Annotated in this window: 110 protein-coding genes; 45 read left to right on the top strand and 65 right to left on the bottom strand. The window is 54.4% G+C overall.

What is annotated here, in order from left to right; all coding sequences use genetic code 11:
• Positions 1 to 161: 161 nt before the first annotated feature.
• Positions 162 to 1,241 carry a porin gene (locus tag CUN67_RS08060; RefSeq protein WP_302882404.1) on the top strand — a complete coding sequence of 360 codons (1,080 nt, stop codon included), beginning with the start codon at positions 162 to 164 and terminating at the stop codon, positions 1,239 to 1,241.
• A gap of 75 nt (positions 1,242 to 1,316) precedes the next feature.
• Here the strand turns inward: CUN67_RS08060 and CUN67_RS08055 are convergent, their stop codons facing one another.
• The 7 genes from CUN67_RS08055 to CUN67_RS08025 form a co-directional block, all read right to left on the bottom strand.
• Complete coding sequence (locus tag CUN67_RS08055; RefSeq protein WP_208714747.1) at positions 1,317 to 2,753, bottom strand: YchO/YchP family invasin; 1,437 nt, start codon at positions 2,751 to 2,753, stop codon at positions 1,317 to 1,319.
• Between the two features lie 233 nt (positions 2,754 to 2,986).
• On the bottom strand, positions 2,987 to 3,784 hold the full coding sequence (locus tag CUN67_RS08050; RefSeq protein ID WP_208714746.1) for an SDR family oxidoreductase: 798 nt from the start codon (positions 3,782 to 3,784) through the stop codon (positions 2,987 to 2,989).
• An 11-nt stretch (positions 3,785 to 3,795) separates the two neighbouring features.
• On the bottom strand, positions 3,796 to 4,863 hold the full coding sequence (locus tag CUN67_RS08045) for an ABC transporter permease (RefSeq protein WP_208714745.1): 1,068 nt from the start codon (positions 4,861 to 4,863) through the stop codon (positions 3,796 to 3,798).
• Positions 4,864 to 4,875: 12 nt separating this feature from the next.
• Positions 4,876 to 6,408 carry a sugar ABC transporter ATP-binding protein gene (locus CUN67_RS08040; protein ID WP_208714744.1) on the bottom strand — a complete coding sequence of 511 codons (1,533 nt, stop codon included), beginning with the start codon at positions 6,406 to 6,408 and terminating at the stop codon, positions 4,876 to 4,878.
• A 10-nt stretch (positions 6,409 to 6,418) separates the two neighbouring features.
• Positions 6,419 to 7,030 (bottom strand): DUF2291 family protein, encoded by a 612-nt coding sequence (locus tag CUN67_RS08035; protein WP_208714743.1) that lies wholly within the window; start codon positions 7,028 to 7,030, stop codon positions 6,419 to 6,421.
• 44 nt (positions 7,031 to 7,074) lie between these two features.
• Positions 7,075 to 8,010 carry a D-ribose ABC transporter substrate-binding protein gene (locus CUN67_RS08030; RefSeq protein ID WP_208714742.1) on the bottom strand — a complete coding sequence of 312 codons (936 nt, stop codon included), beginning with the start codon at positions 8,008 to 8,010 and terminating at the stop codon, positions 7,075 to 7,077.
• A gap of 66 nt (positions 8,011 to 8,076) precedes the next feature.
• Entirely contained in the window at positions 8,077 to 8,874 is a 798-nt protein-coding gene (locus CUN67_RS08025) for a GolD/DthD family dehydrogenase (RefSeq protein WP_208714741.1), read from the bottom strand.
• A gap of 374 nt (positions 8,875 to 9,248) precedes the next feature.
• Between CUN67_RS08025 and CUN67_RS08020 the strand changes: the two genes are divergently transcribed.
• Positions 9,249 to 10,070, top strand: a complete 822-nt coding sequence (locus CUN67_RS08020) for a DeoR/GlpR family DNA-binding transcription regulator (protein ID WP_208714740.1) — start codon at positions 9,249 to 9,251, stop codon at positions 10,068 to 10,070.
• A gap of 64 nt (positions 10,071 to 10,134) precedes the next feature.
• On the opposite strand, the gene cheZ is transcribed toward CUN67_RS08020, so the two are convergent.
• From cheZ to otsB, 15 genes are all read right to left on the bottom strand, one after another.
• Positions 10,135 to 10,776, bottom strand: a complete 642-nt coding sequence (gene cheZ, locus CUN67_RS08015) for a protein phosphatase CheZ (RefSeq protein ID WP_084874007.1) — start codon at positions 10,774 to 10,776, stop codon at positions 10,135 to 10,137.
• 9 nt (positions 10,777 to 10,785) lie between these two features.
• A complete protein-coding gene (gene cheY / locus CUN67_RS08010) occupies positions 10,786 to 11,175 on the bottom strand; it encodes a chemotaxis response regulator CheY (RefSeq protein WP_013508787.1) in 390 nt (129 codons plus the stop codon).
• Positions 11,176 to 11,214: 39 nt separating this feature from the next.
• Positions 11,215 to 12,264 carry a protein-glutamate methylesterase/protein-glutamine glutaminase gene (locus tag CUN67_RS08005; protein WP_208714739.1) on the bottom strand — a complete coding sequence of 350 codons (1,050 nt, stop codon included), beginning with the start codon at positions 12,262 to 12,264 and terminating at the stop codon, positions 11,215 to 11,217.
• Entirely contained in the window at positions 12,261 to 13,136 is an 876-nt protein-coding gene (gene cheR / locus CUN67_RS08000) for a protein-glutamate O-methyltransferase CheR (protein ID WP_084874005.1), read from the bottom strand. The genes CUN67_RS08005 and cheR overlap by 4 nt, the downstream gene beginning before the upstream one ends.
• 106 nt (positions 13,137 to 13,242) lie before the next feature.
• Complete coding sequence (locus tag CUN67_RS07995) at positions 13,243 to 14,919, bottom strand: methyl-accepting chemotaxis protein (protein WP_208714738.1); 1,677 nt, start codon at positions 14,917 to 14,919, stop codon at positions 13,243 to 13,245.
• Between the two features lie 169 nt (positions 14,920 to 15,088).
• Complete coding sequence (locus CUN67_RS07990) at positions 15,089 to 16,759, bottom strand: methyl-accepting chemotaxis protein (protein WP_208714737.1); 1,671 nt, start codon at positions 16,757 to 16,759, stop codon at positions 15,089 to 15,091.
• 268 nt (positions 16,760 to 17,027) lie between these two features.
• Positions 17,028 to 18,695: a methyl-accepting chemotaxis protein gene (locus CUN67_RS07985; RefSeq protein ID WP_208714736.1), complete on the bottom strand. Its 1,668-nt coding sequence runs from the start codon at positions 18,693 to 18,695 to the stop codon at positions 17,028 to 17,030.
• Between the two features lie 162 nt (positions 18,696 to 18,857).
• Positions 18,858 to 19,355 carry a chemotaxis protein CheW gene (cheW, locus tag CUN67_RS07980; protein ID WP_084874001.1) on the bottom strand — a complete coding sequence of 166 codons (498 nt, stop codon included), beginning with the start codon at positions 19,353 to 19,355 and terminating at the stop codon, positions 18,858 to 18,860.
• A 23-nt stretch (positions 19,356 to 19,378) separates the two neighbouring features.
• Entirely contained in the window at positions 19,379 to 21,355 is a 1,977-nt protein-coding gene (gene cheA / locus CUN67_RS07975; RefSeq protein WP_208717110.1) for a chemotaxis protein CheA, read from the bottom strand.
• 10 nt (positions 21,356 to 21,365) lie between these two features.
• Positions 21,366 to 22,394, bottom strand: a complete 1,029-nt coding sequence (gene motB / locus CUN67_RS07970) for a flagellar motor protein MotB (RefSeq protein WP_208714735.1) — start codon at positions 22,392 to 22,394, stop codon at positions 21,366 to 21,368.
• Positions 22,391 to 23,278, bottom strand: coding sequence for a flagellar motor stator protein MotA (motA, locus tag CUN67_RS07965; RefSeq protein ID WP_208714734.1), 888 nt, complete (start codon positions 23,276 to 23,278; stop codon positions 22,391 to 22,393). The genes motB and motA overlap by 4 nt, the downstream gene beginning before the upstream one ends.
• Before the next feature lie 132 nt (positions 23,279 to 23,410).
• Complete coding sequence (gene flhC, locus CUN67_RS07960) at positions 23,411 to 23,989, bottom strand: flagellar transcriptional regulator FlhC (RefSeq protein ID WP_084873997.1); 579 nt, start codon at positions 23,987 to 23,989, stop codon at positions 23,411 to 23,413.
• Positions 23,989 to 24,339, bottom strand: coding sequence for a flagellar transcriptional regulator FlhD (flhD, locus tag CUN67_RS07955; RefSeq protein WP_084873996.1), 351 nt, complete (start codon positions 24,337 to 24,339; stop codon positions 23,989 to 23,991). The genes flhC and flhD overlap by 1 nt, the downstream gene beginning before the upstream one ends.
• Positions 24,340 to 25,413: 1,074 nt before the next feature.
• On the bottom strand, positions 25,414 to 26,850 hold the full coding sequence (otsA, locus tag CUN67_RS07950; protein ID WP_208714733.1) for an alpha,alpha-trehalose-phosphate synthase: 1,437 nt from the start codon (positions 26,848 to 26,850) through the stop codon (positions 25,414 to 25,416).
• Positions 26,847 to 27,635 (bottom strand): trehalose-phosphatase, encoded by a 789-nt coding sequence (gene otsB, locus CUN67_RS07945; protein ID WP_208714732.1) that lies wholly within the window; start codon positions 27,633 to 27,635, stop codon positions 26,847 to 26,849. Before otsB ends, otsA begins: the two co-directional genes overlap by 4 nt.
• Positions 27,636 to 27,991: 356 nt before the next feature.
• Here otsB and umuD point away from each other — a divergent pair, with 356 nt between their 5' ends.
• Positions 27,992 to 28,411: a translesion error-prone DNA polymerase V autoproteolytic subunit gene (gene umuD / locus CUN67_RS07940; protein ID WP_208717109.1), complete on the top strand. Its 420-nt coding sequence runs from the start codon at positions 27,992 to 27,994 to the stop codon at positions 28,409 to 28,411.
• A gap of 39 nt (positions 28,412 to 28,450) precedes the next feature.
• Here the strand turns inward: umuD and CUN67_RS07935 are convergent, their stop codons facing one another.
• The 4 genes from CUN67_RS07935 to CUN67_RS07920 all read right to left on the bottom strand — a co-directional run bounded on the left by CUN67_RS07935 (position 28,451) and on the right by CUN67_RS07920 (position 33,840).
• Complete coding sequence (locus tag CUN67_RS07935; protein ID WP_208714731.1) at positions 28,451 to 30,880, bottom strand: pyrroloquinoline quinone-dependent dehydrogenase; 2,430 nt, start codon at positions 30,878 to 30,880, stop codon at positions 28,451 to 28,453.
• A gap of 436 nt (positions 30,881 to 31,316) precedes the next feature.
• A complete protein-coding gene (locus CUN67_RS07930) occupies positions 31,317 to 32,096 on the bottom strand; it encodes an ABC transporter ATP-binding protein (RefSeq protein WP_208714730.1) in 780 nt (259 codons plus the stop codon).
• Complete coding sequence (locus CUN67_RS07925; RefSeq protein WP_208714729.1) at positions 32,093 to 32,857, bottom strand: ABC transporter permease; 765 nt, start codon at positions 32,855 to 32,857, stop codon at positions 32,093 to 32,095. The genes CUN67_RS07930 and CUN67_RS07925 overlap by 4 nt, the downstream gene beginning before the upstream one ends.
• Positions 32,858 to 32,868: 11 nt before the next feature.
• The gene (locus CUN67_RS07920) at positions 32,869 to 33,840 is read right to left on the bottom strand and encodes an ABC transporter substrate-binding protein (protein WP_208717108.1); all 972 of its coding nucleotides are present in this window, start codon (positions 33,838 to 33,840) and stop codon (positions 32,869 to 32,871) included.
• A gap of 311 nt (positions 33,841 to 34,151) precedes the next feature.
• On the opposite strand from CUN67_RS07920, the gene umuC reads away from it, so the two are divergent.
• Complete coding sequence (gene umuC / locus CUN67_RS07915) at positions 34,152 to 35,414, top strand: translesion error-prone DNA polymerase V subunit UmuC (RefSeq protein WP_208714728.1); 1,263 nt, start codon at positions 34,152 to 34,154, stop codon at positions 35,412 to 35,414.
• A 19-nt stretch (positions 35,415 to 35,433) separates the two neighbouring features.
• Here the strand turns inward: umuC and CUN67_RS07910 are convergent, their stop codons facing one another.
• Both CUN67_RS07910 and CUN67_RS07905 read right to left on the bottom strand, forming a co-directional pair.
• Complete coding sequence (locus tag CUN67_RS07910) at positions 35,434 to 36,513, bottom strand: Fic family protein (protein ID WP_208714727.1); 1,080 nt, start codon at positions 36,511 to 36,513, stop codon at positions 35,434 to 35,436.
• A gap of 212 nt (positions 36,514 to 36,725) precedes the next feature.
• Complete coding sequence (locus CUN67_RS07905; protein ID WP_208714726.1) at positions 36,726 to 37,241, bottom strand: AAA family ATPase; 516 nt, start codon at positions 37,239 to 37,241, stop codon at positions 36,726 to 36,728.
• Between the two features lie 113 nt (positions 37,242 to 37,354).
• Between CUN67_RS07905 and CUN67_RS07900 the strand changes: the two genes are divergently transcribed.
• The 4 genes from CUN67_RS07900 to dcuR all read left to right on the top strand — a co-directional run bounded on the left by CUN67_RS07900 (position 37,355) and on the right by dcuR (position 40,952).
• Positions 37,355 to 37,921 carry a flavin reductase family protein gene (locus CUN67_RS07900; RefSeq protein WP_208714725.1) on the top strand — a complete coding sequence of 189 codons (567 nt, stop codon included), beginning with the start codon at positions 37,355 to 37,357 and terminating at the stop codon, positions 37,919 to 37,921.
• A gap of 64 nt (positions 37,922 to 37,985) precedes the next feature.
• Positions 37,986 to 38,528, top strand: a complete 543-nt coding sequence (gene msrA, locus CUN67_RS07895) for a peptide-methionine (S)-S-oxide reductase MsrA (RefSeq protein WP_208714724.1) — start codon at positions 37,986 to 37,988, stop codon at positions 38,526 to 38,528.
• Between the two features lie 70 nt (positions 38,529 to 38,598).
• Positions 38,599 to 40,236, top strand: a complete 1,638-nt coding sequence (locus tag CUN67_RS07890) for a sensor histidine kinase (RefSeq protein ID WP_439332273.1) — start codon at positions 38,599 to 38,601, stop codon at positions 40,234 to 40,236.
• On the top strand, positions 40,233 to 40,952 hold the full coding sequence (gene dcuR / locus CUN67_RS07885; protein ID WP_084873982.1) for a two-component system response regulator DcuR: 720 nt from the start codon (positions 40,233 to 40,235) through the stop codon (positions 40,950 to 40,952). Before CUN67_RS07890 ends, dcuR begins: the two co-directional genes overlap by 4 nt.
• Here the strand turns inward: dcuR and CUN67_RS07880 are convergent.
• Positions 40,946 to 41,911, bottom strand: coding sequence for an FAD:protein FMN transferase (locus tag CUN67_RS07880; protein WP_208714723.1), 966 nt, complete (start codon positions 41,909 to 41,911; stop codon positions 40,946 to 40,948). The two genes, dcuR and CUN67_RS07880, sit on opposite strands and share 7 nt — an antisense overlap.
• A 97-nt stretch (positions 41,912 to 42,008) precedes the next feature.
• On the bottom strand, positions 42,009 to 44,786 hold the full coding sequence (locus CUN67_RS07875; RefSeq protein ID WP_208714722.1) for a flavocytochrome c: 2,778 nt from the start codon (positions 44,784 to 44,786) through the stop codon (positions 42,009 to 42,011).
• 588 nt (positions 44,787 to 45,374) lie between these two features.
• Between CUN67_RS07875 and CUN67_RS07870 the strand changes: the two genes are divergently transcribed.
• The 4 genes from CUN67_RS07870 (at position 45,375) to CUN67_RS07855 (ending at position 50,000) form a co-directional block, all read left to right on the top strand.
• A complete protein-coding gene (locus CUN67_RS07870) occupies positions 45,375 to 46,886 on the top strand; it encodes an anion permease (protein WP_208714721.1) in 1,512 nt (503 codons plus the stop codon).
• 162 nt (positions 46,887 to 47,048) lie between these two features.
• Positions 47,049 to 48,692, top strand: coding sequence for a class I fumarate hydratase FumA (gene fumA, locus CUN67_RS07865; RefSeq protein WP_208714720.1), 1,644 nt, complete (start codon positions 47,049 to 47,051; stop codon positions 48,690 to 48,692).
• 388 nt (positions 48,693 to 49,080) lie between these two features.
• Positions 49,081 to 49,557, top strand: a complete 477-nt coding sequence (locus CUN67_RS07860; protein WP_084873978.1) for a hypothetical protein — start codon at positions 49,081 to 49,083, stop codon at positions 49,555 to 49,557.
• Positions 49,558 to 49,574: 17 nt separating this feature from the next.
• Positions 49,575 to 50,000 (top strand): DUF3830 family protein, encoded by a 426-nt coding sequence (locus tag CUN67_RS07855; protein WP_013508755.1) that lies wholly within the window; start codon positions 49,575 to 49,577, stop codon positions 49,998 to 50,000.
• On the opposite strand, the gene CUN67_RS07850 is transcribed toward CUN67_RS07855, so the two are convergent.
• Positions 49,997 to 50,998 carry an alpha/beta fold hydrolase gene (locus CUN67_RS07850; protein ID WP_208714719.1) on the bottom strand — a complete coding sequence of 334 codons (1,002 nt, stop codon included), beginning with the start codon at positions 50,996 to 50,998 and terminating at the stop codon, positions 49,997 to 49,999. The two genes, CUN67_RS07855 and CUN67_RS07850, sit on opposite strands and share 4 nt — an antisense overlap.
• A gap of 62 nt (positions 50,999 to 51,060) precedes the next feature.
• On the opposite strand from CUN67_RS07850, the gene CUN67_RS07845 reads away from it, so the two are divergent.
• Positions 51,061 to 51,684 (top strand): TetR/AcrR family transcriptional regulator, encoded by a 624-nt coding sequence (locus CUN67_RS07845; protein ID WP_084873976.1) that lies wholly within the window; start codon positions 51,061 to 51,063, stop codon positions 51,682 to 51,684.
• A gap of 92 nt (positions 51,685 to 51,776) precedes the next feature.
• Here CUN67_RS07845 and glnT read toward each other — a convergent pair whose 3' ends face one another.
• The 9 genes from glnT to CUN67_RS07800 all read right to left on the bottom strand — a co-directional run bounded on the left by glnT (position 51,777) and on the right by CUN67_RS07800 (position 61,394).
• A complete protein-coding gene (gene glnT, locus CUN67_RS07840) occupies positions 51,777 to 53,144 on the bottom strand; it encodes a type III glutamate--ammonia ligase (protein ID WP_208714718.1) in 1,368 nt (455 codons plus the stop codon).
• Positions 53,145 to 53,156: 12 nt separating this feature from the next.
• Positions 53,157 to 54,143, bottom strand: a complete 987-nt coding sequence (locus tag CUN67_RS07835) for an aldo/keto reductase (RefSeq protein WP_208714717.1) — start codon at positions 54,141 to 54,143, stop codon at positions 53,157 to 53,159.
• An 11-nt stretch (positions 54,144 to 54,154) separates the two neighbouring features.
• A complete protein-coding gene (locus tag CUN67_RS07830; RefSeq protein WP_208714716.1) occupies positions 54,155 to 55,318 on the bottom strand; it encodes an aromatic ring-hydroxylating oxygenase subunit alpha in 1,164 nt (387 codons plus the stop codon).
• 1 nt (position 55,319) lies between these two features.
• The gene (locus CUN67_RS07825) at positions 55,320 to 56,387 is read right to left on the bottom strand and encodes an LLM class flavin-dependent oxidoreductase (protein WP_208714715.1); all 1,068 of its coding nucleotides are present in this window, start codon (positions 56,385 to 56,387) and stop codon (positions 55,320 to 55,322) included.
• A 2-nt stretch (positions 56,388 to 56,389) separates the two neighbouring features.
• On the bottom strand, positions 56,390 to 57,271 hold the full coding sequence (locus CUN67_RS07820) for an amino acid ABC transporter permease (RefSeq protein WP_254711385.1): 882 nt from the start codon (positions 57,269 to 57,271) through the stop codon (positions 56,390 to 56,392).
• A gap of 67 nt (positions 57,272 to 57,338) precedes the next feature.
• Complete coding sequence (locus CUN67_RS07815) at positions 57,339 to 58,121, bottom strand: amino acid ABC transporter ATP-binding protein (protein WP_302882403.1); 783 nt, start codon at positions 58,119 to 58,121, stop codon at positions 57,339 to 57,341.
• Entirely contained in the window at positions 58,118 to 58,885 is a 768-nt protein-coding gene (locus tag CUN67_RS07810; protein WP_208714714.1) for an SDR family NAD(P)-dependent oxidoreductase, read from the bottom strand. Before CUN67_RS07810 ends, CUN67_RS07815 begins: the two co-directional genes overlap by 4 nt.
• Positions 58,873 to 60,510 (bottom strand): FAD-dependent oxidoreductase, encoded by a 1,638-nt coding sequence (locus CUN67_RS07805; protein ID WP_208714713.1) that lies wholly within the window; start codon positions 60,508 to 60,510, stop codon positions 58,873 to 58,875. The genes CUN67_RS07810 and CUN67_RS07805 overlap by 13 nt, the downstream gene beginning before the upstream one ends.
• Positions 60,507 to 61,394 carry an ABC transporter substrate-binding protein gene (locus CUN67_RS07800; RefSeq protein ID WP_208714712.1) on the bottom strand — a complete coding sequence of 296 codons (888 nt, stop codon included), beginning with the start codon at positions 61,392 to 61,394 and terminating at the stop codon, positions 60,507 to 60,509. Before CUN67_RS07800 ends, CUN67_RS07805 begins: the two co-directional genes overlap by 4 nt.
• 128 nt (positions 61,395 to 61,522) lie before the next feature.
• Here CUN67_RS07800 and CUN67_RS07795 point away from each other — a divergent pair, with 128 nt between their 5' ends.
• Complete coding sequence (locus CUN67_RS07795; protein ID WP_208714711.1) at positions 61,523 to 61,714, top strand: hypothetical protein; 192 nt, start codon at positions 61,523 to 61,525, stop codon at positions 61,712 to 61,714.
• Between the two features lie 4 nt (positions 61,715 to 61,718).
• Here the strand turns inward: CUN67_RS07795 and CUN67_RS07790 are convergent, their stop codons facing one another.
• Together CUN67_RS07790 and exaC are read right to left on the bottom strand one after the other, a co-directional pair.
• Positions 61,719 to 63,056 (bottom strand): aryl-sulfate sulfotransferase, encoded by a 1,338-nt coding sequence (locus CUN67_RS07790; protein ID WP_208714710.1) that lies wholly within the window; start codon positions 63,054 to 63,056, stop codon positions 61,719 to 61,721.
• A gap of 124 nt (positions 63,057 to 63,180) precedes the next feature.
• The gene (gene exaC, locus CUN67_RS07785; protein ID WP_208714709.1) at positions 63,181 to 64,701 is read right to left on the bottom strand and encodes an acetaldehyde dehydrogenase ExaC; all 1,521 of its coding nucleotides are present in this window, start codon (positions 64,699 to 64,701) and stop codon (positions 63,181 to 63,183) included.
• Between the two features lie 248 nt (positions 64,702 to 64,949).
• On the opposite strand from exaC, the gene CUN67_RS07780 reads away from it, so the two are divergent.
• Positions 64,950 to 65,513 carry a class I SAM-dependent methyltransferase gene (locus CUN67_RS07780; RefSeq protein ID WP_208714708.1) on the top strand — a complete coding sequence of 188 codons (564 nt, stop codon included), beginning with the start codon at positions 64,950 to 64,952 and terminating at the stop codon, positions 65,511 to 65,513.
• Here the strand turns inward: CUN67_RS07780 and CUN67_RS07775 are convergent.
• Positions 65,501 to 66,226, bottom strand: a complete 726-nt coding sequence (locus CUN67_RS07775) for a glutamine amidotransferase (protein WP_208714707.1) — start codon at positions 66,224 to 66,226, stop codon at positions 65,501 to 65,503. The genes CUN67_RS07780 and CUN67_RS07775 overlap by 13 nt on opposite strands.
• 183 nt (positions 66,227 to 66,409) lie before the next feature.
• On the opposite strand from CUN67_RS07775, the gene CUN67_RS07770 reads away from it, so the two are divergent.
• Together CUN67_RS07770 and CUN67_RS07765 are read left to right on the top strand one after the other, a co-directional pair.
• The gene (locus CUN67_RS07770) at positions 66,410 to 67,294 is read left to right on the top strand and encodes a DMT family transporter (protein WP_208717104.1); all 885 of its coding nucleotides are present in this window, start codon (positions 66,410 to 66,412) and stop codon (positions 67,292 to 67,294) included.
• 36 nt (positions 67,295 to 67,330) lie between these two features.
• Positions 67,331 to 68,695, top strand: a complete 1,365-nt coding sequence (locus tag CUN67_RS07765; RefSeq protein WP_208714706.1) for a CoA transferase — start codon at positions 67,331 to 67,333, stop codon at positions 68,693 to 68,695.
• 1 nt (position 68,696) lies between these two features.
• Here CUN67_RS07765 and CUN67_RS07760 read toward each other — a convergent pair whose 3' ends face one another.
• From CUN67_RS07760 to ghrA, 3 genes are read right to left on the bottom strand one after another with little or no spacing between them, the layout of a single operon-like run.
• Positions 68,697 to 69,257 (bottom strand): TorD/DmsD family molecular chaperone, encoded by a 561-nt coding sequence (locus tag CUN67_RS07760; RefSeq protein ID WP_208714705.1) that lies wholly within the window; start codon positions 69,255 to 69,257, stop codon positions 68,697 to 68,699.
• Positions 69,258 to 69,284: 27 nt separating this feature from the next.
• Entirely contained in the window at positions 69,285 to 70,022 is a 738-nt protein-coding gene (locus CUN67_RS07755; RefSeq protein ID WP_208714704.1) for a phosphatase, read from the bottom strand.
• 47 nt (positions 70,023 to 70,069) lie between these two features.
• A complete protein-coding gene (gene ghrA / locus CUN67_RS07750; RefSeq protein WP_208714703.1) occupies positions 70,070 to 71,008 on the bottom strand; it encodes a glyoxylate/hydroxypyruvate reductase GhrA in 939 nt (312 codons plus the stop codon).
• A 207-nt stretch (positions 71,009 to 71,215) separates the two neighbouring features.
• Between ghrA and treA the strand changes: the two genes are divergently transcribed.
• Both treA and CUN67_RS07740 read left to right on the top strand, forming a co-directional pair.
• Positions 71,216 to 72,895, top strand: coding sequence for an alpha,alpha-trehalase TreA (gene treA / locus CUN67_RS07745; RefSeq protein ID WP_208714702.1), 1,680 nt, complete (start codon positions 71,216 to 71,218; stop codon positions 72,893 to 72,895).
• 244 nt (positions 72,896 to 73,139) lie between these two features.
• Positions 73,140 to 75,239 (top strand): TonB-dependent siderophore receptor, encoded by a 2,100-nt coding sequence (locus CUN67_RS07740; protein WP_208714701.1) that lies wholly within the window; start codon positions 73,140 to 73,142, stop codon positions 75,237 to 75,239.
• A 94-nt stretch (positions 75,240 to 75,333) separates the two neighbouring features.
• Here CUN67_RS07740 and CUN67_RS07735 read toward each other — a convergent pair whose 3' ends face one another.
• Positions 75,334 to 75,582: a GlsB/YeaQ/YmgE family stress response membrane protein gene (locus CUN67_RS07735; protein ID WP_208714700.1), complete on the bottom strand. Its 249-nt coding sequence runs from the start codon at positions 75,580 to 75,582 to the stop codon at positions 75,334 to 75,336.
• A gap of 183 nt (positions 75,583 to 75,765) precedes the next feature.
• Here CUN67_RS07735 and CUN67_RS07730 point away from each other — a divergent pair, with 183 nt between their 5' ends.
• Positions 75,766 to 76,500 carry a flagellar brake protein gene (locus CUN67_RS07730; protein WP_208717103.1) on the top strand — a complete coding sequence of 245 codons (735 nt, stop codon included), beginning with the start codon at positions 75,766 to 75,768 and terminating at the stop codon, positions 76,498 to 76,500.
• 51 nt (positions 76,501 to 76,551) lie between these two features.
• Here CUN67_RS07730 and CUN67_RS07725 read toward each other — a convergent pair whose 3' ends face one another.
• The 7 genes from CUN67_RS07725 to CUN67_RS07695 form a co-directional block, all read right to left on the bottom strand.
• Positions 76,552 to 78,039 (bottom strand): FGGY family carbohydrate kinase, encoded by a 1,488-nt coding sequence (locus tag CUN67_RS07725; protein WP_208714699.1) that lies wholly within the window; start codon positions 78,037 to 78,039, stop codon positions 76,552 to 76,554.
• A gap of 2 nt (positions 78,040 to 78,041) precedes the next feature.
• Entirely contained in the window at positions 78,042 to 78,986 is a 945-nt protein-coding gene (locus CUN67_RS07720; RefSeq protein WP_208714698.1) for a transketolase family protein, read from the bottom strand.
• Complete coding sequence (locus tag CUN67_RS07715; protein WP_208714697.1) at positions 78,979 to 79,809, bottom strand: transketolase; 831 nt, start codon at positions 79,807 to 79,809, stop codon at positions 78,979 to 78,981. Before CUN67_RS07715 ends, CUN67_RS07720 begins: the two co-directional genes overlap by 8 nt.
• A 91-nt stretch (positions 79,810 to 79,900) precedes the next feature.
• Positions 79,901 to 81,010 carry an ABC transporter permease gene (locus tag CUN67_RS07710; RefSeq protein WP_208714696.1) on the bottom strand — a complete coding sequence of 370 codons (1,110 nt, stop codon included), beginning with the start codon at positions 81,008 to 81,010 and terminating at the stop codon, positions 79,901 to 79,903.
• 2 nt (positions 81,011 to 81,012) lie between these two features.
• Positions 81,013 to 82,527, bottom strand: coding sequence for a sugar ABC transporter ATP-binding protein (locus tag CUN67_RS07705; protein ID WP_208717102.1), 1,515 nt, complete (start codon positions 82,525 to 82,527; stop codon positions 81,013 to 81,015).
• A complete protein-coding gene (locus CUN67_RS07700; protein ID WP_208714695.1) occupies positions 82,527 to 83,138 on the bottom strand; it encodes a DUF2291 family protein in 612 nt (203 codons plus the stop codon). The genes CUN67_RS07705 and CUN67_RS07700 overlap by 1 nt, the downstream gene beginning before the upstream one ends.
• A 12-nt stretch (positions 83,139 to 83,150) precedes the next feature.
• Complete coding sequence (locus CUN67_RS07695; RefSeq protein ID WP_208714694.1) at positions 83,151 to 84,092, bottom strand: D-ribose ABC transporter substrate-binding protein; 942 nt, start codon at positions 84,090 to 84,092, stop codon at positions 83,151 to 83,153.
• A gap of 184 nt (positions 84,093 to 84,276) precedes the next feature.
• Here CUN67_RS07695 and CUN67_RS07690 point away from each other — a divergent pair, with 184 nt between their 5' ends.
• Positions 84,277 to 85,227 carry a sugar-binding transcriptional regulator gene (locus CUN67_RS07690; RefSeq protein WP_208714693.1) on the top strand — a complete coding sequence of 317 codons (951 nt, stop codon included), beginning with the start codon at positions 84,277 to 84,279 and terminating at the stop codon, positions 85,225 to 85,227.
• Positions 85,228 to 85,322: 95 nt separating this feature from the next.
• On the opposite strand, the gene emtA is transcribed toward CUN67_RS07690, so the two are convergent.
• Complete coding sequence (gene emtA, locus CUN67_RS07685) at positions 85,323 to 85,964, bottom strand: membrane-bound lytic murein transglycosylase EmtA (protein WP_208717101.1); 642 nt, start codon at positions 85,962 to 85,964, stop codon at positions 85,323 to 85,325.
• Positions 85,965 to 86,116: 152 nt separating this feature from the next.
• On the opposite strand from emtA, the gene ldcA reads away from it, so the two are divergent.
• On the top strand, positions 86,117 to 87,040 hold the full coding sequence (gene ldcA, locus CUN67_RS07680) for a muramoyltetrapeptide carboxypeptidase (RefSeq protein ID WP_208714692.1): 924 nt from the start codon (positions 86,117 to 86,119) through the stop codon (positions 87,038 to 87,040).
• Between the two features lie 24 nt (positions 87,041 to 87,064).
• Positions 87,065 to 87,727: an MBL fold metallo-hydrolase gene (locus CUN67_RS07675; protein WP_208714691.1), complete on the top strand. Its 663-nt coding sequence runs from the start codon at positions 87,065 to 87,067 to the stop codon at positions 87,725 to 87,727.
• Here the strand turns inward: CUN67_RS07675 and CUN67_RS07670 are convergent, their stop codons facing one another.
• The 3 genes from CUN67_RS07670 to CUN67_RS07660 form a co-directional block, all read right to left on the bottom strand.
• Positions 87,728 to 88,141: a GNAT family N-acetyltransferase gene (locus CUN67_RS07670; RefSeq protein WP_208714690.1), complete on the bottom strand. Its 414-nt coding sequence runs from the start codon at positions 88,139 to 88,141 to the stop codon at positions 87,728 to 87,730.
• 21 nt (positions 88,142 to 88,162) lie between these two features.
• On the bottom strand, positions 88,163 to 88,546 hold the full coding sequence (locus tag CUN67_RS07665) for a hypothetical protein (protein WP_208714689.1): 384 nt from the start codon (positions 88,544 to 88,546) through the stop codon (positions 88,163 to 88,165).
• 123 nt (positions 88,547 to 88,669) lie between these two features.
• A complete protein-coding gene (locus CUN67_RS07660; RefSeq protein WP_013508714.1) occupies positions 88,670 to 88,894 on the bottom strand; it encodes a YgdI/YgdR family lipoprotein in 225 nt (74 codons plus the stop codon).
• A gap of 162 nt (positions 88,895 to 89,056) precedes the next feature.
• On the opposite strand from CUN67_RS07660, the gene CUN67_RS07655 reads away from it, so the two are divergent.
• Entirely contained in the window at positions 89,057 to 89,413 is a 357-nt protein-coding gene (locus CUN67_RS07655; protein WP_208714688.1) for a DUF4186 domain-containing protein, read from the top strand.
• Between the two features lie 41 nt (positions 89,414 to 89,454).
• On the opposite strand, the gene CUN67_RS07650 is transcribed toward CUN67_RS07655, so the two are convergent.
• On the bottom strand, positions 89,455 to 89,637 hold the full coding sequence (locus CUN67_RS07650; protein WP_208714687.1) for a hypothetical protein: 183 nt from the start codon (positions 89,635 to 89,637) through the stop codon (positions 89,455 to 89,457).
• A gap of 211 nt (positions 89,638 to 89,848) precedes the next feature.
• Between CUN67_RS07650 and CUN67_RS07645 the strand changes: the two genes are divergently transcribed.
• The 3 genes from CUN67_RS07645 (at position 89,849) to CUN67_RS07635 (ending at position 91,834) form a co-directional block, all read left to right on the top strand.
• Positions 89,849 to 90,178 carry a hypothetical protein gene (locus CUN67_RS07645; RefSeq protein WP_208714686.1) on the top strand — a complete coding sequence of 110 codons (330 nt, stop codon included), beginning with the start codon at positions 89,849 to 89,851 and terminating at the stop codon, positions 90,176 to 90,178.
• A gap of 61 nt (positions 90,179 to 90,239) precedes the next feature.
• Positions 90,240 to 90,791: a hypothetical protein gene (locus tag CUN67_RS07640; RefSeq protein WP_208714685.1), complete on the top strand. Its 552-nt coding sequence runs from the start codon at positions 90,240 to 90,242 to the stop codon at positions 90,789 to 90,791.
• Positions 90,792 to 90,826: 35 nt separating this feature from the next.
• Complete coding sequence (locus tag CUN67_RS07635; RefSeq protein WP_208714684.1) at positions 90,827 to 91,834, top strand: Ppx/GppA phosphatase family protein; 1,008 nt, start codon at positions 90,827 to 90,829, stop codon at positions 91,832 to 91,834.
• A 38-nt stretch (positions 91,835 to 91,872) separates the two neighbouring features.
• Here CUN67_RS07635 and CUN67_RS07630 read toward each other — a convergent pair whose 3' ends face one another.
• A complete protein-coding gene (locus tag CUN67_RS07630; protein WP_208714683.1) occupies positions 91,873 to 92,079 on the bottom strand; it encodes a DUF2767 family protein in 207 nt (68 codons plus the stop codon).
• 152 nt (positions 92,080 to 92,231) lie between these two features.
• Here CUN67_RS07630 and CUN67_RS07625 point away from each other — a divergent pair, with 152 nt between their 5' ends.
• Together CUN67_RS07625 and CUN67_RS07620 are read left to right on the top strand one after the other, a co-directional pair.
• A complete protein-coding gene (locus tag CUN67_RS07625) occupies positions 92,232 to 92,480 on the top strand; it encodes a DUF883 family protein (RefSeq protein WP_084873934.1) in 249 nt (82 codons plus the stop codon).
• A 188-nt stretch (positions 92,481 to 92,668) separates the two neighbouring features.
• Complete coding sequence (locus CUN67_RS07620; RefSeq protein WP_208714682.1) at positions 92,669 to 95,668, top strand: glycoside hydrolase family 18 protein; 3,000 nt, start codon at positions 92,669 to 92,671, stop codon at positions 95,666 to 95,668.
• 84 nt (positions 95,669 to 95,752) lie between these two features.
• On the opposite strand, the gene CUN67_RS07615 is transcribed toward CUN67_RS07620, so the two are convergent.
• Together CUN67_RS07615 and CUN67_RS07610 are read right to left on the bottom strand one after the other, a co-directional pair.
• Positions 95,753 to 95,953, bottom strand: coding sequence for a hypothetical protein (locus CUN67_RS07615; protein WP_208714681.1), 201 nt, complete (start codon positions 95,951 to 95,953; stop codon positions 95,753 to 95,755).
• A gap of 113 nt (positions 95,954 to 96,066) precedes the next feature.
• Positions 96,067 to 96,264, bottom strand: coding sequence for a DUF6404 family protein (locus tag CUN67_RS07610; protein ID WP_084873931.1), 198 nt, complete (start codon positions 96,262 to 96,264; stop codon positions 96,067 to 96,069).
• A 241-nt stretch (positions 96,265 to 96,505) separates the two neighbouring features.
• Between CUN67_RS07610 and CUN67_RS07605 the strand changes: the two genes are divergently transcribed.
• The 3 genes from CUN67_RS07605 (at position 96,506) to CUN67_RS07595 (ending at position 99,216) form a co-directional block, all read left to right on the top strand.
• Positions 96,506 to 96,916, top strand: a complete 411-nt coding sequence (locus CUN67_RS07605) for an Exc2 family lipoprotein (protein ID WP_208714680.1) — start codon at positions 96,506 to 96,508, stop codon at positions 96,914 to 96,916.
• A gap of 762 nt (positions 96,917 to 97,678) precedes the next feature.
• Positions 97,679 to 98,311, top strand: coding sequence for an acyl-homoserine-lactone synthase (locus CUN67_RS07600; RefSeq protein WP_208714679.1), 633 nt, complete (start codon positions 97,679 to 97,681; stop codon positions 98,309 to 98,311).
• Between the two features lie 314 nt (positions 98,312 to 98,625).
• A complete protein-coding gene (locus CUN67_RS07595; RefSeq protein ID WP_208714678.1) occupies positions 98,626 to 99,216 on the top strand; it encodes an acyl-homoserine-lactone synthase in 591 nt (196 codons plus the stop codon).
• A gap of 35 nt (positions 99,217 to 99,251) precedes the next feature.
• Here the strand turns inward: CUN67_RS07595 and CUN67_RS07590 are convergent, their stop codons facing one another.
• A complete protein-coding gene (locus CUN67_RS07590; RefSeq protein WP_208714677.1) occupies positions 99,252 to 99,968 on the bottom strand; it encodes a helix-turn-helix transcriptional regulator in 717 nt (238 codons plus the stop codon).
• Between the two features lie 366 nt (positions 99,969 to 100,334).
• The gene (gene icd / locus CUN67_RS07585; protein ID WP_208714676.1) at positions 100,335 to 101,585 is read right to left on the bottom strand and encodes an NADP-dependent isocitrate dehydrogenase; all 1,251 of its coding nucleotides are present in this window, start codon (positions 101,583 to 101,585) and stop codon (positions 100,335 to 100,337) included.
• A 131-nt stretch (positions 101,586 to 101,716) separates the two neighbouring features.
• Between icd and rluE the strand changes: the two genes are divergently transcribed.
• The 8 genes from rluE to CUN67_RS07545 all read left to right on the top strand — a co-directional run bounded on the left by rluE (position 101,717) and on the right by CUN67_RS07545 (position 109,523).
• A complete protein-coding gene (gene rluE / locus CUN67_RS07580) occupies positions 101,717 to 102,367 on the top strand; it encodes a 23S rRNA pseudouridine(2457) synthase RluE (RefSeq protein WP_208714675.1) in 651 nt (216 codons plus the stop codon).
• Positions 102,368 to 102,383: 16 nt separating this feature from the next.
• Positions 102,384 to 102,860 carry an NUDIX domain-containing protein gene (locus CUN67_RS07575; protein ID WP_208714674.1) on the top strand — a complete coding sequence of 159 codons (477 nt, stop codon included), beginning with the start codon at positions 102,384 to 102,386 and terminating at the stop codon, positions 102,858 to 102,860.
• 38 nt (positions 102,861 to 102,898) lie between these two features.
• Complete coding sequence (gene mnmA, locus CUN67_RS07570; RefSeq protein ID WP_208714673.1) at positions 102,899 to 104,011, top strand: tRNA 2-thiouridine(34) synthase MnmA; 1,113 nt, start codon at positions 102,899 to 102,901, stop codon at positions 104,009 to 104,011.
• Positions 104,012 to 104,045: 34 nt separating this feature from the next.
• Entirely contained in the window at positions 104,046 to 104,687 is a 642-nt protein-coding gene (gene hflD / locus CUN67_RS07565; protein WP_208714672.1) for a high frequency lysogenization protein HflD, read from the top strand.
• A gap of 48 nt (positions 104,688 to 104,735) precedes the next feature.
• A complete protein-coding gene (purB, locus tag CUN67_RS07560) occupies positions 104,736 to 106,106 on the top strand; it encodes an adenylosuccinate lyase (RefSeq protein ID WP_208714671.1) in 1,371 nt (456 codons plus the stop codon).
• 105 nt (positions 106,107 to 106,211) lie between these two features.
• On the top strand, positions 106,212 to 106,880 hold the full coding sequence (phoP, locus tag CUN67_RS07555; RefSeq protein ID WP_208714670.1) for a two-component system response regulator PhoP: 669 nt from the start codon (positions 106,212 to 106,214) through the stop codon (positions 106,878 to 106,880).
• Between the two features lie 3 nt (positions 106,881 to 106,883).
• Positions 106,884 to 108,344, top strand: a complete 1,461-nt coding sequence (phoQ, locus tag CUN67_RS07550) for a two-component system sensor histidine kinase PhoQ (protein WP_208714669.1) — start codon at positions 106,884 to 106,886, stop codon at positions 108,342 to 108,344.
• A gap of 57 nt (positions 108,345 to 108,401) precedes the next feature.
• On the top strand, positions 108,402 to 109,523 hold the full coding sequence (locus tag CUN67_RS07545; RefSeq protein WP_208714668.1) for a ribosomal protein uL16 3-hydroxylase: 1,122 nt from the start codon (positions 108,402 to 108,404) through the stop codon (positions 109,521 to 109,523).
• A gap of 80 nt (positions 109,524 to 109,603) precedes the next feature.
• Here CUN67_RS07545 and pepT read toward each other — a convergent pair whose 3' ends face one another.
• Positions 109,604 to 110,830, bottom strand: coding sequence for a peptidase T (gene pepT / locus CUN67_RS07540; RefSeq protein WP_208714667.1), 1,227 nt, complete (start codon positions 110,828 to 110,830; stop codon positions 109,604 to 109,606).
• A gap of 305 nt (positions 110,831 to 111,135) precedes the next feature.
• Between pepT and potA the strand changes: the two genes are divergently transcribed.
• From potA to CUN67_RS07515, 5 genes are all read left to right on the top strand, one after another.
• A complete protein-coding gene (gene potA, locus CUN67_RS07535) occupies positions 111,136 to 112,251 on the top strand; it encodes a spermidine/putrescine ABC transporter ATP-binding protein PotA (RefSeq protein ID WP_208714666.1) in 1,116 nt (371 codons plus the stop codon).
• Positions 112,244 to 113,095, top strand: coding sequence for a spermidine/putrescine ABC transporter permease PotB (potB, locus tag CUN67_RS07530; RefSeq protein ID WP_208717100.1), 852 nt, complete (start codon positions 112,244 to 112,246; stop codon positions 113,093 to 113,095). Before potA ends, potB begins: the two co-directional genes overlap by 8 nt.
• Positions 113,092 to 113,865 (top strand): spermidine/putrescine ABC transporter permease PotC, encoded by a 774-nt coding sequence (gene potC, locus CUN67_RS07525; RefSeq protein ID WP_208714665.1) that lies wholly within the window; start codon positions 113,092 to 113,094, stop codon positions 113,863 to 113,865. Before potB ends, potC begins: the two co-directional genes overlap by 4 nt.
• Before the next feature lie 10 nt (positions 113,866 to 113,875).
• Positions 113,876 to 114,919: a spermidine/putrescine ABC transporter substrate-binding protein PotD gene (gene potD, locus CUN67_RS07520; RefSeq protein WP_208714664.1), complete on the top strand. Its 1,044-nt coding sequence runs from the start codon at positions 113,876 to 113,878 to the stop codon at positions 114,917 to 114,919.
• 147 nt (positions 114,920 to 115,066) lie between these two features.
• Positions 115,067 to 115,343: helix-turn-helix domain-containing protein (locus tag CUN67_RS07515; RefSeq protein ID WP_208717099.1), on the top strand; the 277-nt coding region annotated here is incomplete at its 3' end.

Below are 115,343 nucleotides of genomic sequence, written 5' to 3'. Positions count from 1 at the left end.
CCATTTCCATATATTGGAATACAGGATGAGCATTCGCACAAAAAGCCAACACGAAATAAATTGTTACATTTATTGCACTTTCGATCTTGAACCTTTTGTGTCATTTTCATTTCGCCCCATAGCAGGGCAACAATTAAAAAATAACATAGGGTAAAATTTAAATGATGAAGCGTTCTTTACTGGCAGCAGTAATGCCGTTACTGCTGGGACTTTCTACTGCTCACGCCGCAGAAATCTATAACAAAGATGGCAACAAACTTGACCTGGTCGGGAAAATCAACGTTTCACACCTGTTCTCTGACGATGACAACAATAACGGTGAAACCTCCTCTTACACCCGTCTGGGTTTCAAAGGCGAAACCAAAATTACTGACCAGCTGACCGGCTATGGTTTCTGGCAGTATCAATACAGCCTGAGCAACTCTGAAGGCGGCACCGATTCACAAACCGGCAACCGTACCCGTCTGGGTTACGCGGGCCTGAAATATGGTGAGTTTGGCTCGCTGGACTACGGTCGTAACTACGGTCTGGTTTATGACGTGCTGGGTTACACCGATATGCTGCCATTCTTCGGCGGTGACTCTGGTTACACCGACGCCTTCCTGTCTGGCCGCTCTACTGGCGTGCTGACCTGGCGTAACAAAGATTTCTTCGGTCTGGTTAAAGGCCTGAACATTGCCGCTCAGTATGAAGGCAAAAACGACCGTACCGATTATTCGACCATCGCGGTTCGTCGTTCGAATGGTGACGGTTTCGCCCTGTCGACTTCTTACGATTTCGACTTCGGTCTGAGCCTGGTCGGTGCCTACGCCAGCCTGGATCGTACTGAGACGCAGAATGCCGCTACCCGTGGTCACGGTGATAAAGCGCAGCACTGGGCAACCGCGATCAAATACGACGCTAACCAGATCTATCTGGCGACCATGTATGGTCAGACCATGAATGCCACGCCGATTTCTGGTGGTTTCGCCAACAAAGCGGTGAACTTCGAAGCGGTTGCACAGTATCAGTTCCTGAACGGTTTCCGTCCGTCTGTGGGCTACGTGTCTTCGAAAGGTAAAGACATTGAGAGCATCGGCGATGCAGACATCATCAAGTACACCTCAATTGGTGCAACTTACTACTTCAACAAAAACATGTCTGCTTATGCGGAATACCGCATCAACCTGTTGAAGGACAACAACCCGCTGGGTCTGGCTACCGACGACATCACTGCGGTGGGTCTGGTGTACCAGTTCTAATCAGGTTTACCCTCATTGTCGTCCGGCCCGTGTCAACCGGACGCCCCAAAGGGCAGCGCAAGCTGCCCTTTTCTTTTACGGTTCCAGCACGTCAAAACGGGTGTCTTCGGTCGGATTCAGCGTGAACGGCTGTTGCAGCTGTAACGTAATCCAGTTAGACGTCACCCGATTATGTTTACTGTCCTCCAGCGTTACCGCGAGACGAAAGTTGTTGCTCGCCCCGGACGTGTTGTCCCATGCGGGCATAATGATGCTCCAGCCCTGCGGATCATGAGGATTGGCGGGAGGGGTCAGGCTCAGTGCCTGGGTATCGCCCTGCCAGCTGACCGCGATAATCGGATTGACCGAGCGGATTTGCAGCTTCAACGACAAATTCTCACCGCCACTCAGCTGCCACGGCGGTGTGGCAAGAAATACCGATAACGTTTTGCGCTGACGGTACGCCATGACCGGCGTGTAATTACGCGTGACCGTGTCGTAGCGGCTACCCCGGAGCGAACGGGCAGCAGCCACATTACCCGCATCCAGCTGCTGGCTTAAGGCCACGCCAAAACGATAATTCAGCCGCAGGCCAAACTGGTCCTGGCTCTCCCCTTCATTACTGGTTTTGTGGCTGGCGGAAACAGTAACCAGCGGGACGGGCGTATAGGAAAGACCGAAGGTCAGCGCTGAGGGGTTGTGATAGCGGGTGCCAGAGTTAAACAGATCCACATCCTGTCCCAGATACTGCTCCCAGCTGACCGAGACGCCGAGCTGACGATAAAACGGCAGGTAACCCTGAGTGGTGAAATCATAACCATGCGCCATGCGCTGCTGCTGATTAGGATCGCCGTTGTGCCAGCCCGAGAGCGGATAATAGTAATTAGCCGAAAAACGCAGATAATCGGCCCAGGCTTCTGTGCCCAGCGAACCGCGCTGCAAGCTACTCTCGAACATATGATCGACAAAAGCGTTGTAACCGAGCAGCCAGTTACCCGCCGTCCAGCGCTGACCCAGCCCGGCGTTAGCCACCAGACCATCATCCGTCTGGTGAAATCCCAGCTGGCTGAAGGTGAGATAACGCTGGCGATCGGCCCAGGGCGTCAGCAATTCGGCACCGCTGCCGGTAAAATTGCCGTCCATATCGACGTTAAAATCAATCTGCGCCGTGCCGTAAGGTGAGAGTATTGACTGCCCTTCGCTCGCTACCCGCTCTGCCACCTCATCGCGAAAATGATTAAATGCCCAGACGCCCGCCTGATGACCAAAAGTGGTATCGCTGTTGCTTTCGCTGGCTTCACCGATACTTTTCGCCATATCCGCCAGCTTTTTCGCCAGGTTATCACTGTCAGCCTGGTAGCCGAGGGCGGGTAAATCATCGGCCATCTTCACGAAATGCGCCGGGTCACCAAATGGGGTAGCGGAAATGTTGTTGTCGGTCACCAGCGCCTGAGCCGCAGGCACAGTGATGAGCAGTGCCGCAGCACCGAGGGTAAAACGCAGAGATTGAGGTAGCAAAACAGCTGGTCGCATAACGAAATCAGGTTCGATTCAGATAAAAATTAGAGGTCTCTCACAAAACAGCGTAAAGGTAACCTTAACATATTTCTGAATTTGCGCAGTGCGACTCTGTCTGATTAGCCAATCGAATCCTGGGCAGTATTTACCAGGTCGGCATAAATGCCGACCCTACAGACGTAGGGTGCGAATTCATTCGCACCAGGGGAATTGACGTTGAGGATGATAGTCACGACCCCACACGTTGTTTACGAAAATATCAATCCACCGTCCACATTGATGGTTTGCCCGGTGATATAACGCGCATCATCCGATGCCAGAAACGCCACCAGCCCGGCAACGTCCTGCGGCTGTCCGGCGCGTTTCAGTGGGATATTTTCCACCCACTCCGCCATCAGTTCACCTTTGCCATAGTGTTTCTTGTCGTTGCTGAGGATCTCGCCCCAGACGCGGTCGTTATAGTCCCACATTTCGCTCTCAATAATGCCGGGGCAAAACGCATTCACGGTTATGTGCCAGGGGGCCAGTTCCAGCGCCAGACTTTGCGTAATGCCGATGACCCCCATCTTGCTGGCAGCGTAGTGCGGCGTGTAGATAAATCCCTGCCGCCCCTGCCCGGAGGAGGTATTGATCAGACTGCCGCTCCCCTGCTTCACCATATATTTTGCCGCCTCACGGCAGCACAACCAGACGCCGGTGGTATTCACCGCCAGAATCTTTTCAAAATCACTTTTCGGCATGCTGTCAAAGCGATCAATGGTGATCACCCCCGCGTTCTGGATTGAGACATCAATGCTGCCAAAGCGCCCGGCGGCCTGCTGATATAGTTGCTGCACTTCCGTTTCATTGGTGATATCCGCCTGAAGCGCGAGGATCTCGCTGCCATACTGCTGCGTTAATTTCTCAGCCGTGGCAAATACCCGCTCGGCATTTGACACCATCACCAACCGCGCGCCGTCACGGGCAAAACGTTCGGCGATACCTGCCCCAATGCCGCGGCAGGCTCCGGTAATCACCACTGTTTTTCCACTAAAATCGCGTGTCATATTGCCTCCTGTTATCCGTGAGTGACTTCAGACAGGGCGGCTGATTGCTGCTTTTTTTCATGTCTGCGCAGCAGCACCACCTTGCTTTGTAATTTTTGCTGGAACTGATCGATAACCACGGCGGTAACAATCACCAGGCCTTTGATCACCATCTGCCAGAAATCGCTGACGCCCATCATCACCATGCCATCGGCAAGGAAGACGATAACGAATGCGCCGATAATCGAGCCGGACACCCGACCGCGTCCGCCCGCCAGCGCCGTGCCGCCCAGCACCGTGGCCCCGATGGCGTCCATCTCGAACATGTTGCCGGTCATCGGATGCGCGGTTTGTAACTGTGATGCCACCACCAGCCCCACCAGCGCCGCACACAGGCCAGAGAAGGCATAGACAAACACCTTCACCTTGATGATTGGCACACCGGCCAGCCGGGCAGCCGATTCATTGCCGCCGGTGGCGTAGATATAACGACCGAGTGGCGTTTTGCGCGTCAGATAGAGGCCGAGTAGCAGGAAACCCACCATCAGCCAGATCGGGATATAGATGCCCAGTACGGTACCCGAACCCAGCAAAGCAAAACCGGTATTGCCCAATTCCGGCATCCCCACCAGGTTGGCGTAGGTGCTGCCATCGTTAAACAGCAGTGCCGAGCCGCGTGCCACATACATCATGCCGAGGGTGCAGATAAAGGGAGCCACGCCGAGTCGCGTCACCACCGCGCCATTGACCAGGCCGAGGGCGATGCCAAACAGCGCCACCAGCAGGATCACTTCCGGGACGTTGAAGAACATCACGTTACCGCCCCACAGCGGCAGACCATTGGTGAGCAATGCCCCCGCCACCATGCCGCAAATCCCGGCTACCGCCCCCACCGACAAATCAATGCCCCCGGTCAGGATCACCAGCGTCATGCCGATGGCCAGTAAGCCGGTAATTGCCACATGTTGTGTCATGATCAACAGGTTGGAGGTGGTGAGAAAGTTCGGCACCATCACGCTGAAGAAGCCGACGACGATCAGCAAGGCAATAAAGGTTCGCGCCTTCAGTAAATACATATACAGCAGATATTTTTGATTCATTGTTTGCCTCACTTAATCATGCGGTGTCGAAGCGCTAATCAGGGCTTCTCTGGTCGCTTCGCTTCGGGGCAGATCGGCGGTGATACGGCCATCGGCCATCACCAGAATACGGTCAGCCAGTGCCATCACTTCATCCAGCTCGGAGGAAGAGAACATCACCGCCAGCCCACGTTGCGCCAGGTTGCCAATCAGGTGGTAGACATCGGTTTTCGCCCCAACGTCAATGCCGCGCGTGGGTTCATCCAGTAGCACCACCTGCGGACCGGTCATCAGCGCTTTGCCCAGCACCACTTTTTGCTGGTTCCCGCCGCTGAGTGAGGTGATGGGAAGTTCGGCATCGCTGACTTTAATCGCCAGCTGACTGATCATCTCATCCACCCGGCGCTGCTCCTGCTGCGGATTGAGCAGCCGCAGCGCACGACGAAATCCACGCAGACTGAGTTCAGTGAGGGTCATGTTGGCGGTGATCGACATCAGCTGTACCACGCCCTCGGTCTGACGATCTTCCGGCACCAGGGTGATGCCTTTTTTCAATCGCTGCTGGAAGTTTTGTTTGTCGAGGATGGCACCGTTCAGACAGACGCTGCCCGACTGGCAATGCATCATGCCAATCAGCCCCTTGAACAACTCGGTACGCCCGGCGCCCAGCAGGCCATAGATGCCGATAACCTCACCTTTGCGTAATGAAAACGACACATCATTCAGTTTGTAGCCGCCGTTCTGATGTAACGCCGTCAGCCCGGTGACATTGAGCACCGTCTCGCCCTGTGGCGCAGGCTGGTAATCAAAATGCTTTTTCTTGTCACCGACCATCTGTTCAATGATCCACGGAATGGAGGCATCACGGACTTCGCGTTCGCTGATAAAACGTCCGTCACGGAAGATGGTGATATGGTCACCAATCTCCATCAGCTCCTCCAGCCGGTGCGAGATATAGATGATGGTGACGCCACGCCGCTTCAGTTGCTCAATCACGTTAAACAGCACTTTGACCTCGGACTGGCTCAGGGCGCTGGTGGGTTCATCCATAATCAGCACCTGCGTGTCTTTCGACAGCGCCCGGGCGATCTCCACCAGTTGCTGATGGCCGATGCCTAACTCTCCCAGGGGAGCATAGGGATCCACATCCAGCTCCAGTCGCTCCAGCAGGGATTTCGCCAATGCATACTGATATTTTTCATTGATCACGCCACGCTGGAAAAACTCGTTGGCGATGAAGATGTTGTCCATCACATTCATATTGGGGAACAGGTTCAGCTCCTGAAAGATGATGCTGATACCATGTTGTTCCGCCTGATGGGTTGAACTGAGCGTCACCGGCACGCCATCGAGCAGAATCTCGCCGGACGAGGGGGTTTCCACGCCCGCCAGCATTTTCATCATTGTGGATTTGCCCGCGCCATTTTCGCCAATCAGCACGTTAACCTTGTTGCGGTAGACACGATAGTTGACCTGGTCCAGCGCGGTGACACCGGGATAGATGCGCGAGACGTTGCGGGTTTCGATAATCACATCCGGCTGTCCGGTGGGCTGAGGAGTCTGCATCGCCATCTCCTTATTGCCGGGTGATTTGCGCCGGGGTGATATCCGGTGCCTGTTGCGGAATATCCCAGCTGCTGAACACGCCAGCCAGCGCCACTTTATCGCCGGTTTTCGCTTTAAAGGTCTGCATCATGTTGGACGCCTGTTGATTGATGGCCCGGCCATAGTCACCAAACAGCACCTGATCGTTGAAGTCCTGATAGCTGGACCCTTTGTAAGCATCACGCAGGGCAGTACCGCGAATAATCGGCCCCATCTGCACCGTCACCGTTTCGCCGGACGCATCTTTCACCGTCATTTTTCCACTGCGTGACGTGGTGTTAACGCCAGTGACTTCGCCCTGCACCCTCACACTGAACACACAGGGATTTTCTTCCTGGCTGCGATAACCATAGGTTTTACAGGCGGTGTCAAAATCCTTCGCGGATTGCAGTTCTTTCATCAGTTGCGCCAGTGGCTTCGCATCATGCGCCACCTGCGGCACCAGCTTCTGTTGCCATGTGCCAGCAATATTGGTCATGTGCGGATTGGGGGGATTCTTCAGGTCGGCCAGCTCCTGCTGCGACACAATGCGGCAACCGCTGAGGATCACAACAGGAAGCAGCAGCCAGAGTCGTCTGTACATCACATTCTCCCTGGCGCCCGACGAGCGGGCGCACCTGCGTGAAATTAAGATTTGTAGTTAAAGTCCTGAACGTTTTTCGCATTGTCCGGGGTGATCAGGATGCCGCGGAACATCACCCGCTGTTTCTCGGGTTTGGTGCCTTTCTGGATATAGTTATCCAGATCGGTCACGCCTTGTGCGGCAATCGCCTGTGCCTGGAGCATCACCGTGGCTTTCAGTGAACCGGCCTCGACCGCATCACGTTCGTCGTTACTGCCATCAATCCCCACCACGGTGACATCATTACGTCCGGCCGCTTTCAGCGCGGCGATCGCCCCCAGCGCCACCGGACCGTTGCCGCAGATCACCCCTTTCACATCCGGGTGGGCTTGCAGGATGCTGTCCATAATGCGTTTGCCATCGATCAGTGTGCCTTTGGCATCCTGACGCGCCACGCTCTGCATATCGGGGTATTGATCGAGCACCTGGTGGAAGGATTTGGAACGGGTAACGCAGTTGTTGTCAGCGAGGTTACAGGTCAGCTCCGCGTATTTGCCCTTCTCACCCATTTTCTCGACAAACACGTTGGCCACGTCTGAACCGGCCTGGAAATTGTTGTGGGTGATCTGTTCCAGCGCCACATCGTCAACCGGGATTTCGCGGTTAATCAGCACCACCGGAATACCGGCATCTTTCGCCTTTTTGATCGCTGCGACGCTGGCGGTGGAATCGGCGTTATCCAGCACGATCCCCTGTACCTTTTTGCCGATGGCCGCATCGATCAGTTCACTCTGTTTTTTTACATCTTCCCCGTGCGACAGCACGCTGGTTTTATAGCCGAGTTCCTGCGCCTTCAGGTTGGCCCCTTTCGCTTCAGAGGCGTAATACGGGTTATCCAGGGAATTCACCAGAATCATGATGGTGCCTTTGTCTGCCGCGAGGCTGACATGCGATACCAGACAGCTGGCAATGGCGGTAAACAGCAGGGTACGGGTTTTCATGGTGATGTCTCTCATTGTAATTATTACGTTTGCAGGGTTGTCGCCTTCTCTGGTGCAGGCGCGGAACTACCAAATGGTGAAGCCACCGTCGATCATCAGATCGGCGCCGGTGATCATGTCGCTGCCGTTACTGGCGAAAAACAGCACCGCAGCGGCGATTTCGTCGGTGTAGGCGAAGCGGCCCAGCGGAATCAGGGTTTTCATTTTTTCTCCCTTCTCTCCGCGCCACGCTTTCTCACCCATGGGGGTCAGCACCACCGTCGGCGACAGGGTGTTGACGTTAATACGATGCGGCGCAAACTCTTTCGCCATCACTTTGGTCATGCCCAACAGCCCGGCCTTGGCCGAGGTGTAGGCCACATGGTTATCAATCGCGATAGATGCGGCCTGCGAGGCAATATTGATGATCTTGCCGCCGTGACCGGCGCGGATCATGCGTTTGCCTGCCGCCTGAGAGCAGAGAAAAGGCCCGGTGAGATTGACGGCGATTTGCTTCTGCCATTCGGCAAACTCGGTTTCCAGCACCGGTTGCAACATCACGTAACCTGCGCAGTTCACCAGGATATCGAGATGGCCGTAATGCTGTTCAACGCGCGAGAAGGCCGCTTCCACCGACTGCGGATCGGTCACATCACAGCAGACCAGCAGCACACGTTCAGCATCAAACTGGTCACTGACGCTGGCGACTTTGTCGCTTTCGAAGGGAGGGTAAAGCAGCGCCAGGCGGGCACCTTTTTCCAACAGCATCTGGTTACTGGCCATCGCGATCCCACCGAGGCCACCGGTAACGACCGCCACTTTGCCGGTCAGATCCAGGTCTGTATTCACGCCGTAGCGCAGATTTACATCATATTCCCCACTCATCCTTACTCTCCCTGGTTGTCAGTCGACAGGTCTGGTTATGGCTGGTCAGGTGATGACACTTGCCATTCATTTTCGAACAAAAATATAAGCTATCGTTTGTTAATGGTTTGTGGGTGAGATCAAATTTCATACAAATTACCGCAATAATTTTTATATTATTGTATTAATTGAAATTTATTAAATACCAAAAAAAGCAGCATGGATAAAGCCGCTGCTTTGCTGCTGTGAAATCAATTCCATATCGATTTTATATTTTCGTTCGAAAATCAATGTTTGTGCGAGTCGCCTCGCAAATCCCCTGAGCGCAGAGTAAAATCAGCTCGGGTTTCTTTTTGCAAAGATCAGACCGTGATTGGAAAAAGGGAGAGTTTCGATTGAAAAGCAAAACTGAGCAGCTGGCCGACATGCAGCAGCGCCGTGAGAAGATACTTGAGATGATCCGTGAAGACGGCACGGTCACGGTAAAAGCGCTGACAGAAACCTTTGGCTTAACCGAAGCGACCATTCGTACCGACCTGCGCATGTTGCAGAAAGCCGGTCATGTGCAGCGCTATCATGGCGGAGCCACCCTGATGACCGGTAAGCAAAATACCGGGGCGTTGCTGCTGGAACGTCAGACGCATCTGGACGAGAAAGAAGCGATTGGTCGCCTTGCCGCACAGTATGTTGAGAACGGTGATACGGTGATTTTCGATTCCGGCACCACCACCACGGCAATTGCCGAGGCTATTGGGCATATCCGCCGTCTGTCAGTGATCACCACCGCGGTGAACATTGCGCTGAAACTGGGAGGAGAACCGGGGATCAATATCCTGCTGACCGGAGGGACCTTCAAATTTCCCACGCTGTCGACGTCGGGGGAAAAAGCCGCCTCGTTTTTTGAGAACGTGCTGGCTGAAAAACTGTTTCTGGCGACAGCCTGTATCTCCCCGCGTCTGGGCTTAAGTTTCCCCAGCGAGACGGATATCAAGGTGAAGATGGCGATGATTCAGTCAGCCAGTACCGTGTTTGTGGTGGCCGACTCCAGTAAAATTGATAAGGTTTCGATGTTCGCCCTGCCCTGCGACTGGAGCCATATTCACTATCTGATTACCGATAGCGGCATTACCCCGGCGCAGATCGCCGCATTTGAAGCCCTGGGTGTGCAGGTGCTGGTCGCCCCAGCGCTGGCGGTGACGCGGCGTCGGGCGATGTAATCCAGGTACGCATGAATGCGTACCCTACGAATGTAGGGTCGCCATTCATGGCGACCTTGCAAAATTAAAACCCTAAACTGTCCAGCAAATCATCGACCTGGTCCTGGTTCGCCACCACACCCGGTGCATCGGTGTGAATCTGCGGCCCATTCAGCAGACTGTTGCTTTGCTTACGCTGCTCGGCACTCACTTCCGGCATGTTTTCCAGCAACACCATCAACAGCTGGCGTTCAATCTCCTGGATCACATCCATCATGCGTTTAATGACCTGCCCCGTCAGATCCTGGAAGTCCTGCGCCATCATGATTTCCAGCAGCTGCTTGTTGGTGAACGCGGTGTGCTCCGGTACGGCGGTGAGGAATTCGCGCGTATCCGAAACCAACTCGCGAGCATCCGCCAGCTCAATCGGGTTTTCAAACCAGTCATCCCAGCGGCCTTTCAGCTGGTTAGCACTGGCTTCCATTTTGTCCTGGTGCGGCTGCGCAGCTTCAACGCAGTTCAGTGCACGATCAGCCGCCTGCGCTGTCATCTGCACCACATAGTCGAGACGGTCGCGCGCGTCAGGAATGGCTTCCGCCGCTTCAGCAATTGCCTGATCCAGCCCCAGTTCACGCAGGCTGTCACGCAGCATGCGCGTCAGCGAGCCGATGCGGGCAATGATATCCTGTGCCGAGACTTCTTCTGTTGGTTTCGGAAGGTCGCTCATCACATCTCCTTACATACCCAGTTTTTCGAAGATCTTGCCTAATTTTTCTTCCAGTGTGGCCGCAGTAAACGGCTTCACCACGTATCCGCTGGCTCCGGCCTGCGCCGCCGCGATGATGTTTTCTTTCTTCGCTTCTGCGGTCACCATCAGCACCGGCAGTTTGCCCAGCGTGGCATCGGCACGAATAGTTTGCAGCAGTTCCAGACCGTCCATGTTGGGCATGTTCCAGTCAGAAATCACAAAATCAAAGCCGCCTGCGCGCAGTTTGGTCAGCGCATCCGCGCCGTCTTCTGCTTCTTCAACGTTATTGAATCCCAGCTCTTTTAGCAGGTTGCGGACGATACGACGCATCGTATTGAAGTCGTCCACCACCAAAAAGCGCATATTTTTATCAGCCATATCTACTCCTGTGTTGTCTTGCCCGGCAGGACGGGCCTGTTAAATTCGCAATGCCTGTCCGGCGCTAATTTTCGCCAGCATGTGCTGGCTGATGTGGCCTAAATCCACCACTTCACTGGCTCCGCCGAGGGCAATCGCCTCACGCGGCATACCAAATACCACGCAGCTGGCTTCATCCTGGGCGATGGTCCAGGCTCCGGCACGATGCATTTCCAGCATCCCCGCCGCACCGTCGTTACCCATCCCGGTCAGAATCACGCCCACCGCATTTCGTCCAGCGTTCACCGCTACCGATCGGAACAGCACATCCACCGAGGGTTTGTGCCGATTAACCGGCGGTCCGTCGTTCAGTTTCACCACATAGTTGGCACCGCTACGCCCCAGCTCCATATGCATCGCGCCAGGCGCGATATAGGCATGCCCAGGCAGAATGCGCTCGCCATCCTCCGCTTCTTTCACGGTAATCTGACACAGCTTATTCAGCCGTTCGGCAAAGGAGCGGGTAAAGCCTGGCGGCATATGCTGGGTGATCAGCAGCGCCGGGCTGGTGGCTGGCAACGGTTGCAGTACATGACGAATCGCTTCGGTGCCACCGGTAGACGAGCCAATGGCGATCAGTTTTTCACTACTCAGCAACGGCACCGCTTTCAACGTGACAGGAACCGGGGTTGCCGCGCGGGCATGCAATTTGGCACGCGCCGCCGCCCGGATTTTGTCAGCAATCATCTGGCTATAGGCCAGCATTCCCTCACGGATACCCAATTGCGGTTTGGTGACAAAATCCACCGCACCCAGTTCCAGCGCACGCAGCGTGATTTCTGAGCCTTTACCGGTCAGCGATGACACCATCACCACCGGCATCGGCCGCAGACGCATCAGCTTTTCGAGAAAATCGAGGCCGTCCATGCGCGGCATTTCCACATCCAGCGTCAGCACTTGCGGGTTGTACTGCTTGATTAGGTCTCGTGCCACCAGCGGATCCGGTGCAGTCGCGACCATCTCCATATCGGGATGGCTGTTGATGATCTCGGTCATCAACTGCCGCATCAGCGCAGAGTCATCCACGCACATCACGGTGATTTTGCTCATCGTCTTTCCTTGGTCAGTCCATAGACTGTCTGTCCACGCAGCCAGAACTCTTTACTGATCTGACTGAAGTTCTCTGAATGCCCAGCAAACAACACACCGCCCGGCTTCAGCAGGGGAACAAAACGGCGCAGGATTTGCTCCTGTGTCTCTTTATCGAAATAGATCATTACGTTGCGACAGAAAATCGCGTCAAACGGACCCGGCAGGGACCAGTCATTGGCCAGCAAATTCAGCTGCGCATAACTCACCTGACTGGACAATTCGGAACGCACCCGCACCATGCCTTCGTGCGGGCCAGTGCCGCGCAGGAAAAAGCGCTGTAGCTGTGATTGCGACAGCGTGCGCAATTCCTCCTGGCGATAAACCCCGGCGACGGCTTTTTCCAGCACCTGGGTATCGATATCGCTGGCATGTACCTGGAATTTCCCCGGCCCGCTGCCCAGCGTTTCCGCCAGCGTCATGGCAATGGAGTAAGGCTCCTCACCGGTTGACGCAGCGGCACACCACACGTTGTAACTGCCACTGCGCTTGCGTGCATGGTCGGCCAAAATCGGGAAATGGTGCGCCTCACGGAAAAACGAGGTCAGGTTGGTGGTCAGCGCATTAATAAATGCCTGCCACTCCGCGCTATTGGGATCCTGCTCCAGCAGGCCCAGATAGCGGCCAAAATCATCAATATTCAGCATGCGTAACCGACGCACCAGACGGTTATAAACCATCTCACGTTTGTGGTCGGCCAGCACGATACCGGCACGCTGATAGATCAACTGGCTGATACGACGAAAGTGCGCATCAGAAAGCGGCAGACGCTGTACCATCTGCGTCAGTAACGATGTCGCTTCATTTTGATCCAATAACGTCGATTTCTTCATCTCAGGTCACCCGGCAACAAACTGATTAAATTATGGTTACTGCGGTTGCTACTGTGCTGCCAGTGCGCACCCAGGTATACGGGCCGTGTTGCCACGGCCTCGGGGCTTAAAAGGTTTCCCAGTTATCGTCAGCGCGGGCGCCCGCCGGTTGTGCCAGTGCTTTTGGCGCCGCCGGATGTAATAATTTTGGCGCTGTAGATACGTTAACGGCCTGGGCGACAAATTCTTTACCAATATTGAACACCGCGACCGACTGTTTCAGTCGGCTGGCCTGATCTTCCAGCGCGGCAGCCGCGGTGGCGGACTCTTCCACCAGTGCGGCATTCTGCTGTGTCACGCGGTCCATTTCGTTAACTGCCAGGCCCACCTGGTCAATCCCGCGGCTCTGTTCATCCGACGCCGAGGCAATCTCGCCCATGATGTCGGTGACGCGCGTCACGGCATTCACGATATTGGTCATGGTTTCACCCGCGCTTTCTACCAGCACCGAACCGGTGTTGACGCGGTTTACCGAGTCCTCAATCAACCCTTTAATTTCCTTCGCTGCCTGGGCGCTGCGTTGTGCCAGGCTGCGTACCTCACCCGCCACCACGGCAAAACCACGGCCCTGTTCACCGGCGCGCGCCGCTTCCACCGCCGCGTTCAGTGCCAGGATATTGGTCTGGAAGGCAATGCCATCGATCACGCTGGTAATATCGGCGATTTTCTTCGAACTACCGGCGATATCTTTCATGGTGGTCACCACGCCATCCACCACTTTGCCGCCCTGCTGGGCAGTTTCTGAGGCGGTCAGCGCCAGCTGGGAAGCCTGACGGGCGTTTTCGGCGTTCTGTTTCACCGTGGCAGTCAGCTGCTCCATGCTGGCAGCCGTCTCTTCCAGTGATGCCGCCTGCTGCTCGGTACGTGAGGAGAGATCGTTGTTGCCCATCGCGATCTCGCTGGCACCGGTATAGATGGCGTCAGAACCGTCACGCACGATGCGCACGGTACGCGCCAGCTCCTGCTGCATATGTTGCAGCGAACTGAGCAAGTCACCCATTTCGTTCGTTACACTGACTTCAACCTGCTGCGTCAGATCACCCCGCGCAATATGGCGAATATGTTCGATGCTCTGCTTCAGCGGACGGATCAGTGCAGCACGCATGCCTCTCCACACCAGGGCGATCAAGGCCAGAGTGACCGCCAGCATGGCGATAATCAGCCAGACGGACTTGTGATACGCCGCCAGGTTGTCATCAATACCGCGCTGCGCGAGGATTTTGTTGTAACCCAGCCAGGCGTTGTAATCCTTTTCAAATTTGTCCTGGAAGCCCTGAGTCGGCTGATCGACAAAGCCTTTGAAGTTACCGGCGCTAAGAAAATCAACCAGTTCCGCCAGTGCACCGTGGAAAGCGTTGTAGTTGGCCTGTAACGTCAGCACGTTTTCCGCCGTTTTGCCTTTTTCTGACAGATTGGCGTTAAATTCGGCGAAGCCCTGATCGGCTGCCTTCAGTTCCTCACTGGCCAGAGCAACCAGTTCTTTCACCGTTGCGCCTGATCCTGCCTGCTGGCTATCCAGCAAATAACGGATCCCGGCACGGTTCAGCGTATTACGCGCCTGAACCAGCGAAACCCATGAGGTGCCCATCGCCCGTTGCAGAGTGACGAGGCGCTGGTTATAAGCAAAATTGTCCTTATCGGCTTTCACCGTTTGAAAAAACATCCCTCCGGAAAACAGTTGCAGCAAGGCAAACAACACCAGCACGCACAACAGGCCGGAAACGACACGAATACGACTAAACATAAACACCTCATTGGTTGGCGGATCGCTTCTGTTATCGGCGTGTGAAGTGTGATCTTTATGTTGAAAGGGAGGGGTTGGACCAGCTGTGAATGACTGATGAACCGTAGCGGCGCAATTTATTGCGCGTGTTTTAAAGACGCGCGATAAATCGCGCCGCTACGGGTGGAGGTTAGAACGTTTCCCAGTTGCTGTCGCTTACCGGTGCGGTCACCGCTTTGCGTGGCATATCGGCGACTTTCGGCGCAATCTGCGGATGACGCGTCACCGTGGCAACGGCATGTGCACGCGGAATCTTAAACACCGATACCGACTGGCTCAGGCGGCTGGCCTGATCTTCCAGCGACGCCGCTGCTGCCGCCGATTCTTCCACCAGCGAGGCGTTCTGCTGCGTCACACGGTCCATCTCGGTCACCGCCTGGCCGACCTGATCGATGCCGCGGCTCTGCTCATCAGACGCTGAGGCAATCTCGCCCATAATGTCCGTCACCCGCGTTACTGCGTTGACGATATCGCTCATGGTGTCACCGGCTGTACCCACCAGTGCCGAGCCAGTATTGACGCGATTCACCGAGTCTTCGATCAATCCTTTGATTTCCTTCGCTGCCTGGGCACTGCGCTGTGCCAGACTGCGCACCTCACCCGCCACCACGGCAAAACCACGTCCCTGCTCACCGGCGCGTGCCGCTTCCACCGCCGCGTTCAGCGCCAGGATATTGGTCTGGAAGGCAATGCCGTCGATTACGCCGATAATATCGGCAATTTTCTTCGAACTTCCGGCAATGTCGTGCATGGTACGCACCACACCATCCACCACGTTACCGCCTTTCTGCGCGGTTTCCGACGCGCTGAGCGCCAGCTGTGAAGCCTGACGGGCATTTTCGGCGTTCTGTTTCACCGTGGCCGTCAGCTGTTCCATGCTGGCAGCGGTCTGCTCCAGTGAAGCGGCCTGTTCTTCGGTGCGGGCGGAAAGATCGTTATTTCCGGCGGAGATTTCGCTGGCACCGGTGAAGATGGCATCAGAGCCGTCGCGCACGTTGCTGACGGTACGCACCAGCGACTGCTGCATCTCCTGTAAACCTTCCGCCAGCTGGCTCATTTCGTTACGTCCTTCCACCAGAATCGGCTGTGTCAGATCGCCGGAGGCAATGTGGCGGATGTGCGACAGCAGCTGTTGCAGCGGCAGGATCAGCACCGAACGTAAACCAAACCAGCAACCAATAATCACAGCAATCACCAGCAGTGCCACCGTCGCCAGCAGCCACATCATGGTGTCGAACGCGCGCTTATTCTGCCCTGCCCCGGCTGCCGCCAGTTCACCCTGTTTGGTACGCCAGGCTTCATACGACGCCTTCATCGTGACCTGTTTGGCTTCGATATTTTGCGCGAACATCCCTTGCAGATCGTCTGCCTTCAGCCGTTCCAGCATTGCCTTCAGGCCGTTGTTATAGGCGGCATAGTCAGCTTCCAGGCGGTCGCGCAGTTCCACCGGAAAACCGGGCGTCGCGGGCAGATTGTAATAACGCTGGAAATATCCTGACGCCGCATCAAGCTGTTTTTCCGTTTGCGCGATAAGCGCACTGAGCTGCCCGCCATTGCTCTGCGCAGCCATACTTCCCTGCATACGCAGCATCGCGCGGTTCAGCACCGTGCGTGTCTGGTTGAGTTCAATCCAGGCATCACTCATCGCCGCAACGTTGTCGGTGGACACCTGTGCGACAGCAAATGCCTCCTTATCTTTTTGTAAAGCAGACCAGAACAGTCCGCCAGAAATTAACTGCAAAGCACCAAATACCAGCAATACGGCGATCAGGCTGGTCACTACATTGATTCGTTTTAACATGGGTTCCCCAGAAAGGTGTTTTCGGCACTCCTGTTATCGACCGTTCGCCTGAACTTCTGAGGGTGTTTAAGCCACTTTACAAAGTAAAATCCTGCTGTTTATTCCAATCACAGAGTTTTATAACTAAAAAAATTAACATTAAAAAAAATGCGCCTTTAGCGGGCGCATGTTTGATTCTTATTGTTTTTTGCCAGGTCGGCATAAATGCCGACCCTACATTGTAGGGTGCGCATTCATGCGCACCTGGACATTGGCGTTCGCGGGGGGGTTAAAACGTTTCCCAGTTGCTGTCACTGACCGGAGCCGTCACCGCTTTACGCGGCATATCGGCGACTTTCGGCGCAATCTGCGGATGACGCGTCACCGTGGCAACGGCCTGTGCACGCGGAATCTTAAACACCGATACCGACTGGCTTAAACGGCTGGCCTGATCTTCCAGCGAGGCCGCAGCCGCCGCAGATTCTTCCACCAGCGAGGCGTTCTGTTGCGTCACACGGTCCATCTCGGTCACCGCCTGGCCGACCTGATCGATGCCACGGCTCTGCTCATCGGATGCCGAGGCAATCTCACCCATAATGTCCGTCACCCGCGTTACCGCGTTGACGATATCGCTCATGGTTTCCCCTGCCGTACCCACCAGCGCCGAGCCGGTATTGACGCGATTCACCGAGTCTTCGATCAATCCTTTGATTTCCTTCGCCGCCTGGGCGCTGCGCTGTGCCAGACTGCGCACTTCACCCGCCACCACGGCAAAACCACGTCCCTGCTCACCGGCGCGTGCCGCTTCCACCGCCGCGTTCAATGCCAGGATATTGGTCTGGAAGGCAATGCCGTCGATCACGCTGGTAATATCGGCAATTTTCTTCGAACTACCGGCGATGTCATGCATAGTACGCACCACACCATCCACCACATTGCCACCCTTCTGCGCAGTTTCCGAGGCGCTGAGCGCCAGCTGCGATGCCTGACGGGCATTCTCGGCGTTCTGTTTCACCGTGGCCGTCAGCTGTTCCATGCTGGCAGCGGTCTGCTCCAGCGAAGCGGCCTGTTCTTCAGTACGGGCGGAGAGATCGTTATTTCCGGCGGAGATTTCGCTGGCACCGGTAAAGATGGCATCAGAGCCGTCGCGCACGTTGCTGACGGTACGCACCAGCGACTGCTGCATTTCGTGCAGGTTAGTCGCCAGCTGGCTCATTTCATTACGCCCTTCAATCACGATGGTCTGCGTCAGATCACCCTGCGCGATGTGCTGAATATGTTTGATGTTGCTGTTAAGCGGGTTGATCAGCACTTTGCGCAGACCAAACCAGCACAGCACAATCACCGCGACCACTACCGCCATCACCACCGCCAGTAACCACAGCATATGGTTATAGGCGGCAAGGTTGGCCGCCACACCGGCTTCAGTCAGACGGTCCTGATCGGCACGCCATTGGGTGTAATCGGTGAGAAATGCGCTCTGTGACGGCGCGACCGGGAGTTTGCCAGCCCCTTCCACATCGTTGGCCTGGAGCGCATCCTGCATCTGGTTCAACGCCCTGCTGTAGGCACTGAAGGTGTCATCCAGATGTTGATTGAGTTGCGCATCCTGCCCTGGGGTGTCCGGCGTATTTTTAAACAGCGTGTAGAATTCCGCTGCCTTGTTCTGAAAGCTTTTGCTCTGCTCAAACATGCTGTTGAGATCGGCGGTCTCACCCGACAACTTGCTATTGGCAATACGCAGCATGACACGCGTCAGCAGCACACGGCTTTGGTTAAGACTCATATAAGCGTCGTTGATCGCCGCGGTATTTTTGCTTGCCAGTTGTGCAACATTAAAACTGCTTTTGTCATTGCTTAAGGCTTTAAAAAACAGCGAGCCCGATGCCAGCTGCAAAAAGCCAAATATTAACAGCACCAGCAATAAACTGGTGACAACACGGATTTTCGTAAACATACCTTGCCCTGAAAAGTGAAAAAATGCAGTGAATTTATCGGCCAGAGGGTGGCGAAATTGAGAGCAAAAAGTGAATTAATTGCAAACTTGATGTTGATTTATAAGGGATTGTTTCTATGTGAAATAATAACGGGCCGGTCATCCCGGCCCGTTACTCAACGATTATGCGCTACGCAGCGTGTCCATCAGCGCCATCTCTTCACTGCTCAGCAGCTTCTCGATGTCGACCAGAATCAGCATACGTTCACCCAACGCGCCTAACCCTGTCAGGTACTCGGTTGACATGGTGACGGCGAACTCCGGGGCCGGACGGATTTGGTCCTGCGTCAGTGACAGGACATCAGAAACGCCATCCACCACGATACCCACCACGCGGTGTTCCAGATTCAGCACGATCACCACGGTGTTTTCGTTGTAATCCACATCCGGCTGCGAGAACTTCACGCGCAGGTCGATAATCGGCACAATCACGCCACGCAGGTTGGTCACACCCTTGATAAACTCCGGGGTGTTGGCGATGCGCGTTACCTGATCGTAGCCACGAATTTCCTGCACTTTCAGGATATCGATACCGTACTCTTCATCACCGAGGGTGAAGACTAAGAACTCCTGGCCCACGGTTTCGCCAGCGATTTTCGTCACGGTTGCCATTCCAGTCATTGTATTTACCTTTTCGTTATCGATTACGCTGCGGCACCGGCCACACGCTTTTCACGGTTCAGTGATTGCAGGGCTGAAACATCTACAATCAGCGCCACACTGCCATCGCCAAGGATGGTGGCGGCGGAAATACCCGGCACTTTGCGGTAGTTACTTTCAAGGTTTTTCACCACCACCTGATGCTGACCAATCAGCTGATCCACCAGCAGGGCATAACGACGGCCAGCGCTTTGCAGGATCACCACAATGCCCTGTGTGGCATCGGTTTTGGCGTGCTGCACATCGAACACATTCCACAACTCGACCAGCGGCAGATATTCACCACGCACTTCCAGTACGCGCTCGCCCCCGGCCAGCGGCTTCAGTTCTTCGGCACGCGGTTGCAGCGATTCCATCACCGCGTTCAGCGGCAGGATAAACACTTCATCGGCCACGCGGACTGACATGCCGTCGAGGATCGCCAGCGTCAGTGGCAGCAGGATGCGGATAGTGGTGCCTTTCCCCTGCTTCGAAGCGATTTCAACGTGACCGCCCATCTCCTGGATGTTTCGTTTCACCACATCCATACCGACACCACGGCCCGATACATCGGTGACCTGCTCAGCGGTGGAGAAACCCGGTGCGAAAATCAGCATGCCGACTTCTTCGTCGCTCATGCTTTCGCTCACCGGCAGACCGGATGACATCGCTTTTGCCAGGATACGTTCACGGTTAAGACCGGCACCATCATCGATCACTTCGATGCAAATGTTGCCGCCCTGATGTTCTGCGGAAAGCGTCAGATTACCGACGGCACTTTTACCCGCTCCCAGGCGTTTTTCCGGCGATTCGATACCGTGGTCAAGGCTGTTGCGCACCAGATGGGTTAACGGATCGATGATGCGTTCGATCAGGCTCTTATCCAGTTCGGTGGAGCTGCCGAGTAGCGTCAGTTCCACTTCTTTACCCAGCTTACTGGCCAGATCGCGTACCAGACGAGGGAAGCGGCTGAAGACATACTCCATCGGCATCATACGAATCGACATCACCGATTCCTGTAAATCGCGCGCGTTACGCTCCAGCTGACCCATGCTGTTCAGCAGGTCGCCATGCGCCACCGGGTCCAGTGCGCCAGAACGCTGTGCCAGCATTGACTGAGTAATCACCAGTTCACCGACCAGGTTAATCAGCTGATCAACTTTCTCGACCGCGACGCGGATACTGCTGGATTCGCTGGCTTTGGCCGGTGCTGCCGCGCGTTTGTTTTCACGCTTCACCGCCGGGGTGATCTCGGTGACGGTGGCGCTTTGTACCGGTTCAGCCACGACAGCTGCTGCTGGCGCGGTTTCCACCGGCGTGCTGCCTCCTTCCGGGAAAAGAATCTGTGCTTCTTCAAGCACAAAACACAGCACCGCGACGATGTCATCTTTGCCGACACCTTCAATGGTGGCTTCCAGCGCGTTGGCGCTTTTCACCACATCGCTAAGCGTGCCAAGGTTGCCCAATTCTTCCAGCAACAAATCCGGTTCTTTCTCTTTCAGATCAACCAGGTGCAGGCGTAAACCCGCGCTGCTGACAGTGGGTGCAGCAGCCTCGGCGACCGCCACCACAGCCGGGGCTGCCGGGGCTACCCCTTTGGCTTCAAGGGCCAGCTGACGCAGTGCTTCGCAGATGTAGTTGAAGCTTTCTGCATTCGGTTCCTGCGCGGTTTTATAGGCATCGAGCTGTTCCTGCATAATATCTTTGGTTTCCAAAAACAGGTTGATGATGTCGGTGCTGAGCGCCATTTCACCACGACGCGCACCGTCCAGAATGTTTTCCAGGATATGCGTGGTTTCCTGTAAAACCGTAAAGCCAAACGTACCGGCTCCGCCCTTTATCGAGTGGGCGGCGCGGAAGATGGCATTCAACTGTTCGGAATCTGGCTCCTGGGGATCCAGTCCCAACAGGTGTTGCTCCATGTCCGCTAACAGCTCATCGGCCTCGTCGAAAAACGTCTGGTAAAAATCGCTGATGTCCATGCTCACGGGGTCACCTCGGCTGTGAGGAGTGGTCAGTAGTCACCGCACTGGCGTTCGGATTGGCCGGAGCCGCTGGCGTTGTCATTGCGGCCGGCGCTGCCGGTGTCGCTGACGTTGCTGGTGCTGTCGGCGCAGCCGGAACGGCGGGCGCGGTAATATCGGGAATAATCTGTGCCGGGTCGCTCACCTGAACGGCATCGCTCTCGGCATTTTCTTTTTCAATCGCCGCTTCGGTATCATGGTTCAACACCAGCAGGCTAATGCGACGGTTCACTGCATCGTCACCACCGCGGTTTTTCAGCTTCATGGTGTCGGCCATGCCCACCACGCGCAGCATTTTGCTACCGTCAAGACCACCCATCATCAACTCACGACGTGAGGCGTTGGCACGATCCGCCGACAGCTCCCAGTTGCTGTAGCCGCGATCACCGTTGGCATACTGGATGTCATCGGTATGACCCGCCAGACTGATTTTGTTCGGGATGTCATTCAGCACCGGTGCAATAGCACGCAGGATATCGCGCATATAAGGTTCGACTTCGGCGCTGCCGGTCTTAAACATCGGGCGGTTCTGGCTATCGATAATCTGGATGCGCAGCCCCTCTTCCACCATGTTGATAATCAGATGCGGACGCAGCGCTTTCAGACGTGGATCGGCTTCGATCAGCTGGTCGAGCTTTTCGCGCAGGCGATTCAGGCGGATATCATCCAGCTGGCGCTTCTGTGCATCCATATCCACGGCTTTCTTCACTTCACCTTGCTTCTTCGTCGGGTCATCCCCGCCGCCTGGAATCGGGCTTTCGCTGTCGCTACTCCGCTGACCACCGGTTAACGCCACTTTGAGCGGCGTCCTGAAGTATTCTGCAATCTGTATCAGCTGCTGCGGGTTGGCGATCGAAAGCAGCCACATCACCATAAAGAACGCCATCATCGCCGTCATAAAGTCGGCATAGGCAATCTTCCATGACCCATGACCTCCCTCATGCCTTTTATGTTTGCGCCGTTTAACCAGCACAATGGGGCGATTGCCATGCTTCATGAGGCTTCATCCGAGGTTTGTTTAGCCGGGTTCTTGGCGTTACGTACGTGTTCTTCCAGTTCCTGGAACGACGGGCGCTCGGTGGAATACAGCGTTTTACGACCAAACTCGACGGCGATCTGCGGTGCATAACCGTTGAGGCTGGAGAGTAAGGTCACTTTGATGCACTGCATCATCTTGGTGGATTCAGCGCATTTCTGGCGTAACACCGATGCCAGCGGCGAAATGAAACCGTAAGCCAGCAAGATGCCGAGGAAGGTCCCCACCATCGCATGCGCCACCAGCGCACCCAGCTCTGCCGCCGGGCGATCCGCTGACGCCAGTGCGTGCACCACGCCCATTACCGCCGCGACGATACCAAACGCGGGCAAGCCATCACCGACCGCCGATAAACTTTGCGCTGGCACTTCACATTCGTGCTCATAGGTTTCAATTTCTTCATCCATCAGCGCTTCGATTTCGAATGCGTTCATATTTCCGCTGACCATTAAACGCAAATAATCGGTAATAAAATCCACCAACTGTTTATCGGCCAAAATGCGGGGATAGTTAGCAAAAATTTCACTCTGGCTGGGATCTTCAATATCGCGCTCCAGCGACAACATCCCCTGCTGTCGTGATTTCGCCATCAGGCGATAGAGCAATGCCATTAAATCCATGTAAACGGCTTTGTTATATTTCGAGCCGCGCATTAACAAGGGCAATGCTTTTAAGGTCTTTTTAATTGCCTTACCATTGTTACCGACCAAAAAAGCACCAATTGCGGCACCACCTATTATCAGCAGTTCCGACGGCTGATAAAGCGCCCCCAGATGGCCACCGACCAACATGTAGCCGCCTAACACGGACCCGAGGACTACGATATAACCCAGAATAATCAGCACAAAAAAATCCTTACGTCCGTAACGTGTTGGTGGAAGTTAAGCCAGAGAGCCGCAGGTGTTATTCGTAAACGCAGAGCAAAAAAAAAGCAGCGGATTAACCGCTGCTGGATGGCTTCCACGATACGAACAAACTTAAACGGCGTGTTTAACCTGTTCATCCAGCAGTTGTGGAAAGGTATCGGCAGATTCGACAGAAAGTTTACGTCTTTTTACGGCGCGTGATGGCGGCTGGCACAGGCTGCAAACGAAGCTGCCGACCGGCTGATGCGCGTGGTTGATAAAGCTGCCGTTACAGCATTTGCAGTCGGAGAGTTCCAGCATGCCACTTTCAACGAAGCGTACCAGCGTCCAGGCACGCGTCAGCGCCAGCAGCGGGCCTTCGTCCGATTGTGGGCACTGCTCAAGATAGAGGCGATAGGCTTTAATCACGGCTTCAACGCCGGTGCTCAAACCGGTTTTCAACAGGAACTGCCAGGCGTTACAGAACATCGACGCGTGAATATTTTGTTCCCAGGTCATGAACCAGTCAGTGGAGAATGGCAACATCCCTTTCGGCGGCGGGCTACCGCGTAATTCTTTATACAACTTAATCAGGCGACCGCGGCTCAGCTGCGTTTCACTTTCCAGCATTTGCAGTCGCGCGCCCAGCGTAATCAGCTCCATCGCCAGCTGAATGTCACGCGCTTCCTGAACAATACTTTTTTCGCTCATTATACCGCCCTCTTTTTCGTGCCAACGTCATCTTTCGACGCGTTACGCAGTAAACGGCTGGATAATAAAATACCGGTGTGGATTTGCTGTAAATCATCCACGCGGGATTCCTGAGTCAGGCGATTAATAATGTTGTGGTCAGTAAAGCGGAACTGGCAAACCAGTTGATTGGTTTCCGCTAATTTTACCATCTCAGGTAACGTTAATTGTGCCAATGCGTCTGCCATCGATTCATCGATACCCAAACGAAACATTGCTGAAGCTTTTTCCTGGTTAATTAAACGCTGCGCAAGCAGTAAATATGACAGATTGATGTCATATATATGTTTTAGTAATTCTGATGTACCCATTTTTTCCATCCTGATAGACACGACATATATACGGCCATAGAAAATATTTCTCTATGGTTCGGATTGCTGGTTGGTAAATCTAAAGATGGCAAAAAATATTCAGGCATAAGCCAAACGTGTACTGAACTGTTTCACTTCCCACCGGGACACTGATCAGTAGTAGTCATAACTCCAGGCCAATCTTTTCTTGAGTTCTAACCATCTTCCGTGACGTCTGCTTACAGTTTTTTAAGACTAATCTGAAAACAAGGCAAATCTATATCGTCTGATTTCGACATACAACGTGATAAGTGTGAAATTTTAGATAAAGTGTGATCTGTGTCACACTTTTAAGGCAAATTTTTTCTTCAACCCTTCAGCATTGCTTTTCTGTTGCTCATTTATTGAGCAAATCTGCTTTGTTTCGCTAATATTTCATTGTCGATTCGCTTACAAATAGCTATGCGGCATAATGTCAACACCATCCGATCTTTTATCTGTCTCATTGCGATTAGGTCATGACAACTCACTACCCTGATGAAAATAACCAGCATAAAACTCCAAAATTCACTGGAATTATTCGCTGCTAAATTAATCACTTACGGGGAATATTGCGAAAAGGCACTAACGGCAGGGTGCTAGCATTATGTGAAGAGTCGGCGCGGTGCGGCAACTTATCGTTAACGGTTCGTAGGGAGTGTTTAGTGAACGGCAGTGGATGTAACAATGCGTTACATTAGAGATATGAATGAATCGCTGCGCTTACGCATTGATATCACCAAACTATCGGCACATTGCGCTCAGGCTTTAGGGTTGCATCGAAAAAAAAGCCATTTTCAGCCCCCAAATGCTCACTTTTTAGCCAAAAGTGCGTAGCGGTGCTGCCTGCCGGGATTTTTACTGGTTAAAGAAATAACGTCGATTGCGTCGGGTGACAGTGAGCATGAGAAGTGTATGGAAACGCTGCGCAGTGGATGAAGGAGCGGGTGCAAATGCCGTAGCGGCGCAATTTATTGCGCGATTCCGGGCGTGATGCCAGAAAAATCCGCGCGATAAATCGCGCCGCTACGAGGAATGTGCCAAATCTTCCCGCCACTACGCCAGCTTCGGAAAGGTCGCGACTTTATGCGCGGTGCTGTGATCGGCACCACGCTGTGGTAGCGAGTTCAAATCCCGCAGGAAGCTCTCCCGCCAGTGTGAGATATCATGCTGACGTAATACCGTCATCATGTCGTTATAGCGTGAGATACGCTCAGTACGCGGCATGGAAAGCGCCCGGTCCAGCGCCGCCGCAACCTCATCACGATCGTAGGGATTGACGATCAACGCCGACGTTAACTCGTTAGCCGCACCGGCAAAACGCGACAGAACCAGTACGCCAGGGTCATCCGGGTCCTGCGCGGCCACGTATTCCTTCGCCACCAGATTCATACCATCGCGCAACGGCGTGATTAACCCGACATCGGTGAGTCGGAAAATCTTCATCAGCAGACGGCGATCGAAGTGCTGATTGAGGTAATACAACGGCGTCCAGCCCAGGGTGCCGTATTTGCCGTTGATGCGGCCAGCCTCCGTTTCCAGCTGATGACGGATATCCTGGTACGCCTGTACTTCGCCGCGCGAAGTGGGCGCAATCTGCGAATAACGGATTTTGCCGCGATGCTGCGGATAATGTTCCAGCAGCGCCTCATAGGCGAGGAAACGTTCCGGCAATCCTTTGGAATAATCCAGCCGTTCACAGGCAATGATATTTTGCACATCCCCCAGCTCACGCTTCATTGCCGCCATTTTCGGCGGCAGCGCGCCTTCGGCCATCTCTTTAATGCTGTCCGGTTCAATACCGATCGGATACACCTCGGTCATAAACGTATTGCCGAACGCCCGATGCTTCTTCTCCCCTTTATTCTGCAATTGCGTCAGTTGGCTCAGGCTATCAAGAAAAGCCACACGATCGGATTCTGTCTGGAAACCCAGTAAGTCGTAGTCGCACATCATCTCCAGCAGCGCTTTATGCGGCGGTAGCGCGTTGAAGATCTCTGGCGTCGGAAACGGGATATGCAGAAAGAATCCGATACGGTTATTGATGCCCTGTTTGCGCAACTCAGCGGCAAACGGCAACAGGTGATAATCGTGAATCCATAAAATATCATCCTGCTGTAACAGCGGTTTCAGGCGATCTGCCAGCAACGTATTCACACGGCAGTAGCCTTCCCAGGCTTCACGCTGAAATTGCACCAGGTCGAGGCGATAATGAAAGGCGGGCCAGATAACGGTATTAGAAAACTGACAATAATAGAGATCATAATCGTTTTGATTCAGCGGCAGTGCCGCGTAGGTAATGCCGTCATGCTCGCTGACGCTGACCTCCTCCTCCTCTTCGCCAGAAATCTCACTGATCTCGCCGTTCCAGCCAAACCACAATCCTCCGGTGGTTTTCAGTGCATCCAGTAAACCGACGGCGAGACCGCCCGCACTGGCTTTTGTCCCATCAGGAATGGCGACACGGTTAGATACGACTACTAAGCGACTCATAACCCAGACTCCTTACCGACGTTGTCATGCTTTGATTGTAATAGTAATTGTTCAAGCCAGCTCCACACCGCATCCACGCTGCTGAGGCGATAGCGCGCATGGCTTGCACCTTCTCCGACCTTGACAGAAATACCCCCCATAGCATTGACGGCAAGAAATCCCTTCTCATCTGTCAGATCGTCACCCACAAATACCGGAATACGCCCGGTAAAAGGTGCTTCCTGCATAAAGTCGCGAATGGCCGCGCCTTTATCAATTCCCTGCGGTTTCAATTCCACCACGCATTTTCCCGGCTGTAGCGCCAGCTCCGGAAAACGTATCACCGCCTCTTCAGCCAGCCTGATGACGGCCTGTTCATACGCCATTGCGCGACGATAATGCAGCGCAAACGCCATGCCTTTGACTTCCAGCTGCGTGCCGGGCCATTGATCCATGGTTTCCTGCAATTCCAGTTGCAGCGTTTGCGCAATATCCGCAGGCAGTGACTGGCGATGCATCCTGCCGCTGGCATCACGCCGTTCGGCACCATGCACACCCGCTGCCGGAGCTTCGAGTGGCGCAACCAGCGCATCCAGTTGCGCAACGGGTCGACCAGATACCAGCGCCAGCGCACCGTGATTCAGATTGGAGAGTTGTTGCAGATGCTGGCGCACCGATGCGGGAATCGAAACCGACTCGGGCTGAGGCTGAATCGCCGCCAGCGTACCGTCGACATCAAAAAAGAAGGCATATAACCCGCCGCTTAACGACGGCAGGGTGCTGTTCTCATGTACCGCAGGGGTCACGTCACTCCTCCTGTATCAATGGCTGATCGCAATATTGATGTTCAGAGGCAGGTTGGGTGTGATCCGCCAGGGTGAGTGATAAATCACAGACGGCGGGGAGGGCTTTCCGGCAGGGCGGTATTTCGATGGGTAACGCTCCACAAACAAACACGTTTATTAGCAACACAGCAACCAGACTGAGAACATCGTCAGAATTAAGTGTAGACGGCGATGGGGATTTTGTCAGACAGGCGTTGCGCCACCATTAAATGTGCCGACGGAACAACCAACTAACGATTTTGAGTGAGTACAGGCTTGATCCCGCCTCACGATTGATAATACTGTATATAACAACAGTATTATTTTGAGTGTCTATGATGAAGTTTTTCTCCCCCGCTCCCGCCGCCCAAATCCTCCATCTGCCGCTGTTTCTGGATGCGGTACCCTGCGGCTTCCCTTCCCCGGCTGCTGATTATGTCGAGCGCAAACTGGATATGAATGAATATCTGGTCGCGCACCCCAACGCCACCTATTTTGTCCGGGTGGAAGGGGATTCGATGCGTGACGCCAATATCAGCGAAGGGGATTTGCTGGTGGTTGATAGCGCGCTGGACGCAAAACATGGCGACATCGTAGTGGCCGCGATCAACGGTGAATTTACGGTTAAACGGTTACAACGCGTTCCGCGCGTGCAGCTGTTGCCAATGAACCCGCGCTACGCGCCGATTATCCCAGGAGAGGAAGAAGAACTGGAGATATTTGGCGTGGTGACTTTTATCATTTATGCGGCACGTTAAATGTAAACGCCCGGCGAATCCTGCCGGGCGTTTTCAGGATTATGCTTTGTCTGGCAAGGCGTAAGCAATCAGATAATCACCCACGTCCGGCGAGTGTGCGGCACCACCGGCGGAGATCACGATGTACTCTTTACCGGTTTTCGCCGATTGATAAATCAGTGGCGAAGCGGTTGCCCCAACAGGCAGGCGGGCTTTCCACACCTCTTTACCGGTTTTGCTATCCAGAGCGCGCAGATAGTTATCCTGGCTGCCAGCAAAGAACACTAAACCGCTTTTGGTGGTGGTCGGCCCGCCCAGCGTGGGCATCCCGACCGGCATCGGCAGATGGGTTTTGACGCCCAACGGACCGGTGTCTTCCACGGTGCCCATCGGTACCTGCCAGACGATCTTTTTACTGTGCAGGTCGATGGCGGTCATGGTGCCAAACGGGGGATGCTGACACGGCACTTGCAGGAAGGAGGCAAAGTTATCCATCCGCACACCGACATAAGGACCGCTGATTTGCGGGCGAATCGTCCCCGCCCACTGCGGTACTTCGTTCAGTGAGATCTTCTGCCCCTTCGCTTCTTCTTTACTCTTCAGCGCCATCAGCATACCAAGGCGGATATCGTTGACGTAAAGAATGCCGGAGGTTTCATCAATCGACACCCCACCCCAGTTCATGCCGCCCATGGTGGCCGGGAATTCCAGGTAAGTTTTCTCGCTGTTCGGCTGGAAGATGCCGGAATAGAGCGCCGATTTGAACAGGATGCGACAGTAGAGCTGGTCAAACATGCTGACGCCCCACATTTTCTTCTCGTTCAATTGCTCCAGACCGATGGTCGGCATATCCACCGAGAACGGCTGGGTGGGCGACAGATGTTCTTGCTGCGCCGCTGGCGAGGTCGGCACCGGTTTCTCTTCGACTTTGCTGACCGGCTGACCGGTACGGCGATCCAGCACAAAGATTTCGCCCATTTTCGTGGTCTGAATCAGCGCAGGTACCACTTCGCCCTGCTCATTCTTCATGTTGTACATCACCGGCTGTGACGGCAAATCGTAGTCCCAGACATCATGATGTACCGTCTGGAACACCCATTTGGTTTTACCGGTGTTCACATCCAGCGCAATCACTGACGAACCGTATTTCTCTTTCGCCGCGTTACGGTTGCCGCCCCAGTAATCCGGTGGACCGTTACCGGTGGCGACATACACCAGGCCGAGATCTTTATCGTAAGTCGGGATAGCCCAGACGTTCGGTGTGCTCAGGGTGTAATGTTCATCGCCCTGCTTCGCGCCTGCCACATTGCCGACATCCCATGCCCACGCCAGCGAACCGTCGCGCACATCATAAGCACGCAGCACACCCGACGGCTCATCTTCCGTAATATCACGCACCCAGGAACCAAACACCGTCAGATGCCCCATGATCACCGGCACACTGGACGGGTGATAACGGCGGCTGTCGGCGGTATCGCCCATGCCCTGTTGCAGATTCACCATGCCGTTTTGACCAAAGTTCGGGCACAGCTCACCGGTGTGCGCATCCAGTGCAAGCAGACGCGCATCCACCGTGGTGACAATAATACGCTGGCGACAGGCGGTATCGGTGTACGCGGCTTTCTGCTCCGCGCTCAGGGTTTCATCGCTGTCGTAATCGTAGTACCCGACGCTGCGGCAGGTGACGTGTTCGAACGTGTGCGCATGGGGATCAAATTGCCAGATCTGTTTGCCGCTATCGGCATCCACGGCGGCAATGCGGTTTTCCGGCGTACAGGTATAAAGGACGGAACCAATCTGGATCGGCGTGTTTTCATCAACGCCAGTCGCATTCCCCGTCAGGCGGCGACCGGTATGATAAGTCCAGGCGACCTGCAGATCTTTGACGTTATCGGCATTGACCTGATCCAGTGGCGCAAAGCGCGTTCCGCTGGCATTGCGGCTGATGTAGCGCCAGTCCTGACCCGTTTTGGCAGCATCGTTATCCGCGGGCGTCAATGGCTGGGTGGAGATCGCTTCCGGGTTATAAAGGGTATTGTGCGGGAAGAATCCACCAATAAAGGTGGCGATCAGCGCCACGAACACCACCAGACTCAGTCCACCGGAAAGACGACGCGGCTGCGGCAGCATCCCTTTATCGGTGGCGATTACCAGCAGGCTCAGCAGAAATAACAATGCTGGCACCACCAGACGCGGCAGCAGATCCCAGTAATTCAGGCCACCGACTTCAATCAGTGACCAGATCAGGGTGAGTACAAAGATGACACAGGAGAAATAAAGGCCGGTGATGGGTTTCTTAAAATACAGCACCACCAGCACAATATAGGCGATACCGGCCACCAGATAATAAGCCGATCCACCAAGAGCAAGTAATTTCCCGCCGCCAATAATAATGGCAATGGCCGTTGCCAGCGTGAGCAACGCAAAAATAATGTTCAGGACCCATGACAAACCAGAACGTCGTCCCGGCCCCTGTTCCTTAATATCCATACACTCCCCGATTACCGTCAATAGTGACATGTTAGTTGAAATCGCAGGAACTGTATGTTTGTGTTAATTAGATGTCAATAAATGTAAATCCACATCTTTATCGCCACTATTTAACAACAAATAAATAACAAATGGGCGCACGGAAATGATATTCCTCTGGAGTTAATTAACTCCGGTTATTAATTATCTGACCTGAATCCCCTGGTTCCCGTTTAATAACGGTTTAATAATGAATACCCTGACATTTTACAGGTTAAAATATTATCGTTCGCTGGTTATTTCCATGAGGGAATGGTTACCCGCCGATATTATATTGGGCCGATCATCGTGATAAAAAATCGCACTTTTTATTCCCTGGCGAGGAATGATCCGGTCGGCATAAATGCCGACCCTACATACGTAGGGTGCGAATTTATTCGCACCTGAGATGTGTGAGTTAACCCGCCATTTCCCGTTTAAACACCGCCAGCGTATGTGCTTTTACCCGGACAAACTCCGGGTGGCTCATCATCTCAGCGGTGCGGGGACGAGGTAATGCAAACGGAACAATTTCGGCAACGCGCGTCGGACGGCGCGTCAGCAGCAGAATCTCATCCGCCAGAAACACCGCGTCTTCCAGATCGTGCGAGACGATCAACATCGTGACGCCGGTCGCCAGCTGGACCTGCTGCAACTTGTCGCGGATAAACAGCGTCATCTCAAAATCCAGCGCGGAGAACGGTTCATCCAGAAACATCACTTCAGGCTCGGTCGCCAGCGCACGCATGATGCACACCGTTTGCTGTTGCCCACCAGAAAGCTCATACGGATAACGCTGCAAATCGAAGCGAATATCAAACATCTCCGACAAGGCTGCCACGCGCTGTTTTACCGCCGCCGCTTTCATCCCCTGACGTTTTAACGGATAGGCGATATTCTGCCAGGCACTTAACCAGGGAAAGAGCGCATCACGGTAATTCTGAAACACATAGCCGATTTTGGTCTCCGCCAGGGTTTTACCGTCAAACAGGATTTGCCCACGATCAATCGGGATCAACCCGGCAATCATGTTCATCAGCGTTGATTTACCACAGCCGTTGGGGCCGAATATCGAGACAATCTTTCCTTTGGGTAAATCGAGGTTGAGATCCTGATACAAGGGTTGTCCGGCAAAACTTTTATCGAGTCCGCGAATCGTCACATGGGTATTGGGCTGAGGATAGTCGGGTTTTTTCATGCTTTGCCACTCCAGTGCACACAACGTTTTTCAATCAACAGAAAACCCAGATTCAGCAGGTAACCAAATGCACCGGTGATCAGAATCGACGCGTACATATCTTTAATGTTGAATAACTGCTGCGCATCAATGATGCGATGGCCCAGCCCGGTTTCCGAACCAATAAACATTTCGGCGACGATGACGATCACCAGCGCCATCGAAACACCGGTGCGCAACCCGACAAAGGTTTGCGGCAGGCTTTCCATCAGCATGATGTCTTTAAACACATGCCAGCGTGAGACGCCCATCACCTGCGCCGCCATAATGCGGGTCTTCTTTGCGTTCATCACCCCATAGGCGCTGTTAAACAGAATCACCAGCACCGCCGCAAAAGCGGCGATGGCAATTTTGTTGGTGTCGGTAATGCCAAAAATCAGCATAAACAGCGGGATCAGCGCCGATGAAGGGGTTGAGCGGAAGAAATCCACCAGAAACTCAACGCTGCGGTAAAGACGTTCGCTGCTGCCCAGCATCACCCCCAGCGGGACGCCGAGCACCGCGGCGACGATAAACGCCATCAAGGTTCGGTAGAGCGTATCCCCGATGTCCCGGTTCATGCTGCCATCAGCCAGCGCGCTAAAAAGATAACCCAGGGTTTCACCGGGTGAAGGCAGCAATACCGGGTTAAGCCATTTGGCACTGACCGCCGTCTGCCACAGCAGAAATAACAGCAACGGACCGATCAACGGCAGCAATCTGCGACGCCATATCTGCATCATTGCACTTCTCCTTATGCCCGATAGATCAGGGATTCCACCTGTAGCGGCTTGCTGAAAATTTTTCGTTCGGTAAACACATCATAAAATTTCTGGAACCATTGCAGATTGCTGCCAGTTAACTGGTCATACATCACGAATCCCGGCAGCGGCACCTCTTTCACCAGCGCGGCCTCAATCCCGGTGTAACCTGCCACATACTGGCGCGCCTCATCCGGTTGTTGCTGGATAAATTTGACCGCTGCGCCGTAGGCATCAATCACCTGCTTCGCCCGCGCCGGATCGGCCTTAATAAAGCTGCTGGTGAGCGCCGCCGCCCCGCCAAACCACGGTGCGCTGGCATCACCCAACACATATTTCGCAATCACCCCGGTTTCCAGCACTTTCCCCATGCCCTTCATGCGCGCGACTGTTCCGGTTGGCTCCAGCGTATACACGCCATCAATTTGTCCGGCGGCTAACGAAGGCGCATGCTGACCGACCGGCAACTCAATCACTTTGGTATCGGTGAAACCATTTTTTTCCAGAATGATCTTCGCCATCGTCACGTTCTGAATGCCAGGACCACTGGCGATGCGCTTACCTTTCAAATCGCTGATGGATTTTGCGGTGCTGTTGACTGGCACCAGGAACTCATCCAGCACCATTTTTTCATTGGAGGGGTTAGAACAGATGATTTTGAACAGATCCGGGCTGGTAATCGCTCCCAGTCCGAGCGCACCGGTGGCCGTGCCATTGGCACAACCGTGAATACGCCCGGTGATCATCGCTTCCACCACCTGCTGCGGACTGGCAAATTTAACTGCGCGCACATTCAATCCAGCCTGTTTAAACAACCCTTTCTCAATACCGGCATATAACGGCAGGCCACCCACAATCGGCCAATAACCAATCAGAATTTCATCATCTGCTGCCTGCGCCGACGGGCTGCCCAGCATGCCGCTGAGCGCGACACCACCTAATGCCAGCATGGAATATTTCATCATCTGGCGACGCTGAGCATTAATCTTCTCTTTATCATTGTTGCGCACGATTTCTTCCCCCGGGTAATTGACTGGTATGCGGCCTTGTATACAAGCCGCTGGGATCTATGCAGAAGTTGTGCCAGGTAACAAAATGCCCCGACGCCACGGCATGCCGGGCCTGATCTGAACAATAAGAGAAAGTTAATGGTGCACCTGTCGCACCATTGAGGGACATGCGGCGGGTTAGCTGCGCCTGTCGCGCGCCCCTCTTGACGGAAAGAGATAACTCGCCAACAATACTGTATATAAACACAGTTATTGCGAGGCCCATCATGTATGCACTTGTCGACGTCAACTCCTTCTACGCCTCATGCGAAACCGTGTTCCGCCCGGACCTGCGCGGTAAACCGATTGTGGTGCTGTCCAACAATGACGGCTGCATCATCTCGCTCAGTAAAGAAGCCAAAAAGCTGGGTATCAAAATGGGTGCCCCCTACTTTAAGCAGCGCGAAACGTTAATGCGTCACCAGGTGGTGGTGTTCTCCTCCAACTATGCGTTGTATGGCGATATGTCGGCACGCGTGATGGAGACGCTGGAGTTGATGGCACCACGCGTTGATGTCTATTCGATTGATGAAGCTTTTGTCGATCTCACCGGCGTCGATAACTGCATCGCACTGGAAGCGTTTGGCCGCCAGATGCGCGATCGCCTGTATAAAGAGACGCATCTGCGGGTCGGCGTGGGCATTGCGCCGACCAAAACCCTCGCCAAACTGGCGAACTGGGCTGCCAAGCGCTGGACCAAAGCGGAGAACGTCATGGATCTTTCCGCTCCCGTGCGTCAGCGCAAACTGATGGGGATGGTGCCGGTGGATGAGGTATGGGGCGTCGGTCGCCGTCTGGCGAAAAAACTGAATCTGATGGGGATTGAGAAAGCCCTGCAACTGGCGGATACCCCGACCGCCCTGATCCGCAAGCAATTTGGTGTAGTACTGGAACGCACGGTACGCGAACTGCGCGGTGAACCCTGTCTGGCGTTTGAGGAGGTAATCCCCAATCGGCAAAACATCCTCTGCTCGCGCTCGTTTGGTGACCGGGTGACTGATTACGGCGATATGCGGGAAGCCATCAGCAACTATGCCGCGCGTGCGGCGGAGAAATTGCGCAGCGAGCGGCAATATTGCCGCCATATCGGCGCATTTATCCGCACCAGCCCTCATGATCCCCATCACCCTTACTATGCCAATTCGGCCAGCACTGCGCTGGTAACGCCGACACAGGATAGCCGCGACATTATCCATGCCGCGCTGAGCTGCCTGGAGAAGATCTGGATGCCCGGCAAACGCTATCTGAAAGGGGGGGTGATGCTGGGGGATTTTTTCAGTGACGGTGTGGCGCAGTTTGATCTGTTCGCCGACTACCCGCCACGACGCAATAGCGAACAGCTTATGCAGTTAATTGACCGTCTGAATGCTCACCAGCGCGGCGCATTATGGTTTGCCGGTCAGGGCATCCAGAAGGCCTGGTCGATGAAACGGGAAATGCTGTCACCCGCCTACACCACGCGGATTTCTGATGTACCGGTGGTGCGGTAACGCGTAGACACTCAACTTTTTAGCTGTGGGCGATGATCAATTTGCATAATGGTTCATTGATGTAATAGTTCGCCCGGCCGACTTTCTGTTTACTTAAAAAGCCGCGTTCGACCAGTTGTTCCAGATACTTAGTCGCTGTAATACGCGTCACCCCCAGTTCTTCAACAATAAACTCGATTTTGGTGTAGGGGTGGTTGAACAGGTTATTGAGTAAATCCTGACTATAAATTTTAGGCAGCTGCTCGCGTATACCATGTTTGACACTTGCCATCAGGGTTTTCATTTGAGTAATGAGCGAGATGGTATTTTTGGCGGTATCAATCACGCCATCGAGCATGAACAGCAACCATGGCTCCCAGTTACCTGAGTCTCTTACCGCTTGTAAATTGGCGTAATAAGCCGCTTTGTGATGAATGATAAAACGGCTCAGATATAGCACTGGCAGGTTGAGTAAGTCTTTAACCACCAAATACAGGATATTCAGAATACGCCCTGTTCTGCCATTACCATCATAAAACGGATGAATACTTTCAAACTGGTGGTGAATGATGGCCATTTTCACCAGGGGATCGGCCTCACACATGCTGTCGTCATTGATAAAGGTGATGAGATTGTCCATTAACGACGCGATTTCACCAGCATGCTGAGGCGGTGTGTAGATGATTTCACCAGTACTCGCATTCTTCAAATCTGTTCCTGGAAGCCTGCGAAGACCGGCATTATTGTGCTCCAATTGCTGTTGCACTGCGAGTATGTCACCGATACGGATCAGCTTATTTTGGCGTGCAGTGTGAAACCCCTGTTTCAGGGCAAAGGCATAGTCCTGCACCTCTTTCGTGGCCGGGGTGGTAATAGCTTCCTGAAACAAATTGGCTTTGTAGAGTTCATCATGGGTAGTGACGATGTTTTCCACTTCAGAGCTGTCTTTAGCCTCTTGCAATGAGAGGGTGTTAATCAATATGGCTTCATTGGGAATGCTGGCCGCCACGCCTTTCAGCTCGGCCAGGAAGCGATGGGCTTCGGCGGTCTTTTTGAGTACCGCACGCGTCTCCCACTCTTCAATATTAGCCAGTGGGAGGGGAGTAGGGTTCGCTGACATAGTTAACATTCCTCCTTTTTTATATTTATCAATCCGGATATGTATAAAAAACCGGAATAATTATACATCAAAGCGAGGATATGTATAGTTTTATACGTTTTCTATGTATTTAAAATTAAACCTAAGTACAGTCACAGCAATCTTCTGATGTACCGGTGGTGCGGTAACGCGTAGCGGCGCGATTTATCGCGCAATCCCGCCGCAGGCAGGTTTTACAACGGGTGCAAATGACAAACCACATTAAACCCTTCTTCCGGCTGCGGGGCGACAAAGTAACTGTTGATCAGTGCGAACTGCGCATCGGTGGCAGCGAAATCATGTTCACCTGCGGCATTGCGCGCATGTAACCGCGTTTTACACAGGTCATCCGACACGTCGAGAAAATGCAGCTGATGCGCGGCATCGGCGGTTTGAATCACCGTTTTCATCCATTGGCGGTTTTGCAGGGTATTGGCGGGAAAATCCAGCACGACTGATACCCCACAGCGCAGCAGCGAGATCAGGTGTGGCGTCATGGCGTTACGCAGCTTCGCGGCACAGCGAACATAGTCCGTCACCTCACGCATTTCATCGGCAAACAAATGCGCCAGCCAGGCATCTTCACTGATGATCACCGCGCCGGTTTCCTGGGCCAGCCGATGTGCCAGCGTCGATTTACCGGCAGCAATTTTGCCGCACAGCAGATGTAACGTGGCGGGGGATTGTGTTAACGCGCGCGCAGACGCCATAAAGCAGCTCCTTTTAAGATGACGGCTTACCATGCCTGCAATTGGCGTGCAGGTAAAGCCCCGCGCAGGGTTCGCTACAATTAAACAATCCTTCAAGAAAAAGGAGCAGCACAATGAGCCAGAATCTGCATAAAATCGATTTTCCGGTCAGCAAGGCGCGGAAATATCTGGAGCCGGGACCAGTGGTACTGATCAGCTCGCAGTTCGGGGACCAGCACGACATCATGACGCTCGGCTGGCATACCATCCTGGAGTTCTCACCGTCGCTGGTGGGCTGTATGATCGCCGGTGGCAACTACAGTCATGAACTGATTCGGCAAAGTGGTCAATGCGTGATCAACGTACCGTCATCCGATTTAATCGATAGCGTGGTGGCGATTGGTAACTGTCACGGCGATCGGATCGACAAGTTTGATGCCTTTCATCTGACAGCGGAACCGGCGACAAAAGTTAACGCGCCGCTGATTCAGGAGTGCTTCGCCAGTTTTGAGTGTCAGCTGTACGACGATACGATGGTGGATAACTACAATCTGTTTATCTTTGAGATTGTCAAAGCGCATGTGGCGGATAAGCCGGAGTTTCCGCCGACCCTGCATTATACCGGTGAAGGTCGTTTTACCGTGATGAGCAATCTGCTGCTCGATAAACACCGCGACTTTAAGCCAGAAATGTTAATCTAAACAAGGTTGATTTCACGAAAGCGCGCCCCCACAGTAACGCTTTCGCCCTGACAGGAGTAAAGACATGGCAATTGAATACGCGGTGATCGCGGGTGGCTGTTTCTGGTGTACCGAAGCGGTATTTAAAGGTCTGATTGGCGTTGAGTCAGTCGAAAGTGGTTATACCGGCGGCACGCGTCCTCATCCCACTTACGAGCAGGTATGCAGCGGTGCGACCGGTCATGCCGAAGCGATCCGCATCGGTTTCGACCCGGCACAGGTGGGCTATGGCGATCTGCTGGATATCAGCTTTGTCACCCATGACCCAACGCAGCTTAACCGCCAGGGCAACGACATCGGCACCCAGTATCGTTCTGCCATCTTCCCGGCGAACGCCGAACAGGAAGCTGAAGCCATCGCCGCTATCGCCCGCGCGCAGGAAGATAATAAAGACCCGATTGTGACCACCATCGAACCACTGGGTGAATGGTATCCGGCGGAAGATTATCACCAGGATTACTGGGATGGCGCGGGTCAGCGTAACGGTTACTGTCTCGCCGTGATCCCGCCGAAGTTGCAGAAGCTGAAAAAAAGCTTTGCTAACCGCGTGAAACCGCAGAGCGAATGACCGTCCGGGTGCGTGCTTGCACGCACCCATAAAAAAACCGCGATAAATCGCACCGCGACGATACCTGCCTATGCCAGAACCCTATTCTCCGCCGGATTTCCCACCGCGTAAGCGACCAATGAAACTCAATACGTTGGTCACGCTGATGCTCAGCACCGTGATCGCGTTGGTGCTGCTCAGTGTCCACCTTATTTACTTCTTCCAGATTGGCGCCACCACGCGCGCGCAGCTGGAGGATAAAGCGATGGCGGTGGCGCGTACCCTGGCCGATTCGCCGGAGGTACAACGTGCGCTTTTGCTGCCGCCCAATGCCCTGTTGATTCAACCCATCGCCGAAGAGATCCAGCAAAGTAATAACCTGCTGTTTGTGGTGGTGACCAATATGCAGGGCATTCGCTATTCCCATCTCAACCCGGAACTGGTCGGCCAGCATTTTATCGGCGACGATCTCGAACCCGCGTTGCATGGCCATGAAAATGTCTCAGTGAATAAAGGGGCGCTGGTCAAAGCCCTGCGCGTGTTTACCCCGGTGTATAACGCGCAAAAGCAGCAGATTGGCGTGGTGGTGATTGGTATCTCCCTCAGTGCAGTGACCGATCAGATTAACCAGAGCCGCTGGAGCGTGTTATGGACGGTGCTGATTGGGGCGCTGGTGGGTGCGCTCGGCACCTTGATTCTGGTGCGTGTGCTGAAGCGTATTCTGTTCGGCCTCGAACCGCATGAAATCTCCACGCTGTTCGAACAGCGTCAGGCGATCCTCAACTCGGTGAAAGAAGGTGTGGTGGCGGTGGATGATCAGGGCCAGGTCACGCTGGTCAACCAGGCGGCACAGAAACTGCTGAGCGCCGGGATCGCTACCAGCGCCATCAGTGCCGATCGCATTTACGATGCCTCGGTGATCAACACCCATTTGCAGGATGTGTTGCAAAGCGGCCGCTCCCGCCGTGATGAGGAACTGAATGTGAACGGCCACGTACTGCTCAGCAATACGGTGCCGGTGCGCAGCCAGGGACGGATTATCGGCGCGGTGTGCACCTTCAGGGATAAGACGGAAATCAGCCAGCTGATGCAGCGCCTGAGCGGCATGGTAAACTATGTCGATGCGCTGCGTGAGCGCTCGCATGAATTTATGAATAAGCTGCACGTGATCCTCGGCCTGCTGCATATGAAAAATTATGCGCAGGTGGAAGCTTATGTGCTGAAAACCGCCAATAACTATCAGACCGAAATTGGTTCGCTGGTGCAGAAAATTAAGTCGCCAGTGATTGCCGGGTTCCTGCTGAGCAAGATCAGTCGCGCATCGGATCGCGGACATAGTCTGACGATCAGCGATGCCAGCTTTTTGCCCGACTGCGGCAACGAGCAACAGATGGCGGTGCTGATTACCGTGATTGGCAATCTGGTGGAGAACGCGCTGGACGCACTGGCTGACCAGACTGAAGGTGAGATCCATGTGATGTTGCATTATCAGAATGGCTGGCTGGCGTGCGAGGTGAGCGATGATGGCCCCGGCATTGATCCGGCAATTCTGCCCACTATTTTCGCGAAAGGCTTTTCTACCAAAGGCGACGATCGCGGTGTCGGCCTGTTCCTGCTGAAGCAGCAGACCGAAAGCCTCGGCGGTGATGTCAGCGTGGAGTCAGAACCCGGCGTATATACGCAATTTTTAGTCCAGCTACCCTGGGATGGAGGAAATCAAACCGCATGATCAACGTGTTAGTGGTTGACGATGATGCAATGGTGGCAGAGCTTAATCGCTGCTATATCGGCCAGGTGCCCGGCTTTACCTGCTGTGGTACCGCCGCAACGTTACAGCAGGCGAAAGAGAAGATCCTCAACAGCGAACCGCCAGTCGATCTGGTGCTGCTGGATATTTATATGCAGCAGGAAAACGGTCTCGACCTGCTGCCAGAGCTGCGTAAAGCCAACTGCCCGGTGGAGGTGATTATCATCTCTTCCGCTGCGGATGCCGCTACCATCAAAACCTCGCTGCATTACGGCGTGGTGGATTATCTGATCAAGCCCTTCCAGTTCCCGCGTTTTGAAGAAGCGCTGACCCAGTGGCGGCAGAAAAAATCGCTGATGGATAACCAGCATTATTATCAGCAGTCCGATGTCGATTTACTGATTCACGGCAGCCCGGCCACGCAGCATGACAGCAAACGCCTGCCGAAAGGGCTGACGCCTCAGACGTTACGCACGCTATGCCAGTGGATTGACGCGCACCCAGGCACGGAATTCTCTACCGATGAACTGGCGGCGGAAGTGAATATTTCCCGCGTATCCTGCCGTAAGTACCTGATCTGGCTGGCACAGATTAATATTCTGTTCACCAGCATTCATTACGGAGCCACGGGCCGCCCGGTGTACCGCTATCGCCTGCAACCGGAATACCATTCGCTGCTGCAACAGTATTGTCAGTAACGCAGCCGCCACGCGCTGTCGGATTGCTCAAAGCGAAACTGACGCGATGAGGAACAGATAATTTCCCTGTCGCGTGTGACAAAAATCGCGTCGAGTTCGGGCTGGTCAGCAAGATACGCCAGCCCCTGCTCTACCCCCATGCCATACAGCAGCGTGGTGTAGATATCGCCATCAAGCGAACGATCGGAAATGACCGTGATGCTGAGCAATTCATTGTCGAGCGGATAGCCGGTACGCGGATCGAAGATATGGTGCCAGCAGCGGCCATCGCGTTCGAAATAGCGTTCATAAATACCCGATGTCACCACGGACTTACCCTGCACCCGCAACACACCAAGCAGCTCATCCTCGCGGCCAAACGGTTTTTTCAGTCCGATGCCCCAACCCGCGCCATCATGAGGTGGACACCCCAGCGTCTGGACATTACCGCCGAGATTAATCAGCGCCTGCTGCACGCCCTGCTGGCGTAAAAAGCTTTGCACGCGATCGGCAATGTAGCCTTTGGCAATCGCACCAAGATCGATCTCCATCCCAGGCTGTTGCAGGAACACCGAGCGTTCAGCTGCATTCAGCACCACCTGATGGGGATCGGTCAGGGGCAATAACGCCGCGATCGCCTCAGCAGGCGGCACCTCATGGCCCTGGAAACCAATTTTCCAGCGCTTGACCACCGGGCCGATGGTGAAATTGAAGGCGCTGCCTGGCAGCAGGCTGACCGCGTGGGCAATACTAATCAGCGCAAACACTGGCTCACTGACCACCACCGGATGGCGGCCTGCCGCACGGTTGATCGCCATAACTTCTGAATCGACACGATTGACGGTAAACAGGTTTTCCTGCTGTTTGATCAGCCGGAATACCTGAGCTGCGAGGGGTTGGTTATCTTCGAAGAGTTTAAGCAGAATGGGCGATCCCATCAGAACGGCGGAATACGCATAGACGCCTGCGTCTGTTGTCATTATCGCCTCGTTCAGTTGTAGCGGCGCGATTTATCGCGCGGTTCTTAAAAGAGCGCGATAAATCACGCCGCTACGATGATTTTTCGTAATTTGTTGTTTAGCCTAACGCCAGTGCCGCAGCGTTACGTCCGGCTTTGATACCAAAGATAATGATATCAGCAACCGCGTTACCACCGATACGGTTAGCACCGTGGATACCGCCGACCACTTCACCGGCCGCCCAGGCTCCTGGAATCACCTGTTTCTGCGCATCCAGTACCGCGGTGTCGGTATTGATGGTGACGCCGCCCATGGTGTGGTGCACCCCTGGGGCGATGCGGATGGCAAAATACGGTCCGTGATTGAGTGGATGGCGCAGCGCGGTTTTACGGCCAAAATCTTCGTCATTCTGCTGCTCAACAAACTGGTTGTAACGGTTCAGGGTGGTTTGCAGCGCCTCCTGATCCATATTCAGTTTCACCGCCAATTCGTGCGGGGTGGGTGCGCTGATAACAAAACCTTTGGCAATGTACTCATCCGCCGCTTTGTTGTTCTGACGCACCTGTTCATCAAACATGATCCACGCACTTTTCTCCGGCAGCGCGATAATCTCGGCGGAAACTTTGTCGCGGGTCTCCATTTCATTGTAGAAACGCTTGCCCGCCTGGCTCACCAGAATCGCCCCACCACCACGCATCGCTTCGGAAATCAGGTACGAGGTGGTTTGTTCAACTGTCGGGTGAATCTGGATTTCGCTCATATCCACAGTATCTGCGCCAATTTTCTGCAACATGGCGATACCGCTACCGGTGGCCCCTTTGTGGTTGGTGGTCACGAAGCCATCCAGCTCAGGGCGGTATTTCACCACCATTTCGCGGTTGGCACTGAAACCGCCGGTCGCCACAATCACGCTTTTCGCATTGAGGATACGGCTGTCGTTATACTCATCCACCACTTTTACGCCGCTCACCGCGCCGTTTTCGAACAGGATTTCCGCCACTGAGGTTTCCAGCAGCACTTCGATATTGCGCTGGTTGACGTTTTTCACCAGGCCACTGATCAGGAAGCCACCCACGGCGGAACGATCTTCCGGACGGTGGGTACGGTCAATACTCATCCCGCCGGTAATGGTGATGTCGCACAGCTCAATCCCTTTATCGGTCAGCCAGTCAATCGCACCGGGAGCCTGCTCCACGAACTCACGCAGCAGCACCGGGTTGTTTTTGAATTTACCGCCTTTCAAGGTTTCGTCATAAAACAGATCTTTGCTGTCTTCGATACCTTTCAGGCGCTGATAACGGGTTTCCGCCGCGTTCATACCCACGGAGGCTTTAATGGTGTTACCCCCGATGGTCGGCATCTTCTCGATAATCACTACCCGTGCGCCATCGTCATGCGCCTGAATCGCCGCCGCCAGACCGGCTCCGCCGCTACCCACTACCACCACATCGTAATTGACCGGCGCATTCGGGTTGCCGCCCTCGTCAATCACATACTCTTTGCTGGACGTTGACAGTGCGCGTGATACCGCTTTTTTCAGCGCTTCACTCTGGGTGGTGGCACCGGTCACCGCATCGACATGAGGCGAGTTCGCCACCAGAATGCGCGAACGCAGGCTCTCAAAGGTGCTGGTGAAATCGACATCCAGGGTGTCATCCGGCACCAGCGAGATATCGGTAATACGGTCGGTATCCAGCGTGACGTTGATTTTCAGTTTCAGCGCTTCGGCTTCCACTTTCTCCTGGTACACACCCACTTTGTATTTACGACCCGTGTCGCTCATGTCGCGGATCATCGCGTCCACCAGCGAGAAGCGCCACAACGGTTCCGGAATGGTGAGTTCTTCACGCCTGGTGCTGTCGATAAACAGCTCCATGTGTTCGTTTTTGATCACGCGATCGGCCCAGTCCGGGTAGGCAATGCAGGCTTTACCAATCGCCACCAGGTCGAAGCCATGCTCCAGCGCATTTTCCGCATCTTCTTTATTCACCACGCCGCCAACACCAATCACCGGCACTTTTGCCAGCACTGGCGAACGCAGCGCCAGGTATTTGGTGATCAGCGGCGTCGGATCTTTGGTGTCGACAATTGACGGACGCAGCAACTGGCCGACGGAGAAGTGCACATAATCGAGGCCGCGTGCCGCCAGTTTTTCCAGCAGATACATCGTGTCGTCGAAGCGGATGCCCGGCACTTCAATCTCTTCCGGCGAGAAGCGGTAACCGATGATGAAATCCGCCGCCGCAAAGCGGTCGGCCATTTTGTGGGTGATCTCCAGCACTTCCAGCGCGAAACGCGCGCGGTTGTCGCGGCTGCCACCCCATTTGTCATCACGCTGGTTGGAGTTAGGAGAATAGAACTGCTGAATCAGGTAGGTGTTGGCACCGTGGATTTCAACGCCATCGAAACCGGCTTTGATGGCACGGTTCACCGCATCACCGAATTTGGTGATCATCACATCCACTTCTTCCGCCGTCAGCGCCTGCGGGGTGGTCGCCCCTTCACGCGGCGCGGCAATGGCGCTCGGCGCAACCGGGGTTTTACCGCCGATCAGCGCCGGTTCCACCATGCGGCCACCGTGGTAGATCTGCAGAATCGCTTTGGAACCCTGGGATTTGATAGCGTCGGCAATTTTAGCCAGCCCGGGGATTTTGTTGTCACTATCGATAGCAATCGCACCGGGGAAAGCCGGGCCTCGGTTGTCGATAAAACAACATTCGACAATCACAGTGCCGATGCTGCCTGCACGCACGCGATAGTAGTCCACCAGATCGCTGGTGACACCGCCGTCAAAATAACCGGTACAGGTGGTCATTGGGGCCATCACCAGACGGTTTTTCAATACAGCGCCTTTCGGCAGAGTGAGTGGATTAAGAATCGGGGTGAGCGTATTCATGATAACAACTCCAAAATTTAAAAGTTTCGAATTCTGTCGCAGACGCAGTTATTTCAAATTTATTTAAGAGGTCCGACTTCATAGCAACAATATACCAATTTCTTTAGTTACATAATTAATAAGTTTAGTTATTTAACTTTTAAATTATTCTGGAAATAAACACAACAGCTGAATATGCGCCACTTAAAATGTTAGCGAAAGGTTGTCAAAAATCAATTTTTTCATTTACATTAAAATTAATTTATGATAAATCATCACGTTATGAGACGCATCCCAGACAGAAAGGCTTTCTTCCTTTAGCTTCATGGCGTTCTGGCACCACCAGAAAAGAATTAAGCAAAGGTAAAAATATATGACAAATACAAAAAGGATTTAATACTGAATCGATTTTTTGATCCAGATCAAAATGGAGTTTTTAATAAATCGCATCATATTTACATTACGCAATCTTCTCTCTTCAACATTGCAATTAAAGAAGCATTAAAGACGTAACGGCAGCTTAAAAAAGTATCAACTGAGTATTAATAACGGTAACACCTGTTGTCCCGGAACGTTAATCGCATTCTCCACAACTTGCAGACCAAAACCATGAAAACACAAACTACCCAGAGTGAACCCCTAAAAGCGCCGCCTGCCGCGCCGGGGAATAAAAACCGGCTAATGATGTTATGCCTGCCGATCGTTATCGCTGTGCTGTTACTCCTGGTGCCAACACCCGCAGGGCTGGAGCCTTACGCCTGGCACTTCTTCGCTATCTTTGTCGGGGTGATTGTCGGCCTGATCTTCGAACCGCTGCCCGGTGCGGTGATCGGCCTGACCGGCGTGGTGGTCATCGCGCTGTTCAGTCAGTACCTGCTGTTCAGCCCGGCCGAGCTGGCCGATCCTAAGTTCAAAATGGCGGGTCAGTCCTTCAAATGGGCGGTGAGCGGCTTCGGTAACTCCACCGTGTGGCTGATCTTCGGGGCCTTTATGTTTGCCGCTGGCTACGATAAAACCCAGTTCGGTCGCCGCCTGGCGCTGATTCTGGTGAAATATCTGGGCCGTCGCAGCCTGACGCTGGGTTACGCCATTACCTTCGCCGACCTGCTGCTGGCACCGTTTACGCCGTCGAACACCGCGCGTAGCGGCGGGACTATCTACCCCATCATCGCCAACCTGCCGCCGCTGTACGGTTCAAAACCCAATGACCCCAGCGCACGCAAAATTGGTTCTTATCTGATGTGGGTGGCAATTACCGCCACTTGTATCACCAGCTCGATGTTCCTGTCGGCGCTGGCACCGAACCTGCTGGCCCTCGCGCTGGTAAAAAGCGTGATTGGTTTCGATATCAGCTGGGGGATGTGGTTCCTCGCCTTCCTGCCGCTCGGTGTGCTGCTCATTCTCACCATGCCGCTGCTGGCTTACTGGCTGTACCCGCCAGAAGTGAAACTGAATGACGAAGTGCCACGCTGGGCCACTGCCGAGTTGGCAAAACTGGGCAAACTGTCACGCAATGAAATCCTGCTGCTGATCTTCGTGGTTTCTGCGCTGCTGATGTGGATCTTCGCCACCGACTGGATTGAACCGGCGATGGCTGCCCTGCTGGTGATTGTGCTGATGCTGTGGACTGGCGTACTGAACTGGAGCGACATCACCAGTAATAAAGCCGCCTGGAACACCTTCGCCTGGTTTGCCACCCTGGTGGCGCTGGCGGATGGTCTGGCACGCGTTGGCTTTATCGCCTGGCTGGGTAAAGAAGGTGGCCAGCTGCTGCACGGTTATGACCCACAGGTTTCCGCCGTGGTGCTGCTGATTGCCTTTTATGTGCTGCACTACCTGTTCGCCAGTACCACCGCGCACACCACCGCGCTGTTGCCTGCCATGCTGACCATTGCGGCGGCTATCCCAGGCATCAATATGCCGGTGTTCTGTCTGATGCTGTGTACCTCACTCGGTGTGATGGGCATCATCACCCCTTACGGTACTGGCCCCAGCCCGATTTACTACGGTAGCGGCTATCTGCCCACCAAAGACTACTGGCGTCTGGGCACCATCTTCGGTGCACTGTTCCTGGTGCTGCTGATGGTGATTGCTTATCCGTGGATGGTGCTGATGTTCTGATGATGTTGCTTCGATGTTAAAAATCGCAGCCGCGAAAGAATGTTAAAATGCTATGATACTCGCCAGTCAGCCCCAGGCCGGGCTGGCGAGAGAAAAACCTATAACGAATCGCTAATGATGTCGCCCGCGTCTTCTGGCGACACATAACTGAGTGAGCCAACCATGTCGAATAAACCCTTCTTTTATCAGAATCCTTTTCCTCTCGCCAAAGATGATACTGAGTACTATCTGCTCAGCCGCGATTATGTTTCCGTGGCAAATTTCGATGGCGAAGAAGTATTGAAAGTCGATCCCAAAGCGCTGACTGTGCTGGCACAGCAGGCATTCCATGATGCTTCTTTTATGCTACGTGCCGCCCACCAAAAACAGGTGGCGGCGATTCTGGCGGATGACGAAGCCAGCCAGAACGACAAATATGTCGCGTTGCAGTTCCTGCGTAACTCTGAGATCGCTGCCAAAGGCGTGTTGCCGACCTGCCAGGACACCGGCACCGCCATCATCATGGGCAAAAAAGGTCAACGTGTCTGGACCGGTGGTGGCGATGAAGCCGCACTGTCGCAAGGCGTGTATAACACCTTTATCGAAGATAACCTGCGTTACTCACAGAACGCCGCGCTGGATATGTATAAAGAGGTGAATACCGGCACCAACCTGCCGGCGCAGATTGACCTCTACAGCGTCGATGGTGACGAGTATAAGTTCCTGTGTATCGCCAAAGGTGGCGGCTCCGCCAACAAAACCTATCTGTATCAGGAAACCAAAGCCCTGATCACCCCGGCCAAACTGAAGAATTACCTGATCGACAAAATGATGTCACTCGGCACCGCTGCCTGCCCGCCCTACCATATCGCCTTTGTGATTGGTGGCACCTCGGCAGAAAGTACGCTGAAGACGGTGAAACTGGCATCGACCCACTACTACGACTCGCTGCCGACCGAAGGTAATGAGCACGGCCAGGCCTTCCGCGATGTGCAACTGGAGCAGGAGCTGCTGGAAGCCTCGCAGAAACTGGGCCTCGGTGCCCAATTTGGCGGCAAATACTTCGCTCACGATATCCGTGTCGTGCGTCTGCCACGTCATGGCGCATCCTGCCCGGTTGGCATGGGGGTTTCCTGCTCGGCGGACCGTAACATTAAGGCGAAGATTAACCGCGAAGGGATCTGGATCGAGAAGCTGGAAGACAATCCGGGTCGCTTTATTCCGGAAGCGCTGCGTCAGCAGGGCGAAGGCGAAGTGGTGCACGTAGACCTCAATCGCCCGATGTCAGACATTCTCGCCCAGCTGTCGTCGTTCCCGGTATCCACCCGTCTGTCATTGAACGGCACCATTATCGTGGCGCGCGACATTGCCCATGCCAAACTGAAAGAACGCATTGATAACGGTGAAGGTCTGCCGCAGTACATTTTGGATCATCCGGTGTATTACGCCGGTCCGGCCAAAACGCCGGAGGGTTATGCGTCAGGTTCACTTGGCCCGACGACCGCCGGTCGTATGGATTCCTATGTGGATCTGCTTCAGGCCAACGGCGGTAGCATGGTGATGCTGGCAAAAGGTAACCGTAGCCAGCAGGTAACGGATGCCTGCCATAAACACGGCGGCTTCTACCTCGGCAGCATCGGCGGTCCGGCTGCGGTACTGGCGCAGCAGAGCATCAAGAGCCTGGAGTGCGTCGAGTACCCTGAACTGGGGATGGAAGCGATCTGGAAGATTGAAGTGGAAAACTTCCCGGCGTTTATTCTGGTGGATGACAAAGGCAACGATTTCTTCCAGCAGATCCATAATCAGTGCGCAGCGTGCGTGAAGTGACTTTCCTGGTGGTGCGCAGCAATGCGCACCCTCTCCCACCCTGCCAAATTGCGCGATAAATCGCGCCGCTACATCATTTGCGGACATTTTCGCCGCCATCCATTATCGCACCGGGTTGTAGCTGCGCAATTTATTGCGCGTTTTGCCCCTGCGTTGATGCCAAAGAAGCGCGATAAATCGCGCCGCTACACGTTGGTGCAGACTTGCACTGTGGCATAGCAGGATGACGATCCGATGAAGAGATCATCCCTGCCCTTTCACGCTAACTGGTTATTAATTAACTGATTAATTTTTCTCCTTTGAGTGGCACAAATATTGCTCAATTTAATTATCTGATTAATTAAATTCGTGGCAACCGCCACATTCACGCCAACACCAGGAGAACGTTATGACGGTCGATGAAGCGATAGCGCTGTTTGACGCGCAACGCGAAAAGATCTGGTTTGAACAGCCAGCGGAGATTGCCGCACTCGGCAGGGGTGAGGTGCCACGCGGCACTGGCGCCAGGGGCCAGTATCTCAGCACCATCATCTTTGCCGAAGGGGAAACCCGCACGCTGGCGGATGAAATGCTGTGGGGGCTGATCCGTGTCGGTGAGGACAACCCGACAGCAGACCTGAAAACCCTGCAACTGTTGATCAAAGAAATCATGGGATACAAAGCCAATTTCTTTGATTTCGTCAGCCTGCCGGATGCCGCCCGCATGCTGCACACCTATGTCGAGGTGGCTGGCGAGTGTGAAACCCTGAGCGATCTGGTGCGCCTGTCCCACAGCGCCCTGTCCTGGGCTAACCGCCTGCATATGTGGGTCGATTTTATTCTTCCCTGGGGTCTCGGGGACGGTTTTCGTCGCGTTAAAGCCTGACTGGGAGAGAAAACATCATGAAACTGGCTATGCATGTTGCCGACAAGAAGATTTGCGTCATCGAAGTATGGGAAGACAAAGTCCCCAATCTGGCGAAAGTGCTGCGCGAAAAGCTGCCGCTGAAAAGCGTGCTGCAACACGGCAAATTGATTGGCGACATGGTGTTCTTCACCCTGCCGATCGTCGCGCCCTGGGAAAACAAATACCTGACGCAGGATGTTGGTAAACTGCGCCGTGAACAGTACGGCGAAGTGACCGGTGCCGTATGCTACTACAGCCCGCGCCAGCAAATGTGCGTGGTATATGGCGACGATACCGCTGACGAGCCGCTCCCGATCTCCTATATCGGCCAGGTGATCGAAGGTAAGCTGGAACTGCGCGTCACCGGGTTGGAAACCTGGTTCGATCAGGGCCGCACCGTCGAACTCAGTATTATCGATTAAGGATAAAGCAGCGCCTGCATGGCGCTGTCTATCTGTGCCGACGCGGTCGCAAATCTCGCAGGCGCGCCGGCACAATGCCCATAAGGTGAAATCAGCGGGCGCAACTCCCCCTGACGTAGTTCCGCCACCTCCAGCGCCGCCTCCTCCAGCGTAAAGTAGCGATCGTTGTCGCAGGGCATGACGATGCAGCGTGCAGCAATCTGCGCCAGCGCCGCACGCCAGTCTCCCCCGGTAAGCAAACCGACATCGGCGTGGTACCAGCTGTGCAACGCACTCAGCAAATCATTGGCGTCCAGCGCCTGATGATCCTGCTCCCAGTCCACCAGCAGCGCCTCCAGCGAGTCGAAGCCCAGATCGCGCCAGCGTGCCTCACGAAAAAAAGCGGCGGAATAAGCCCAGCCAGCGTAAACCCGGCCAAAAGCCGCCAGACCGCGCAGCGGCGGCGTGTGGTAATGACCATCAGCAAACTGCGCGTCACAGCACAGCGCCGCACGCACGCCGTCGAGAAACACCTGATTATTCGGCCAGCAACGTGCTGAACCACACACCGCCAGCAGACTCTGCACCTGATGCGGCCGCGCCACCGCCAGATGCCATGCCTGCATCGCGCCCATTGACCAGCCATACGCCAGCGCGATCCGGCGAATGCCCAGGTGTTCAAACAATAACCGTTCCTGCGCGCGCAGATTATCCAGCAAGGTGACGCGTGGGAAGGCGGCGCCCGGCTGTAAAACTGAATTGGATGGAGACGTTGAGACGCCATTGCCCAGCTTATTCACCAGCACGATAAACCAGCGCGCCGGGTCGAGGGTTTTCCCGCTGCCAATCAACGGCAGATAACTGGCATGGGTGCCGCTGTAATAACTAAAAATCACCACCGCGTTGTCATGATTGGCGTTAAGCTGACCAAAGGTTTGATAGCCGATGCAGGTCTCAAGCAGCGTTTCACCGCTAACCAGCGGCAGCTCGCCGAGTCGATAAAAAGCGCATAAACCCATGCCGTTCTCCGTTGTCGATATGATAGAGTTAATTAATTAGTTAATTTCATAAGGATGTCGCCATGAAGGAAGCCCCAGCAGCAGAACCCGGCAGCAGGAAACCGCGTAAAACCCAGCGCGACGTGGCTGAATTGTTGCAATCGTCGGCGTTTGACCTGTTTGCCACGCAGAACTACTCGTCGGTGCGCATTAAGGATATCGCCACGGCCACCGGGCTGAATTCGGCGCTGATTTACTACTATTTCGGTTCCAAAGAAGACCTGTTTATCAAGGTGATTGAATCGGCGGTGGAGCGCGCCTTTGTGCAGTTTGACGACATTAAAGCCAGCGCCAACGGCCCGCGCGACCTGATCTTCCTGTGGATCGAAATCCATATTCTGCAGTTCCATCTGTTACAGAAACTGGCCAAAATCAGCCTTGATTACTCCAGCACCAATGGCCGCATCGCCAGCATTGATAAAGCCATCAAAAAGTTCTACGAAAAGGAATCGCTGATTCTGAAGAACACCATCAAAGAAGGCATCGCCAGCGGCCTGTTCCGCGAAGTGAATCCGACCGATATGGCGATGCTGATCTCGACTTATCTTGATGGCGTGCTGTTCCGCAACGTGATGTTTCCCAATTTCAAATACAAGCAAGCGATTAACGTGATGCGTAATTTTGTGTTTGAAAGGCTCGACGCCTGAAAGTCTCTTGTAGCGGCGCGATTTATCGCGCGGGTTTTCCCGGCAGCCCGCACGGAATGGCGCGATAAATCGCGCCGCTACGGATTCGCACATCAAAAAATGGTGCTGTAGCGATCTATTTCCCACTGGCTGACGTGCAGGTGATAGCTGTTCCACTCCTGCAATTTATAGTGGATAAACTCTTTCTTCAGCGCTTCTCCCAATGTCGCCGCGACAAACGGATCGGCATCAAAGGCTTCCACCGCTTCCAGCAGGTTTTGCGGCAGGAAGTCGATACCCCGCTCGCGACGTTCGGCTTCGCTGATGGCATAAAGGTTGTCTTCATTCGGCTGACGCGGGTCGATCTTCTCACGGATACCTTCCAGACCGGCCGCCAGCGCCAGCGTTGCTGCCAGATAAGGGTTCACCGCACCATCCGCATTACGTGATTCACAACGCCCACCGCCTGCCGGGACGCGCACCGCGTTGGTACGGTTATTCGACCCCCACGAGTTGAACACCGGTGCCCACGAGAAGTAGCTCATTGCCCCCTGGCGCACCAGGCGTTTGTAGCTGTTCACCGTCGGCGCAAACGCAGCGCAAAGTGCGCGGCCATGTTTCAGCAACCCACCAATAAAGTGATAACCGGTGTCGCTCAGCCCCAGTCCCCAGGGGTCATCGGCGCTGGTAGCATCACGCTTAAACAGGTTGGCCCCGCTGTGGATGTCATACAGCGACATATTGAAATGCGCGCCAGTGCCGGTTTTATCGGCAAACGGCTTCGGCATGGTGGTGGCAATCAGCCCACGCTGTTTGGCGTAATGTTTCGCCATAAAACGGAAGAAGATAAAGCGATCGCAGGTGGTCAGCGCGTCAGCGTAGTTGAAGTCAAACTCGTATTGCGAGTTGCCGTCTTCATGATCGAGTGAATAGAGATCCCAGCCCAGCGCATTGATGGTGGAGGAGACCTCATCCAGCCAGCCAAACTGGTCGACAAAGCCCTGCAAGTCATAGCAGGGTTTGTTCAGTTTGTTATCACGCTCCGGCACCACCAGACGCCCGTCTTCCTCGCGTTTCAGCAGGTAGATCTCACACTCGATGCCAAGGTTAAAACCAAAACCCATCGCGTTGGCCTGTTTAATCACATTCTGCAATGCCACCCGGGTGCTGAGCGCATAGGGTTCGCCTTTGAAGTGGTTGTCGGCGGGCATCCAGGCAATTTTCGGCTCCCACGGCAGCTGGATGATATGGTCAAGATCCGGCACCGAGGTCAGTTCGTCCTCATGCGGAGACTGGCCCAGGCCATCGAGGGCATAACCGGTATAACGTTCCGAGCCCTGCGCCATCTGATCCAGATGCCCGATTGGCACCACTTTGCCCTTTGGCACGCCGTGGATATCCACGTATGCCCCCATGCAATACTCCACCCCTTTGGCCATCAGGGCCTGTTTGATTTCGGCGATCTGTTGCGCGGTTTTCATTTATGCCCTGCCTTAGTCATGTTCAACAATAGAATGGGGAATATAGGGTGCATCCAGCGCGGTAATTTCATCCGCGCTCAACGTTAGATCCAGCGCCGCCAGCGCGTCGCTCAGGTGCAGGGAACGGGTGGCCCCGATGACGGCGGAGACCACCGCCGGACGGCTGTAAAGCCATGCCAGTGCCACCTGCGCCATCGGCACACCGCGCGTTTGCGCCACCTGCTCCACCACGCGGATCACCGCGTTGTCTGCCTGGGCGGTGGCGGCATAGAGAAAATCGGTATAGCTGTCATCCGCACCACGCGTGCTGGCTTTCGCCGCCTCCACCGGACGAGCCAGACGGCCTCGCGCCAGCGGGCTCCACGGCGTCACCGCTACGCCTTCCGCCTGACACAACGCCAGCATCTCGCGCTCCTCCTCGCGATAGATCAGGTTGAGGTGGTTTTGCATGGCGATAAAACGGCTCCAGCGTTCGTACTTCTGGATTTGCAACGCTTTGCTGAACTGCCAGGCGAACATTGACGAGGCGCCGAGATAACGCACCTTGCCCATCTTCACCAGGTCGTGCAGCGCTTCCAGCGTCTCTTCAATCGGCGTGTCGTTGTCCCAGCGATGGATTTCGTACAGGTCGATATAGTCGGTACCAAGACGACGCAGGCTATGATCGCACTCCTGCATAATCGCCTTGCGCGATAACCCTTTGCTGTTCGGGCCGCTGCGCATCGGGTTGTAAACTTTGCTGGTGATCACCACCTCATCGCGCTGCGCGAAATCCCGCAGTGCACGGCCGAGAATCTCTTCACTCGCTCCTTTGGCGTAGATGTTGGCGCTGTCGAAAAAGTTAATCCCCTGCTCCAGTGCCTCACGGATCAACACCCGGCTGGCCTCTTCGTCCAGCGTCCAGCTCCGGCCACTGCGCGCCGGTGGCGCATAGGTCACCGTTCCCAGACAAAGTGCGGAAACTTCCAGCCCGGAGTGCCCCAGCTTCACATAACGCATTGCCTTGCTCCTCACTCCGCCATGCGGGTTTTCAGGTAATTGGCCAGATGCCAGACGGTGGTTTCGAGATGGCTTAGCCGTCCCGGCCGGGCCAGACGCGAACGGCTGCCGCGCTGCTGCTCGGCATTTATCCACTGATCTTCATCGATGATGGTCAGGCTGCCCTGCTTCATACTCTCGGCGGTCTGGGCAAAGTCATCCCGCGCGGCGGATGCACGCGATACCAGCACCACGCGATGCCATTTGGTGGCATGCGGGGAGACAGGCAAAATGGCACTGATGGAGATACGATCCGGGTTAAGTGAAATCAGGCAATTGGGATAGAGCAACACCAGCTCGCTGTAGCGCATCTGATCATCATTCAGGCCGCTAAAGGGTTCCAGGCCTTCGGTCAGGATCTCGCTCAGCTCACCGTTTTTCCGCAGCGGCTGATGGCAGATAGTCCAGCCCGGGCCATCATCGATGATGGAGCTGAGGCGACCGGGGAAGCTATCCTCCAGCGTGGTGCGGTGCACCGCCGCGTGGTGATAGCATTCCATAAAGGTCTCGATAGCCATTTTCCAGTTGTAGGGGCAGTCGTAATCCAGCGTGTAGGCGGTGACCAGATCGGCAAAGTGGTAGCGTTCGAAACGCTCAGCCATGGGGGCCAGTCGCTCGGCCATCGACGGTGCATCGGCATTGAAGGTGACGAAAATCATGCCGAACACCACCTCATGACGGATCTTCGGCAGGCTGCACTGCTGCCGGTCAAAATCCTGCGCCTGATTCATTGATGGCGCACCGCTCAGCTTGCCGTGGGTGTTGTAAGTCCAGTTGTGGAACGGACAAATAAAAGAGCGGCTGTTACCGCTGCCCTGAGCAATCGGTGCCCAGCGATGCAGACAGACGTTGGAGAACACCGCAATACCTGCATCGTTGCGTACGATCAGCAACGGTTCACCCACCACATCCAGGGTGAAAAAGTCATTCAGGTTGGCCACCTGCGAAACATGGCCAACAAACAGCCAGTCCTGACGGAACACTTTGTCTTCTTCGAGACGGAAGAAACTGTCGCTGTTATAGGCCGCGGGCGGCAACGTCTCTGAACGGCTGGCATCATGTTGCTGCTGCTCCAGCATCCGTTGCAGAATGCTGTCGCCATCATCAAACACTACATCAATTCTCTCGCGATACATTTCACTCTCCTCTGGCGGTGCGAAGGGTCAATGGACCTAGTTCTTTTTCCAGCAGCGGCAATACGCGTTCGCCAAACAGCGTCAGCGAACGGCGCGCATCGGCAATCGGCATATCGCCAAACTGGAAGAAACAGTTGTAGTGGCTGGGACGGATGGCACGGATCTCCGCCAGCATGCGTTCGGCGACCGTTTCCGCATCGCCAATCATCAGGTTATTGCTGACCGTCTCCAGTGATGGCTCATCCGGCAACGGCGGCGCATGGATAAATGCCTGTTCGCTGACGCTGGTGTTCTCGCGCAGGGCGGCGATCATGCGGGCGACAAACAGCGCGCGCTCGGCTGCGGCGTGCGCCTGCTGACGATTTTCTGTCACGTGGATGTATTGCTGCACCGCGACCGGCATATCGGCGTTCAGGCCCGCCTGTTGCCAGCCAAGGCGTGCATCCGCTACCATCTGCTGCAACTTGTGGCTGCCGCGATAGCCGGCGGTAAAAAACGGCGTCGCCTGCCAGCGCTGAAACTGCGCAATCAGCTGCGGATTGGATGAGGTGAGATAGAGCGGCGGCAGTGGCTTCTGCAGCGTGTCGAGCAGAAAATCGGTGCGCAACGGCTGGCCGAAACGGTCCGGTGACTGCGTGTGCCCCTGAGTCAGGGCATCGCTGATAAACTGCCAGTGCGCCAGCAGTTGCTGACCCCGGGTTTCCACATCCAGCCCGTAACGATCAAACTCCCACGCCTGGTAACCACTGCCGATGCCCAACACCAGCCGTCCTTCCGTCAGGCGGTCCACCAGGGCTATCTCCTGCGCGATACGCATCGGCTGATACAGCGGCAGCACCACGACGGCGGTGCCGAGGCGGATACGCCGGGCATAGCCCGCCATATGCGCCACCAGCATCAGCGGCGATACGCTAAGGGAATAATTGGTGAAGTGGTGCTCAGCAAACCAGGCGGTATCGAAACCAATCTCTTCCGCCAGCAGCACCATGCTGCGCATATCCTCAATCACCCCCTGCACACCGCGCGGGTTGTCTTTGTAGGACATCAGATTAAACAAGCCGAGTTGCATAATTAGCCCCGCGTCCAGCGATAGTGATGTTCAACACGCGCCTGCACCAGACTGAGCACGGTGGTGGCGACCAGATACCAGATGCAGGCGACGATCAGCAGCGGAATGTTTTCGTAGGTGCGTGAGTAGATCGCCTGCGCCGAGTAGAGCAAATCCGACAGGGAAATCACGCTCACCAGCGAAGTGGTTTTCAGCATGCCAATCACCTGATTGCCCGTCGGCGGGATGATAAAAGGGATAGCCTGCGGCAGGATCACCCGCTTCAGATACTGGCCGCGCGTCATACCCAGCGCCCGCGCCGCTTCCTGCTGCCCCTCATCTACTGACGAGATACCCGCACGGATAATCTCCGCCATATACGCCGATTCATTCAGGCCAAGACCGAGGATCGCCGCCGCCAGTGGGGTAATCAGATCGTTGGTGCTGCCGCTCCACAAGGTAAACAGGCCGGGAATACCGAGACTGACCTGCGGATAGAGCGCCGCGAGGTTGTACCAGAAAATCAGCTGCACCAGCACCGGCGTGCCCCGGAAGAACCAGATCCAGCCCCGGCTGAAACCGACGACCAGCGGGTTACTGGAGAGGCGCATCACCGCCAGCACCACGCTGAGCACGATAGCCAGCAGCATAATCACCAGCGTCAGCCAGAAGGTGGTCCACAGGCCAAGCAGGATAGTGGGCGAAAACAGGTATTTGCCCACCGTGTCCCAGGCGAAATTCGGGTTAGTGATCATCGAATGCGCCACCAGCGCCAGCAGCACGGCCAGCACCAGTGCAGAGATCCAGCGGCCTGGATAGCGCTGCGCCACTACGTGGCGGGTGTGATCCGCTGTGGTGTTCAGCGGAGAGGTCAATGTTTTATCCGTCATCAGCGTTCTCTTCATCGTTTCAACCGGACAAATTTAATTAACTGATTAATTAAGATCTACAGTTTGCGTCAGCGTCTGTCAATCACTCTGCGCTCACCGCGTGCACACGGGCGAGAAAATCCCGGGTACGTGGATGGCGAGGAGCGGCGAAAAAGTGTCTGGATTCAGAGACTTCAATAATCGCGCCGTTATCCATAAAAGCGACACGATTTGCCACATCACGTGCGAACCCCATCTCGTGGGTGACGATCACCATGGTCATACCGTCGCGTGCCAGATCGCGCATGACCGCCAGCACTTCCCCCACCAGTTCCGGATCGAGCGCACTGGTCGGTTCATCAAACAACATCAGCGAGGGTTTCATCGCCATGGCGCGGGCGATAGCGACTCGTTGCTGCTGACCACCAGAAAGCGCTGCCGGGCGCGAATGATAACGATGGCTCAGGCCGACGCGATCCAGCAACGCCCTGGCTTCCTCCATCGCCTGGGTGCGTGGCACTTTTTTCACCGTCATCGGCGCTTCCATGACGTTTTCCAGCGCCGTCATATGGCCGAACAAATTGAAGCGCTGAAACACCATGCCGATATTGACGCGGTTGCGCGCCACGTCGGCCTCCTTCAGCTCGTAAAGTTTGTCCCCTTGCAGGCGATACCCCACCATGCCGCCATTGACCCACAACTCACCGCCATCGATTTTCTCCAGATGATTGATACAGCGCAGAAAGGTGGATTTGCCGGAGCCAGACGGGCCAATCAGGCACACCACTTCCCCCTGTTCAACGCTAAGATCCACGCCTTTGAGGATCTCCACGCCGTGAAACGATTTGGTGACCTGTCGGGCATCCACCATTAACGTTTTGCTCATCTCGCCTCCTGTTCGGTCATGTACCAGGTATTCAGGCCACCGCTGTCGAGGATCAGCATCTGGCCGGTAAAAGAGGCCGCTGCATCCGAGGCGAGGAAAGCGACGCTGCGCGCCACCTCATCCCCGCTCACCGGCCGTTGTAGCGGTAAACGTGCCACCTCCTGCGCCAGCAGCGGCTCGTCCGTAGCCCAATGGCTGTCAGAATCACGGATCGGCCCTGGACTGATGCCACAGACGCGAATGCCCCGCGACGCCCATTCGATCGACATTTGTGCCGTGAGGTTAACCACCCCAGCTTTCGACGGACCAAAGGCCCCGGCATTGGGGTAGCAGCGATGGGCCGAAGCGCCCGCAATATTGATGATGACGCCACCCGGAGCCATTAGCCGTACCGTTTCCACACTCATCACAAAGGTGCCGGTCAGCTGGGTGTGCAACACCTGCTGCCACTGATGGTCGCTCAGCTCCAGCAACGGAGCCGCCGCCGTAGCACCGGCGTTATTCACCAGCAGGCACGGCGTGCCGAGGGTCTGCACCACCTGTGCCAGTACCTGCTGCACGGCGTGACGGTCGGTGATATCAACCTGCCAGAACGCCGCGTCTGCTCCCTGTTGCTGGAGCTGAGAAACCGCGCGTTGTGCCGCCTCACGATCGCTGCGTACCAGTAACGCGATGGCATAACCCTGCTGCGCCAGCTCACGGGCCATGTGCAGCCCGACGCCGCGCGAACCGCCGGTAATCAGCGCGGTTTTTACGCTGTGCATAATGTTGGCTCCTGAGTTAAGGCCTGATGGCGCGCCAGCAGCGAGTTGCCACAGATGTAGCCCCAGGTCAGATTGGGACCGAGTGTCGTCCCGGCACCCACCGCTTTGCTGCCAATCGGATTCGCCATTGCCGCACCCGCGCAATACAACCCGGCCAGCGGCTGACCATCCCGATGCAACACGTTGCCGCTGGCATCGGTACGCGGCCCGCCTTTGGTGGCGAGGAAGGTGCGGTTAAAGGGAATAGCAATAAAAGGCGCATGGCAGATCGGTGCCAGACCGCCCTGCAAGTGCCGGTCGGCTTTGCCATGTGCCGCGCTGAGATGGCGCGAGAAATCCATATCCAGCCCCTGTGCGCAGCCCTGATTAAACCGCGCCACACTGGCTTGCAGCGCCCCTTCCGGTAACGCCAGCTGCTGCTCCAGCTGCGCCAGCGTTGCGGCCTGACGGATCCAGCCGGGTGAGCGCCAGCGGTAGTAACGCAGCAGCGGTGCACGCCGCAGCAGACGCGCATCACTGATCAGCCACACCGGCAGCTGCCGTGGCTGTCCCTGTTCATCACGCGCATCCAGCGCTACCCCCAGATTGAAGACAAATTCATTGGTAAAACGCTGACCATGACGATTAACCAGAATCGCGTTGGGTTCGTAATGAAAGAAAATCGACAAGCCACTCCACGGCTGGCCTGGCAGTGCCGGGATACCGCCACTGATGGTGGCCTGATCCATATGCGCCAGCTGCGCACCAGCCGCCTCGGCCATGCGTTGTCCGTCGCCGCTGTTATCCCGTGGGCTGGCGATAAAATCATACGGACCGGGAAAATGCTGGCTGCGGCGTTGTTGATCCCATTCAAAGCCACCGCTGGCGATCACCACGCCGCAGCGTGCCGTCACCTCCATCACCCGCCCCTGATGCCGATAACGCACCCCGCTGACCTGATGGCTGCCGCTCATCAGCAATCGCTCCGCCGCTGCTGCAGTGATCAACTCACAGCCCGCCGCCTGGCAGGCATCGAGCAAACCGGCCACCAGCGCCGCTCCTTTGGTCAGCTCTCCGCGCCACTGGCGACGCAGCAGCTGCGGCAGATGGCGCAGATACGTGCGCACCGGCTGGTGCCAGAGATCGCTGCTCAACAGTTCGTGATAAGTAAACAGACGCGGCAGCGGCGTGGGCCGTAAGCGCCACCGTTGCCGGGGTTGTAACGGCTTTGGTGCCAGCATCCGGCCCTGCTGCACTGCCCCCGCCAGTGGCCATAACGGATCGCTCTCCCTGGTGAGGGCAAAACGCAGTGCGCTGTGTTGTTCAATAAACGCCAGCATCGACGCGGCCTGTTGTGTCATGGCCTGCCACAGCGCATCTTCGGTGCTTTGCCAGCCATCAGGGGCCGCAGCGCGCAAATAATCGAGTGCCAGCTGCGGTGAATCTGTCAGTCCGGCTGCGTGCGCGTGGTGGTTAGCAGGCACCCAGGTGGCACCACCGGACATCGCCGTGGTGCCACCCAGCCAGGCGCTTTTTTCCAGCACCAGCACGGATAAGCCACCGACCGCGGCGCGCAGTGCTGCACACAGCGCCGCACCGCCGGAGCCGATGATCAGCACATCACACTGGCGTTGCTGCACCGTCATAATGGCTGCGTGCTGGTGAGGTTGATGCCGGGTTTATCCAGCTTCATTGCCTCCAGATCCCACTTCTCCATGATCCTGTCGTAAGTGCCGGTTTCATGCAGCACGTTGAGCGCCTTCAGCAGCACATCCGCCAGTTGAGTGTTCTCTTTTGCCACCACGATGCCGAGGTAGTATTTCGGCATCAGCGGCATCTGCACGGTGCGGATCGGATGCGGCGCTTTTTTCTTAATATCATCCACCGAGGCCGCATCATTGAGGACGAAATCCACACGCCCCGAATAGAGGCCCAGCAGCACCGCGTCAGCAGAAGGTAATGTCACCTGCTGGAGCGCCGGTTTGCCGTTTTTGCTGCAGTTCGGGCTGTAGATCTCGCTGATGGCCTTTTCGAAGTCAGTACCGGTCTGCACGCCTACTTTCAGGCCGCACAGGGTCAGCGGATCGTTGGTGATAGATTTCTCACTGGCGAGGGTGTACACCTCGCTGGTGGCGTAGGCATAGTTAACAAATGAAACCTGCTTTTCACGTTCGTCACTGTCAGAGATGCACTCCATCGCCACATCGTAGCGACCACTTTTCACCCCAGGGATCAGCCCGGCGAAATCAATCGACACCGGTTTGACTTTAACCCCCAGCACCTGGCCGAGTGCATCCCACAGATCCGGCTCGAAACCGACCATGGTTTTGTTATCTTCGGCGAAGGATTCGCACGGCGGGTAATGGGCATCGGTAACCAGGTTGAGGGTTTTACTGCTGCGGATTTTTTCCGGCAGCTGGGCATGCAGATCAGCATGCATTTTCAGCGGCGCGTCAGCCGCCTGAACAACATATGGCGTGAGGGCAGAAACCAACAGCGATGCAGCAACAACCAGACTTTTCATTCTCATGCTTTTAACTCCAGTAGAAAGGCAACATGCCTGAAGACCCTGATGACTTAAAAAAGCAAAAAACGAAGATGGTGCGCAGGAAGAATTGCAAGCGCTATGCCAGTTTTTAAATAACTGATTAATTAATCATGAGCGCACAGAGCGCAAGGGATAGCACGCCAGGCGGCATCTGGTGCGGCCTGGCGTGCTGGACAGAGAATCACCAATGGAGTGCAAAAAGTGAGCTGATGGTGCAGACTGCCGGTGCGGATGAATCCGCACCCTACAAACGTAGGGTCGGCATTTATGCCGACCAGGCCAATGACGGCATGCAGACGTAGCGGTTTAGTGATAGATCGGACACCCAGGCAATGCCGGATAACGCGTGCAATCAGCGGTGACTGCCTGCTCGCTATGCGGCGTGCCTGGTGGTGCCCAGCGATAATCCACCATATAGGCACGATAAACGGTGTTCGACACATAATGATCGCGCGGCATCGCTTTGCCATAAAACGGGCTGACATACTCCCAGACGATCTGTCCCTGCGGCGTCACCTGAAACAGCCGTCCGCTCTGCCCTTCATTGATTAGCGTGTTGCCATTCGGCAGACGCTGGGCATTACTGATATAAGCGCTATAAAAGGTGGAGATCGCCAGGCCGGATTTCTCACCGGTGTATTCCCAGACAATCTGCCTGGTCTGCGGGTTCACCTCAATCACGCGCGATGCAGAGAAAAAACCCTGCCGGGTGGGCGGAAAACCGGCATTACCCTGATTATCGAAAATCAGCAAATTACCCGCACCTGGCAGCCCCGGCCCGATCATATGTACATCGTGTTCGCCTATCATCTGATCGAGCGGGCGTGGCAGCGGCGTATCCAGTTTCAGAGCCGGATAATCTGGCCCGATACGCCACACCACTTTGCCGCTGTGGCGATCGATAATCACCGCGACATTGCCGTTGCGCGAGTTAAACAGAATGTTGTCCGGGGCAAACCGTTGATCCCCCTGATCGAACCAGTGATTCGGGCCGAGCGGTGCTGCGGTATTCATATGCAGGAAATCGGCGTCCTCGCTATCGCGGATCATCAATAGTTGCGCCGCAGAAAAGCCCAGTTCATCCAGATGATCGGCCACCGACCAGCTCCACACTTTTTTACCCTGCGGCGAGACCTCTTCAATGCTGTTATCAATAACCCGGTAGTGGTAACCCGGCAGCTGCCGTAACGCAGCACCCAGCACCAGGGTGTTACCATTAGGCAGACGCTGGATTTCATGATGCTGGTGCACCGGCTGCTGCTGGCTGCCGTAGTGCCACTGCACCTTGCCGTTCCAATCCACTTCCGCCACGCTGGCATTCACCAGCCCGTTGCCAGGATTGGCCTCCGCCGCCAGCTTTTGCTGCCGTTCCAGCTGCACCAGCAGATGGCCGGGTTGCCCACCGGCCCGATCCAGCGGCACCGGCCAGCTGGGAAAACCCTCGTATTGCCAGCGGTGCACCTCTTTACCGGTCATATCGATCAGATGGGTTTGGTTATCACTGCCGGGAAACAAAACAAAACCGTTCCAGGCTCGTGCGGGATCGTACCAGGTCACGCCAGTGGGTATGGCACTCGGGATTGCCGAAGCGGTAAAACTGGCTGCCAGTAACAGGCCGCCAGACAACCTTGCCGCATATCGCATGGTTCACCATCCTGTGTCTGAAAAATGAAAAAGCCCTTAAAGGGTAGACGCGAAGGGTGACAGGAATAGTCCGAATGGGGCATGGCAGGAAAAAAAGCAGCGGGCGAACCCGCTGCCTGAAGCATCAGAAGAAGCCGAGTGGCTGGGTGCTGTAGCTCACCAGCAGGTTTTTGGTTTGCTGATAATGATCGAGCATCATTTTGTGGGTTTCGCGGCCAATACCGGATTTTTTGTAACCGCCAAACGCGGCGTGCGCCGGATAGAGATGGTAGCAATTGGTCCACACACGCCCGGCTTTAATCGCACGGCCCATGCGGTAAGCACGGTTGATATCACGCGTCCAGACACCGGCCCCCAGTCCGTACATCGAATCATTGGCGAGGGCGATGGCTTCCGCTTCATCTTTAAAAGTCAGCACGCCCACCACTGGCCCAAAGATTTCCTCCTGGAACACGCGCATACTGTTGCTGCCTTTCAGCAGCGTCGGCTGGATGTAGTAGCCGCTGGCAAACTCTTCACCCACGCTTTCAATGCCGCCGCCATGCAGCACCTGCGCCCCTTCCTGCTGGGCAATCTCCAGATAGGAGAGGATTTTATCAAACTGCTGCTGTGAGGCCTGAGCACCGATCATCGTTTCGGTATCCAGCGGGTTGCCCCGTTTAATGGTTTTGATGCGTTTCATCACCGCCGCCATAAAGGGTTCGAAGATCGACTCCTGTACCAGCGCGCGTGACGGGCAGGTACAGACTTCGCCCTGATTCAGGAAGCCCAGCACCACCCCTTCTGCCGCTTTCTCAATGAAGCTCTCCTCCGCCTGCATAATGTCTTCGAAGAAGATATTCGGGGATTTACCGCCCAGCTCGACAGTCGAAGGAATCAGGCTTTTCGCCGCCAGTTCGAGGATATGGCCACCGGTGGCCGTCGATCCGGTAAAGGCAATTTTGGCGATGCCGGGATGCGAGGCCAGCGCTTCACCGGCTTCTTTACCGTAGCCATGCACCACGTTGATCACACCGGGCGGCACCAGGTCTTTAATCAGCTCCATAAACAGGGTGATGGATAGCGGCGTCTGTTCCGCCGGTTTCAGCACCACGCAGTTACCGGCTCCCAGCGCCGGTGCCAGTTTCCACGCCGCCATCAGCAACGGGAAATTCCACGGGATAATCTGCCCCACCACGCCCAGCGGTTCATGGAAGTGGTAAGACGCGGTGAATTCATCGATTTCTGCCGCCGTACCTTCCTGGGCGCGCACGCAACCGGCGAAATAGCGGAAGTGATCCACTGCCAGTGGCATATCGGCAGCGAGGGTTTCGCGCACCGGTTTGCCATTATCCCAGGTTTCATTCACAGCCAGGTATTCGAGATTTTCCTCCAGGCGGTCGGCGATTTTCAGCAGTACCAATGAACGAGCCTGCGGCGACGTTTTACCCCAGGCATCCGCAGCCGCATGCGCGGCAGCGACAGCATTATCGACATCATCGCGGTCTGAGCGCGGGAACTCACCAATGGGTGAGGTATTGATCGGCGAGGTGTTGACGAAGTAATTACCGTTAACCGGTGCGACAAACTCACCGTTGATAAAGTTGCCATAACGCTGTTGTAGTGTAATCAGAGAACCTTGTTCTCCAGGAGCGGCATAACGCATGGGTTTTCTCCTTGCGGGACAGAGGTGGTATGCAACAACTTTGAAACCTGTTATTAACATTGATCGATCAATGCCAACCTGTCAGATCTGCCGATGGGAAACTGTGACCGCGCCGAAGGAAAACCGGTGCGGTGTTATCTGTTTGAGCTCTACGGATAATTCTGAGTTTTGCCTGCCACGCAGCAAAAAGCGAAACATGGCCCATAAATAGGGTCAATATGAAACAGGACACTAACCAGGAGAAAGAGATGTTGGCTTCAGCCCTGACGTTAATGCGCGCCAAAGCAAACTTTGTTCATCAGTTCATTCGCAACCCCCGCAAGATGGGAAGTATTACCCCCTCCTCCGCCACGCTGTGTCGCACCATGACGGATGCCGTGAACTGGGACCACAGCCTGCGTATTGCTGAGCTGGGAGCAGGAGATGGCGTACTGACGCGGCAGATTCTGGACCGCATGTCACCGCAGGCCCAACTGGATGTGTTTGAGATCAGCCCGGAGCTGGTGAAGACGCTGCGTACCTTCCCGGATGACCGTATGCAGGTACGCGCCTGTTCAGCGGAATATTTGTCCGGAGAATATGATGCCATCTTCTCCGGTCTGCCTTTGCTGTCGCTGCCGCCGACCACGCGCGAAGCGATTCTGCACGCGGTGCATGATGCGCTGGGTCCACGTGGCGTGTTTGTGCAGTTTCAGTACACCTCGCTCACGCAGCCCAGCCTGTCACGCTATTTCACCTGGCAGCGTCAGCGGGTGCTGAAAAATGTGCCCCCCGCCTGGGTTTATCGCTGCACCCGTCACTACGCGCCCTGAGCCTGCACGCGCGGCTGAGGCCGCGTTTGTTGCCAGAAGCTGCGCAGCAGTTCCCGCGCCCAATCTTCCCCCGCCAGTTCACTGCCGTCATCAGACTCACCCTCTGGCAGACAAGCGAGCATAATGTTGCGACTGAATTCCGGGTGGAATTGTACCGATAACGCCTGAGCGGAATAACGCAAAATCTGACAACCATCCTGTGCAGAGGACGCCAGCACCTGCGCCTGCGCCGGAGGGGTGATCACCGACTGGCGATGCGACAACCAGGCCTCGAAATCCTCCGGCAGCGCAGCCAGCCACGGATCGTTTTCCGCCTGCGGGTGGCGCGTCAGCGCTTTGAGTCCCCGCTCCCAGCCATTGGGGTTATCGGCCACTTTACCGCCCAGCGCATAGGCCATCAGCTGATGCCCGTAGCAGACGCCAAGCAGCGGCAGTTCCGCTTCCAGCGCGGCGCGAATCCAGGCGGCGGTGCGTTCACTCCATTCGGCATGATCGGTGACCATCGCCCAGGAACCACTGAGGATCGCCCCACTGATGCTGTCAAATACGGGCAGCGCATCGCCAAGGTGCGGACGCACAATCACGTAATCAGCAGGCTGCAATGCCAGCGCATCAATAAACCAGGCGGGTTGTTCACCAATTTGCGCCACAACGGCCGGTGGCGGGACTTCAAGCTGAATTAAGGCAAGGGGTAAAGCGCGGGTCTGTGTCATTCCGAAGACTGTCCTCTGCAAGGTCATATTTCGGAAAACCAGTCTGACAGTAATTACCTGCGATGTCTTATATTTTTCGTGGTTAAGCATTTAAAGAAATTATTTTTACCCGGCCTGCACCAAATACTTCGCTTCATGCCATGATTAGCCGGTGAGAGCAAAATTTGTGTGAAGGATGACATTGTGGCGGTGCGGCATTTTTTTGTGGTTCTGATGGTGGTTTCCATCTGGGCCTTCAATAACATAGCGATAAAGTGGGGATTGCTGGAGCTTCCGCCACTGTTCCTGACCTGGATGCGCTTTGTGGTGGTGGCGATTGTACTGATCCCCTTCTGCCGCATCACCCGTGAGCAATTGCCGTGGTTGCTGGCGCTGGCCTTCACCTTCGGTTTTATGCACTTCTCGCTGTTGTTTGTCGGTATGCGTTATACCGACGCCGGGACCGGCGCGATTGTGGTGCAGCTCGGCACCCCGATTGCCATGCTGCTGGCGATGGTGATACTGAAAGAGAAACTCCGCCTGGTGCAGCTGATTGGCATCGCGATTTCCCTGAGCGGTGTGGTGGTGCTGTCCGGCAGCCCGACGATTCCGGCCTGGTGGGTACTTTGTATCCTGCTGTGCAGCGCCACCGGCTGGGCGGTAAGCAATATGATCGTGAAAAAATCCCCGCCGATTAAGCCACTGACCCTGACCGGATGGATTTCGTTTCTGGCAGTGCCGATTGTCGGCGTGGCGTCATGGCTCACTGAATCACAACAATTTTATTCGTTGAGCCATGCTGGCTGGCGTGGCTGGTTTGGCATTCTTTACAGCGCACTCGCCTCGTCTATCGTCGCCTATACCCTGTGGTACGCGCTGCTGAAAAAGTACAACGTCAATCTGATCATGCCCTACTCGCTGCTGACCCCGGTGCTGGCGGTGCTGATGGGGATTGCTATTCTGGGCGATAGCCTGAACAGTTTTAAGATCCTGGGTGCATCTCTGGTGGTACTGGGTACGGCAATTGCAGTGATTAACCTGCGTAATCTGCGCATGCACGCGCGTTTTCCGCGTCTGCGCCGTCGCTGATCGACTTGAGAACCGCGATTTATCCGGAGGCTTCGCATGGATTATTCACTCGCTGCCGCACTCTGGCAGCAGATGTGGCAGGGATTACGCGGCGCAGACGACACCGCTCCCCCGCTGGTCTTTTCCCAACCCGATACCTTTCGTTCCCGCTACGCTGTCAGTGAACTGGCCGCCACCAGCATCGGCCTGGCGACCCAGGCGCTGAGCGATTTACTGGGCCGTCCGGCACCGGTAAGTGTGAATGTGCGACTGGCCTCGCGCTGGTTCCAGCATAGCTTTATCCCCCTGAATCGCCCGGCCGCTGCGCTGTGGGACCCGTTTGCCGGTGACTATGCCACCGCTGATGGCTGGATCCGCCTGCATACCAACGCGCCACATCATCGGCAGGCGATGGAAAGCGTGCTCGGCGTTCATGCGGATCGCGCCGCGCTGGCGGCGGAAGTCATGGCGTGGTCAGCCGGGACACTGGAGCAAGCGGTGGTGGATGCGGGCGGGTGCGCCGCCGCAATGCGCAGCGTGCAGCAGTGGCAACAACATCCGCAGGGGATTGCCGTCAGCCAGGAACCGTTGTTCGCCCAGCAACCCATCGCGGGCGGGACAATCCCCGACTGGCCGCTGAGCGCAGCACGTCCGTTGTACGGCATCCGCGTGCTGGATCTGACGCGCATCATTGCTGGCCCGGTCGCCACCCGTTTTCTCGCCAGCCTCGGTGCCAGGGTGCTGCGTATCGATCCCCCCGACTGGCAGGAACCGACGCTGGAAGAGGAGATCACCAGCGGCAAACGCTGCGCCCGGCTGGACCTGAAAAGCCGTAACGGGCTGGCACAGCTACGCAGCCTGCTGGCCCAGGCCGATGTGCTGGTGCATGGCTATCGCGCTGATGCGCTGGAGAAACTGGGGCTGGATACCGCCACACGCCAGCAGCTATCACCGGGACTGGTGGATGTCAGCCTGAATGCCTGGGGATGGAGCGGTCCGTGGCGCAATCGACGCGGTTTCGACAGCCTGGTACAGATGGCCTGCGGCATTGCGCATCAGGGGATGCAGTGGAGCGGTAGCGCGACACCCACGCCCTTACCGGTGCAGGCGCTGGATCACGCCACCGGTTATATGCTGGCGGCCGCAGTACTGGAAGGGTTACGCCAGCGGCGTAACAACGGCAGCGGCTGGCAGGCACGTTTGTCGCTGGCGCGCACTGCGCTGCTGTTGCAGCAACACGGTTTTGCGCCAGGCAATGAGCAGACCGGCATCGCCTCTCAATCCGATGATGTCCTGCCCACGCTGGAAATTACCCACTGGGGCATTGGCGCAAGGCTGCGTGCCGCGTCATACCTGCCAGGCACGCCACAGCTGTGGGCGACACCGGGCGTGCCTCTCGGCAGCAGCAGCGCCCACTGGTAAGTTACTCGGCGTCGTCTTCGCTTTCCGCCAGCTCATCGCGCATCGCCTGAATAGCTTCGCGGCTCAGCATCGCCAGCGTGCGGTAGAACGCGGTGCTGGCATGCGCTTCCACTTTGCCAAGGAACGCACCGCACCATGGCAGCAGGTAATCATCAAACAACGCCAGTTGTGCGGCAGATTCATCTTCCGCCGACTGGTCTTCCAGCCAGGAAGCCGCCAGCAGCAGCTGACCGAAATGATCGGCAGGGGCTTCACCGAGTGGCATCCCGCGCGAGCTAAGAAACGCACGCACTTCAGCTTCGGTTGGCCCGTTCGGCCACTGCGACGCATAAGGCGGCACGCTGCAATCGCTGCCGACGAATAAGGCATTGTAATCGGCCGCCAGCGCCTGCGGATCGCTGTTCTGTTGCAGCCGGGTCAGCAGTTCATCCTGCTCCAGCGGCCACTGCGCCTGTAATTTGCCTTCACGTAACAAGGTGAAAAGCGGCACCAGCAGCGGGTCCTGCGGCTGACGATTGAACAGCGAGCCGATGACGCGGCAAAGAATGGAAAACTCATTCATACAACAGGATTCCTTGAGGCAAAAAAGTTAAAAATCCGCCAGTTCGGCAATGTGCTTGCCGGTGCGCTGCTCAAGAAAATCGAGCAGGCGGCGCGGCGTGACATTTAACACGCGATCTTCGGGAAAATCCACTTCCCGCGTGATGCGCAGGCAATGCTCGAAATGACCGAGGGTGAAGGCGGTATGGGAATCGGAGCCAAACGCCAGACGGCCACCGGCATCACGCACCGCTTCAGCGATGGCGCGACAGTTGGGCTCACTGCCCGGACGCGAATGGGTGAATGACGAGTTGTTGATCTCCAGCGCCACATCATAATGCGCGGCCGCTTCGGCGATGGCGCGGATATCTACCGGAAACTTAGGATTCCCCGGATGGCTGATGATATGCACCAGGCCACCGGCCATGGCGGCGATCATCGCTTCGGTATGGTGGGCTTTATCACGCGGGGCATACACCGGCTCATGAAAACCGGCTACGATCAAATCCAGCGCATCCAGCATCGGGCCGCTACAGTCGATCTCGCCCTGCTGATTTTTGATATTGGCTTCAATGCCACGCAGCACGCCGACACCATCAATCACGCGCGGCCAGATGCGCATGTTGACGAAGTGCCAGTAATGTGGCGCATCGGCCATATCCGGACCGTGATCGGTAATCGCGAACAGCTTCAGACCGTTTTGTTTCGCCTGCACCACATAGTCATGCAGCGTGCTGTAGGCATGGGTACTGGCAACGGTATGCATATGTAAATCGACGGGATACATCGGCTTCTCCTGACAGGCCGTCTGCAACAGGCAAACGGCAAAATGAATTAATAACCGCGCTGACGATCAACCAGACCGGGAGCCGGTAACCCCTGCTCCAGCTTCAGTATGGCATCTGCAATATAATCCATCGCCTCTTGCGGCAACGTCATCGCAGCATTATGTGGCGTAATTGTGACATGCGGATGTGACCACAGCGGATGATCTGCCGGTAATGGCTCGGTCTGGAATACATCCAGCGTCGCGGCCGCCAGTTGCCCGCTGTTGAGCGCCGCCAGCAAATCGTCTTCAACGACGTGTGCGCCACGCGCGATATTGAGGAAGAACGCCCCCTGCGGCAGACAGCTAAACAATTTTTTGTCGATCAGGTGGGTGGTTTCTGGGGTGGTCGGCAACAGGTCAATCAACACCTGAGTGCCGTCAAGAAAGGCTGCCAGCTGATCAGCACCGTGAAAGGTTTCAATGCCTGCGAGTGATTTCGCTGAGCGGCTCCAGCAACGTACCGGAAAACCCCACTGGATCAGGCTCTGCGCCACGCTGCGGCCCAGCACGCCAGCGCCGAGGATACCAATGGTGAAATTTTCCCGCGTGTAACCATCAAGCTGCTGCCACTGCGCCTGCTGTTGCAGGTGTTGATAGTCAGCGAAGCGCCGGAACCAGCCCAGTACACACCAGGTGGCATACTCCTGCATCTGTAGCGCCATACCGGTATCTTCCAGCCGGAACAAGGGGACGTCTGCCGCTAGCATCTGCGGATGCTGCTGTACCTGATTGAGGATTTCGTCTACGCCTGCCCCCATACCGAATACGCCTTTTAAGGCCCGTCCGCTCAGCATTTCCACCGGCGGTGAACGCACCACCGCATAATCCGCCGGGGCGTTATCGCCTGGTTGCCAGTAGCGCACCCGCGCCTGCGGTAATCGCTGTTGCAACCCACTGAGCCAGCTCTCGGGGTCTATCGACGGGTGATACCAGATGATCTCCATACTGCTCTCCTTTTTTTCTTTCAGACTCAGGGAAATAGCGCCGCAGGGCAAGTAAAAACCTTAGCGTTAATGCAATTTCTGCCGTGATTAATTCAGGGTGCTTCACATTTCCGGCGCTGCGGGCGGCCATCCCCCCCGATAGCGACTAAAGTTGTTTGGGTGGTCAATGCGTTAGCGCACCACTTTTTCGGACAAGGAGAAAAACCGATGATAAAAAATGTCGTATTCACGCCGGGGCATTTTCGCCTGTTACTCAGTAGCGCCCTGCTGATGGGGGCCGTCACTGCCGGGGCCGCAGATAACAACCGTATGCTCAGTAGCCAGCCACAACCTCCGGATGTGCGTCTCGGGCCACTCTTCAATGCCGTACAACAGGCTAAGTTTTATCCGGACCAGAAAACCTTTGCCGATGCGGTGCCGAAATATAATCCCTCTTCCATTCTTGCCGACTGGCAGATGCAAAAGAACCAGCGCAACTTCGATTTAAAACATTTCGTCGATGCCAATTTCACCTTGCCTGCCACGCAGGATAAATATGTGCCGCCTGCCGGGCAGAGCCTGCGGGCGCATATTGATGGCCTGTGGCCGGTCCTGACCCGTTCCACACCCAATACCGGCCAGTACGATTCGCTGCTGCCGCTGCCGAAACCCTATGTGGTTCCCGGTGGCCGCTTCCGTGAGGTGTATTACTGGGACAGCTACTTCACCATGCTTGGTCTGGCGGAGAGCGGTCACTGGGATCGGGTACAGGATATGGTGGATAACTTCGCCTCGGAGCTTGATCGTTACGGCCATATCCCCAACGGCAACCGCAGCTACTATCTGAGCCGTTCACAACCGCCGTTCTTTAGTCTGATGATCGATTTGCTGGCAACCCATGACGGCGAGAGTGTCTATACGAAGTATCTGCCGCAGTTGCAGAAGGAATATAACTACTGGATGGCAGGCAGTGACAACGTTGCCCCGGGTCAGGCGAGCCAGAGGGTTGTCAAACTGAGCGACGGCACCCTGCTCAATCGCTACTGGGACGATCGTGATGTGCCGCGCACCGAATCCTGGCTGGACGACGTCAACACCGCGCAGAAGGCACCGCAACGCGATAAAAAGCAGGTGTATCGCGATCTGCGTGCAGGTGCAGCCTCCGGCTGGGATTTCAGTTCCCGCTGGTTTACTGATGCGCATAATCTGGCATCAATCCGCACCACGCAGCTGGCACCTGTCGATCTGAACAGTCTGCTGTTCCATCTGGAACAAACCTTAGCCAAAGCGGAGAAGCTGGCGAAAAACAACGATCAGGCACAGCAGTTTGCTGCACAGGCAGAAAAACGCCAGGCGGCGATTAACCGTTATCTGTGGAATGAGCAACAGGGTTGGTACGCCGATTACAACTGGCAGAAAAAGCAGGTGCAACCGCAGCTGACCGCCGCCACCCTGTTCCCGCTTTATATGCAGCTCGCCAGTGATAAACAGGCGGATCGCACGGCTGGCGCAGTAGAGAAACAGCTGCTGAAACCCGGTGGACTGGTGACCACCACGGTGAATAACGGCCAGCAATGGGATGCACCGAATGGCTGGGCACCCTTGCAATGGGTGGCCGTGACCGGGCTGGAGCATTATAAGCAACCGCAACTGGCGCAGCAGATTGGTCAGCGCTTCCTGCAAAACGTCCAGATGACCTACGACAAACAGCATAAACTGGTAGAAAAATACGTGGTGGAAGGTGCCCAGCTTGGCGGTGGCGGCGGTGGTGAATATCCCCTGCAGGACGGCTTCGGCTGGACCAACGGCGTGACGCTGATGCTGCTCGACAAATATTGTCCGAAAGATAAAACCTGTAACAGCGCACGGGATATTCCCAATATGCCGACGCTGACTGCCATACATTGATCGACAAGCCGTAGCGGCGCGATTTATCGCGCGGGTGTTAAAAGGCGCGCGATAAATCGCGCCGCTACAGGCATTGCACCTTAATACCCTTCCCCTTTCAGCTGTAAATTTTCCTCACAGCAATCCGGTGATTTTTTTACATCTTGAAATGTCTTTATCTAAAAGATAATAATTCTCACTCTTATACCTATTTCCATTAACGATCTTTTGGCAATCGACTGCCCTTTTTGTCTAAGGAATTATCATGACCCGCCTGTTTACCCTCAAACGTGGCCGCCTGCTGTGTGCGCTGGCCATCGCTTTACCTGGCCTCAGCTTTGCTGAAGACTCACTGGTCGTCACTGCGCAGCCACAGGAAAGCGCCACCTCACCGACCCAGGGCTACCTTGCCACCCGCAGCAGCGGCGCGAGTAAAACTGACCAGCCCCTCATCACCACACCGCAGTCGATTTCGGTGGTAACACGGCAGCAGATGGATGATCAGGGTGCCACCGATCTCAACCAGGCGCTGAATTACACCCCCGGCGTGTTCACCAACTTTGGCGGTGCCGCCACCCGCTATGACACCATCTCGCTGCGCGGCTTCCACGGTGGCGATGTGGATAACACCTTCCTCGACGGCCTGCGCGTGATGAGCGATGGCGGCAGCTTTAATATTTTGCAGGTGGACCCGTGGTTTCTCGATCGTATCGACGTGATTAAAGGGCCTTCTTCGGCGCTGTATGGTCAGACGGTGCCTGGTGGCCTGGTGAATATGGTCAGCAAGCGCCCGCAGTTCTCCGAAGAGGGACATTTCCGGCTGTCAACCGGTACCCATGCCACCAATAGCGCCGCCTTTGATTACACCAATGCGATAAACGATCAATGGGCGTTTCGTCTCACCGGCATCACCCGCAACAGCGACACCCAATACGATCATACCCGTGAAGAAAAATACGCGATTTCGCCACAGCTGATGTGGCAACCGGATGAAGATACCAGCCTGATTCTGCGTGCTTACCTGCAAAAAGATCCTTCTGGCGGTTATCACGGTTCCGTCCCTGCTGAAGGTACGCTCTACAGCCATAATGGCCGCAAACTGAGCGACAGTTTCTATGAAGGGGATAGCGCTCTCGATCAGTTCAAACGTCACGAGCAGATTTACAGCTATGATTTCTCCCATCGTTTTAATGAAGTGTGGTCGGTGCATGCCACCGGTAGCTACAGCCACTCCAATGTCGATTTGGATCAGGTCTACCAGATTGGCTGGGATGCCAGCAATCCGGACCTGCTGACTCGTTATTATTCCGGTGAACGCTCCTCGCTGTCGGCCTGGGCGACGGATAACCAGTTGCAGGCAGATTTCACTACCGGCGCACTGCAACATCGTGTCACCCTCGGCGCTGAGTATCATCGTTATAAGAACGATATTTTGAGCGCCAGCGGCTATGCCAGTTCACTCAATCCGTGGACCGGCGCAGCGGTGGGTACCATGCCGGATTACGACTGGGCCGCAGAGACGCGTCGTTATTATCAGACCGGTCTCTATTTGCAGGATGAGTTACAGCTGGATCGCTGGCATATGGATCTTTCCGGTCGTTACGATCGTATCGTCTCCGAAAATGGCACCAGCCGACGTCAGGACGACCATATCAGTGGCCGCGCGGCTCTGCTGTATGCCTTCGATAATGGTATTTCCCCTTACGTCAGCTGGAGCCAGGCGATCACCCCCGCCTCGCTGACCGACCCCTATGGCAACCAGCTGAAACCGACCACCTCTGAACAATATGAGGCCGGAGTGAAATACCAGCCGGTGGGCACGCGGGATATGTACTCGATTGCGGTGTACGACCTGACGCAAAACGATGTCGCCAACCGTGACGTGATCTCCGGGACCTATACACCTTCCGGTAAGGTCCATTCGCAGGGAATTGAACTGGAGGCTCGCAATCAGCTCACCCCACGCTTCAGTACCCTCGCCGGATACACGCTGAACCATCTGCGCTTTAAAGACTCGGTGGATGGTAACGATGGCCATACGCCTTATGTCACCCCCAACAGCATGGCGTCCTTCTGGGGACATTATCAGTTCGATTATGGGCTGAGTGCCGGTGCGGGGATACGTTACATTGGCAAGCAATGGGCCGATAACGAAAACACCACGCGTCTGCCGTCGGTGACGCTGTTTGATGCTTCAGTGCGGGCTGATTTGAGTGCGTGGAATTCAGGCCTGAAAGGGGCGTGGTTGCAGGTGACGGCCAATAACCTGACGGATCGTAAATACCTCGCGGCCTGTTATGGTACCGGTTATTGCTACCGTGGTGCGGAACGTACCGTGACGGCAACGATTGGTTATGATTTTTAACGCTTAAACAAAGCCGATCCCGTAGCGGCGCGATTTATCGCGCGGGTTTTAAAAGACGCGCGATAAATCGCGCCGCTACGGATTTCGGTAATTACTAGCTGCGAACTTTACGGTAAATCCACAGCACCACGATGGAACCAATGACCGCCACCACGAAGCTGCCGAAGTTAAATCCATCCACCTTACCAAAGCCAAACAGGGTACTGATCCAGCCGCCAACAACCGCACCCACCACGCCGAGCACCACGGTCATAATAAATCCGCCGCCGTCTTTACCTGGCATAATCCATTTAGCAATAATCCCGGCAATCAGGCCAAAAATGATCCATGAAAGAATACCCATTTGTTGCTCCTTACTTTATTAATCAAGGTGTTCACAGCGCTAAGTATAGTCGGGGATTTTTGATCTGCTGCACAAACGCAACGGGAAAAAATAGTTAGCAGGCTAAAGCTTCTTTATTCTGTACCGATAACAGTCGCAAAGCCGCACATGCGTGATGGTAACGATCGGAAAGTGGAGCAGGACGTGAAAGAAGCCGACAAAGAACAATATCTCAAACGAGGCACATTGGCGGTTCTGAATGTGATGAAAGACTTGTTACGTTATCAGACCCCGCTGATGGTGAGCGTCTCCCACAGTCAGTTTATCAGCCGGATGCTGGCGGTGGACGAAGATCAGGTCATTTTCGATCTCGGCAGCAATGCGCAGGATAACGCACTGGCGTTGCGCAGTGGCGAAGTCAACGTCGCCGCTGAAACCCAGGGGGCGAAAGTGGAGTTCAGCCTGAGCGGTTTGCAGCAAGTGACTTATGAAGGACTACCGGCTTTCAGCGCCCCTTTGCCCGAGCTGGTGTGGCAAATTCAGCGTCGTGAATTTTTCCGCGTCAGTGCGCCGATGGAGCCGGTGTTCTGGTGCCACAGTGAATGGCCGGACGGCAACAAAGTACGTTTTCGCTTGCAGGATCTGTCACTGGGCGGCATTGGGGTGCTGGTGGATGAAAAGCTGCCCGAAGGCCTGAGTCAGGGCGACTCATTTAAGCATCTGCGCGTCGAACTGGGAGAATATGGTCATTTTGAGGTGACCGCACAACTCCTGCATATCGGCGAGCGCAGCACCGTGACCAGCAAAAACGAAACCCGCATCACCCCACGCCTGAGTTTTCGCTTTACCGCGATCGAACCGGTGCAGGAGCGCCAGTTACAGCAGGTGATCTTTGCGCTGGAACGACTGGCGCGCGATAAAGCGAATCGGTTTCAGTAACCGTTATGGCGCGATAAATCGCGCCGCTACGATCATGAGGCGCTAACAAGGTTAGTGAGGCTGATAACGGCAGCGTGACACGGCGTCCAGCCAGCCTTGATAGTTTTCCTGACTCTGCTGCGCCCGCTCCTCACGCGGATAGATCACGCTGCCCCCCTGCAACGCCGCCATTTCACTGCCCTGCTGCCACCAGCCCAACGTGCGCCCGGCCAGCAATGCCGCACCCAGCGCCGAGACTTCCGGCGTCGGCGCACAGTGCAGCGGACGCTGCAACACGTCGGCCTGGAGCTGCATCAGCCAGGCGTTCTGTGTGGCGCTGCCATCAACGCACAGCGTCGCCAGCTGGATACCACTCGCCTGTTCCATCGCGAAAAATACATCGGCAATCTGCAAGGTGATCGATTCCAGCGCCACCCGCGCCAATACCTCAGGCGTCGCCGCATCGGTTAAGCCGCATAACATGCCGCGCGCTTGCAAATCCCACCAGGGTGCGCCCAGCCCGGAGAGCGCCGGAACAAAATAGACCCCCTGATTATCTGCCGTGCTTTGTGCCATCCGCGTCAGTTCACGCGGATCGCTGACGCCGATCATGCGCCCGAGCCAGGCCGCGCCAGAACCGGTGTGGGTGATATTGCCCTCAAAGGCAAAACGTAAGGTGCCGTCATGCCAGGCGACCGTGGTGCTGAGGCCATTTTCTGTCAGCAACGGCGTGGCCATCGACATCATCAGCGATGACCCGGTGCCGTAGGTGGCCTTCACCACCTCTTCACTGCCGCTGCGCTGTGCCTGCAACGCGGCATGGGAATCGCCAATACGCGCCAGCAGCGGCGTACCGGGTGCTAAACCGGGGATATCCCCGATGGTCACCACGCCCTGCGCACTGGCCGAAGGGACAATCTGTGGCAAGGCGGCGCGCGGGATATGAAACAACGCCAGCAGCTCATCATCCCAGTCACCCGCATGCAGGCTATACAACTGGGTGCGAGCCGCATTGGCATGATCGGTAACGAAACACTCACCGCCGCTAAGTTGCCAGCTTAGCCAGCTATCAACGGTGCCGATGCACAGCTCGCCCGCCTGCGCGCGCGCCAGGCCATCCGGCAGCGCCGCCAGCATGCCGGTCAGTTTGGCGGCGGGAAACATCGGATCGACGGCCAGCCCGGTCAGGCCGGTAATACGTGCGGCTTTACCCGCCTGGCGCAGGTCGCGACAGAACGATTCTGAGCGACGATCCTGCCAGCTCACCAGTGGGGTGAGCGGCTGCCCGTCACGCCGCTGCCAAATCAGCACCGATTCACGTTGATTGCTGATCGCCACGGCGGCTATCGGCGCGCCGCCGCATTGTGCCAGGCAGTCACTCATCGCCTGTTTTACCGCCTGCCAGATGGCCAAAGGGTCCTGCTCCGCCAGACCCGGTTGCGGATGGGCCAGCGTCAGTGGCTGGCTGCCACGCGCCACTACGGTGCCACTGCGGTCCACGGCAATCGCTTTGGCGTTGGTGGTGCCCTCATCAATCGCCAGTATTAACGGCCCTGCCATGTTTACGCTCCTGCGCAAATGCGCACTGCATTATTCACTACGCCAGCAGCATCAATGCTATGCCGGGCACGGGTGGAGGCACGGTCTCCGGCGATGGCGTATTGCCCATCCGGGATACCCAGCCGCAACAGCGGGATGCCACAACCCCCTTCGGCCAGCACCTCCGCCACCAGGCTGCCTACGCCGCCGTTAACGTTATGTTCTTCCACGGTGATCACCGCTGGATAGTGATTTAACAGTTCGCGCAGCTGTTGGGTATCACAAGGGCGAATCGATGGAATGGCGATCACACCTGCATCGATCCCCTGCGCCTGCAACTGCTCTGCCGCCGTGACAATTTCGTGTACCGTCGATCCCATCGCTACCAGCGCAATGTCGTGTCCGGTGCGCAACACATCGATCTGACCTGGGCGGAACTGATAGTTTTCATCGTGCAGCTGCGGCAGGTCTTTCCCATCAAGACGGATATACACCGGCCCGACATGTTCCAGGGCGTAATCAATGATCTGCCGACACTCCAGCGGACAGGAAGGGGCGTAGATTTCGATGTTGCCAAAACCGCGCATCACCGCGATGTCGTCAATGCTGTGGTGGGTGCTGGCCAGTGGGCCATAACTGGCCCCGGCATTCAGGCCAAAAAGTTTGACGTTGGTGTTGTTGTAGCAAACATCGACCTTCACCTGTTCATTGGCGCGTGAAATCAGAAAAGGCGCCGCGTTACAGGTCGCCGCCACTTTGCCGCCGATCGCCAGCCCGGCAGCGGTGCCGACCAGGGTTTGCTCGGCGATACCGACATTCACCAGCCGATCCGGGAATGCCTTGATAAAGGGGGAGATTTTGGCGGTGGATGTCGAATCCGCCACCACCGGCACCAGATCGATGCCACGATTGACCGCGTCGATAAACGCGTTGACCATCACGTTGGCCAGGTGTTGTGCATTACTCATCTTTCAGCTCCTCCAGTGCCTGTGCGACCTCTTCCCCTTTCGGTACCCGGTGATGCCACTCGGCTTTACTTTGAATAAACGAAACCCCAAAGCCTTTTTCGGTGTCGGCCACCACCACCTGCGGCTTGCCATTGCGCGGCAGATGCTCCAGCGTCTCCACCACCGTCGCCATATCGTTGCCGTTGCATTCGGTGACGTCTAAGCCGAATGCGCGCCATTTTTCCGGCAACGGATCGGTGTTCATGATGTCGCGGGTGTGCCCTGCCAGCTGTAACTTGTTCTTATCGTTGATAATTACCAGGTTATCGAGGCCATAATGCGCCGCCACCAGCGCCGCTTCCCAGTTACTGCCCTCCGCCAGTTCCCCATCACCGGTCACCACATAAATCATGCGGTTGCTGCCATCTTTTTTCGCTGCCAGCGCGATACCGACCGCCACCGGCAAGCCGTGACCGAGTGCGCCGGTATTCAGCTCGATACCCGGGGTTTTTTGCCGTACCGGATGGCCTGGCAAATGCGAATCGGCATGCTGATAGGTTGGCAGCCAGTCGGTGGGGAAATAGCCCGCTTCCGCCAGCACGCAGTAATAACCGCCCACCGCATGGCCTTTGGACTGGATATAAATGTCGCGCTGCGGATCCTGAGTGCGATCGGGTGCGCAATTGAGGATGCGGAAATACAGGGCCGTCAGGATTTCCACCTGCGATAAATCAGCCCCGGTGTGCCCACCCGCCGGGCTGCCCGCATTGAGCTGGATGATACGGCGACGCACCGCCCGCGCTTTGGCGGTGAGATCGGCCACAGAGTATTTGAAAGGATTCATGGTTACCTCTGAATTTTAAATCGAATCTGAATATATATTCCTGCATAGCAAAAAAAGGGGGACAGACAAGGGCCGCCTGCACCCCAACCGATTAAACTTTTGCGTTGCTGCCCCCCTCCTCGATCAACGCTTTCTGCGCCACTACCGCGGCTTTTTGCTGCATCCGGCTTTGCATCTGGTCAATGATCACCGCGACAATAATCACGATGCCTTTAATCACCATCTGCCAGAATTCGCTGACCCCCATCATGATTAAGCCATCGGCGAGAAAGCCGATAACGAAGGCTCCCACCAGCGTGCCAAGAATGGTGCCACGCCCACCGGCCAGCGAAGTCCCACCCAGTACCACCGCCGCGATGGCGTTCATTTCAAACGAGGTACCATTGGCGGGATGGCTGGCAACCAGCTGCGATGACACCACAATCCCGGCGATCGCCGCACAGAAGCCCGACAAGGTATAAACCCAGATTTTTACCTGCTTCACCTTGACCCCGGAGAGTTCCGCCGCCCGCTCGTTATCGCCAATCGCATACACCTGACGACCAAACGGCAAGCGGCGGGCGATATAGGCGATCACCAGCGCCAGCAGCACCATCATCCAGATGGCCCACGGCAGACCGAGGAAGTAACCGGCCCCGATTTTGTCAAAACCGGTATTGCCGAGGAGTGGATTGCCTTGCAGGCCGGGAAACGTCTCACCACCGGAGGTGAGCATCGCGGTACCACGCAGGATGTACATGGTGCCGAGGGTGCAGATAAAGGGAGCGACGTTGTAACGCGTAATGATCCAGCCGTTGGCGGCACCAATTAACGCTCCCGCCAGCAACACCAGCGGCACAATCACCCAGACGCTGGGGAAGATGGCGATACCAAACATCGGCAGCACAATACCTTTGGTGATCAGCCAGCCAGCGATCATGCCGCACAACCCGAGCGTCGCGCCGATGGAGAGGTCAATACCGGCGGTGATAATGACAAAGGTGATACCCAGCGCCAGGAAGGCGTTGATGGCGATGTGTTTGACCATAATCACCATGCTGCCCAACGCGAGAAAATCCGGCACCGTCACCGAAAAGAAACCCACGATCAGGAACAACGCGATAAAGGTGCGTAGTTTTAACAGCAGCAGAATCAAACCTTCGCGTGAATTAAAGGCTTTAGCTGGCTGGGCGGCGAACGCCACGGCGCTGTTGCTTTTCATCTTCAGAACCCCTGTGCGCTTGCTTTAACCAGCGCCGCTTCTTCCGCTTCAGCGCGCGGAAGATCGGCTGTGAGTTTGCCGCCGGACATCACCAGAATGCGATCGGCAACGGCCATGATTTCTTTCAGATCGGAGGTGGAAAACAGCACCGCAATGCCCTGCTCCGACAGGCGCACCATCATGCGAAACACCTCCGCTTTGGCCCCGACATCAATGCCACGACTCGGTTCGTCCAGCAGCAGCAGGCGCGGATTGGTTAACAGCGAGCGGCCAATCACCACCTTCTGCTGATTACCGCCGCTTAACGCGCTGATCGCCACCTCCGGCGATGAGACTTTGATCGCCAGATTCCCCACCGTGCTGTTCACCGCTTCGCGTTCCGCCTGCTGGGCAATGACCATACGGTGCGACAGTCGCCGCCACAGGCTGGCGATGGTCAGATTGCTGGCGACAGAGGAGATGGGAAAGATCCCGGCGCGTTTACGATCTTCCGGCACCAGGCTCATCCCCATACGGATACGTTCTGCAGTTGGCAGACGCGTGGGCAGTGGTTTGCTATCGAGCCAGAGCTTACCGAGATAATTACGCTGGCTACCCAGCAGGCACTCGAACAACTCGGTGCGTCCGGCACCCATTAGCCCGTAAATGCCGACAATCTCCCCGGACCGCACATGGAAGCTGACATCATCCACCAGCGTGTTGCCATTCGGGCTGACACAGGTGATATGTTCTGCCTCCAGTACCGGCGCGCCAAACTGGCGATTCGGCGGCAGAAAGTTGCTGACCGGTTCACTGCCGAGCATCTCGCGCACAATCCACGGCACATCGATCTCGCTCACCTGCGCTTCCGCCTGGAAGCGTCCGTCGCGCAGGATGGTGATCACATCGCCAATCGCCATCAGCTCCTCCAGCCGGTGCGAGATATAAATAATCGAGACCCCCTGGCGCGTCAGTTCACGGATCACCCGGAACAAAATCTCCACTTCGGTTTTACTGAGCGCCGAGGTGGGTTCGTCGAGGATCAGGATGTCGGCGTCCTCCGCCAGCGCTTTGGCAATCTCCACCAGCTGCTGCTGCCCGACTTTAAGGTTGCCGACCTTTTCCTGCGGCGAAATCGGTTGATCGAGGCGCTGCATCAGGGTGGCGGTGCGGCGCGCCTGTTCCGCTTCGTTGATCGGGCGGATGCCACGCTGAATCTCGCGACCGAGAAAAATGTTCTCGGCCACGCTGAGGTTTTCAAACAGGTTCAGCTCCTGATGCACCATACCGATACCGTGCTGTGCCGCTTCACGGGTGTTGCCGAACACCACTTTCTGCCCGTTAAGAAACATTTCGCCGGTGGTGGGTTGCTGGACTCCGGCGAGAATTTTCATCAGCGTCGATTTACCGGCACCGTTCTCGCCGATAATGACGTTAACTTTGCCGCGCCAGACGCGATAATCCACCCGATCCAGCGCCAGCGTGCCGGGGAACAACATCGAGATATGATTCGCCTGCAGGATAATTTCGTCGCTCATCATCCGTTCCCCTGTTGCAACTGGACAGCCACCACTTCATCCACCGTACCCGGCCCCATCGTGACCGCCAGAATCGCCTGTAGCGGTTTGCCCACCCAACTGGCATCCACCGCTGGCAGTTGTTTCACTGCATGGCGATTCAGCGCTTTGGTCAGCTGCGCGTACTGCACCTGATTGGTGAACTCTTCGAAACGGAAACCCGCGGCATCACGAATCGCATTGCTGCGCAGCACCGGGCCAATCAACACCTTCACCGGTTTGCCATTAATGGTGACAGTCAGGACGCGTTCGCGATCGTTGCTGTTATCCAGCGCCGTCACGGTGCCACCCGCACGGACAAACACACTTTCGCTGGTGCCCGCTTTCAGCGTATGGCTTTTGGTTTCCATATCCCCCCAGCTCAGCGCCTGTTTTTCTGCGGGCTGAGCTACCCGGCTTTGCCAGCTCTCCTCCGCGATTTGTTGCGGCGTCTGGTTGGTGTAACCCGGTTTGGCATGGGGATCTTTCGGCATGATGGGATTGCCGTTTGCATCAAGATCCACCACGGTGCATGCCGTCAGCAGCAACGTCAGCGCCGCCATGATCAATCCGCCAGCTGCTTTACCCTTCATGCCGACCTCCGCTTACTGCGCCAGACGGAAGTTTTTCAGCTTCGCGGCGTTGCTGTCGTCGATCAGCACGCAGTCCATCAGCTGTTTCTCTTCCTTCTGCGCTTTACCGTGGGTCAGGTAATAATCCGCCTGCTCCACCGCCATCTGCGCCTGATCCCAGCCCGGTTGCAACACCGTGGCTTTGATATTGCCTTTATTCAGGATCGAGTCGCGGGTGTAATCACTGCCGTCAAACCCGACCACAATCACGTTGGTTTTGCCGGCCGCTTTCAGCGCCGCTTCAGCACCAAGCGCCATGGTGTCGTTACCGGAGATCACGCCCTTGATATTGGGGTTTTTCTGCAGAATGGTTTCCATGCGGCTAAAGGCTTCGGTCTGGCTCCAGTTAGCGCTCTGCTGTGCCACCATTTTCATGTCGCTGTAATCATCCAGCACGTCGTGGTAGCCCTGTGAACGCACGCCCGCATTGGTGTCAGACTCTTTACCCAACAGCTCGACGTAGTCACCCTTACCGCCCAGCAATTTGGCAAACTTCTCAGCACCCAGCTGCGCCCCCTGGTAGTTGTTGGAGACGATTTGTGCGACCGCGACGCCGGTTTTATTGATTTCGCGATCGATCAGGAAGGTCGGGATACCGGCATCTTTGGCTTTCTGCACCGGCCCGACCGTGGCATCCGCCCCGGCGTTATCGAGGATGATCGCTTTGGCTTTGCGCGCAATGGCTGTTTCGATCAGCTGATTTTGCTTGTTAACGTCATCATCGTGCGAGGCCACCAGCGTGGTATAACCCAGCGCTTTGGCTTTTTCCTGCGCGCCATCCGCTTCGGCTTTAAAAAACGGGTTATCGTGTGACGGGGTAATAATGGCCAGCAGGCCCTTATCCGCTGCCACAGAGGCAGCAGACAACGTCAGGAGTGAAGCCAGCAGGGTAACTTTGACGAGGTTCGCGTTCATTGGTTTTTCTCCGCTTGAATATATATTCAATTGCGATTTTATATGCACAATGACTATGCACCCGACAAGGGATGCCGTCCAATGCCGGATCCTGAAAAAGCGAAAACGATCACAAATTGTTCTGCGTTGTTATTTCTGAGCGGGTGATTAACAATACCAGGCAGATCTGAAGAGGGAAAAAACCATGGCAAAACAGGACGAACAACGGCTGATGGTGAAAATTGCCACCCTGTATTACCTCGAAGGGATGAAGCAATCGGACATCGCGCAGCTGCTGAAACTGTCGCAATCCTTTGTCTCACGCATCCTCAACCGAAGTGTGAAAGAAGGCGTCGTTAAAATCAGTGTGGTACCACCAGCCAACGTGTTTCCTGAGCTGGAGAAAGCCATTGAGCAGGCCTATCAACTGCCGCAGGCGATTGTGGTAGATGTACCGGAGCAGGCATCCGCACTGCAAATTAAGCAATCCATTGGCTCGGCGGCGGCACATTATCTGGAAACCCGCCTGCGCGCCGATGAGTTGATCGGCATCTCCTCCTGGAGTGGCACCATCCGCGCCATGGTGGATGCGTTGCATCCGCTCACGGCACCCTGTCGCGGCGTGATCCAACTGCTGGGCGGTGTGGGGACCAACGGCAATGTGCAGGCCACTATCCTGACGCAAAATCTGGCGGCGCTGCTGAATTGTCCGGCATGGCTGCTGCCGTCACAGTCGATTGAGCATTCGGTGCACGATCGCCAGCGGCTGTCAGTCAATCCTGATGTCGCGGTGGTACTGGAGAAATTTGAACAGGTGGATCTGGCGATTGTCGGCATCGGCGATCTTGAGCCGTCTGCGCTGCTGCGTAATTCCGGGAACTATTACGACGAGGAGATGCTGCGCACCCTGGCACAACGCGGTGCGGTGGGCGATATCTGCCTGCATTACTTCGATGCCGAGGGGAAACCGGTGCTGAGCGCGGCTGAAGATCCGGTGATCGGTATGGAACTGGCGCAGGTCAAAAAGTGCCCGCAGGTGGTGGCGCTGGCCGGTGGTAAAGAAAAAGCGCAGGCGATTCGCGGTGCCTTACGCGGCGGCTATGTGAATGTGCTGATTGTCGATTATCCCACCGCAAGATTGTTGCTGGAGGGATAACCCGACGTAGCGGCGCGATTTATCGCGCAATTTCGTGCGCGATGCAGGAAAACCCGCGCGATAAATCGCGCCGCTACAGGGGGATCTGTCGAACATTAACCGATGGTGCGATACGCCGTGGTGACTTTCCACAAATAACGCGGTGCCTGCGCCGCCGGATGTTTGTTCTGCACATGCTGATAAAATTCATCAGGACTCATGGCATTGATCATCGCAATGGCGCGGTCACGGTCACGCGAGAAAGTGCGCAGCAACGCCCCGGCACCATTGGCGTAGGAGACAATGGTGGCATAACGCAATGTCAGCGGATCACGGATACCGGCGAGTTCCGACTCCTGCAGGATACGGATATAGGCGGTACCGATATCAATATTTTTCGCGGGATCGCGTAACTCAGATGAACTTGGCTGACCACGACGTCCCTGGGCGCGATACACCGCACGGCCTGCTGTGGAAGCTTTAATCTGCATCAACCCAACCGCATTGGAACGGCTGGTCACGGTGGGGTTGCCCCCCGACTCGACACTAATAATGGCGCTGATTAACTTCTCATCAACACCATAATGACTGGCGGCATCTTCAGTAAACATTGACCATGCGTCATTGATTTTCGACGGTGGTGCCTGGGTTAAAGGTGTATTTTTCTCTGGAGTCACAACAGTTTGCGGTTCGCTGGCACATCCCGCCAGCAACAGCGCAGAGAGCATAAGTAGTCGGATTTTCACTGAATTTTGTATTCCGCAATAGATTCGGCGCAAGCTATCATACCTGGCTTACGAACAGGAAAAATTGCCGTTTGTCCTAAATACGTAAAAAACCTTGCCAGGTCGTGACTTCCGTAACGCATTTCGTCATCATCGGCAAGCCAACCCACAGCAGGATGAGAGTTATGGTTGTCCCCCGTTCGATACGTCTGATCGCCCCTTCTGGTTACTGCCACAATCAGGATGCTGCCCAGCGCGCAGTGACGCGTTTGCAGGCTGAAGGTCATCATCTTGAAAATCAAACCGCCATTGCACGCCGTTTTCAGCGCTTTGCCGGTGATGACCAGCAACGGCTGAATGACATCAATCAGCTGGCATCACTCAGCCCGCTGCCGGATATTGTGCTGGCGATACGCGGCGGTTATGGTGCGTCACGGCTGCTGGATAACCTTGACTACGTGGGTTTGCAGCGCCAGTTGCTGAACCAGCCGGTTGCCTTATGTGGTCACAGCGATTTCACTGCGATTCAGCTGGCGCTGCTGGCGCAAACCGGGCTTATCACCTTCAGCGGGCCGATGCTGGCAGGCAATTTTGGTGCCGAGACATTATCTGATTTTACCGTGAACCACTTTTGGCAGGCGCTGACATCACCTACAGTCAATCTTAACTGGCGCAGCACCAGCCCTGATGAGGGGCGCTGGCAGGGCACCTTATGGGGTGGCAATCTGGCGATGATCTGCTCGCTGATTGGCACGCCCTGGCTGCCACAGATTGAAGATGGCATTCTGGTGATCGAGGATGTGAATGAACATCCCTTCCGCATTGAACGCATGTTGATTCAACTGCATCAAAGCGGCATCCTGGCGCGGCAAAAGGCGATTGTTACCGGCAGTTTCACCAGCACCTCCCTTTCTGACTACGACAACGGCTTTGATTTTGCCACCGTCTGGCAGCGTATGCGGGATGAGTACCAGTTACCGGTGATCAGCGATTTGGCTTTTGGCCATGCCTTTGACACCGTCACGCTCCCCCTCGGCGCCAGTGCAAGTTTGCAGATTCGTAACGGAGAAGCCCAGTTCGCCTTTACCGGCCACCCGACATTGCGCTAACGGCATTGCCGCAGGAGACCGACAATGAAGCCGCTATACGACGATTTGTGGATCTCCACACCGGAATTTCCCGCCGAAGAAGCGGAAAGTGACCTGATGATGCATGGGTTTATGCTGCGCCATCCGCGCGGCAACCTGCTGATTGGCCGGGTTGAGAACCCGCTCGATCACGAAGTTCTGGCCGATGCGGGCGGCGTTATTCGTCATTACCTCACCCACTGGCATGAGGCCGCGCCGGGTGCGCTGGTGATCCAGCAACGTTTTAATAGCGCATTGTATTGCCACAACCGTGCCCTCGGGCCCGTCAGTCGGGTGATAGAACCGGATGACACCTTCAGTCAGCAGGATGCACATTTCGGCGATTTCCACCTGTTACCGACCCCAGGTCATACCCCCGGCAGCTGCAGTTATCTCTACCACTCCCCGTTTGGGCGTACCTATTTATTTGTCGGGGATACCCTGACGCGTGAGCATAATCGCTGGATTAGCGTGCTGGTGCCAGAAAGCAATCCGGCTGAGCTGCTCCAGTCGCTCGATCTGTACCGCTCACTGCGCCCGGATGTGGTGTTGATGAGCACCACGCGGGGTCATCTGGCATGGCAGAAAATGACGTTGCCAGGCTGGCTGGCGGCCATTGATGAAGCGGAACAGGCGCCGCTGGATTTACGCCAGCAGCCGCCTGGTTAATCAGAGGGTTTTGCTCAGATAATGACGCTGATGGTGGCGCGGATAGTTATCCAGGCTAAAACGCAGCGTGTAGCCCAGTTTTTCGTAAAAAGGTAGGGCCTGAAAGCTGGCAGTATCCACCTGGGCATAACAGCAACCCCGTGCACGTGCTTCTTCTTCCGCCGCCAGTATCAATTTGCTGCCCACCCCCTGCCCGCGCAGGGTGTCACTCACCCACAGCATATCAATGCGCAACCAGTTGCCACTGGTGGAGCCGGTCAATCCGGCCAGCTTTTTGCCATCGGCATCGGTGACAAACACGCCAATCGCTTTTAACTCATCAATATTAATGAAGCGACTATTAAAGGCGTTTAGCCCGAGACGAACTTCATCGAGATCCTGATGTGTCACCCTTTCCGTAACCTGAAGTTGCATGGTCGGTTCCTTGTGGCGGAATCATGAAGGCGGATGCTGGTTATCGTCGTAACGTTCCAGCGAGAGGATATCAATATCGCGTTTTTCCGTGCGATTACAAGGCAACAGCCTATCGCTGTCGGCGTAAACGAAAAAGGTATCGCCGTTGTTTTTATTGACGATCAGCTGATCGCCATTGCGGAAACGGGTAATGGCTACCTGATCACCATCCTGCAAATGGGTGCGTTGTTGACCGGCGGCGATCTGGAAATGGTGCGTCGGCCACATCAACGTGCTGAGACCATATTCAGCCCGCGATACTGTCATCGTGGGTCGCCCCGGACAGGTGATCTGGAATTCGCTTTCGCTCCAGGCAGGCGCAATCTGGCACGCCAGCAAGCCAACGACAATAGCTATCGCCTTCATTGGATTCTCCGCTGAGGTTAGATAATGATTTTATTGGGGTTTTACGGAGGGTATCACAAAATGCAGCGTGAAGACGGTAAATGGCCCGCCAGATGCGGGCCGGTACGTTATCGCGTCACCAAATCAATTATCGACAGAAGACATGTCTTTGATCTGACTTTGATTTATCTGCTGTTCTTTGCCATAGATATCTTTGTAAGTAATCATGCCAGTGTCCTTATCCACCACCGGTTTACCCTCGGTGACAATGGTTTGACCATCATTGGTATGCATAACATGATCAGAAGCACAGCCTGCCAGCAGCAGGCCCAGACTAAAAGTACCAATCAGAAACAGTGTCTTTTTCATCTCATCCTCCTTTTGGACTCATAGTCAGGTTTAGCACAGCATAAGGCCAGGCAAACCAGGACAAGGACTAATGTGCTCTGAACCCTGTACCACAGAAATGCCTGGCGCTGGCAAACACACGGGGCCGCGAATGCGTTATGATCGCCTGCGGAGGATGTTGTTATGAGAGATGAAAACGCGCTGTTTGCCCGCCTGGCGCAATCGCCCTTTCGCCGTCGCTTCCATCTGGGAGCGAAAGAACGTCAATATTGTCTGGATAAGGGACCGGAAATCATCGACCAGCACGCTGCAGATTTTATCGCGCGTCGCCTGGCGGAAGCCGAACCGCATAACGACGGCAAGCAGACGCCGATGCGCGGCCACCCGGTATTTATCGCCCAGCATGCTACCGCAACCTGTTGTCGCGGCTGCCTGGCAAAATGGCATGGCATTGCCGCACATCAGCCGCTTTCCGTGGAGCAGCAGCATTACATTGTGCGGGTGATCCACCGCTGGCTGGTGGGGGAAATGAATCAGTGAAGAAACTCGCGCCGTAACAGCCTTACGACGCGCTGCTGGCCCTACTCTTCGGCTGCAACCTCAGCTGCCACTAACATCAGCGCCAGTCCGGCGTCATCAGGATGGTACTGCTGCATCACCTCGCGCAGCGCCGATACACAATTCATCACCTGCTGTTTTTGGTCGGCTTCGAGTTTATCAATGGCGTGCTGCAGAATCATTAGACTGGCTTGTTCTTCTTTCATTACTTTTCCTTTGTTCTGCTAAGCTGATGCGCAATGCTGGCAAGAATACCGTTTATCTGCTAGCAAAGTCACCCTTTAACATTCCCCTCGCTTAACGATTACACAAATAGCAAATGGGAAGCGGCACCAGACCTGCTATGATCAGCATATCGTGGTCATCGCGCATGCTTTGGTGCCACGGCAAACCAGGGATCGAATCAGGAACAGGACCATGTTGCGAATCACCGTAGTTCTCACCCTATTGTTACTGGCTGGCTGCAGTTCTGCCCCGAAAGGCGTGGATTGCCCCGGCGAAGTCGCCACCATTTATGGTCAGGCGATGGGCAACACCGAAGCGCGTATTTTCGACCTGGTTAACGCGTTTTCCGTCACCAAAGAGGGTGTCACCGTGCAAAGCGGCAGCCTGCACTCCACTGACCGTTTTCAGTACGTGCCCTCTGCAGTGACATCCGAAGGTTATTATGCTCAACGCCTGTCGGATAAGCAGTTCCGTCTGATCAACCCTTATCAAAACACCATGATCACCTGGACATGCCCGTAAGCCGTGCGTCGCACGGCAAGATGGTTTATTGTCAGGAATCGTCAAGCTACGGGTCTGCGTCATGGAAAAGAGTCTCGACAATAACGGCTATATTGAGTTTCCCTTTCCGGCGACCACGAATGTGGATGGCTCAGTCAATCCCTGTGGCATCGATCTGACGCTGGAAACCGATCGCATTGAAGAGGTGAGAGTCTGTCAGCACTCTGCCAATCTGCGCCGTTTGCTGGAAGAGGTGAATTTGCAGGATGGCCTGTTTATGACGCTGGCCTGCGACTGGCAGCAGCGCGACGATGGGGTATGTGGTTTTATTGATGTGGCCTTCCGGCCGATGCTCTCGGCAAACAGCAAGGACGAAGCGCTCAGCCTCGACCAGGCATTCGAAATGTACCTGTCCCGCCAGGAGAAGCAGCACAACATGGCAGGGGGTGCGCTGGTTAATTACGCCCGTGCAGTGCTGGACTGGAGCTGGTCCCCTCTTCAGCAGCGCCATCTGCGCTACGAAAAAATCACCATTCGCTACTACTGCCAGCAGGCCGAAGATGCCGAGTGGTGTTTTGACCATCTGCGCCATTTTCTTGTGAGCTGGTATCCGGCTTATCGCGGCGCACGTTAGCTTTCCTTTTTATCTTTTCTCTGACAGGAGTCACCATGAGATTTGTTGTGCGTATTGTCACTCTGTTGTTTGTTGTCGCCCTGCCGTCACTGGCCTTTGCCGAAGATTGCTGGCAAACGCGAGCCGGTATCGATATGGGTTCTGGTACTACCAAAATTGCTGTCACTGAGGTGAATATCTGCCAGCATCAACTCGGGAAAGTTTTATTTGAGGACCAGCGCCCGATTGGTTTCAACGACGCGCTGGCCCACTCCGGCAACAATCAGCTGGATGAGGCTATCCAGCAGCAGGGATTGCACGCTTTACAACAACTGGTGACCCAGGCGCAACGCTATCATCCGCAACGTATCAGCGGCGTTGCAACCGCCGTTTTCCGTTCCGCCGGTAACGGCCAGGCAGTGATTGACCGCTTTAATCAGCAGGCGGGTGTGCAGCTGAAAATCATCAGCCAGCAGCAGGAAGCCGAGCTGGGTTTCCGCTCCGCTAAAGCCGCACTCAATGATCCAAAACTGCGCGATGAGGATCTGCTGGTATGGGACATTGGTGGCGGTTCGATGCAGATGACCGCCTGGCGCGAACAGCAGGGACAAGCCGTGTCAGATGTGTATCAGGGCAAACTGGCTTCAGTGACGCTGAAAAACTTCATTGTTGATGTGTTGAAAAATCAGCCGTCCGCAGCCTCTGCGAATCCTATCGGTTCCTGGCGCCCTTCTGTGCTGCGTTTTGTTGAGTTTTATGCTCACAACGATGTTCCGGCACAAATTAAACAGGACCTCAGCACCCGTCGGGTGATTGGTATCGGCGGTGTGCACGGTTTCTCAATTAAGAATCAGCTGAAACTGAAAGGTCATCAATATGATCTGGCCGCACTTGAGCAGGCGTCAAAGCAACAGGTATGGAAAGGCGATAGTGAACTGTCTGGTGATTATCGCGCCACCGACGTGAGCAACTTGCTGCTGGTTGAAGGCTATATGCGTGCTCTGGGAATTAAAGATGTCACGGTGGTGAAAGCCAGCCTGATTCAGGGTGTGCTGCTGGAATAAATAAGGCCGGACGTCACGCCGGACGTCCGGTATGTCTATTATGGCTTTACCAGCCGGATCGCATGTTCCAGCATCCGTTGCTCATCGCGCTCATCATGGGCGCGATGGTGGCGGGTACGCTTCAGCAGGTCAGCGATTTCTTCTCTTTTGGTTTCGTGCCCGCATTCCGCCAGCACAATCACCGCATCACCAATCACCCGACAAACTTCGTCATAATCGTCCTCATTTAATACGTCACGTTTCATCACTCCTCCTGACGCTCATTACCTTTACCAAGCCTGGACAGAATTCCGCCATCCTGCAAACCCCTGTTACAAGCCGATGTCCCTCGCGGTTGCTGGTGACGCATTCCCTGACTACGCTGAAAGAGAGATTCACAACCATCAGGGAGTCATTTATGACTGGAAAAGCGGAAGCAAAACTGAATGAAGCAGCAGGAGCAGTAGAAGAGAAAGTGGGCGAAGTCACGGGTTCACGCCGCCATCAACTCAAAGGTGCAGCCCGACGTTATCCGGCAAAGGCCAGCTATGCGGCCCAGGATGCTGCTGATTGCGTCATTAAAAGCGTACGTGAAAATCCGGTGACCGGATTAGCGCTGGCAGCCAGTGTCGGTATCGTTGTCGGTTTTCTGCTGGGAAGGAAATAAGCATTTCAGGTTGCGCACGGAGGCGCAAATATCATCCCGCTAACTACCCCTTATTTTTATTATTCCGCCTGACTGAGAAATTTCTCCTGCCACTTCTCTTATTCTTATTATTGCAAAGAACTTCCTCAACCCTCTCCTGACATATTTTGTTTATTCTTGTTACGGAATTAAACACTGGAGATTTAGGGATGAAGAAGTTATCAGTAATTGCAATAGCGACATTATCTGCGATATACGGTGGTAATGCATTTGCCGTGGAAGTCACACCTGAAGAAAGTGGCACCATTGCTGCAGATCACCACGGTAGCGCAGGTGATGTGAGTCGCCATCGTGGTGACCGCCTGAAAACTAAAATACAATGGAAAGCATGGAGCAATGATATGGATGGGCTGCATCCGCACAGCCCCAAAAATTACCAGGTTTACAAAGTTGAATATACTAACCCAGGAGATATTTATCCTTCATCCGGTAATAGCAGTAACCTGATTCTCAGTGAAAACGAGAATGGATTTGCCGCGAATCTGGAAAAGAATGTCCCCTTTCAGCTCAACAGTAATAAGATCGTCGGCATGTATTTCGATGAGTGGGCTTATTGGGAGCGCTCATATACCGCTGATTTAGTCCCGGCGAAAAACCTGACACATATATTCTGGAGCTTCCTCGGCCTGTGTGATTTTGGTGCACAACGTCCGGGTAATGTGACCCTGCCAGTGACTAACAATACCGGGCTGATCGCTGAAGGTAACGAGCGCGGGCAAAAAATCCTGAAAGCGATGTGCGGTCAGGGTAATTTTCCGGTTGAAAACGGAGAAACCGGCTGGGAGGGTAACGATACACCCGCTAAACAGCAGGGTGATTTTTCCGTCTCGCGTTACGATCCTCAGGCCTCATATTTTGGTCTGAAGGCGCTGGAAAGAATGAAGAAGGCGAACCCACAGCTGAAAGTGATGGTGTCCGTCGGTGGCTGGTCAATGAGCGCACCGTTCCACGCGATGGTAGAAACCAAAGAAGGACGCGAAATTTTCGTTAAATCCATTATGAATTTCCTCAGCGAATATCCTTTCGTTGACGGTATCGATCTTGACTGGGAATTCGTTGGCTTTACCGGAACCTCAGCCATGGGTGACCTGGCGATTGATGGTTACCAGAATGAAAGAGAACATTATACGGCGCTGGTCAGGCAACTGCGCTCCGCTCTGGATGCCCAATATAGTGGTGCGCAACGTAAACAGCTGAGTGCCGCCGTCAGCGCCTCACCCGCTAAACTCGCCGCAATCGATTTTAACAGCCTGAAAGATGATTTTGATTTTATCAATATCATGACTTACGACATGTACGGTGCCTTTGCCCGTAACCCGGGCCATCATGCGGGAGTCTATGCCAAACCGATTGCAGGAACCTATTACCAGCAGGGTAATCAGAACAAAATCAAAGACGAAGCGGGCAATATCGTTATTGATGGTCAGGGTAACGATATGACTGGCGAACAGGCGCAACGCGGTTTCAGTACCGAAGGCGCAGTAAAAGCCATTCTCGATAATAACCCGGACTTCCCCTCCGAAAAACTGGTGGTGGGTGCCGCTGCCTATAGCCGGGGCTGGCACAGTGTCAGCGTCAAACCCCAGCATGACAAACTTTTCTGGCATGGGATTGCCAATGGCGAAGAGGTCAGCCGTAAAGGGCTTGGCAGTAATGGAACCTTTGAAAATGGTGTGACTGACTATCGCGAATTGTACGACACCTTTATCAGTAAGAAGCAGGATACCTATTACGATAAACAGGCTGAAGCGGCCTATATCTGGAAACCCATCGCCTCGGTAAATGGTAATCCAACGGCTCAGGTTGAAACCTTTGACTCGCAGCGTTCAGTGATTGCCAAAGGTGACCTGCTTAAAAAATATAAATTAGGTGGCATGTTTGTCTGGGCGGCCAGTAACGATAATGGGTTGATTCTGAATAGTATGAACGCGGCTGTTTGTAATAAGCTGGCGAACGGCAGCTACTATAACTTTACCGAAAACTATAACGGGGTTGTTGATACCAGGGTCCTCGAAGCGCAGCAGGGTATCCCGACCAAAGTCAATGAGATCCTCTCCGGACCGGCCAGTTACAACTTTAACGGCGAAGACTTCTGCACTTCCAGCGCCGACGAAAGTCTGGCCCCGGTGGTATCGCTGAATACAACAACGCTCTCCGTCGTCGGTACCAATGATATGGGTTTTGGCTATACGGTTACCGGCAGCAGTAATCAGCAGGATGTGAGCTGGAAGTGGGAACGTACCGAGGGGAGTAGCGCAATCACGCTTAAATCCTACGATAAAGAATCTGCCGAAATTGTGGTGCCAAAGGGACTGTTTGATGTTTCAGCAACATTCCGTTTGACCGCCACTAACAGCAAACAAAAATCTGGCGAAGCATTCGTGACCATTCAGGTAGCGAAACCCGCCGTTGAGATTACCGGTTCAGCCAGCATGCCATCCGCAAGTCCGGCCCAAATGCAGGCCATGGCGAATTTTGACCAGGCTAGTTATCAATGGACACTGAAACAAGGCTCCCAGGTCGTGGCGAATGGGATTGACCAGAATGGACAGATTAAAGCCGGTCTGACCGCTGGTAACTACCTTGTCGAAGTTAATGCTTCAAGTGTGAAAGGTGCGCGCTCGGCAACGCAAACGCATGCGATTGAAGTCACTCAAGAGGCACAAAATAATGATCAGGCATTTATTGATGCTCTGGGATTAGTCATCCTCCCCACAGACAACGGCAGCAGCATCACTTTCGCCGGTGGCGTATCTTCTTCTGCTGCGGCGACCAGCGTGCCAACCTATAAGTGGACACTTCCATCAGGTGCCCAGGGTGGCAGCAATGGACTGGCTACACAGAGTTTTACCGTTAACAAAACCAATCAGGTACAGAACCTGAAAGTCACGGTGTCAGTCACGGCGGGTAAGGAGTCCCGCGCACTGGTGAAAGATATCACCGTTCCGGCGCTCGCTGATTCGACGGGTTATCCTGAATGGGTTTACGGTAGCAACTATAAAACCGGTGATGTGGTGCAACACAAAGGCAAGCTGTTCCAATGTGTTATCGCAGGTTGGTGTAGCCAGACCGGTGAATGGTCTCAGTTACATTACGAGCCAGAAACAGGGATCAGCTGGACTCAGGCCTGGAAGTACTACAACAAGTAACACCACAGAGTTAACCACTCATCCTCGCTGCGATCATTGCGATCGCAGCTTTTTTATTCATCAACATTGGGGCTGCAGCCAGGATTACTGATGATATCCCACGTCATCACGCCTTTCCTGAATATGTTCGTCCGGCGTTTCTGCCACATCAGCCATACCGTTGTTACCTGAATCAAGGTGGCGACCACTGTATAAATGCATACTGGGGGGCGCAGGTAGCGGTTGCGCACAGGACCCAAAAGACAGCAACAGAAAAAACCAGGCAGCCAGCGGCATCTTCCTCATTATCCACTCACCCTAACAATGATCCAAAAGTGCGCTTAGCTTGCCTGAGGCTATGTAAATTAGTGTCAGTACAGCGCAAAGCTGCGTGGTGAGCGTTGAGCAGATGCAAAAAATCAGGCCTGTGATTTACGGGTTTTATAGCGCGCCACCATGGTCATTAACGCCTGATAAATCAGACCCGCATAGAGACTCATCACGATTGCCAGGCCGGGCTCTTTCCCCTGTGCCTGCCAGGACACAAACCACATAAAAATCCCCCACAGCAGAGAAAACACCAGCCAGCCCTTAATGAACTTCATCACACCCTGCATAACCCCTCCTGTCATTGAGCGCTGACGATAACGGTTTGCCCGACAAAAAACACGACTCAACTTTCGGGAATGTTATCTGCATCACCCTGGTTTATTTTTTGCGGGAAAAGATTGACAACCTGGTCAATAAAGAGGCACCCTTTTTGCGGCATAAAAAGCCAGATCTCAGATATCACTGATGGAATGACGGCAATAATCACCAATCTTTTGCCTGATATTTACCTAAATAATGGAATATAACATGCTTAAAAATACCCTGACGCTAAGCGCCATCGCGCTATCCCTTGTTTTCCTTAGTAGTTGTGCCCAGCCAGACAACAGTGCAAAGCGCCATGCCATTCATTTTGTTCATACTATTGATGATAACGACCCAAACTTCAGAATGAATAAAGCGGACTCAATCCGCCTGATGACACCTTTTTTCGAGCAGTTCTGGCAACAGGGAAAAAAAGATCGTGAGGCAGGATTAACGGCAGCAGATGTACAGCAACGCGTTAATTATTATCGTAGTGATGAATTCTTAAAATCCATTCATGGCACCTCCCAATTCGCCGGGAAGGAATACAAGGAAAATATATCACCGCGCTGGCGAGACAATATGGCTAAGGCAATATCGGAAACCTATATGGATGGTTTTGAAGGACGGGGGTGACTATAAGCCGAAGGATGGCGGAAATCGCTTTTCTGATAATATTACTGGACAGTGCTACTGGTGATGGGAATACACTATGAATGGCTTCGTATCTGGCACGCCCAGGCGTCGGTTTTTAGTAAATTTAATCTGGTTATTTACGATATTACCCCTTTCGAATCAGGCCGCACCATGTAGCCCAATGAACACACATGGCTGGCTGGGAGTATTATCCTGGGTTTTTATGCTAATCGGTGCTTACGCATTTTATTCCGGGCTGTTTCGGTTTTACGTTTGGTTTAACAGTAAATAATATCCAAAGCCTCTCAGGTTTATGTGGGAGGCTTTTATTCACTATTGTCAATGAGCTTATGAGAGGTTACGGGGCATCACATTGATGGGAAAAATATTGAGGCAGGAAGCCAGCGAACCATGCAAACCCTCCCTTAGATACCACACTACAGTGGTTTCCATTATCTATTTTAAAAAACTCATACAAAGACAGTAGTCTTGATGAATTTTCACAAAGAACGATAGATTACGATCAATGTTCACTAAGTTATTGAGGCGTACTTTTCTTAAAGCATATGACGCGAAGAAAACCACTGAAACTATCACAATTGCGACCATCAAGTTGTGATGCTCGTATAATTTTTTAACTTTATTTTTAATCTTTAATATAAAAACACTCACCAAGGTATTATTTATTGACTTTGGTATAGTTGTGTTTTTTAATTGCATATCTATTTCAAGGTTAAATATAAAGTTAAAAGGGGATATTATATGATTAAACTATATGTTGTTCCGTTTTCTTTTCTGACACACAATGAAGCCAACAGTCTCTTTCATCTTAGAAAAAGGGTTTTTAAAGACAGGCTTGATTGGGCAGTAGATTGCTCTGATGAGAAGGAGATTGATGCATATGACACGCATGATGCCAGTTATATACTGGGTAAATACTGTGGTGAGGTAATTTGCAGTGTGCGATTTATAGAAATTGACAAGCCTAATATGTTGAAGTGTGGTGTTTTCAAATCATTTTTCAACAACATGAAGATTTCAAGCGGACATTATCTGGAAGCCAGCAGGCTATTTGTTAATAAAGAACGTATAAATAAATTAAAGTTGGCTCATCACCCTGTCTGCGCATTGATTTTTGTCGCAATGATAAATTTCACTCGAAGAAATAATTATGAAGGAATTTACTCTATAGTAAGCGAGGCCATATTAATCATTTGTCGGAGGATAGGCTGGAATGTGGAAGTGTTAGAATCTGGTTATTCTGAGAAAAGAGAGGCTGTGCATTATGTTTTCATGCCTGTAGATGAGCCGAATACTCATCTAATATTAAGAAAAATAATACCTGACCACCTTACCATTCACGAAGATTTCATTAATTACTCTCTTAATATTTAAAAAAAAACATATAATGATGGATTTCATTTATGTACAAATTAATGTTACATAATAGATGAAATGCCTAAAAAATAATTAGGAAAAAATTAATTTGATGCTTTCTTGTAAGATGAAATCAGTTTTGTGATCATATTATTTTTATAACTTTATCTAATCATCTAAAGTTAAGTCAATAACTCAGAAAAACATCGGACAAATCACTGATATTTTTTGTTGCCAGAGCTTCTAATAACCACACAAAATCTTCCATCGTAACTCATCCAGTTCTGGTGTTTAAAATTTCTTTCAATCAACTCAAATAGCTGAGAATAATTATGATGATTACATTTGAATCATGTAATTACAGTAAGATGCTAAAAAAAGACCTCAATGAATTTTACTTCATAAGAAAAAAAATATTTAAAGATAGATTAGACTGGTTAGTGAAATGTAAAGATGGCATGGAGTTTGATGAATATGACAATGAAAACACTAATTATCTCATAGGCAAAAAGGAAGGAAAAATAATTTGCGGATGCCGATTTATTGACATGCATTTTGATAACATGTTCACTGGGGTTTTCTATAAATATTTCGATAAGTTAACATTACCTGAAGGGAATTATGTAGAAGTTACCCGTCTATTTATTGATAATGAGCCAGATCTAGAATACGAATTCGCAAGAGATTTAAAGCTGCGTTTCTTTCTTAATATTCATGCTTTCGCAAAAGAATCTGGTTACGATGGTATTTATGCCGTCGTATCCGAGCAACTGCTGTGTAGTTTAATTAAAGCCGGGTGGAACATAGAAGTTCAAAAAATCGGGATATCTGAAAAAAAAGAACAGATCTATCTGATCATTATGCCAACTAAAGACATCGCAATACTTTGTCTAAAAGATGCTTTGAAAAACAAATATGCATAGTGGGCACCCGTATCACTTACAACTACTTCACTTTATTACCCGCCATTAGGAACAGTAATTAATTTTAAATCAGAGGCTAATCTGATTGCATGCTTTGCATTGACAGCCTCTAACTTCTGTACAATTTTTTCCATATGAAACTTTACTGTAGACACAGTGATATCCAAATGTGATGCAATTTCCCTGTAAGTTTCACCTACAGCAGCCCAATATAGAATTTCATTCTCTCTTGGAGTGAATGAAATACTGTGATTATCGTTGTCTATTTTGAAAAATTCATACAAAGACAGTAATTTCTGATGAACTTTCACAAAAATTGATAGATCAATATCAATATTTCGTGAGTTTTCGTCAGCTAAACCAGCTCTCTGATCATTGAAAATTGACAACAGTGCCAGATTATTTTTGTAGTCATGAATTATATATGTGTGTCCGTTATTGATATCATACTCTTTTGCATGAAGCATTACCTTTGGCAAAGCTAACTTCGAAGAGATAATAATTTCCTCGTTCCAGTTAAAACCTTCCACTCTCGTTAGTGCTTTCATTACTACCGGATCTACCATCTGATGGACATTTTTCACATATAAATCAAACCACTCAGGGAAATTGTTTATAATACGAATTTCATTTAAATCTTTTTTGCTTATGATGAAATATCCATATTTATAATCTTTTATCCCCGGGAAAGCCTCCTCCAGAAATAGTTTAACTTTTTCATTTATATCTTCATTTGCATAAAATTTTGACATTATCTTTCTTTGCCTCACGTTGTCTTTATTTTCTGTAATTCTTGCTTAACATATTCCTATGGTATAAACCATTTGATATACCGAATTTTATGAATTGTTATGATCGCCATCACTTACCCATACCAAAGCATAGGCATTGTAACATTAAAAATCAGGTTAATGTACGTAAGAAAACGTCCTTAGTTAACTAAGAATATTCTTTTTATTAGTGTTTATTCGGTTTCCCTCACCCTAAATTTAAACCAGGTTCAGGTAACAATTAAAGCCAACAAATTTAAAGACTGGCCTCACCTACCGCTAGTGCAAGTGCACCACAAAAAAACGGGAGCCATCGGCTCCCGTTCTTTATTCCACCTAAAAGGCAGCTTACATATTCGCGATAATCGCGTCGCCAAACTCTGAACATTTCAGCAGTTTAGCGCCTTCCATCAGACGTTCGAAGTCATAGGTCACGGTTTTGTTGGCGATAGCGCCTTCCATGCCTTTAACAATCAGGTCTGCGGCTTCGAACCACTCCATGTGACGCAGCATCATTTCTGCGGACAGGATGACGGAACCTGGGTTCACTTTATCCTGGCCTGCATACTTCGGTGCCGTACCGTGAGTGGCTTCGAACAGCGCGCATTCATCACCAATGTTTGCACCCGGTGCGATACCAATGCCGCCAACCTGCGCCGCCAGGGCGTCAGAAATGTAGTCACCGTTCAGGTTCATACAGGCGATAACATCGTACTCAGCCGGACGCAGCAGGATCTGCTGCAGGAAGGCGTCCGCGATCACGTCTTTTACGATGATCTCTTTGCCGGTGTTCGGGTTTTTGAACTTCATCCACGGGCCGCCATCGATCAGCTCGCCGCCGAATTCTTCTTTCACCAGCTGGTAGCCCCAGTCTTTGAAAGAACCTTCGGTGAACTTCATGATGTTGCCTTTGTGAACCAGCGTCAGGGAATCACGATCGTTAGTGATGGTGTATTCCACTGCAGCACGAACCAGACGTTTGGTGCCTTCTTCTGAACACGGCTTCACGCCGATACCACACTGCTGCGGGAAGCGAATTTTCTTCACGCCCATCTCTTCACGCAGGAATTTGATCACTTTGTCAGCTTCTGGCGTACCGGCTTTCCACTCGATACCTGCATAGATATCTTCAGAGTTTTCACGGAAGATCACCATATCGGTATCTTCAGGACGTTTTACCGGGCTTGGGGTGCCTTTGTAGTAACGAACCGGACGCAGACAAACGTACAGATCCAGTTCCTGGCGCAGTGCAACGTTCAGAGAACGAATACCGCCACCCACCGGAGTGGTCAGCGGGCCTTTGATGGCAACGCGGTATTCTTTGATTAAATCGAGGGTTTCCTGCGGCAGCCAGACATCCTGGCCATAGAGTTCTACTGACTTCTCACCGGTGTAAATTTCCATCCAGGAAATTTTTCGCTCGCCGTTGTAGGCTTTCTTCACAGCGGCATCAACCACCTTCAGCATCACGGGGGAAACGTCAACACCGATGCCGTCACCTTCAATGTAGGGGATGACCGGGTTATTTGGCACTACCAGTTTGCCCTGATCCAGGGTGATTTTCTGACCTTCCGCCGGAACAACTACTTTGCTTTCCATTAACCTCTCCTTCGAGCGATTTTTTGTTAATGATTTGTAAGATGCGCGTCAATACTACTTGAATATTTCCGCCGCGCCAATCACCGCAGTTTCGCGTTATAATGCGCTGATTGTCACCAACTGCAAAGCCCATGCGAAAAACTTCCCAACGAATTCACCAGGATAAACGATTCAGCGCCCCGTCACGCAAGCCTGTCCGCCGTGATACGCGGCCTCGGGGTCCAGTGCGCGTCATACTCTTTAACAAACCTTTCGATGTTTTACCGCAATTCAGCGATGAAGCCGGACGCCGGACCCTGAAGGATTTCGTGCCCGTGACCGACGTCTACGCCGCAGGGCGCCTCGATCGCGACAGCGAAGGCCTGATGATTTTAACCAACGATGGCGCGCTGCAGGCGCAGCTGACCCAGCCCGGCAAACGCACCGGGAAAATCTATTTTGTGCAGGTCGAAGGCGAACCGCAGGAATCAGATTTATCCCGCCTGCGCAGCGGCGTGACCTTAAATGATGGCCCCACCCTGCCCGCAGGCGTGGAGCTTGTACCAGAACCGGAGTGGCTCTGGCCGCGCCAGCCGCCAATCCGTGAACGCAAAGCCATTCCGGTTAGTTGGCTGAAAATCACCTTATATGAAGGGCGTAACCGCCAGGTAAGGCGTATGACAGCGCATATTGGTTTACCTACTCTGCGCTTGATCCGTTTCGCCATGGGAGAACACCAGCTGGATAATCTGGCACCGGGTGAATGGCGTGATATCAGTCCGAATTTTATAACTTCAGGTTAACAATCCGGGAGGATCGATGTTTAAACCTCATGTCACCGTCGCCTGCATCGTGCAGGCTGAAGGTCAGTTACTGGTGGTGGAAGAACGCATTCTCGGGCGCGCCACCTGGAACCAACCCGCCGGTCATCTGGAAGCCGATGAAACCCTGCTGGAAGCCGCGCAACGCGAGTTATACGAAGAAACGGGTATTGATGCCGCACCGCACTATTTTCTTGGCGTACAGCAATGGATCGCCCCGGATAATACGCCTTTTGTGCGGTTTCTGTTTGGCCTGGATCTGCCGCAACGCGTCACCACCACCCCGCATGATGATGACATCGATTGCTGCTGGTGGCTGACGCCAGAGCAGATTCTCACTGCCGATAACCTGCGTTCACCGCTGGTGGCTGAAAGTGTACGATTGTGGCAACAGGGTGCGCGCTACCCCTTACAACTGGTCGCACCGTTCCAGTGGCCGTTTCACGAGGGTGCGCACCCGGCTTCTGCGTGCTAGAATACGCCGCCTGTTTTTATCGTAATTAAGAGTGTGTCATGTCTGACAACAGCCAGAAAAAAGTGATCGTCGGTATGTCCGGCGGCGTCGATTCTTCCGTTTCCGCCTGGTTACTGCAACAGCAGGGCTATAAGGTGGAGGGCCTGTTCATGAAGAACTGGGAGGAAGACGACGGCGAGGAGTATTGTACTGCCGCTGAAGACCTGGCTGATGCGCAGGCCGTCTGCGACAAACTCGGTATCAAACTGCATAAGGTCAACTTCGCCGCTGAATACTGGGACAATGTTTTTGAACATTTCCTCGAAGAGTACAAAGCGGGTCGCACGCCGAATCCCGACATTCTGTGTAATAAAGAGATCAAGTTTAAAGCGTTTCTTGAATTCGCCGCAGAAGATCTCGGTGCTGACTTTATCGCCACCGGCCATTATGTCCGCCGTCAGGATGTTGATGGTCAGAGCCGCCTGCTGCGCGGCCTCGATGGCAACAAAGATCAAAGCTACTTCCTCTACACCCTCAGCCACCAGCAGGTCGCTCAAAGCCTGTTCCCGGTGGGCGAGCTGGAAAAACCGGAAGTCCGCCGCATTGCCGAGCAGCTTGATCTGATTACCGCGAAGAAAAAAGATTCCACTGGCATCTGCTTTATCGGCGAACGCAAATTCCGTGATTTCCTTGGACGTTATCTGCCCGCCCAGCCGGGTGCCATTGAAACCGTTGATGGCGAAATCGTCGGTGAACATCAGGGCCTGATGTATCACACCCTGGGTCAGCGTAAAGGCCTGGGGATTGGCGGACGTAAAGAAAGCAATGACGATCCCTGGTATGTGGTCGATAAAGACGTTGAACGCAATCGTCTGATTGTGGCACAGGGTGGCGATCATCCCCGTCTGATGTCCGTGGGGCTGATTGCCCAACAGCTGCATTGGGTTGATCGTCAGCCGATCACCGCCCCGCTGCGCTGCACGGTGAAAACCCGTTACCGCCAGACCGACATCCCCTGCGAAATTATTCCGCTCGGTGATGACCGTATCGAAGTCCGTTTTGATGAGCCGGTTGCTGCTGTTACGCCGGGACAGTCTGCCGTGTTCTACCTGGGTGAAGTGTGCCTCGGTGGCGGCGTTATCGAACAGCGTCTGCCCTGGGCAGCGGCCTGAGGTCGGCGCTGCCGACGCGTATACAGGAGTAACCGTGGCTAAGAACTACTATGAAATTACGCTGGCGCTGGCGGGCGTGTGCCAGGCAGCCCATCTGGTGCAGCAATTGGCGCATCAGGGCAATTGTAATAACGACGCACTCAATGTCTCGCTGCGCAGCCTGCTTGATCTCAACCCCGGATCAACACTGGCGGTGTATGGCAATGATGAAGCCAACCTGCGGCTGGGTCTGGAAACCATGATGGCGGTGCTGAATAGCAGCAGCCGCCAGGGTGCAGGCGCCGAGTTGATGCGCTATACCCTGAGCCTGGTGGTGCTGGAACGCAAGCTGCACAGCAATAAACAAGCACTCAACACCCTGGCCCAGCGCATCAGCCAGCTTGATCGTCAGCTGGCGCACTACGAACTGGAATCCGACACCATCACCAGCGCCATGGCCGCCATTTATGTTGATGTGATTAGCCCGCTCGGCCCGCGTATTCAGGTGACCGGCTCGCCACAGGTATTGCAGAGCAGCCAGGTCCAGAACCGGGTACGTGCCACGCTGCTGGCGGGTATTCGTTCTGCCGTATTATGGCAGCAGGTTGGCGGTGGCCGCCTGCAGCTGATGTTCTCGCGTCAGCGTTTGCTGCGCGAGGCAAAAACCATTTTATCCCGGCTGGGAACGGCGTATTAAGCGCCCTTCCGGCATCACGCTTTGTTAAACGATTCAGGAGTTGCACTGATGGAATTATCCTCTCTGACCGCCGTCTCACCTGTCGATGGTCGTTACGGCGATAAAGTCAGCCCACTGCGCGCGATTTTCAGCGAATACGGTTTGCTGAAATTCCGTGTTGAGGTTGAAGTTCGCTGGTTACAGAAACTGGCTGCGACCGCAGAGATCAAGGAAGTTCCTGCATTTGATGCCGACGCAAACGCTTTCCTTGATGCGATTGTTGCTAACTTCAACGAAACCGACGCTGCACGCATTAAAACCATCGAGCGCACCACCAACCACGACGTAAAAGCGGTGGAATATTTTCTGAAAGAGAAAGTGGCCGATGTCCCGGCACTGCACGCGGTATCTGAGTTTATCCACTTTGCCTGCACCTCTGAAGATATCAACAACCTGTCGCATGCGCTGATGCTGGAAACGGCACGCCGTGAGGTGATCCTGCCTTACTGGAGCAAAATCATTGCGGCAGTGAAAGGCCTGGCACAGGAATATCGCGATATTCCACTGCTGTCACGCACCCACGGTCAGCCCGCTACCCCTTCCACGATGGGTAAAGAGATGGCTAACGTCGCTTACCGCATGGAGCGTCAGCTGCGTCAGCTCGGCAACATCGAAGTGCTGGGTAAAATCAATGGCGCGGTCGGTAACTATAACGCGCACATCGCCGCCTACCCGGAAGTGGACTGGCATCAGCTGAGCGAAGCCTTTGTCACCTCACTGGGCATCACCTGGAACCCGTACACCACGCAGATTGAACCGCATGACTACATCGCTGAAATGTTCGACTGCATGGCGCGTTTCAACACCATTCTGATCGACTTTGATCGTGATATCTGGGGCTACGTTGCGCTGAATCACTTCAAACAGAAAACCATCGCCGGTGAAATCGGTTCTTCCACCATGCCACACAAAGTTAACCCGATTGACTTCGAAAACTCGGAAGGCAACCTCGGTCTGGCCAATGCGGTGATGCAACATCTGGCAAGCAAACTGCCGGTATCACGCTGGCAGCGCGATTTGACCGACTCCACCGTGCTGCGTAATCTTGGCGTGGGCGTGGGCTATGCGCTGATCGCCTATCAGGCGACGCTGAAAGGCATCTCTAAGCTGGAAGTGAACCGTGACCGTCTGCTTGACGAGCTGGATCATAACTGGGAAGTGCTGGCGGAGCCGATTCAGACCGTGATGCGTCGCTACGGCATCGAGAAGCCTTACGAGAAGCTGAAAGAGCTGACCCGTGGCAAACGCGTCGATGCCGCCGGTATGCAGGCATTTATTGAGGGTCTCGAACTGCCGGAAGAGGAAAAAGTGCGTCTGAAGCAAATGACGCCAGCCAACTACCTCGGCCGTGCAATCCAGATGGTTGACGACCTGAAATAATCTCGCGCGAACACAGGCGGGCCGCGGCTCGCCTGTGTTAATCTGCGGTTTAGCTGACTTCGCATATACTTTGCTCCATCAATGAGTTGAAAGTAAGGAAATGCTATGCGTGTTCTGGTTGTGGAAGATAATGCGCTGCTGCGCCATCATCTTGCCGTGCAATTGCGCGAAATGGGTCACCAGGTGGATGCCGCAGAAGATGCGAAAGAGGCGGATTATTTTCTCCAGGAACATATACCGGACATCGCGCTGGTTGATCTTGGCCTGCCGGACGAAGATGGTATGTCACTGATCCGCCGCTGGCGTGGCGAAGCGATTCGTCAGCCGATTCTGGTGCTCACCGCCCGTGAAGGCTGGCAGGCGAAAGTCGAAGCGCTGGAAGCCGGTGCCGACGACTACGTCACCAAACCTTTCCATATCGAAGAAGTGGCTGCCCGTTTGCAGGCGCTGATGCGTCGTAACAGCGGCCATGCTTCGCAGATCATCTCGATGCCGCCATTCCAGGTTGACCTCTCTCGCCGCGAGCTGACGGTGAATGATGAGCCGGTCAAACTGACTGCCTTTGAATACACCATCGTCGAGACGTTGATCCGTAACGCCGGAAAAGTGGTCAGCAAAGATTCGCTGATGCTGCAACTCTATCCCGATGCTGAATTACGTGAAAGCCACACTATCGATGTCCTGATGGGCCGTTTACGTAAAAAAATTCTCGCGCTCTATCCGACGGAAGTGATCAACACGGTACGCGGTCAGGGCTATCGTTTCGATCTCTGATCAATGAACTGGTTTCATCGCCTGCGCCCTTTTTCTCTGCGCGCCCGCTTTCTGCTGGCGACAGCCGCCATTGTGCTGTTTCTGTCGCTCTCCTACGGCATGGTCGCCGTAGTGGGTTATGTGGTGAGTTTCGACAAAAACACCTATCGCGTGATGCGTGGCGAAAGCAATCTGTTCTTTACCCTTGCGCAGTGGCAGGACAACCGGCTGACCATTGCCCAGCCAGAGCGGATGACACTCAATTTCCCGACGCTGGTGTTTATCTACGATGAACACGGCAAACTGCTGTGGCAACAACGTGATGTGCCGGAAATTCGCCGCAAAATCCGCCGTGAGTGGCTGCTCAAGCCTGACTTCTACGAAATAGATACCAGCAACCGCACCAGCCTGGCGGCGATGGGCAACAACCTGGTGGCACAGAAACAGCTTCACGCCCTCGACACGAACAGCAACGATACCTTTACCCACTCGGTCGCGGTCAACCGCTATGACGCCACCACCAACTTACCGGCGCTGACCATTGTGGTGGTCGATTCGATCCCACAGGAACTCCAGCATTCCGATGTGGTGTGGTCATGGTTTAGCTACGTGCTGGCGGCGAATTTGCTGCTGGTGATCCCACTGCTGTGGCTGGCGGCGCACTGGAGCCTGCGGCCGATCGGCGATCTCACCTCGCAGGTGCGCGAACTGGAAACCGGTCAGCGGGAAGGCCTGGATGACCATCCTCCCCAGGAGCTGCGCAGCCTGGTGCGTAACCTGAATTTGCTGCTCACCAATGAACGCCAGCGTTATACCCGCTATCGCACCACCCTTTCCGACCTCACCCACAGCCTGAAGACGCCGCTGGCGGTGTTGCAAAGCACGCTGCGCTCACTGCGCAGCGGCAAAGATCTGACGGTGGAACAGGCCGAGCCGGTGATGCTGGAACAAATCAGCCGCATCTCGCAGCAGATCGGTTATTACCTGCATCGCGCCAGTATGCAGGCCGATCACAACCCGTTGCAGCGTGATTTACATTCGGTCTCGGCGCTGCTCGACAGCCTGTGCTCGGCGCTGAATAAGGTTTATCAGCGTAAAGGCGTGGAAATCACCCTCGATATCTCCCCGGAACTGACCTTTATCGGCGATCAGAATGACTTTATGGAAGTGCTGGGTAACGTGCTGGATAACGCCTGCAAATATTGTCTGGAGTTTATTGAAGTCAGTGCACGGCAAACCGATAAAGCGTTGCACCTGTTTATCGACGATGATGGCCCCGGTATCCCCGAAAGTAAGCGCGATTTAATCTTTGTTCGCGGTCAGCGTGCCGATACGCTGCGACCCGGTCAGGGCTTAGGCCTGGCGGTGGTTCGCGACATTCTGGAGCAGTACGCCGGTCAGGTGATTGCCACCACCAGCCCGCTTGGCGGGGCGCGTATGGAAGTGATTTTCCAGCGTCAGGAAGTTGAACATCGTCGCGAGTAGAAAGGCGCGCGGGCTGTTATACTTGCAGGCATTCATGGCCCTAACCGGAACCCTTCTATGGATTATCAGCTCGATCTTAACTGGCCCGACTTTATTCAGCGCTACTGGCAAAAACGTCCGGTGGTGCTTAAACGTGGTTTTAAAAACTTTATTGACCCAATTTCTCCTGATGAGCTGGCCGGTCTGGCAATGGAAAACGAGGTGGATAGCCGCCTGGTGAGCCATGACAACGGTAAATGGCAGGTGAGCCACGGACCGTTTGAAAGCTACGATCATCTCGGTGAAAACAACTGGTCGCTGCTGGTGCAGGCGGTTAACCACTGGCATGAACCTTCTGCGGCGCTGATGCGTCCGTTCCGCTTTCTGCCCGACTGGCGTATTGACGATCTGATGATTTCCTTCGCCGTGCCGGGCGGCGGTGTCGGTCCGCATTTTGACCAGTACGATGTGTTTATCATTCAGGGCACCGGCCGTCGTCGCTGGCGCGTGGGTGAGAAAGTGCCGATGAAGCAGCACTGTCCCCATCCTGACCTGCTTCAGGTCGAACCCTTTGACGCCATCATTGATGAAGAGATGGAACCGGGTGACATCCTCTATATTCCGCCGGGCTTCCCGCACGAAGGCTACTCACTGGAAAACGCGCTGAACTATTCGGTAGGTTTCCGTGCGCCAAGTGGTCGCGAGCTAATCAGCGGTTTTGCCGACTACGTGCTGGCTCACGAGCTGGGCAGCTATCGTTATAGCGATCCCGATGTGCCGACGCGTGAATGTCCGTCGCAGATTCTGCCTGCCGAGGTGGAGGGCATCCGTGCCGCGATGCTGGACGTGATCAATCAGCCTGAGCAGTTTAACCAGTGGTTTGGCGAATTTATTTCGCAGTCACGTCACGAGCTGGATATCGCACCGCCGGAGCCGCCGTATCAGCCCGACGAAATCTATGATGCGCTGCAACAGGGCGATGCCCTGACACGCCTCGGTGGATTACGTGTGCTGACGCTGGGTGATGCGGTGTTTGTTAACGGCGAGCGTGTAGCCTGTAGCCATCCGGAAGTGCTGGCGGCGCTGGCACATCGTCAGGTCCTCACGCTGGAAGACTTTGGTGAAGCGCTGAACGATCCTTCACTGCTGGCGCAGGTCGCCGCGCTGGTAAACAGCGGTTATTGGTACTTCGCGGATTAAACCGTAGCGGCGCGATTCATCGCGCGGGTTTTAAAAAACGCGCAATAAATTGCGCCGCTACGCATCCTGGCCGACCGGGTTTATTTTTTCTCTGCCACCAGCGCCGCAATGCGCACAATCACATCCACCGCCTGCGCCATCACGTTCAGTGACGCGAACTCGTGTTTGCCGTGATAGTTGTAGCCACCGGTGAACAAATTCGGGCACGGCAGTCCTTTCCATGACAGCGCTGAACCATCAGTACCGCCGCGAATCGGTTTCACGTTCGGTTCAATGCCGCAGTCACGCATCGCCTGCAACGCCAGTTCGATAATGTGTGGATGCGGTTCCACTTTCTCGCGCATATTACGGTAACTGTCGCTGATCTCGACTTTTATCGTGCACTCCGCATGCAGACCTTTGCTGATCCGACGCCCGATATCTTCCAGCAACTGCTTACGTTTGGCGTAGTTATCCGCATCAAAGTCACGGATGATATACATCATTTCCGCATGTTCCACGGTGCCCTTCATGGTATGCAGATGGTAAAAGCCTTCGTAGCCTTCGGTGAATTGCGGTTTTTCGTTGGCCGGCACTTCGGCGTGGAAACGCATCGCCAGTTCCAGTGCGTTCACCATCACCCCTTTGGCGGTACCCGGATGCACGTTGTTACCGACAATTTTGACCGTCGCTGATGCCGCGTTGAAGTTCTCAAACTCGAACTCCCCCAAATCGCTACCGTCCACGGTATACGCCCAGTCGGCGGCAAACTCTTCGATATCAAAGTAGGACGGACCACGGCCAATCTCTTCGTCCGGCGTAAAGGCGACACGAATCGCCCCATGCGGAATGTCCCCCTGGGCGAGGCGTGCCATGGCGGTCATGATTTCCGCTACCCCGGCTTTATCATCCGCCCCGAGCAACGTTTTACCATCGGTGGTGATCAGCGTATGGCCGATCAATTTGTGCAACACCGGGAACATCACCGGCGAAAGAATTTCATCACCGTTGCCGAGGGCAATATCCCCGCCGCGGTAATTTTCAATAATCTGCGGATTCACGTTTTTCGCCGTGAAATCCGGCGAGGTATCCATATGCGAAATAAAGCCGATCACCGGGGTCGGCCAGTCAACATTCGCCGGTAAGGTGCCCATGACACAGCAATGGTCACTTAACGTCACATCCACAAAACCTAAAGCCAGCAGCTCTTCCTGGAGCTGACGCGCCAGCGTCCACTGCCCTTCACTGCTTGGTACCTGCCGTGCCTGTGGCTTTGACTGCGTTTCTATCGCCACATAACTGAGAAAGCGCTCAAGTAATTGATCCATCGGTCATCCCTCTAAAGAACCTGCATTTATTATCATTGGTCACTGGCGACGCGTTGTTGCGTCAAATCATTATCCATCAGGTTAGTCCCGTCATGATGATTTGCTCAATCATCAGATGCAGAAAGATTTCCCGTGCCGCTGCGTGTCGGTACAGCATACTCCGTTCTTTTTCAGACTTTTCAAGGTAATTCCACGTGGAAACATGGCATTGCCGCATTTTTCAGGTATTATCCCGCCCTTCATCACGGCTGGCCGCTACGTGCGACTATGCTGTAATCAGATCATTTTCAGACTGAGTGACTAAAATGACGCAAACACGCGCACAACAGGCGCTGGTTACGCTTTCTGGCATCAGTAAAGCCTTCGATGGTAAAGCCATCATTTCCGACTTCCAGCTGACCATTCATCACGGTGAATTTATCACCCTGCTCGGGCCTTCCGGCTGTGGTAAAACCACCATTCTGCGCCTGATCGCCGGGCTGGAAGATGCCGACCGTGGTCGTATCATCCTTGATGGCAATGACATTACCGACACGCCAGCCGAACATCGCCATATCAATACCGTATTTCAGAGCTATGCGTTGTTCCCGCATATGTCGGTATTTGAAAACGTGGCGTTTGGCCTGCGGATGCAGAAAACCCCGGCAGCGGAGATTACCCGCCGCGTCAATGACGCGCTGGCGATGGTGCAGCTGGAAAGTTTTGCCGACCGGCGTCCTCATCAGCTGTCAGGCGGCCAGCAACAGCGTGTCGCGATTGCGCGTGCGGTGGTGAACCGGCCTAAAGTGTTACTGCTGGATGAGTCGCTCTCCGCGCTGGATTACAAGCTGCGTAAGCAGATGCAGAACGAGCTGAAAGCGTTGCAGCGCAAGCTCGGCATCACCTTTGTGTTCGTCACCCACGACCAGGAAGAAGCGCTGACCATGTCCGACCGCATCGTGGTGATGCGCGATGGCCGTATTGAGCAGGACGGTACGCCGCGTGAGATCTACGAAGAACCAGCCAATTTATTTGTCGCGCGCTTTATCGGTGAAATCAACGTGTTTGATGCCGAAGTGGTGAGCAGTGAAAACGCCCCGCGCGTGCGTGCGCGTGTGGAAGGTCGCGAATGTGATATCCACTGCCCCTTTCCGGTGGCCGCGGGTGAGAAATTACATGTCCTGCTGCGCCCGGAAGATTTGCGCGTGGAAGAGATCGATCACGACAGCCGCAGCGAGCATCTGGTGGGTTACGTGCGTGAACGTAACTATAAAGGGATGACGCTGGAGTCCACCGTTGAACTGGAAAATGGCAAGCTATTGACGGTGAGCGAATTTTTCAATGAAGACGACCCCGATTTTGACCACTCGCTTAACCAAAAAATGGCTGTGAGCTGGGTGCAGAGCTGGGAGGTGGTGCTGCCGTATGAAGCTGATGCGTAACCGCCTGCAAAACGCCATCGTGGTGATGATTGTTGGCTGGCTGACGCTATTTGTGTTGCTGCCGAATCTGATGATCTTTGTCACCAGCTTTCTGACACGTGACGATGCACATTTTGTCAGCATGGTGTTTACTCTCAGCAACTACAGCCGCCTGCTCGATCCGCTCTACGCCGAAGTTCTGTTGCATTCGCTTAATATGGCGGTCATCGCCACCCTGTGTTGCCTGCTGCTCGGTTATCCCTTTGCCTGGTGCCTGACAAAATTGCCAGAACGCCTGCGTCCACTGATGTTATTTCTGCTGATTGTCCCCTTCTGGACCAACTCACTGATCCGCATCTACGGCCTGAAAATTTTTCTCAGCACCCGGGGCTGGCTGAACGAGTTTCTGCTGTGGCTGGGGGTGATCGACCAGCCCTTTCGCATCATGTACACGCCGGAGGCGGTGATCCTAGGGCTGATCTATATCCTGCTGCCGTTTATGGTGCTGCCGCTCTACTCCAGCCTGGAAAAGCTGGATAAAGCCTGTCTGGAGGCCGCTCGTGACCTTGGAGCCAATACGCTGCAACGTTTTGTACGCATCATTCTGCCGCTCACCATGCCCGGTATCGTCGCCGGTTGCCTGCTGGTCTTGATCCCGGCAATGGGCCTGTTTTACGTCTCCGATTTGATGGGGGGCGCGAAAAATCTGTTGATTGGCAACGTAATCAAAAGCCAGTTCCTGAATATTCGCGACTGGCCGTTTGGTGCCGCCACCAGCATTGTGATGACGTTGCTGATGGGCTTGATGTTGCTGTTTTACTGGCGCGCTGCACGCCTGCTGAATAACAAAGTGGAGCTGCAATGATGGCTCGCTGGTTACGCGGTAGCTTTATGGCGGTGATTTACGCCTGGTTTTATATTCCAATCATTATCCTGATCGTCAATTCGTTTAACGCCTCACGCTTCGGCATCAACTGGCAGGGTTTCAGTACCCAGTGGTACGCCTTGCTGGTGAATAACGACAGCCTGTTGCAGGCAGCGCAGCATTCGTTGCTGATGGGGGTGTTATCGGCCAGCTGCGCAACGTTGATCGGCTCGCTGACGGCAGTGGCGCTGTATCGCTACCGTTTCCGTGGTAAACCCTTCGTCAGCGGCATGCTGTTTGTGGTGATGATGTCGCCGGATATTGTGATGGCGATTTCGCTGCTGGTGCTGTTTATGTTACTCGGCATCTCGCTGGGCTTCTGGTCGCTGCTGTTTTCTCATATCACCTTTTGCCTGCCGTTTGTGGTGATTACCGTCTACTCACGCCTGAAAGGCTTTGATGTGCGAATGCTGGAAGCGGCGAAAGATCTGGGGGCCAGCGAAATGACGATTTTGCGCAAGATTCTACTGCCGCTGGCGCTGCCCGCCGTGGCAGCAGGCTGGCTGCTGAGTTTTACCCTGTCGATGGACGATGTGGTGGTCTCCTCCTTCGTCACCGGCCCAACGTTTGAAATTCTGCCGTTGAAAATTTATTCGATGGTAAAAGTCGGCGTATCACCCGAGGTGAATGCACTGGCAACCATTTTGCTGCTGCTGTCACTGCTGCTGGTGGCAGCCAGCCAGCTGTTATTGCGGGATAAAACCAAATAGAGGACAACCAATGAAAAAATGGTCTCACTGGCTGGCGGCTGGGGCGCTGGCACTGGGTATGCAGAGCGCGCAGGCTGATGACAGCAACACGCTCTATTTCTATAACTGGACCGAATATGTCCCGCCGGGATTGCTGGAGCAGTTCACCAAAGAAACCGGCATCAAGGTGATTTATTCCACCTACGAATCCAATGAAAGCATGTATGCCAAGCTGAAAACCTGGAAAGACGGCGCTTACGACCTGGTGGTGCCATCCACCTATTTCATCGCCAAAATGCGCAATGAAGGCATGCTGCAAAAGATTGATAAATCTCAGCTGAGCAACTTTCACAACCTCGATCCCAACCTGCTGAACAAACCGTTCGACCCCAATAATGATTATTCGATTCCCTATATCTGGGGCGCGACCGCGATTGGCGTCAATACCGATGCGATTGACCCGAAAAGCATCACCAGCTGGGCGGATTTGTGGAAACCCGAATACAAGCAGAGCCTGCTGCTGACCGATGATGCGCGCGAAGTCTTCCAGATGGCGCTGCGCAAGCTGGGCTATTCGGGCAACACACGCGATCCAAAAGAGATCGAAGCCGCTTACGAAGAGTTGAAAAAGCTGATGCCAAACGTGCTGGCGTTTAACTCCGATAACCCCGGCAATCCGTATATGGAAGGCGAGGTGAATCTCGGCATGATCTGGAACGGTTCGGCGTATGTGGCACGTCAGGCCGGTACGCCTTTGCAGGTGGTATGGCCGAAAGAAGGCGGCATTTTCTGGATGGATAATCTGGCAATCCCGGCCAATGCGAAAAACAAAGCTGGCGCACTGAAGTTAATTAACTTCCTGCTACGCCCGGAAGTGGCAGCAAAAGTGGCAGAAACCATCGGCTACCCGACCCCGAATCTGGCGGCGAAAAAACTGCTGCCACAGGCGGTCGCCAATGATCCATCGCTGTATCCATCGGCGGAGGTGATTAACAACGGCGAATGGCAGAACGATGTGGGTGATGCCAGCGTGCAGTACGAGACGTTGTTCCAGAAATTAAAAGCAGGACGCTAATTGTTAACCCGGTGCGCATGAATGCGCACCCTACGATTTACCGTTACCTGTAGGGTCGGCATTTAGGTACAAACCGGGCACATAGGTAACACTTTAGACCGGGCACATGGGTAACAGTTATAAANGGCATAGCAGAGGAGACTCACTATGCCCTGGACTGAGACTGTTATCATGCAACGCCTTGAATTTATCCGTGCCTGCCTTGCAGGCACTCATTCCGTTTCTGAACTTTGCCGTCTGCACCGTATCAGCCGGAAAACCGGCTATAAGTGGCTCAGCCGATTTGACCCCGCTGACCTCTCCTCTCTTCAGAACGCCTCACGGGCAAGACTCACACAGCCGGAGAAAATCTCTCCGGATATCGCTGACCGCCTCATTCTCTTCCGTATGCAGCATCCCGACTGGGGACCCAAAAAAATCCATC

It is taken from the genome of Pantoea cypripedii, from assembly GCF_011395035.1.
Taxonomy (GTDB): Bacteria; Pseudomonadota; Gammaproteobacteria; order Enterobacterales; family Enterobacteriaceae; genus Pantoea; species Pantoea cypripedii_A.
The sequence above is the reverse complement of the archived record's forward strand: the minus strand, read 5'-3'. Positions and strand labels throughout refer to the sequence as shown.

Bases quoted from the DNA above. Each gene is read 5' to 3' on its own strand.
- CUN67_RS07880 (WP_208714723.1), bottom strand. From the start codon at position 41,911: ATGACAACAGACGCAGGCGTCTATGCGTATTCCGCCGTTCTGATGGGA.
- CUN67_RS08050 (WP_208714746.1), bottom strand. From the start codon at position 3,784: ATGACACGCGATTTTAGTGGAAAAACAGTGGTGATTACCGGAGCCTGC.
- umuC (WP_208714728.1), top strand. From the start codon at position 34,152: ATGTATGCACTTGTCGACGTCAACTCCTTCTACGCCTCATGCGAAACC.
- pepT (WP_208714667.1), bottom strand. From the start codon at position 110,830: ATGGATCAATTACTTGAGCGCTTTCTCAGTTATGTGGCGATAGAAACG.
- CUN67_RS07910 (WP_208714727.1), bottom strand. From the start codon at position 36,513: ATGTCAGCGAACCCTACTCCCCTCCCACTGGCTAATATTGAAGAGTGG.
- CUN67_RS07935 (WP_208714731.1), bottom strand. From the start codon at position 30,880: ATGGATATTAAGGAACAGGGGCCGGGACGACGTTCTGGTTTGTCATGG.
- CUN67_RS07805 (WP_208714713.1), bottom strand. From the start codon at position 60,510: ATGACGGTGCAGCAACGCCAGTGTGATGTGCTGATCATCGGCTCCGGC.
- phoP (WP_208714670.1), top strand. From the start codon at position 106,212: ATGCGTGTTCTGGTTGTGGAAGATAATGCGCTGCTGCGCCATCATCTT.
- CUN67_RS07920 (WP_208717108.1), bottom strand. From the start codon at position 33,840: ATGATGAAATATTCCATGCTGGCATTAGGTGGTGTCGCGCTCAGCGGC.
- CUN67_RS07725 (WP_208714699.1), bottom strand. From the start codon at position 78,039: ATGGCAGGGCCGTTAATACTGGCGATTGATGAGGGCACCACCAACGCC.
- phoQ (WP_208714669.1), top strand. From the start codon at position 106,884: ATGAACTGGTTTCATCGCCTGCGCCCTTTTTCTCTGCGCGCCCGCTTT.
- CUN67_RS08040 (WP_208714744.1), bottom strand. From the start codon at position 6,408: ATGCAGACTCCTCAGCCCACCGGACAGCCGGATGTGATTATCGAAACC.
- CUN67_RS07795 (WP_208714711.1), top strand. From the start codon at position 61,523: ATGAGCGCACAGAGCGCAAGGGATAGCACGCCAGGCGGCATCTGGTGC.
- CUN67_RS08055 (WP_208714747.1), bottom strand. From the start codon at position 2,753: ATGCGACCAGCTGTTTTGCTACCTCAATCTCTGCGTTTTACCCTCGGT.
- CUN67_RS07825 (WP_208714715.1), bottom strand. From the start codon at position 56,387: ATGCAACTCGGCTTGTTTAATCTGATGTCCTACAAAGACAACCCGCGC.
- potD (WP_208714664.1), top strand. From the start codon at position 113,876: ATGAAAAAATGGTCTCACTGGCTGGCGGCTGGGGCGCTGGCACTGGGT.
- CUN67_RS07900 (WP_208714725.1), top strand. From the start codon at position 37,355: ATGAGCCAGAATCTGCATAAAATCGATTTTCCGGTCAGCAAGGCGCGG.
- CUN67_RS07995 (WP_208714738.1), bottom strand. From the start codon at position 14,919: ATGTTTAGTCGTATTCGTGTCGTTTCCGGCCTGTTGTGCGTGCTGGTG.
- CUN67_RS07575 (WP_208714674.1), top strand. From the start codon at position 102,384: ATGTTTAAACCTCATGTCACCGTCGCCTGCATCGTGCAGGCTGAAGGT.
- CUN67_RS07855 (WP_013508755.1), top strand. From the start codon at position 49,575: ATGAAACTGGCTATGCATGTTGCCGACAAGAAGATTTGCGTCATCGAA.
- CUN67_RS07780 (WP_208714708.1), top strand. From the start codon at position 64,950: ATGTTGGCTTCAGCCCTGACGTTAATGCGCGCCAAAGCAAACTTTGTT.
- rluE (WP_208714675.1), top strand. From the start codon at position 101,717: ATGCGAAAAACTTCCCAACGAATTCACCAGGATAAACGATTCAGCGCC.
- cheW (WP_084874001.1), bottom strand. From the start codon at position 19,355: ATGACTGGAATGGCAACCGTGACGAAAATCGCTGGCGAAACCGTGGGC.
- potC (WP_208714665.1), top strand. From the start codon at position 113,092: ATGATGGCTCGCTGGTTACGCGGTAGCTTTATGGCGGTGATTTACGCC.
- CUN67_RS07990 (WP_208714737.1), bottom strand. From the start codon at position 16,759: ATGTTAAAACGAATCAATGTAGTGACCAGCCTGATCGCCGTATTGCTG.
- CUN67_RS07545 (WP_208714668.1), top strand. From the start codon at position 108,402: ATGGATTATCAGCTCGATCTTAACTGGCCCGACTTTATTCAGCGCTAC.
- CUN67_RS07710 (WP_208714696.1), bottom strand. From the start codon at position 81,010: ATGAAAAGCAACAGCGCCGTGGCGTTCGCCGCCCAGCCAGCTAAAGCC.
- treA (WP_208714702.1), top strand. From the start codon at position 71,216: ATGATAAAAAATGTCGTATTCACGCCGGGGCATTTTCGCCTGTTACTC.
- CUN67_RS07625 (WP_084873934.1), top strand. From the start codon at position 92,232: ATGACTGGAAAAGCGGAAGCAAAACTGAATGAAGCAGCAGGAGCAGTA.
- purB (WP_208714671.1), top strand. From the start codon at position 104,736: ATGGAATTATCCTCTCTGACCGCCGTCTCACCTGTCGATGGTCGTTAC.
- exaC (WP_208714709.1), bottom strand. From the start codon at position 64,701: ATGCGTTATGCCGCTCCTGGAGAACAAGGTTCTCTGATTACACTACAA.
- CUN67_RS07735 (WP_208714700.1), bottom strand. From the start codon at position 75,582: ATGGGTATTCTTTCATGGATCATTTTTGGCCTGATTGCCGGGATTATT.
- icd (WP_208714676.1), bottom strand. From the start codon at position 101,585: ATGGAAAGCAAAGTAGTTGTTCCGGCGGAAGGTCAGAAAATCACCCTG.
- msrA (WP_208714724.1), top strand. From the start codon at position 37,986: ATGGCAATTGAATACGCGGTGATCGCGGGTGGCTGTTTCTGGTGTACC.
- CUN67_RS07690 (WP_208714693.1), top strand. From the start codon at position 84,277: ATGGCAAAACAGGACGAACAACGGCTGATGGTGAAAATTGCCACCCTG.
- otsA (WP_208714733.1), bottom strand. From the start codon at position 26,850: ATGAGTCGCTTAGTAGTCGTATCTAACCGTGTCGCCATTCCTGATGGG.
- CUN67_RS07715 (WP_208714697.1), bottom strand. From the start codon at position 79,809: ATGAATCCTTTCAAATACTCTGTGGCCGATCTCACCGCCAAAGCGCGG.
- CUN67_RS07875 (WP_208714722.1), bottom strand. From the start codon at position 44,786: ATGAATACGCTCACCCCGATTCTTAATCCACTCACTCTGCCGAAAGGC.
- potB (WP_208717100.1), top strand. From the start codon at position 112,244: ATGCGTAACCGCCTGCAAAACGCCATCGTGGTGATGATTGTTGGCTGG.
- CUN67_RS08035 (WP_208714743.1), bottom strand. From the start codon at position 7,030: ATGTACAGACGACTCTGGCTGCTGCTTCCTGTTGTGATCCTCAGCGGT.
- CUN67_RS07635 (WP_208714684.1), top strand. From the start codon at position 90,827: ATGAGATTTGTTGTGCGTATTGTCACTCTGTTGTTTGTTGTCGCCCTG.
- CUN67_RS07760 (WP_208714705.1), bottom strand. From the start codon at position 69,257: ATGAATGAGTTTTCCATTCTTTGCCGCGTCATCGGCTCGCTGTTCAAT.
- cheR (WP_084874005.1), bottom strand. From the start codon at position 13,136: ATGAAGAAATCGACGTTATTGGATCAAAATGAAGCGACATCGTTACTG.
- flhC (WP_084873997.1), bottom strand. From the start codon at position 23,989: ATGAGCGAAAAAAGTATTGTTCAGGAAGCGCGTGACATTCAGCTGGCG.
- CUN67_RS07600 (WP_208714679.1), top strand. From the start codon at position 97,679: ATGATTAAACTATATGTTGTTCCGTTTTCTTTTCTGACACACAATGAA.
- glnT (WP_208714718.1), bottom strand. From the start codon at position 53,144: ATGAAAACCGCGCAACAGATCGCCGAAATCAAACAGGCCCTGATGGCC.
- ldcA (WP_208714692.1), top strand. From the start codon at position 86,117: ATGGTTGTCCCCCGTTCGATACGTCTGATCGCCCCTTCTGGTTACTGC.
- CUN67_RS07695 (WP_208714694.1), bottom strand. From the start codon at position 84,092: ATGAACGCGAACCTCGTCAAAGTTACCCTGCTGGCTTCACTCCTGACG.
- CUN67_RS07925 (WP_208714729.1), bottom strand. From the start codon at position 32,857: ATGATGCAGATATGGCGTCGCAGATTGCTGCCGTTGATCGGTCCGTTG.
- CUN67_RS07675 (WP_208714691.1), top strand. From the start codon at position 87,065: ATGAAGCCGCTATACGACGATTTGTGGATCTCCACACCGGAATTTCCC.
- CUN67_RS07705 (WP_208717102.1), bottom strand. From the start codon at position 82,527: ATGAGCGACGAAATTATCCTGCAGGCGAATCATATCTCGATGTTGTTC.
- CUN67_RS08005 (WP_208714739.1), bottom strand. From the start codon at position 12,264: ATGAGCAAAATCACCGTGATGTGCGTGGATGACTCTGCGCTGATGCGG.
- CUN67_RS07740 (WP_208714701.1), top strand. From the start codon at position 73,140: ATGACCCGCCTGTTTACCCTCAAACGTGGCCGCCTGCTGTGTGCGCTG.
- CUN67_RS07905 (WP_208714726.1), bottom strand. From the start codon at position 37,241: ATGGCGTCTGCGCGCGCGTTAACACAATCCCCCGCCACGTTACATCTG.
- CUN67_RS07930 (WP_208714730.1), bottom strand. From the start codon at position 32,096: ATGAAAAAACCCGACTATCCTCAGCCCAATACCCATGTGACGATTCGC.
- CUN67_RS07700 (WP_208714695.1), bottom strand. From the start codon at position 83,138: ATGAAGGGTAAAGCAGCTGGCGGATTGATCATGGCGGCGCTGACGTTG.
- CUN67_RS07640 (WP_208714685.1), top strand. From the start codon at position 90,240: ATGGAAAAGAGTCTCGACAATAACGGCTATATTGAGTTTCCCTTTCCG.
- CUN67_RS07820 (WP_254711385.1), bottom strand. From the start codon at position 57,271: ATGAAGAGAACGCTGATGACGGATAAAACATTGACCTCTCCGCTGAAC.
- CUN67_RS07870 (WP_208714721.1), top strand. From the start codon at position 45,375: ATGAAAACACAAACTACCCAGAGTGAACCCCTAAAAGCGCCGCCTGCC.
- CUN67_RS08030 (WP_208714742.1), bottom strand. From the start codon at position 8,010: ATGAAAACCCGTACCCTGCTGTTTACCGCCATTGCCAGCTGTCTGGTA.
- CUN67_RS07985 (WP_208714736.1), bottom strand. From the start codon at position 18,695: ATGTTTACGAAAATCCGTGTTGTCACCAGTTTATTGCTGGTGCTGTTA.
- CUN67_RS07665 (WP_208714689.1), bottom strand. From the start codon at position 88,546: ATGAAGGCGATAGCTATTGTCGTTGGCTTGCTGGCGTGCCAGATTGCG.
- CUN67_RS07720 (WP_208714698.1), bottom strand. From the start codon at position 78,986: ATGAGTAATGCACAACACCTGGCCAACGTGATGGTCAACGCGTTTATC.
- CUN67_RS07860 (WP_084873978.1), top strand. From the start codon at position 49,081: ATGACGGTCGATGAAGCGATAGCGCTGTTTGACGCGCAACGCGAAAAG.
- CUN67_RS07890 (WP_439332273.1), top strand. From the start codon at position 38,599: ATGCCAGAACCCTATTCTCCGCCGGATTTCCCACCGCGTAAGCGACCA.
- CUN67_RS07655 (WP_208714688.1), top strand. From the start codon at position 89,057: ATGAGAGATGAAAACGCGCTGTTTGCCCGCCTGGCGCAATCGCCCTTT.
- CUN67_RS07755 (WP_208714704.1), bottom strand. From the start codon at position 70,022: ATGTATCCCGTCGATTTACATATGCATACCGTTGCCAGTACCCATGCC.
- CUN67_RS07765 (WP_208714706.1), top strand. From the start codon at position 67,331: ATGGATTATTCACTCGCTGCCGCACTCTGGCAGCAGATGTGGCAGGGA.
- CUN67_RS07800 (WP_208714712.1), bottom strand. From the start codon at position 61,394: ATGAGAATGAAAAGTCTGGTTGTTGCTGCATCGCTGTTGGTTTCTGCC.
- ghrA (WP_208714703.1), bottom strand. From the start codon at position 71,008: ATGGAGATCATCTGGTATCACCCGTCGATAGACCCCGAGAGCTGGCTC.
- CUN67_RS07620 (WP_208714682.1), top strand. From the start codon at position 92,669: ATGAAGAAGTTATCAGTAATTGCAATAGCGACATTATCTGCGATATAC.
- CUN67_RS07615 (WP_208714681.1), bottom strand. From the start codon at position 95,953: ATGAGGAAGATGCCGCTGGCTGCCTGGTTTTTTCTGTTGCTGTCTTTT.
- flhD (WP_084873996.1), bottom strand. From the start codon at position 24,339: ATGGGTACATCAGAATTACTAAAACATATATATGACATCAATCTGTCA.
- CUN67_RS07610 (WP_084873931.1), bottom strand. From the start codon at position 96,264: ATGCAGGGTGTGATGAAGTTCATTAAGGGCTGGCTGGTGTTTTCTCTG.
- potA (WP_208714666.1), top strand. From the start codon at position 111,136: ATGACGCAAACACGCGCACAACAGGCGCTGGTTACGCTTTCTGGCATC.
- dcuR (WP_084873982.1), top strand. From the start codon at position 40,233: ATGATCAACGTGTTAGTGGTTGACGATGATGCAATGGTGGCAGAGCTT.
- CUN67_RS07595 (WP_208714678.1), top strand. From the start codon at position 98,626: ATGATGATTACATTTGAATCATGTAATTACAGTAAGATGCTAAAAAAA.
- motB (WP_208714735.1), bottom strand. From the start codon at position 22,394: ATGAAGCATGGCAATCGCCCCATTGTGCTGGTTAAACGGCGCAAACAT.
- CUN67_RS07650 (WP_208714687.1), bottom strand. From the start codon at position 89,637: ATGAAAGAAGAACAAGCCAGTCTAATGATTCTGCAGCACGCCATTGAT.
- CUN67_RS07830 (WP_208714716.1), bottom strand. From the start codon at position 55,318: ATGTATCGCGAGAGAATTGATGTAGTGTTTGATGATGGCGACAGCATT.
- CUN67_RS07645 (WP_208714686.1), top strand. From the start codon at position 89,849: ATGTTGCGAATCACCGTAGTTCTCACCCTATTGTTACTGGCTGGCTGC.
- fumA (WP_208714720.1), top strand. From the start codon at position 47,049: ATGTCGAATAAACCCTTCTTTTATCAGAATCCTTTTCCTCTCGCCAAA.
- CUN67_RS07790 (WP_208714710.1), bottom strand. From the start codon at position 63,056: ATGCGATATGCGGCAAGGTTGTCTGGCGGCCTGTTACTGGCAGCCAGT.
- CUN67_RS08025 (WP_208714741.1), bottom strand. From the start codon at position 8,874: ATGAGTGGGGAATATGATGTAAATCTGCGCTACGGCGTGAATACAGAC.
- cheZ (WP_084874007.1), bottom strand. From the start codon at position 10,776: ATGAGCGACCTTCCGAAACCAACAGAAGAAGTCTCGGCACAGGATATC.
- CUN67_RS07630 (WP_208714683.1), bottom strand. From the start codon at position 92,079: ATGAAACGTGACGTATTAAATGAGGACGATTATGACGAAGTTTGTCGG.
- mnmA (WP_208714673.1), top strand. From the start codon at position 102,899: ATGTCTGACAACAGCCAGAAAAAAGTGATCGTCGGTATGTCCGGCGGC.
- CUN67_RS07670 (WP_208714690.1), bottom strand. From the start codon at position 88,141: ATGCAACTTCAGGTTACGGAAAGGGTGACACATCAGGATCTCGATGAA.
- CUN67_RS07845 (WP_084873976.1), top strand. From the start codon at position 51,061: ATGAAGGAAGCCCCAGCAGCAGAACCCGGCAGCAGGAAACCGCGTAAA.
- CUN67_RS08045 (WP_208714745.1), bottom strand. From the start codon at position 4,863: ATGAATCAAAAATATCTGCTGTATATGTATTTACTGAAGGCGCGAACC.
- CUN67_RS07850 (WP_208714719.1), bottom strand. From the start codon at position 50,998: ATGGGTTTATGCGCTTTTTATCGACTCGGCGAGCTGCCGCTGGTTAGC.
- CUN67_RS07775 (WP_208714707.1), bottom strand. From the start codon at position 66,226: ATGACACAGACCCGCGCTTTACCCCTTGCCTTAATTCAGCTTGAAGTC.
- CUN67_RS07815 (WP_302882403.1), bottom strand. From the start codon at position 58,121: ATGAGCAAAACGTTAATGGTGGATGCCCGACAGGTCACCAAATCGTTT.
- umuD (WP_208717109.1), top strand. From the start codon at position 27,992: ATGAAGTTTTTCTCCCCCGCTCCCGCCGCCCAAATCCTCCATCTGCCG.
- CUN67_RS07810 (WP_208714714.1), bottom strand. From the start codon at position 58,885: ATGCACAGCGTAAAAACCGCGCTGATTACCGGCGGTTCGCGCGGCGTC.
- CUN67_RS07835 (WP_208714717.1), bottom strand. From the start codon at position 54,143: ATGCGTTATGTGAAGCTGGGGCACTCCGGGCTGGAAGTTTCCGCACTT.
- cheA (WP_208717110.1), bottom strand. From the start codon at position 21,355: ATGGACATCAGCGATTTTTACCAGACGTTTTTCGACGAGGCCGATGAG.
- CUN67_RS07590 (WP_208714677.1), bottom strand. From the start codon at position 99,968: ATGTCAAAATTTTATGCAAATGAAGATATAAATGAAAAAGTTAAACTA.
- CUN67_RS08060 (WP_302882404.1), top strand. From the start codon at position 162: ATGATGAAGCGTTCTTTACTGGCAGCAGTAATGCCGTTACTGCTGGGA.
- CUN67_RS07605 (WP_208714680.1), top strand. From the start codon at position 96,506: ATGCTTAAAAATACCCTGACGCTAAGCGCCATCGCGCTATCCCTTGTT.
- cheY (WP_013508787.1), bottom strand. From the start codon at position 11,175: ATGGCTGATAAAAATATGCGCTTTTTGGTGGTGGACGACTTCAATACG.
- CUN67_RS07660 (WP_013508714.1), bottom strand. From the start codon at position 88,894: ATGAAAAAGACACTGTTTCTGATTGGTACTTTTAGTCTGGGCCTGCTG.